Source organism: Moraxella sp. E33BD (genome assembly GCF_041807865.1).
Taxonomy (GTDB): domain Bacteria; phylum Pseudomonadota; class Gammaproteobacteria; order Pseudomonadales; family Moraxellaceae; genus Moraxella; species Moraxella haemolytica.
In genome coordinates this window covers 1-115,343 of sequence record NZ_JBGTZD010000003.1, presented here as the reverse complement: position 1 = coordinate 115,343, position 115,343 = coordinate 1, and the positions used below count along the sequence as shown (strand labels likewise).

At 42.8% G+C, this 115,343-nt stretch carries 107 protein-coding genes and 3 tRNA genes (1 of these 110 running past the window's edge); 66 read left to right on the top strand and 44 right to left on the bottom strand.

The genetic code is table 11. The features are described from left to right. The 8 genes from ACERC6_RS02650 to ACERC6_RS02615 form a co-directional block, all read left to right on the top strand. Nucleotides 1–575, top strand: partial view of a ComF family protein gene (locus ACERC6_RS02650; RefSeq protein ID WP_373627674.1) — the 3' portion only. 187 nt of this gene lie to the left of the window's left edge; only the last 575 of its 762 coding nucleotides appear in the window; its start codon lies off the left edge, out of view; it ends in the stop codon at nucleotides 573–575. Then, on the top strand, nucleotides 547–1,155 hold the full coding sequence (locus ACERC6_RS02645) for a prepilin-type N-terminal cleavage/methylation domain-containing protein (RefSeq protein WP_284673209.1): 609 nt from the start codon (nucleotides 547–549) through the stop codon (nucleotides 1,153–1,155). The genes ACERC6_RS02650 and ACERC6_RS02645 overlap by 29 nt, the downstream gene beginning before the upstream one ends. Further along, nucleotides 1,131–2,234, top strand: a complete 1,104-nt coding sequence (locus tag ACERC6_RS02640) for a PilW family protein (RefSeq protein ID WP_373627676.1) — start codon at nucleotides 1,131–1,133, stop codon at nucleotides 2,232–2,234. Before ACERC6_RS02645 ends, ACERC6_RS02640 begins: the two co-directional genes overlap by 25 nt. Next, nucleotides 2,231–3,040, top strand: coding sequence for a hypothetical protein (locus ACERC6_RS02635; RefSeq protein ID WP_373627678.1), 810 nt, complete (start codon nucleotides 2,231–2,233; stop codon nucleotides 3,038–3,040). Before ACERC6_RS02640 ends, ACERC6_RS02635 begins: the two co-directional genes overlap by 4 nt. Nucleotides 3,041–3,371: 331 nt before the next feature. After that, complete coding sequence (locus tag ACERC6_RS02630; RefSeq protein WP_373627680.1) at nucleotides 3,372–4,106, top strand: hypothetical protein; 735 nt, start codon at nucleotides 3,372–3,374, stop codon at nucleotides 4,104–4,106. A 267-nt stretch (nucleotides 4,107–4,373) separates the two neighbouring features. Next, entirely contained in the window at nucleotides 4,374–6,944 is a 2,571-nt protein-coding gene (pepN, locus tag ACERC6_RS02625) for an aminopeptidase N (protein ID WP_373627681.1), read from the top strand. A gap of 114 nt (nucleotides 6,945–7,058) precedes the next feature. After that, nucleotides 7,059–8,435 carry a 3-deoxy-D-manno-octulosonic acid transferase gene (locus tag ACERC6_RS02620; protein ID WP_373627682.1) on the top strand — a complete coding sequence of 459 codons (1,377 nt, stop codon included), beginning with the start codon at nucleotides 7,059–7,061 and terminating at the stop codon, nucleotides 8,433–8,435. A gap of 9 nt (nucleotides 8,436–8,444) precedes the next feature. After that, entirely contained in the window at nucleotides 8,445–9,164 is a 720-nt protein-coding gene (locus ACERC6_RS02615; protein WP_373627683.1) for a 16S rRNA (uracil(1498)-N(3))-methyltransferase, read from the top strand. 14 nt (nucleotides 9,165–9,178) lie between these two features. On the opposite strand, the gene ACERC6_RS02610 is transcribed toward ACERC6_RS02615, so the two are convergent. Further along, complete coding sequence (locus ACERC6_RS02610; protein WP_373627684.1) at nucleotides 9,179–9,985, bottom strand: methyltransferase domain-containing protein; 807 nt, start codon at nucleotides 9,983–9,985, stop codon at nucleotides 9,179–9,181. 226 nt (nucleotides 9,986–10,211) lie between these two features. On the opposite strand from ACERC6_RS02610, the gene ACERC6_RS02605 reads away from it, so the two are divergent. The 6 genes from ACERC6_RS02605 to ACERC6_RS02580 all read left to right on the top strand — a co-directional run bounded on the left by ACERC6_RS02605 (nucleotide 10,212) and on the right by ACERC6_RS02580 (nucleotide 15,867). After that, nucleotides 10,212–11,069, top strand: a complete 858-nt coding sequence (locus ACERC6_RS02605) for a hypothetical protein (protein WP_373627686.1) — start codon at nucleotides 10,212–10,214, stop codon at nucleotides 11,067–11,069. 293 nt (nucleotides 11,070–11,362) lie between these two features. Continuing rightward, nucleotides 11,363–12,394, top strand: coding sequence for an ABC transporter substrate-binding protein (locus ACERC6_RS02600; RefSeq protein WP_373627687.1), 1,032 nt, complete (start codon nucleotides 11,363–11,365; stop codon nucleotides 12,392–12,394). 333 nt (nucleotides 12,395–12,727) lie between these two features. Then, nucleotides 12,728–13,738 carry an ABC transporter substrate-binding protein gene (locus ACERC6_RS02595; protein ID WP_373627689.1) on the top strand — a complete coding sequence of 337 codons (1,011 nt, stop codon included), beginning with the start codon at nucleotides 12,728–12,730 and terminating at the stop codon, nucleotides 13,736–13,738. 118 nt (nucleotides 13,739–13,856) lie between these two features. Then, entirely contained in the window at nucleotides 13,857–14,768 is a 912-nt protein-coding gene (locus tag ACERC6_RS02590) for an ABC transporter permease (protein WP_373627690.1), read from the top strand. A 15-nt stretch (nucleotides 14,769–14,783) separates the two neighbouring features. After that, nucleotides 14,784–15,578 (top strand): ABC transporter ATP-binding protein, encoded by a 795-nt coding sequence (locus tag ACERC6_RS02585; RefSeq protein ID WP_373627691.1) that lies wholly within the window; start codon nucleotides 14,784–14,786, stop codon nucleotides 15,576–15,578. A gap of 10 nt (nucleotides 15,579–15,588) precedes the next feature. Then, nucleotides 15,589–15,867, top strand: coding sequence for a hypothetical protein (locus tag ACERC6_RS02580; protein WP_284673196.1), 279 nt, complete (start codon nucleotides 15,589–15,591; stop codon nucleotides 15,865–15,867). A 179-nt stretch (nucleotides 15,868–16,046) separates the two neighbouring features. On the opposite strand, the gene ACERC6_RS02575 is transcribed toward ACERC6_RS02580, so the two are convergent. Next, nucleotides 16,047–16,601: a carboxymuconolactone decarboxylase family protein gene (locus ACERC6_RS02575; protein ID WP_284673195.1), complete on the bottom strand. Its 555-nt coding sequence runs from the start codon at nucleotides 16,599–16,601 to the stop codon at nucleotides 16,047–16,049. A 224-nt stretch (nucleotides 16,602–16,825) separates the two neighbouring features. Here ACERC6_RS02575 and clpB point away from each other — a divergent pair, with 224 nt between their 5' ends. Beyond that, on the top strand, nucleotides 16,826–19,399 hold the full coding sequence (gene clpB, locus ACERC6_RS02570; protein ID WP_373627693.1) for an ATP-dependent chaperone ClpB: 2,574 nt from the start codon (nucleotides 16,826–16,828) through the stop codon (nucleotides 19,397–19,399). A gap of 46 nt (nucleotides 19,400–19,445) precedes the next feature. Here clpB and ACERC6_RS02565 read toward each other — a convergent pair whose 3' ends face one another. The 6 genes from ACERC6_RS02565 to ACERC6_RS02540 form a co-directional block, all read right to left on the bottom strand. Further along, nucleotides 19,446–20,225: a glutaminyl-peptide cyclotransferase gene (locus ACERC6_RS02565; protein ID WP_373627694.1), complete on the bottom strand. Its 780-nt coding sequence runs from the start codon at nucleotides 20,223–20,225 to the stop codon at nucleotides 19,446–19,448. 251 nt (nucleotides 20,226–20,476) lie between these two features. Then, entirely contained in the window at nucleotides 20,477–22,444 is a 1,968-nt protein-coding gene (locus ACERC6_RS02560) for a TRAP transporter permease (protein ID WP_373627696.1), read from the bottom strand. Between the two features lie 131 nt (nucleotides 22,445–22,575). After that, a complete protein-coding gene (locus ACERC6_RS02555; RefSeq protein WP_373627697.1) occupies nucleotides 22,576–23,064 on the bottom strand; it encodes a DUF1850 domain-containing protein in 489 nt (162 codons plus the stop codon). A 32-nt stretch (nucleotides 23,065–23,096) separates the two neighbouring features. After that, entirely contained in the window at nucleotides 23,097–24,104 is a 1,008-nt protein-coding gene (locus ACERC6_RS02550) for a TAXI family TRAP transporter solute-binding subunit (protein ID WP_373627698.1), read from the bottom strand. Nucleotides 24,105–24,227: 123 nt separating this feature from the next. Further along, nucleotides 24,228–24,578, bottom strand: coding sequence for a cell division protein ZapA (locus ACERC6_RS02545; RefSeq protein ID WP_284673190.1), 351 nt, complete (start codon nucleotides 24,576–24,578; stop codon nucleotides 24,228–24,230). A gap of 39 nt (nucleotides 24,579–24,617) precedes the next feature. After that, complete coding sequence (locus ACERC6_RS02540; RefSeq protein WP_284673189.1) at nucleotides 24,618–24,971, bottom strand: hypothetical protein; 354 nt, start codon at nucleotides 24,969–24,971, stop codon at nucleotides 24,618–24,620. A 222-nt stretch (nucleotides 24,972–25,193) separates the two neighbouring features. Between ACERC6_RS02540 and ACERC6_RS02535 the strand changes: the two genes are divergently transcribed. Both ACERC6_RS02535 and ribF read left to right on the top strand, forming a co-directional pair. Further along, nucleotides 25,194–25,838: a UPF0149 family protein gene (locus tag ACERC6_RS02535; protein ID WP_373627699.1), complete on the top strand. Its 645-nt coding sequence runs from the start codon at nucleotides 25,194–25,196 to the stop codon at nucleotides 25,836–25,838. 170 nt (nucleotides 25,839–26,008) lie between these two features. Continuing rightward, nucleotides 26,009–26,983, top strand: coding sequence for a riboflavin biosynthesis protein RibF (ribF, locus tag ACERC6_RS02530; RefSeq protein ID WP_373627700.1), 975 nt, complete (start codon nucleotides 26,009–26,011; stop codon nucleotides 26,981–26,983). Between the two features lie 101 nt (nucleotides 26,984–27,084). On the opposite strand, the gene ACERC6_RS02525 is transcribed toward ribF, so the two are convergent. Together ACERC6_RS02525 and miaB are read right to left on the bottom strand one after the other, a co-directional pair. Beyond that, a complete protein-coding gene (locus ACERC6_RS02525) occupies nucleotides 27,085–27,333 on the bottom strand; it encodes a DUF2789 domain-containing protein (RefSeq protein WP_284673186.1) in 249 nt (82 codons plus the stop codon). Between the two features lie 183 nt (nucleotides 27,334–27,516). Then, complete coding sequence (gene miaB, locus ACERC6_RS02520; protein WP_284673185.1) at nucleotides 27,517–28,965, bottom strand: tRNA (N6-isopentenyl adenosine(37)-C2)-methylthiotransferase MiaB; 1,449 nt, start codon at nucleotides 28,963–28,965, stop codon at nucleotides 27,517–27,519. Between the two features lie 378 nt (nucleotides 28,966–29,343). Between miaB and ACERC6_RS02515 the strand changes: the two genes are divergently transcribed. Continuing rightward, entirely contained in the window at nucleotides 29,344–31,362 is a 2,019-nt protein-coding gene (locus ACERC6_RS02515) for a lytic transglycosylase domain-containing protein (protein ID WP_373627702.1), read from the top strand. A gap of 188 nt (nucleotides 31,363–31,550) precedes the next feature. Continuing rightward, a complete protein-coding gene (locus tag ACERC6_RS02510; RefSeq protein WP_373627704.1) occupies nucleotides 31,551–32,540 on the top strand; it encodes a malate dehydrogenase in 990 nt (329 codons plus the stop codon). Nucleotides 32,541–32,706: 166 nt separating this feature from the next. Here the strand turns inward: ACERC6_RS02510 and ACERC6_RS02505 are convergent, their stop codons facing one another. The 3 genes from ACERC6_RS02505 to ACERC6_RS02495 all read right to left on the bottom strand — a co-directional run bounded on the left by ACERC6_RS02505 (nucleotide 32,707) and on the right by ACERC6_RS02495 (nucleotide 36,855). Continuing rightward, the gene (locus ACERC6_RS02505; RefSeq protein ID WP_284673182.1) at nucleotides 32,707–33,462 is read right to left on the bottom strand and encodes an SDR family NAD(P)-dependent oxidoreductase; all 756 of its coding nucleotides are present in this window, start codon (nucleotides 33,460–33,462) and stop codon (nucleotides 32,707–32,709) included. Nucleotides 33,463–33,549: 87 nt separating this feature from the next. After that, entirely contained in the window at nucleotides 33,550–34,893 is a 1,344-nt protein-coding gene (locus ACERC6_RS02500) for a serine hydrolase domain-containing protein (protein ID WP_373627706.1), read from the bottom strand. Between the two features lie 303 nt (nucleotides 34,894–35,196). Next, a complete protein-coding gene (locus ACERC6_RS02495) occupies nucleotides 35,197–36,855 on the bottom strand; it encodes an NAD+ synthase (protein ID WP_373627792.1) in 1,659 nt (552 codons plus the stop codon). Nucleotides 36,856–37,153: 298 nt separating this feature from the next. Between ACERC6_RS02495 and ACERC6_RS02490 the strand changes: the two genes are divergently transcribed. From ACERC6_RS02490 to gloA, 12 genes are all read left to right on the top strand, one after another. Then, nucleotides 37,154–37,429, top strand: a complete 276-nt coding sequence (locus tag ACERC6_RS02490; protein WP_284673180.1) for a hypothetical protein — start codon at nucleotides 37,154–37,156, stop codon at nucleotides 37,427–37,429. A 62-nt stretch (nucleotides 37,430–37,491) separates the two neighbouring features. Continuing rightward, a complete protein-coding gene (pilM, locus tag ACERC6_RS02485; protein WP_373627708.1) occupies nucleotides 37,492–38,784 on the top strand; it encodes a type IV pilus biogenesis protein PilM in 1,293 nt (430 codons plus the stop codon). Next, nucleotides 38,784–39,395, top strand: a complete 612-nt coding sequence (locus tag ACERC6_RS02480; protein ID WP_373627710.1) for a PilN domain-containing protein — start codon at nucleotides 38,784–38,786, stop codon at nucleotides 39,393–39,395. Before pilM ends, ACERC6_RS02480 begins: the two co-directional genes overlap by 1 nt. Beyond that, nucleotides 39,392–40,030, top strand: coding sequence for a type 4a pilus biogenesis protein PilO (locus ACERC6_RS02475; RefSeq protein ID WP_373627712.1), 639 nt, complete (start codon nucleotides 39,392–39,394; stop codon nucleotides 40,028–40,030). Before ACERC6_RS02480 ends, ACERC6_RS02475 begins: the two co-directional genes overlap by 4 nt. Beyond that, nucleotides 40,020–40,715: a pilus assembly protein PilP gene (locus tag ACERC6_RS02470; RefSeq protein WP_373627714.1), complete on the top strand. Its 696-nt coding sequence runs from the start codon at nucleotides 40,020–40,022 to the stop codon at nucleotides 40,713–40,715. Before ACERC6_RS02475 ends, ACERC6_RS02470 begins: the two co-directional genes overlap by 11 nt. Before the next feature lie 49 nt (nucleotides 40,716–40,764). Next, complete coding sequence (locus tag ACERC6_RS02465; protein WP_373627716.1) at nucleotides 40,765–41,463, top strand: secretin N-terminal domain-containing protein; 699 nt, start codon at nucleotides 40,765–40,767, stop codon at nucleotides 41,461–41,463. Between the two features lie 57 nt (nucleotides 41,464–41,520). Then, nucleotides 41,521–42,069 (top strand): hypothetical protein, encoded by a 549-nt coding sequence (locus tag ACERC6_RS02460; RefSeq protein ID WP_373627718.1) that lies wholly within the window; start codon nucleotides 41,521–41,523, stop codon nucleotides 42,067–42,069. Between the two features lie 223 nt (nucleotides 42,070–42,292). Continuing rightward, nucleotides 42,293–42,823, top strand: a complete 531-nt coding sequence (locus ACERC6_RS02455) for a shikimate kinase (RefSeq protein WP_373627793.1) — start codon at nucleotides 42,293–42,295, stop codon at nucleotides 42,821–42,823. A 142-nt stretch (nucleotides 42,824–42,965) separates the two neighbouring features. Next, on the top strand, nucleotides 42,966–44,087 hold the full coding sequence (gene aroB / locus ACERC6_RS02450) for a 3-dehydroquinate synthase (RefSeq protein ID WP_373627794.1): 1,122 nt from the start codon (nucleotides 42,966–42,968) through the stop codon (nucleotides 44,085–44,087). 43 nt (nucleotides 44,088–44,130) lie between these two features. Further along, nucleotides 44,131–45,069, top strand: a complete 939-nt coding sequence (locus ACERC6_RS02445; RefSeq protein ID WP_373627719.1) for a hypothetical protein — start codon at nucleotides 44,131–44,133, stop codon at nucleotides 45,067–45,069. 27 nt (nucleotides 45,070–45,096) lie between these two features. Next, on the top strand, nucleotides 45,097–45,720 hold the full coding sequence (locus ACERC6_RS02440) for a carbonic anhydrase (protein WP_373627720.1): 624 nt from the start codon (nucleotides 45,097–45,099) through the stop codon (nucleotides 45,718–45,720). A 68-nt stretch (nucleotides 45,721–45,788) separates the two neighbouring features. Next, nucleotides 45,789–46,319 carry a lactoylglutathione lyase gene (gloA, locus tag ACERC6_RS02435; protein ID WP_373627721.1) on the top strand — a complete coding sequence of 177 codons (531 nt, stop codon included), beginning with the start codon at nucleotides 45,789–45,791 and terminating at the stop codon, nucleotides 46,317–46,319. 187 nt (nucleotides 46,320–46,506) lie between these two features. Here the strand turns inward: gloA and ACERC6_RS02430 are convergent, their stop codons facing one another. Further along, nucleotides 46,507–46,977, bottom strand: a complete 471-nt coding sequence (locus ACERC6_RS02430) for a Dps family protein (protein WP_284673171.1) — start codon at nucleotides 46,975–46,977, stop codon at nucleotides 46,507–46,509. A gap of 264 nt (nucleotides 46,978–47,241) precedes the next feature. Next, entirely contained in the window at nucleotides 47,242–47,895 is a 654-nt protein-coding gene (locus ACERC6_RS02425; RefSeq protein WP_284673170.1) for a YcxB family protein, read from the bottom strand. Nucleotides 47,896–48,164: 269 nt separating this feature from the next. On the opposite strand from ACERC6_RS02425, the gene serS reads away from it, so the two are divergent. From serS to ACERC6_RS02405, 4 genes are all read left to right on the top strand, one after another. Further along, complete coding sequence (gene serS, locus ACERC6_RS02420) at nucleotides 48,165–49,424, top strand: serine--tRNA ligase (protein WP_373627722.1); 1,260 nt, start codon at nucleotides 48,165–48,167, stop codon at nucleotides 49,422–49,424. Nucleotides 49,425–49,545: 121 nt separating this feature from the next. Continuing rightward, a complete protein-coding gene (gene tkt, locus ACERC6_RS02415; protein ID WP_373627724.1) occupies nucleotides 49,546–51,546 on the top strand; it encodes a transketolase in 2,001 nt (666 codons plus the stop codon). A gap of 231 nt (nucleotides 51,547–51,777) precedes the next feature. Beyond that, on the top strand, nucleotides 51,778–53,637 hold the full coding sequence (locus ACERC6_RS02410) for an AAA family ATPase (RefSeq protein ID WP_373627725.1): 1,860 nt from the start codon (nucleotides 51,778–51,780) through the stop codon (nucleotides 53,635–53,637). After that, nucleotides 53,630–54,709: a type I glyceraldehyde-3-phosphate dehydrogenase gene (locus ACERC6_RS02405; RefSeq protein ID WP_373627727.1), complete on the top strand. Its 1,080-nt coding sequence runs from the start codon at nucleotides 53,630–53,632 to the stop codon at nucleotides 54,707–54,709. Before ACERC6_RS02410 ends, ACERC6_RS02405 begins: the two co-directional genes overlap by 8 nt. Before the next feature lie 104 nt (nucleotides 54,710–54,813). Here the strand turns inward: ACERC6_RS02405 and ACERC6_RS02400 are convergent, their stop codons facing one another. Next, entirely contained in the window at nucleotides 54,814–56,541 is a 1,728-nt protein-coding gene (locus ACERC6_RS02400; RefSeq protein ID WP_373627729.1) for a proline--tRNA ligase, read from the bottom strand. 174 nt (nucleotides 56,542–56,715) lie between these two features. Between ACERC6_RS02400 and ACERC6_RS02395 the strand changes: the two genes are divergently transcribed. Genes ACERC6_RS02395 through ACERC6_RS02385 form a run of 3 tightly spaced genes read left to right on the top strand, consistent with a single transcriptional unit; the run spans nucleotide 56,716 to nucleotide 58,069 of the window. Beyond that, nucleotides 56,716–56,922: a hypothetical protein gene (locus tag ACERC6_RS02395; RefSeq protein WP_373627731.1), complete on the top strand. Its 207-nt coding sequence runs from the start codon at nucleotides 56,716–56,718 to the stop codon at nucleotides 56,920–56,922. Next, a complete protein-coding gene (locus ACERC6_RS02390) occupies nucleotides 56,894–57,358 on the top strand; it encodes a DUF4230 domain-containing protein (protein WP_373627733.1) in 465 nt (154 codons plus the stop codon). Before ACERC6_RS02395 ends, ACERC6_RS02390 begins: the two co-directional genes overlap by 29 nt. 54 nt (nucleotides 57,359–57,412) lie before the next feature. After that, a complete protein-coding gene (locus ACERC6_RS02385) occupies nucleotides 57,413–58,069 on the top strand; it encodes an N-(5'-phosphoribosyl)anthranilate isomerase (protein WP_373627735.1) in 657 nt (218 codons plus the stop codon). A 434-nt stretch (nucleotides 58,070–58,503) separates the two neighbouring features. Here ACERC6_RS02385 and ACERC6_RS02380 read toward each other — a convergent pair whose 3' ends face one another. Then, entirely contained in the window at nucleotides 58,504–58,683 is a 180-nt protein-coding gene (locus ACERC6_RS02380) for a hypothetical protein (protein WP_373627736.1), read from the bottom strand. Between the two features lie 174 nt (nucleotides 58,684–58,857). Between ACERC6_RS02380 and ACERC6_RS02375 the strand changes: the two genes are divergently transcribed. The 3 genes from ACERC6_RS02375 to trpA all read left to right on the top strand — a co-directional run bounded on the left by ACERC6_RS02375 (nucleotide 58,858) and on the right by trpA (nucleotide 61,985). Next, the gene (locus tag ACERC6_RS02375; RefSeq protein WP_373627737.1) at nucleotides 58,858–59,610 is read left to right on the top strand and encodes an SDR family NAD(P)-dependent oxidoreductase; all 753 of its coding nucleotides are present in this window, start codon (nucleotides 58,858–58,860) and stop codon (nucleotides 59,608–59,610) included. A 190-nt stretch (nucleotides 59,611–59,800) separates the two neighbouring features. Then, nucleotides 59,801–61,000, top strand: a complete 1,200-nt coding sequence (gene trpB / locus ACERC6_RS02370; RefSeq protein ID WP_373627739.1) for a tryptophan synthase subunit beta — start codon at nucleotides 59,801–59,803, stop codon at nucleotides 60,998–61,000. 169 nt (nucleotides 61,001–61,169) lie between these two features. Then, nucleotides 61,170–61,985, top strand: coding sequence for a tryptophan synthase subunit alpha (gene trpA / locus ACERC6_RS02365; protein WP_284673159.1), 816 nt, complete (start codon nucleotides 61,170–61,172; stop codon nucleotides 61,983–61,985). 100 nt (nucleotides 61,986–62,085) lie between these two features. Here trpA and ACERC6_RS02360 read toward each other — a convergent pair whose 3' ends face one another. The 5 genes from ACERC6_RS02360 to ACERC6_RS02340 all read right to left on the bottom strand — a co-directional run bounded on the left by ACERC6_RS02360 (nucleotide 62,086) and on the right by ACERC6_RS02340 (nucleotide 63,747). After that, nucleotides 62,086–62,361 carry a hypothetical protein gene (locus ACERC6_RS02360; protein ID WP_373627740.1) on the bottom strand — a complete coding sequence of 92 codons (276 nt, stop codon included), beginning with the start codon at nucleotides 62,359–62,361 and terminating at the stop codon, nucleotides 62,086–62,088. A 201-nt stretch (nucleotides 62,362–62,562) separates the two neighbouring features. Next, on the bottom strand, nucleotides 62,563–62,868 hold the full coding sequence (locus tag ACERC6_RS02355; protein WP_373627741.1) for a hypothetical protein: 306 nt from the start codon (nucleotides 62,866–62,868) through the stop codon (nucleotides 62,563–62,565). A gap of 3 nt (nucleotides 62,869–62,871) precedes the next feature. After that, the gene (locus ACERC6_RS02350; RefSeq protein WP_373627742.1) at nucleotides 62,872–63,288 is read right to left on the bottom strand and encodes a hypothetical protein; all 417 of its coding nucleotides are present in this window, start codon (nucleotides 63,286–63,288) and stop codon (nucleotides 62,872–62,874) included. Then, complete coding sequence (locus tag ACERC6_RS02345) at nucleotides 63,198–63,557, bottom strand: hypothetical protein (RefSeq protein WP_284673156.1); 360 nt, start codon at nucleotides 63,555–63,557, stop codon at nucleotides 63,198–63,200. Before ACERC6_RS02345 ends, ACERC6_RS02350 begins: the two co-directional genes overlap by 91 nt. 73 nt (nucleotides 63,558–63,630) lie before the next feature. Continuing rightward, a complete protein-coding gene (locus tag ACERC6_RS02340; RefSeq protein WP_284673155.1) occupies nucleotides 63,631–63,747 on the bottom strand; it encodes a 3-hydroxyacyl-CoA dehydrogenase NAD-binding domain-containing protein in 117 nt (38 codons plus the stop codon). Between the two features lie 332 nt (nucleotides 63,748–64,079). On the opposite strand from ACERC6_RS02340, the gene accD reads away from it, so the two are divergent. The 4 genes from accD (at nucleotide 64,080) to ACERC6_RS02320 (ending at nucleotide 68,615) form a co-directional block, all read left to right on the top strand. Then, nucleotides 64,080–64,985: an acetyl-CoA carboxylase, carboxyltransferase subunit beta gene (accD, locus tag ACERC6_RS02335; RefSeq protein ID WP_284673154.1), complete on the top strand. Its 906-nt coding sequence runs from the start codon at nucleotides 64,080–64,082 to the stop codon at nucleotides 64,983–64,985. A gap of 505 nt (nucleotides 64,986–65,490) precedes the next feature. After that, nucleotides 65,491–66,840 (top strand): bifunctional tetrahydrofolate synthase/dihydrofolate synthase, encoded by a 1,350-nt coding sequence (folC, locus tag ACERC6_RS02330; RefSeq protein ID WP_284673153.1) that lies wholly within the window; start codon nucleotides 65,491–65,493, stop codon nucleotides 66,838–66,840. A 168-nt stretch (nucleotides 66,841–67,008) separates the two neighbouring features. Beyond that, nucleotides 67,009–67,950 (top strand): SPOR domain-containing protein, encoded by a 942-nt coding sequence (locus tag ACERC6_RS02325; RefSeq protein ID WP_373627744.1) that lies wholly within the window; start codon nucleotides 67,009–67,011, stop codon nucleotides 67,948–67,950. Between the two features lie 155 nt (nucleotides 67,951–68,105). Further along, nucleotides 68,106–68,615 carry a DUF2726 domain-containing protein gene (locus ACERC6_RS02320; RefSeq protein ID WP_284673151.1) on the top strand — a complete coding sequence of 170 codons (510 nt, stop codon included), beginning with the start codon at nucleotides 68,106–68,108 and terminating at the stop codon, nucleotides 68,613–68,615. A gap of 86 nt (nucleotides 68,616–68,701) precedes the next feature. Here ACERC6_RS02320 and ACERC6_RS02315 read toward each other — a convergent pair whose 3' ends face one another. From ACERC6_RS02315 to ribA, 3 genes are all read right to left on the bottom strand, one after another. Next, nucleotides 68,702–69,148 carry a cytochrome c gene (locus tag ACERC6_RS02315; protein WP_373627746.1) on the bottom strand — a complete coding sequence of 149 codons (447 nt, stop codon included), beginning with the start codon at nucleotides 69,146–69,148 and terminating at the stop codon, nucleotides 68,702–68,704. Nucleotides 69,149–69,372: 224 nt separating this feature from the next. Further along, entirely contained in the window at nucleotides 69,373–70,359 is a 987-nt protein-coding gene (hemF, locus tag ACERC6_RS02310; protein WP_373627747.1) for an oxygen-dependent coproporphyrinogen oxidase, read from the bottom strand. A 71-nt stretch (nucleotides 70,360–70,430) separates the two neighbouring features. Further along, the gene (gene ribA, locus ACERC6_RS02305) at nucleotides 70,431–71,030 is read right to left on the bottom strand and encodes a GTP cyclohydrolase II (protein WP_284673148.1); all 600 of its coding nucleotides are present in this window, start codon (nucleotides 71,028–71,030) and stop codon (nucleotides 70,431–70,433) included. 303 nt (nucleotides 71,031–71,333) lie between these two features. Here ribA and ACERC6_RS02300 point away from each other — a divergent pair, with 303 nt between their 5' ends. Together ACERC6_RS02300 and ACERC6_RS02295 are read left to right on the top strand one after the other, a co-directional pair. Beyond that, a complete protein-coding gene (locus tag ACERC6_RS02300) occupies nucleotides 71,334–73,427 on the top strand; it encodes a 1-deoxy-D-xylulose-5-phosphate synthase (protein ID WP_373627748.1) in 2,094 nt (697 codons plus the stop codon). Nucleotides 73,428–73,631: 204 nt separating this feature from the next. Next, nucleotides 73,632–74,465 (top strand): inositol monophosphatase family protein, encoded by an 834-nt coding sequence (locus tag ACERC6_RS02295; RefSeq protein WP_284673146.1) that lies wholly within the window; start codon nucleotides 73,632–73,634, stop codon nucleotides 74,463–74,465. 206 nt (nucleotides 74,466–74,671) lie between these two features. Here the strand turns inward: ACERC6_RS02295 and ACERC6_RS02290 are convergent, their stop codons facing one another. From ACERC6_RS02290 to ACERC6_RS02265, 6 genes are all read right to left on the bottom strand, one after another. Next, a complete protein-coding gene (locus ACERC6_RS02290; RefSeq protein ID WP_284673145.1) occupies nucleotides 74,672–76,018 on the bottom strand; it encodes a wax ester/triacylglycerol synthase family O-acyltransferase in 1,347 nt (448 codons plus the stop codon). 103 nt (nucleotides 76,019–76,121) lie between these two features. Continuing rightward, complete coding sequence (locus ACERC6_RS02285) at nucleotides 76,122–76,931, bottom strand: thiazole synthase (protein WP_373627749.1); 810 nt, start codon at nucleotides 76,929–76,931, stop codon at nucleotides 76,122–76,124. 222 nt (nucleotides 76,932–77,153) lie between these two features. Next, nucleotides 77,154–77,229 (bottom strand) — tRNA-His (locus tag ACERC6_RS02280). Between the two features lie 27 nt (nucleotides 77,230–77,256). Then, nucleotides 77,257–77,333, bottom strand: a tRNA-Arg gene (locus tag ACERC6_RS02275). Nucleotides 77,334–77,403: 70 nt separating this feature from the next. Next, nucleotides 77,404–77,480, bottom strand: a tRNA-Pro gene (locus ACERC6_RS02270). A 158-nt stretch (nucleotides 77,481–77,638) separates the two neighbouring features. Next, nucleotides 77,639–77,953 carry a rhodanese-like domain-containing protein gene (locus ACERC6_RS02265; RefSeq protein WP_373627750.1) on the bottom strand — a complete coding sequence of 105 codons (315 nt, stop codon included), beginning with the start codon at nucleotides 77,951–77,953 and terminating at the stop codon, nucleotides 77,639–77,641. Between the two features lie 184 nt (nucleotides 77,954–78,137). On the opposite strand from ACERC6_RS02265, the gene ACERC6_RS02260 reads away from it, so the two are divergent. From ACERC6_RS02260 to sppA, 9 genes are all read left to right on the top strand, one after another. Continuing rightward, nucleotides 78,138–78,707, top strand: a complete 570-nt coding sequence (locus ACERC6_RS02260) for a DNA-3-methyladenine glycosylase I (protein WP_373627752.1) — start codon at nucleotides 78,138–78,140, stop codon at nucleotides 78,705–78,707. Between the two features lie 154 nt (nucleotides 78,708–78,861). Continuing rightward, entirely contained in the window at nucleotides 78,862–80,490 is a 1,629-nt protein-coding gene (locus tag ACERC6_RS02255) for a CTP synthase (protein ID WP_284673140.1), read from the top strand. 129 nt (nucleotides 80,491–80,619) lie between these two features. Further along, nucleotides 80,620–81,483, top strand: coding sequence for a 3-deoxy-8-phosphooctulonate synthase (gene kdsA / locus ACERC6_RS02250; RefSeq protein ID WP_284673139.1), 864 nt, complete (start codon nucleotides 80,620–80,622; stop codon nucleotides 81,481–81,483). Between the two features lie 102 nt (nucleotides 81,484–81,585). Beyond that, on the top strand, nucleotides 81,586–82,902 hold the full coding sequence (eno, locus tag ACERC6_RS02245; protein WP_373627754.1) for a phosphopyruvate hydratase: 1,317 nt from the start codon (nucleotides 81,586–81,588) through the stop codon (nucleotides 82,900–82,902). 36 nt (nucleotides 82,903–82,938) lie between these two features. Further along, a complete protein-coding gene (locus ACERC6_RS02240) occupies nucleotides 82,939–83,340 on the top strand; it encodes a septum formation initiator family protein (RefSeq protein WP_373627755.1) in 402 nt (133 codons plus the stop codon). 1 nt (nucleotide 83,341) lies between these two features. Further along, nucleotides 83,342–83,467 (top strand): hypothetical protein, encoded by a 126-nt coding sequence (locus tag ACERC6_RS02235; RefSeq protein WP_373627757.1) that lies wholly within the window; start codon nucleotides 83,342–83,344, stop codon nucleotides 83,465–83,467. Between the two features lie 15 nt (nucleotides 83,468–83,482). After that, nucleotides 83,483–84,217 carry a 2-C-methyl-D-erythritol 4-phosphate cytidylyltransferase gene (gene ispD, locus ACERC6_RS02230; protein WP_284673136.1) on the top strand — a complete coding sequence of 245 codons (735 nt, stop codon included), beginning with the start codon at nucleotides 83,483–83,485 and terminating at the stop codon, nucleotides 84,215–84,217. Between the two features lie 28 nt (nucleotides 84,218–84,245). After that, nucleotides 84,246–86,660 carry a ComEC/Rec2 family competence protein gene (locus tag ACERC6_RS02225; RefSeq protein WP_373630497.1) on the top strand — a complete coding sequence of 805 codons (2,415 nt, stop codon included), beginning with the start codon at nucleotides 84,246–84,248 and terminating at the stop codon, nucleotides 86,658–86,660. A 162-nt stretch (nucleotides 86,661–86,822) separates the two neighbouring features. Beyond that, nucleotides 86,823–87,848 (top strand): signal peptide peptidase SppA, encoded by a 1,026-nt coding sequence (gene sppA, locus ACERC6_RS02220; protein WP_373627760.1) that lies wholly within the window; start codon nucleotides 86,823–86,825, stop codon nucleotides 87,846–87,848. A gap of 60 nt (nucleotides 87,849–87,908) precedes the next feature. On the opposite strand, the gene ACERC6_RS02215 is transcribed toward sppA, so the two are convergent. The 5 genes from ACERC6_RS02215 to mrcB all read right to left on the bottom strand — a co-directional run bounded on the left by ACERC6_RS02215 (nucleotide 87,909) and on the right by mrcB (nucleotide 95,366). After that, entirely contained in the window at nucleotides 87,909–88,223 is a 315-nt protein-coding gene (locus ACERC6_RS02215) for a CopG family transcriptional regulator (RefSeq protein ID WP_284673133.1), read from the bottom strand. Between the two features lie 253 nt (nucleotides 88,224–88,476). Beyond that, on the bottom strand, nucleotides 88,477–90,075 hold the full coding sequence (gene purH / locus ACERC6_RS02210; RefSeq protein WP_373627762.1) for a bifunctional phosphoribosylaminoimidazolecarboxamide formyltransferase/IMP cyclohydrolase: 1,599 nt from the start codon (nucleotides 90,073–90,075) through the stop codon (nucleotides 88,477–88,479). Nucleotides 90,076–90,341: 266 nt separating this feature from the next. After that, nucleotides 90,342–91,649, bottom strand: coding sequence for an NCS2 family permease (locus ACERC6_RS02205; RefSeq protein WP_373627763.1), 1,308 nt, complete (start codon nucleotides 91,647–91,649; stop codon nucleotides 90,342–90,344). A gap of 193 nt (nucleotides 91,650–91,842) precedes the next feature. Beyond that, complete coding sequence (gene prmA / locus ACERC6_RS02200; RefSeq protein WP_373627765.1) at nucleotides 91,843–92,799, bottom strand: 50S ribosomal protein L11 methyltransferase; 957 nt, start codon at nucleotides 92,797–92,799, stop codon at nucleotides 91,843–91,845. A gap of 158 nt (nucleotides 92,800–92,957) precedes the next feature. Further along, complete coding sequence (gene mrcB / locus ACERC6_RS02195) at nucleotides 92,958–95,366, bottom strand: penicillin-binding protein 1B (RefSeq protein ID WP_373627766.1); 2,409 nt, start codon at nucleotides 95,364–95,366, stop codon at nucleotides 92,958–92,960. A 295-nt stretch (nucleotides 95,367–95,661) separates the two neighbouring features. On the opposite strand from mrcB, the gene ACERC6_RS02190 reads away from it, so the two are divergent. Further along, entirely contained in the window at nucleotides 95,662–98,241 is a 2,580-nt protein-coding gene (locus ACERC6_RS02190) for a heavy metal translocating P-type ATPase (RefSeq protein ID WP_373627767.1), read from the top strand. A gap of 83 nt (nucleotides 98,242–98,324) precedes the next feature. Here ACERC6_RS02190 and ACERC6_RS02185 read toward each other — a convergent pair whose 3' ends face one another. Beyond that, nucleotides 98,325–99,047, bottom strand: coding sequence for a Bax inhibitor-1/YccA family protein (locus ACERC6_RS02185; protein ID WP_373627771.1), 723 nt, complete (start codon nucleotides 99,045–99,047; stop codon nucleotides 98,325–98,327). A gap of 173 nt (nucleotides 99,048–99,220) precedes the next feature. On the opposite strand from ACERC6_RS02185, the gene ACERC6_RS02180 reads away from it, so the two are divergent. Together ACERC6_RS02180 and ACERC6_RS02175 are read left to right on the top strand one after the other, a co-directional pair. Then, nucleotides 99,221–100,195 (top strand): NAD(+) kinase, encoded by a 975-nt coding sequence (locus tag ACERC6_RS02180; protein ID WP_373627773.1) that lies wholly within the window; start codon nucleotides 99,221–99,223, stop codon nucleotides 100,193–100,195. 14 nt (nucleotides 100,196–100,209) lie between these two features. Continuing rightward, nucleotides 100,210–100,500, top strand: coding sequence for a YeaC family protein (locus ACERC6_RS02175; protein WP_284673125.1), 291 nt, complete (start codon nucleotides 100,210–100,212; stop codon nucleotides 100,498–100,500). Between the two features lie 103 nt (nucleotides 100,501–100,603). On the opposite strand, the gene ACERC6_RS02170 is transcribed toward ACERC6_RS02175, so the two are convergent. From ACERC6_RS02170 to ACERC6_RS02155, 4 genes are all read right to left on the bottom strand, one after another. Next, nucleotides 100,604–102,235: an ABC1 kinase family protein gene (locus ACERC6_RS02170; RefSeq protein ID WP_373627795.1), complete on the bottom strand. Its 1,632-nt coding sequence runs from the start codon at nucleotides 102,233–102,235 to the stop codon at nucleotides 100,604–100,606. Between the two features lie 4 nt (nucleotides 102,236–102,239). After that, the gene (locus ACERC6_RS02165; protein ID WP_373627774.1) at nucleotides 102,240–102,866 is read right to left on the bottom strand and encodes a hypothetical protein; all 627 of its coding nucleotides are present in this window, start codon (nucleotides 102,864–102,866) and stop codon (nucleotides 102,240–102,242) included. Between the two features lie 9 nt (nucleotides 102,867–102,875). Continuing rightward, nucleotides 102,876–103,742, bottom strand: coding sequence for a bifunctional demethylmenaquinone methyltransferase/2-methoxy-6-polyprenyl-1,4-benzoquinol methylase UbiE (gene ubiE / locus ACERC6_RS02160; protein ID WP_284673123.1), 867 nt, complete (start codon nucleotides 103,740–103,742; stop codon nucleotides 102,876–102,878). A gap of 129 nt (nucleotides 103,743–103,871) precedes the next feature. Then, nucleotides 103,872–104,600, bottom strand: a complete 729-nt coding sequence (locus ACERC6_RS02155; protein WP_373627776.1) for a hypothetical protein — start codon at nucleotides 104,598–104,600, stop codon at nucleotides 103,872–103,874. Nucleotides 104,601–104,981: 381 nt separating this feature from the next. Between ACERC6_RS02155 and ACERC6_RS02150 the strand changes: the two genes are divergently transcribed. The 5 genes from ACERC6_RS02150 to ACERC6_RS02130 all read left to right on the top strand — a co-directional run bounded on the left by ACERC6_RS02150 (nucleotide 104,982) and on the right by ACERC6_RS02130 (nucleotide 109,428). Beyond that, nucleotides 104,982–106,571, top strand: a complete 1,590-nt coding sequence (locus ACERC6_RS02150; RefSeq protein WP_373627777.1) for an inorganic phosphate transporter — start codon at nucleotides 104,982–104,984, stop codon at nucleotides 106,569–106,571. 221 nt (nucleotides 106,572–106,792) lie between these two features. Next, nucleotides 106,793–107,062, top strand: a complete 270-nt coding sequence (locus tag ACERC6_RS02145; protein ID WP_284673120.1) for a succinate dehydrogenase assembly factor 2 — start codon at nucleotides 106,793–106,795, stop codon at nucleotides 107,060–107,062. After that, nucleotides 107,049–107,537, top strand: a complete 489-nt coding sequence (locus ACERC6_RS02140) for a hypothetical protein (protein WP_373627779.1) — start codon at nucleotides 107,049–107,051, stop codon at nucleotides 107,535–107,537. The genes ACERC6_RS02145 and ACERC6_RS02140 overlap by 14 nt, the downstream gene beginning before the upstream one ends. Before the next feature lie 302 nt (nucleotides 107,538–107,839). Beyond that, nucleotides 107,840–108,559, top strand: a complete 720-nt coding sequence (locus ACERC6_RS02135) for a YidB family protein (protein ID WP_373627781.1) — start codon at nucleotides 107,840–107,842, stop codon at nucleotides 108,557–108,559. Between the two features lie 194 nt (nucleotides 108,560–108,753). Then, nucleotides 108,754–109,428, top strand: a complete 675-nt coding sequence (locus ACERC6_RS02130; protein ID WP_373627782.1) for an HAD family hydrolase — start codon at nucleotides 108,754–108,756, stop codon at nucleotides 109,426–109,428. A gap of 14 nt (nucleotides 109,429–109,442) precedes the next feature. On the opposite strand, the gene dinB is transcribed toward ACERC6_RS02130, so the two are convergent. The 3 genes from dinB to ahcY all read right to left on the bottom strand — a co-directional run bounded on the left by dinB (nucleotide 109,443) and on the right by ahcY (nucleotide 113,257). Beyond that, nucleotides 109,443–110,684, bottom strand: a complete 1,242-nt coding sequence (gene dinB / locus ACERC6_RS02125; protein ID WP_373627784.1) for a DNA polymerase IV — start codon at nucleotides 110,682–110,684, stop codon at nucleotides 109,443–109,445. Then, a complete protein-coding gene (locus ACERC6_RS02120) occupies nucleotides 110,594–111,310 on the bottom strand; it encodes a 16S rRNA (uracil(1498)-N(3))-methyltransferase (protein ID WP_373627785.1) in 717 nt (238 codons plus the stop codon). Before ACERC6_RS02120 ends, dinB begins: the two co-directional genes overlap by 91 nt. 582 nt (nucleotides 111,311–111,892) lie before the next feature. Continuing rightward, on the bottom strand, nucleotides 111,893–113,257 hold the full coding sequence (ahcY, locus tag ACERC6_RS02115; RefSeq protein ID WP_373627786.1) for an adenosylhomocysteinase: 1,365 nt from the start codon (nucleotides 113,255–113,257) through the stop codon (nucleotides 111,893–111,895). A gap of 299 nt (nucleotides 113,258–113,556) precedes the next feature. Between ahcY and ACERC6_RS02110 the strand changes: the two genes are divergently transcribed. Together ACERC6_RS02110 and ACERC6_RS02105 are read left to right on the top strand one after the other, a co-directional pair. Next, on the top strand, nucleotides 113,557–113,922 hold the full coding sequence (locus ACERC6_RS02110; protein WP_284673114.1) for an MliC family protein: 366 nt from the start codon (nucleotides 113,557–113,559) through the stop codon (nucleotides 113,920–113,922). A gap of 248 nt (nucleotides 113,923–114,170) precedes the next feature. Next, nucleotides 114,171–114,947, top strand: coding sequence for a TatD family hydrolase (locus ACERC6_RS02105; RefSeq protein ID WP_373627787.1), 777 nt, complete (start codon nucleotides 114,171–114,173; stop codon nucleotides 114,945–114,947). Nucleotides 114,948–115,343: the final 396 nt, after the last annotated feature.

Below are 115,343 nucleotides of genomic sequence, written 5' to 3'. Positions count from 1 at the left end.
CCATACTCCTGCAGGCTGACTTGCCTGCACCAATGGCGGGTGGTCATCGCCAGATTCAGCCATCATTTTATTTATATTGTGCCACTTTTTATCAATACCCCATCAATTACGCCATCAATCGGTTTAAAGACCATGAAAGTCTGCCTTCTTTTATGGTGTTGCTTCATGCCATTCATCAGTTACCAAAGCCCATTGGTTGTCATCAGCATAATACAGTGATTGTGCCGATTCCTACCACCAATAAGCGTCTGGTTCGGCGTGGCTTTGACCCTGTAACGATGCTTACTAAAGCCTTGTCGCATCATTGGGGTCTGCCGATCTGGCAAGGGCTTTGCCGAGTGGATGATAAGATACATCAGCGAGGGCTAGATAGACAGTCAAGATTGAGCAATATCCAAGATGCCTTTGCCATGACCGATACACCGCCTGTATCACAAATCATTTTGTTTGATGATGTGGTAACCACAGGGGCGACACTTAAGGCGGCCGCCACGACAATTTGGGCGTGTTCTTTAGATATTAAAGTGTTGGCGGTGTGCATAGCACATGGCAGTGCTCAGTTTTCGCACATTTAAGTTTTATGACCATCTAAGTCAGTATGGATTGAGTATGGGGCTTGAGAGAATGCAAAAAGAATCTGGTTTTGGACTCATTGAGGTGATGGTGGCATTGTTGTTGGTGTCAATGGTGTTTTTTGGGTTTTTGTCGGTGCAGATGCGAGCATATCATACCAGCCAAGATGCCGCCATACGCACACACGCCGTATCATTGCTTGGCAACCAAGCTCAAATACTACAAGGACATGATGAATCGGTTGGGCGGGCTTATGAGGCTTTGTTTGCTCAGCTCAATAGGAATTTGGGTGATGTCAGTGGACAGATGATGAGTAATTATCGCCAAGCTCTAGACACCTTAAACACCCATTGCCATCAAAGAGTCTGCACGCCAGAAGAGTCAGTTAAGTATCAGGCAGTACAGTCGGCTAAGGTTGCTGCCACTCATGGCGTTCGTATGAATGTTTTGCCTTGCCCAGACGGACGCTGTCTGGTGGCTGTATGGGGCGAAACCAAGGCAATAAAGGGCGAGCAAGGCTGCATGAATAAAGCAGGTGGTATCAATGCAGGAGCAAAGTGTGTGATGATGGTGGTGCATTGATGGTGGGGTTTGCCACAGCAAAGACAAGATTAAGAGTTGGGCGAAGATTAAGCAATTCTTGTGGATTGAGCCTGCTTGAGATGATGATTGCTCTGTTGATTGCTTCAATGGTGGTATTGATGGTTGCTCAAGCCTATGTCATGAGTTTAAATGGCATTGTTGCTCAGGAGAATTTGACTTATCGGTTGCAACATCAGATTTTTGGGGTGCAGGGGTTGACCGAGAGTCTAAGACTGGCAGGGCTTGGTATTGATGATAAGGTATTATCACAGCCCAATCCGCAGGGTGTTCTTGTGCATATTGATCAGTTATCCCATCAAAGCCACAGCGTGTCTAATCTTGCACGATATTTGAGCAGGGCTGATGTTCAGCCAAAGAATAACCGCACAACCATGCCCACTCATCAGCTTACCATCATCTACCGTGCACCACAAGACATGTGGGACTGCGAGGGCGAGATGGCATTAGGGCCACGAAATGCTCGCTTAAAGGGTGGCAAGATGAGACATATTGAGGGGCAAGTGGTCATTGAAAGATATTTTGTCCAAAATAACGATGGTGTGATGAACCTTCGGTGTGATGCCGCACGCTTTGTTCCAGAAAGTATCACACGAGATGGCACGCGGGATAGACGACTAGGTCGTGGGTCGTCTGCATACATTAAAGCCATCATTGATACAGAGTCATCAAGTAAAGCTGCCAATACCATCATTGGTGTGGGTAGTCAAGGTGATGTGATTGCCAGTCATGTTGAGGGTCTTTGGGTGGAGGTTGGTGTGGCAAGTCAAGACGGTATTAGATTTATGCCAATTACTGAGTATGCCAATCACGCCAATCAAGATGAGCCTATTGTGATGATGAATGTGGCATTTTTAGGTTATTCACCCACGCCGTCAGCTCGTGATGATGCACCAAGAGATTTTGAAATTTTTGGCAAAAAGGTGGTGCTACAGCAGGATTCGCCCAGTCATGACAGATGGCTATACCATTTTTCTGTACGACTCAGAAATGTGATGGGTAATGTGGTGAATGGTGGTGCGATTGATAGGGTTGTTCTTAATCAAAAGGTGTTGCCGTGAATGCTCAAAAAGGCTATGTGCTGATATTGGTTTTGGTGGCGGTGCTATTGATTTCGGGTCTATCTGCTTTGGCGATACGCCAGAGTATGACGGATGTCCGTTATGCTTTTGCTAAAACTTCAGTTGAAGAATTATTTGTAATGGCAGATACGCCATTAATGCTACTTCGCCAACCATCAATAAAAGAGCGTCTGATGAGTGATGGCGGTATTATTGACACTTTGGTGGCACACCATCTTAATAAGGGTGATTTTAATCAACAAACATCAGCTCAGCTGTGTTATGAGCCTAAGCGTGGTGTGGATAACTTTGCTTCATCTGGCTTGATGATGACAGGTCAGATAAGCTGTACTGATGGACAAGTATGGCTGTGGCTTTCTGTGCAATCAATGGACGATGAGACGGTATCAAAAGACGAAAGGCAGGTTGCCAATTCTAAAAAAATAGTCAGCAATAATGAGCAAGGTTTTGTAAAAGTACCGCCAGATGCGTATAGATTTACCATTTATTCACTCGCCACAAAGCAGGCGACAAGCTGTTTGGGTGTATATGAAACGGTTAAGGCGTGCTTAAATAAACAAGGGGTTGCTCATCAGGTGTTGGTGCAAGAATTTATCTATCGCAGGGCGAAAAATCCCATGCAGGATAATGACAATCTAGCATATCTGGCAGTTGATGCACCATCAACCGCTATGAACAATATCAACCAAGACACGCCAATTAGCCATCAATCACCGTCAACACAAACACTGACATTTATTAAATGGTATGATGTTAGGAGTATTGGTCAAAGTGGTGATGAATGAGGTTTGCCAAAAAAAGATTGTAATTGGCGAGTGTGTGATAATGATAAAAGAAGTGGCGTGTTGATACTGTCATATGCCCATTCTTCATATGCAATCCATCAGGTTGAGTCATTTTGATGGACTTGGTTTTGTACATTTTGTGTGAACCATCAATCTTTTTGTTGCAAATATGATAAGAGCTGTGGTGTATCTCTACAAACTGATACAAAAATAGTAAAATCGTAGGTAGACAAAGCGACAAAAATCGTTTTTAATACGCTCACCAATAACAACACAAGCGTCATTGAGGCGATTTTAGCCCAATGAATTTTTATTTTTAGGAGACAAACTCATGAAAACCATGAAATTATCACTAATTGGTGCTGCAGTTCTACTATCTACCAGTGCAATGGCTAATGTCGTTACTGATGCTGGTACAGTAGTTGTTACCGGTGCAAAAAAGACAACAGTAGCTGTTATTGATGGCACAAAAACTTTATTAAAAACCGCAACCAAACCAGCGGCAGTGAGCGTTGAAGCGGGATCGTTAGGTTATGGTGCGAATGTCGCTTGGTCGGTCAATGACCGTGTTGAGTTGCAAGCTGGCTGGACTGGTGGCGATGTTGCAAAATTCACCAAAGATAATATTTCAGTTGATGGCACTAAATATGATGTAGAAACTGATTTTTCCAACCCATATTTGGGCGTACAACTTCGCCCAGCAGCGAACTGGTTTACTGTAGGTGCTGGCGTTATCGTTCCTGATAACCACATTAAAGTAAAAACCAATAACGCTACTAGCAAGCAAACCGTTAACGGAACTGAATATGATGTAACGGGCACTGTTGAAGGTACTATTGAGCATCGTAATAAATTAGCCCCTTACCTAACAGTTGGTTTCCGTCCTAACCTTGGCAACAACTGGGGTGTGTTTGGTGAAGTGGGTGCAACTTACTTAGGTAAGTCTGATGTTCACATCAAATCAGCCAATGCTGATTTTAACAAAGCAGCTGCTCAAGCCATCGAAGGCAAAGAGTATTCAAACTGGTACCCAATCGCAAAAGTGGGCGTGGCTTACCGCTTCTAATCTGATTTTGATTAACAACAATAACCCTAACTGTGTTTAGGGTTATTTTTTTTGTGGATAAAATTTTTAACAAATATTGTGTTTGATTGAGCAGGCACTTGATGGCGACTATGCTCACAGCTTTTATGATGATTGGATTGTCTTGGGTTAAAGTCTAGACTGGTTATGTGGCAAATGATTGGTTGTCATGAAAATTACGGCAAATTGGACTTTTTTTCTGCTAAGAATTTTGGTACTATGGCGTGTTTATTAAAAAAAGGAGTAAGTATGACCAATCAAGCCCCAACAAAAGTTTATTTAAAAGATTATACGCCACCTACCTACAAAGTCAGCCAGATTCATTTAGATATTGGGTTGTTTGATGAGTATGCCCAAGTTGAGGCGACCTTGACAGTGCATCGTCAGCATGAAGGCAAGTTTGTGCTGTTTGGGCGTGAGTTACAGCTACAATCCATTTTTGTGAATGATGTGGCATTATCTGCAGATGCCTACACGCTAGATGATGAAACGCTAGTCATTGATGCCATGCCAGATGAAGCCGTGGTGCGTACTTGCGTCAAAATTTATCCGCAAACCAATACAGCTTTAGAAGGATTATATCAGGCCGGCACAGGCGATGATGCCATGTTTGTTACACAGTGTGAGCCTGAAGGGTTTAGAAAAATTACCTTTTATCCTGACCATCCTGATGTGTTGGCTGAATTTACCACTCGTATTGAAGCGGATAAAAAATACAAAACCCTACTGGGTAATGGCAACCTGATAGAATCAGGTGATTTAGGCGAGCGTCATTTTGCCGTATGGCACGACCCTACCTTAAAGCCAAGCTATCTGTTTGCTTGTGTGATTGCCAATCTTGATGTCATGCAAGACAATTTTACCACCAGTGAAGGGCGAGAGGTGTTGCTTGAAATCTATGCTACGAAGCAGGATTTGGATAAATGCCATGTCGCCATGCAAGCCCTAAAAGATGCCATGAAATGGGACGAGGATAACTATGGTTGTGCTTATGACCTAGACCGCTACATGATTGTGGCGACAGGGCATTTTAATATGGGGGCGATGGAAAATAAGGGTTTAAATATCTTTAATACTTCATGTGTGCTAGCAAGTCCACAAACCACTACCGATGAAAGCAGTTTTCGTGTTAAATCAGTTGTTGCCCATGAGTATTTTCATAACTGGACGGGCAACCGTATTACTTGCCGAGACTGGTTTCAGTTAAGCCTAAAAGAGGGTCTGACTGTTTTTAGAGACCAAAGCTTTTCTGGGGACTTTCGCTCAAAAGCGGTACAGCGTATCGAAGATGTGGCGTTCTTGCGAGCACATCAGTTTGTTGAGGACGCAGGTCCTTTGGCACACTGTGTACGCCCTGAGAGTTTTGTGGAAATTAACAATTTCTACACCATGACCATCTATGAAAAGGGGGCGGAGATTGTTCGCATGATTGCCAATTTCCTTGGCAAAGATAAATATAGACAAGGTACAGATGAGTATTTTCGCCGTTATGATGGACAAGCGGTTACCATCGAGGACTTCTTGTCTGCCATGTCGGTCGGCGATGAGAGGGTGATGGACTTTTTAAAATGGTATGGTCAGCCAGGCACGCCAGAGCTATCAGGTGATTTTGAATTTAAGGACGGTCAAGTTGTTGTCAATCTATCACAAAAGACCCGTCATGTAGCAGGTTTTGATGCTCCGATTGCCCTGCCAATTCCTGTGGATACTGCTATTTTTGATAGCCACACAGGTGAGCTTTTGGCACAAAAAATGCTGTTTTTGACCAAAGAGGCGGACAGTTTTGTTTTTGATGGTATCGGTCTGTCTGATGGGGCAAAGCCGATTGTTTCAGTGTTACGCAACTTCTCTGCTCCTGTAAAACTCAACTTTGAATACAGCGATGAGGATTTGATGAAGCTTGTTGCTTTTGAAAGCGAAGGCTTTAACCGCTGGCAGGCAATCCAGACTTTGGTTAATCGCTTGCTATTGGGTAAATCTGACCAAGTGAGTCTGCTGACTGATGCTTTACGCACTGTCGTTGCTAAGCTGATAACAACAGACCCTATGTTGACTGCTAGACTCTTTGACATACCAAGCGAGGCGGAGCTTGCGATGTCTTATGATAAAGATTATAACCCTAAAGCAGTCAAGGCAGTGCGTGATGCCCTACAGCAACAAATCGCACACGCCCTAAAAGATGAGGCGATGAACTGGTATCGCTCGTTGCCGATAGAGACTTATGAAGATACGCCTGATGCACGAGGACGCCGTTTGCTACGAAATGTGCTGTTAGAACTATTACTGTTGGCGAAGGTGCCAGAGACAGAGGCGTGGGCTAAAGAGCAGTATGAACAAGCGAACTGTATGAGCGAGCGACAAGGGGCATTGTCGGCGATGATAGCTTTTGATTTGCCTTATGCTGATGAGTTTGTTGCTGACTTTTATGAGCGATTTAAGGATGAGGAGTTGGTGATTGATGACTGGTTCTTGATTCAAGCAAGATCAAGTAGTCGTGATGTGGCATTCGTTGAGTCTCTTATGAGTCGCAAGGATTATGATTGGGCAGTGCCTAATCGTGTGCGTACGACGCTAGGCGGCTTGTCTGCCAAACCTGTACAGCTGTGGAGTGAAGAAGGGCTAAATCTATATTTAGATGCCATCACCAAGTTGGATGACATCAACCCTGCGGTAGCATCACGCATGTTGGCTCGATTGGATCGTTGGTATACACTTCAAGACGACAGCAGGGCGTATGCTAAGAGCAAGCTGATTGAATTGCAAAAAACAGCCAAATCAAAAAATGTCCTTGAGTTTATTAATAGTATGCTTAGTGTCTAATTTGTTGATGTGATGTTTTTTTGATCATACGGCAGGCGATGGCTTGCCGTATTTTTTTGATTCTTTTACAATATGATATCGCTGAATAAGTTTAATATCTTAGATGATGCCGTCATGAAACCACCCATTTATTACCCCATTGCCATTCGCCTTGCCATGCCGATATATCGCTACATGGTGCATAAAAAATCACAGCACCTACCCACCTATATGCGAGAGGTTAAAGAACGGTTTGGGCAAACCTATTTACCTGCACCCACTGCTGTGCATATCCCTGTGGATAACCTTGAAAAAAAAGTAAATAAGAGTGGTTGTCATGGCAGGGTTATTTGGTGTCATGCGGTAAGCTTGGGCGAGCTAAATACTGCTTATCCCATGTTAAAAATTCTTTTAAATCAAGGATTTAATCTATGGATCACCAGTACCACACAGACAGGATTTAACCGTGCTTCTGTGCTTTTTGAACCGCTATTGGGAACGAAAGTTAATCACAGCTTTGTCCCTGTGGATAACTTAAAAACTATACAGGTATTCATTGAGCATATTCAACCTGTTATGGCACTGTTTATTGAGACAGAATTATGGGCAAATACACTATATGAGCTACGCCAGAGGCAGATTCCTGCGGTGATGGTGAATGCTCGCTTAACTGAAAAATCCTATCAATCTTATGCTAAATTTCCCAAACTAAGTACTAGCATGATGCAAAACTTGACCGCCATCATTGCTCAAGACGAAGCATCGGCAGATCGATTTGTCAGGCTTGGTGCGGATAAGGTCAAGGTGTCAGTGATGGATTCACTAAAGTGGTCAAGCGTTCATCAGTTAAGTGCGGACAATCAAAGACTGATACAGCAAGTACAGATATGGCAAGGTGTTAGTCATCGACCTATTTGGTTGGTCGGCAGTACACATGATGCAGAGGAGCTGCTTGCGATACAAGCTCACAAAAAACTGATAGAACACGACCCAGCCACCTTGCTGATTTTGGTGCCACGCCATCCTGAACGGTTTGATGAGGTAGCTTCCTTGTGCCAATCATCAACATTCATCACGCATAGACGCTCAAAAGGAGAACGAATTGATCCAGATACCCAAGTTTATCTGGCAGATAGCATGGGAGAGTTGTTGGCGTGGTATGCGGTGTGTGATGTGGCGGTGGTTGGTGGTTCGTTTGTTGATGTCGGTGGGCATAATCCGATTGAGCCTGCGGCACTTGCCAAACCTGTCGTAATGGGCAAATTCATCAAAAACTGTGAAGAGCTTGTTGATGGTTTATCAAAAGTGTCAGCCCTGACCATAACAGATAGTGCGTCTCAGTGTTTGGCTGATGCGGTGGCATCGTGGCTATTTGATGAAGATGCAGCTCATCAGGCAGGCATGGCAGGTAGGCAGTTAGTAGTTGCCAAAGAAAACGCTGCTACCAAACAGGCCGAACAGCTCTTGATACATCTATCAATCACAGACAGCACAACCAATCAAAGCGATTAATCAAAACTTATGAATATCATTTTATTAAAACAGCATAATATTGATGTATCAGGACGACTTGTCATCAATGAGACAAGGCAGGTCAATCACATCAAATCTGTACTCAAAGCAGAGATAGGGGATTGTTTAAGGCTTGGTGTGCTAGGTGGTCGGCTTGGGGTGGGTCGCATTGTGCTGATAGATGACAATCAAGTATTGCTAGATGAAGTGGTGCTGAATAAAACGCCACCTAAGAAGCTACCTGTTACCGTCATGCTTGCTTTGCCACGACCAAAGGTATTACGCCGTTTAGTGATGGATATGACGGCAATCGGTGTGCCACACTTTATTTTAATTAATAGCTATCGTACAGATAAAAGCTACTGGGGTTCGCCAATGCTTGCACGCATCGATGATTTTATCGTAGATGGATTGGAGCAGGGCGTTGATACCGTGCCACCTAAAATTACTTTTGCCAAACGCTTTAAACCCTTTGTGCAAGATGAATTGCCATCTTTGATGGATGAAGGGCGGGCGGTGGTATTCCACCCTTATGATTCAGAAGGGTTTGGTGAGTTCTGTGCGAATCAGGGTATGCCGACGCTGATAACGATTGGGGCGGAGGGTGGTTTTATTCCTTATGAGATTGACCTGTTGCGTTCTGTTGGGGTATCGGCGGTGGGACTAGGCGATCGAATCTTGCGTACCGAGAGTGCGGTTAATGCGGTGCTTGGTCGCTATCTTTTATGATTGCCACTGAAAACCTATGTTCTGCTTGCTAAGATGTGCAAATACCGACCCATCAAGCGAAATGGCAGCTCTCTAGAATACCGTATCTCCATCGCAATGACATCATCGGGGTTGGTCAGACCGCCACGCTTAAGCGGTGCATAATCAGAAAAAACCCGAATTCCTGAGCGAATCAGTACTTGATAATGGCGAGATGATAACCAGTATTCTACCTTGTCATTGCCAACAGGACTGTTTGGGGTTAGGCTTTTGTTATCGGCAGGTTTTGGCTTATCAAGCTGATAAAAATTACCCATTACCAAATTACGATAAACCAAGCTAGCAGGGTTATAAAAGCATAATGAAAGCAGACCGCCTGTTGCCAAAAATTCATCAAAAAAATCCATGATAAGTTGTGGTTCTGCTAGCCACTCAAGCACCGCATGGCACAAGATTAAATCAAATTTTTCGCCTTTGATATGCTCGCCAAGCTCTTGATAAGGACAAACCAAAAACCGTATATTGTCTAGGCTTTCTTGGTGTGCGACTTCCTTGGCTTTATTAATCATATTACCAGAGATGTCGCTGATGGTGCAGTGATGCTGTTTGGCAAGCATAAGACTAATCTGTGCTATCCCTGCACCTACATCAAGCACCTTTAAAGGTCGTCCCAGTTTTGTGGTGAGTATTTGGGTAGCTTCGGTAATATCTTGCTTTAAAACAGCCAAGCGAATGGCACCTTTTAGACTGCCATAGACTTTTTTGGCAAAGTGGTCGGCGATGGGGTCAAAGTTGCGGTCGCTTATGATGGGTGTGTTTGACGATGTGGCGTGCCAAGTCATGTTATGTGGTATTTTGTAAAAAAGAATAGGGAAGCTTGTCTTTTGTTGACCAACTTTCGTGATTTTGTTTATTTAAAAAGTTAAATAAGCTGTGATATAATGAATAAAATATCTTATATTAAAAATTTATCCATCAGATTTCACAGCTGGTCTTTGCGTATTTTATCATAAAACCATTGCCAATTCGCCTGTGGTTATTTTTATTATAAAAAATTGGGTACTAAAGATGACAAAAAACAATGCATTTAAGTTGGCAGCGACTGTTGCGATGGGCGTATCAATCGTAGCATTAAGTGCTTGCGATAAAAAGCAAGAACAGCCTATAGAAGCTGAGATTGAAGTGGTTGAGCCTGTCGTTCAAGAGATTGAAGCGGTTTGTGATGAGCCAAGTTTGCGTAATCGTTTGGTGGATGCAATCCAAATGGGGCTTTTAGATAGTGCGATGCTATCAATCCAAAACTACAACAATGCAACTCGCTTAGGACTTGAACAGCAAGTACGCCAAAAACTAAGTGAGATTGACATTGACCTAAAAAATGTTGCTGCTTCTGGAGCAATGTGTCATGCTGATGTGCATTTTACCTTATCAGCACAAGACATTGCTTATGCCAACAAGACCTTTAGATTAACCAATCAATTCAGCTTTGATGAACAGGCTGTCGAAGTGGGGGCGATGCTTGTGGGTGATAATCGTGTGGTGGTTAAGAGATTTGCTTATACCATTGACAACAACAAAGCAATCATCGGTACAGATAATGCCATCATCAATTTACTGGCAGATACGCTGACCGCTTCAGCATACAGCATGGCAGGCGAATCACGCACCAATGCTCAAAACGCCCCAACAGTACGCTTAGAGCCAGTACAACCAATCGCTACGCCACGCATTAATCAATCTTATGATGAAGAAGTGCCACAGGTACAAATTCGCCAAGAGACTGCCGAAGCAAAAGCAGGGCAATCAAAAGCTCAATCACCTAAACCAAAAACACAGCCACAACCTGCCGAAAATGCTCCTACGCCTAAACCTGTTGTAGATGAGAATGTAGAGTTAACCATCGTTGAGAGTGATGATACTTACTGATGACTGGTGGTTATCTTGGCGTCTGCACCAAAAATCCCAAATTATGATTTGGGATTTTTTTTTGGGTGGGTGAGAGAGCGATTAAGCAAAAGAGCAAAAAAGACTTGGGCAAATTTAATCAGATGAGCTGAAAGTGAGAGAAGTTGCCTAAGTCCTAAGTTACAAAACGCAGTCAATGTGATACAATGGTGTATCATCTAAATAATCAATATTGGTTAATTCAGTAATGTTGGCACAACGAACCAAACATTGTGCCAAACCCATCTTGTGATGAATTTCTTTTGGAGAAAAAGATGCAATCTATTCATGTCTTAAAATTATCCGCTGTGACATTGACGGCGGCCGCCTTGGTTGCCTGCAATCAAGCTAAAGTTCAGGAGTCAAAAGCGACAGAGTCGGCAGAGACTGCAACCAAAGCACCCAAAACCATTGCCATCAGTGCCATTGTTGAGCATCCATCACTAGATGATATTCGTCATGGTGTCATTGCAGGGCTTGGGGATTTGGGCTACAAAGATGGTCAAAATTTAACGGTTAATTTCCAGTCAGCACAAGGAAACATGGCGACTGCAGGGCAAATCGCCAAGCAGTTTGTTGCAGATGGTCCTGATGCGATTGTTGCTATCTCAACCCCAACCGCCCAAAGTCTAGCTGCTGCCACACAGGCGATTCCGCTGATCTACACAGCGGTGTCTGACCCTGTCGCCGCCAAACTCATTGACCATAACAACATTGCCATACAAGCAAACATTACAGGTCTATCAAGCCAACTGCCACTTGAGCCACAGATTGAACTGTTTACCAAAGTCAAACCAGATGCTAAGCGTATCGGCTTTGTGTATAGTCCAGGTGAAGCCAATTCGGTATCGCTAAAAGAACGCCTACAGGCAATTTTGCCAAAATATGGCATGACTCTGGTGGATATTCCGGCCAATCGTTCAGCAGATGTGGCAAGTGCGACCCGTGCTCTAGATGGCCGTGCAGATTTGATCTACACTTCATTGGATAATAATGTTGCCGCTGCGATGGAAGCGATGGTGAATGTAGCCAATGAGCTTGATTTGCCCATCATTGCATCAGATGAATTTTCGGTGCGTCGTGGTGCAACTGCTGCTTTAGGGGTGAATGATTTTGATTTTGGTGTGGTAACAGCACAGATGGTTGCTCAAGTACTAGACGGTAAACAGCCTAGTGAAATCAAACCACAGGTCATGAATGCACTGACCTTGTATATTAGCCCAAAACACGCTAATGAGCAGGGTGTGGCTTTAAGTGATGAAGTTAAAAAAGGTGCTATTGATGTTGATGTCACACCGAAACAATAAAGCCTAATTGGTATCATCAATAAACACAACCCTAATCATTACTATGATTGGGGGGTGTGGGTTTTGGGTTGGTATCAAGCGTATTTTCTTAATCTTAATTTGGTGGTGATAAGCTGGTAAGTTAATTGCAAAGATACACTTGAGATGCAAGGTGGTATAACAACTTTTGGTTAATGTAGTCTAAAATTAAAAGTGATGATTACTCATGGGTGATGGTTTTTTTATGATGTTTTTGTTATCAATGATTGAAATCTGATGACAATTTGTTTATGATGAATTATTTTTTATTGATAATCTCCCCTAATGTATGGGATGACAACTTTGGAGATGAGTATGTTACATTCAAATCGCATCAATGGACTTGCTAAATTGATGGGCGTTACGCTGCTAGGAGCAACATTGTTTGGCTGCGGTGGTAATCAGACAGAAGTGTCCGCTGACACCCAGACAAGCACAAAAACCGTTGCCATTACTGCCATTGTGGAGCATCCGGCACTTGATGAAGTGCGTCAAGGTGCAATCGAGGAGCTTGGCAATGCAGGCTATAAAGAGGGCGAGAATTTAACGGTAAACTTCCAATCTGCACAAGGCAGTACTGCTACTGCAGGACAAATTGCTAAGCAGTTCGCTGCGGATAATCCTGATGCCATCATCGCCATCGCCACCCCATCAGCTCAGCCTATCGTCGCTACAACCAATACCATTCCTGTGGTATTTTCAGCGGTTACTGACCCTGTTGAGGCAAAACTGGTGGGTACTCTTGAGGGTTCTGGTACGAATGTAACAGGTGCATCTGATGTGTTGCCACTTGAGCCACAGCTTAAGTTGATTAAAGAGATTGTGCCAAATGCCAAGAATATTGGATTTGTATATAGCCCAGGTGAGGTAAATTCTGCTGTTACGCTAAAAAAACTCAAAGAGATTACCATGCCTATGGGTCTAAATATCATTGAAGCACCTGCCCAAAAAGCAAGCGATATTGCCATGGCTGCCCAAAGCCTAGTCGGTCGTGTGGAGGTTATTTATACCCCGACAGATAACAATGTATTAAGCTCTTATGAAGCACTTGCTAAAGTTGCTAAAGAGGCTAAGTTGCCATTGATTGGTTCAAATACTGATACAGTAGCACGAGGTGCAATCGCAGCACTTGGCGTGAACTATCATGAACTAGGTATCCAAACAGGCAAAATCACAGCACGCATTCTAAAAGGTGAGAAAGCGGGCGAGATAGCCATCTATCGTGCTAGCGAGCTTGATTTGCATGTTAGTCCAAAGCACGCAGTAGAGCAGGGTGTAACATTGCCACAGAGTATCTTAGATAAAGCCAAAAAGATTATTGAGTAGCAGTACTTAGCATCGCCTTCGCTGTTGGGCTAAGAGATACTTTGTGTTGGGTTGTTGTATGTGCTAGCCCATAAAAGCCGTGAGCTAGCACCAATTTAAATAAACAAGAGCAAAAATTATGTCGTTACTTGCCTTTTTTGGGGCGTTAGAACATGGGTTTATCTATGCGTTGATGGCACTGGGTGTGCTGATTTCTTTTCGCATTTTGGATTTTCCAGATTTGACGGCAGATGGTAGTTTTCCGCTCGGTGGGGCGGTTGCAGCGGTTGCCATTCTTGCAGGTTTTAATCCTTGGGTAGCTTGTATTTTTGGTATGTTTGCCGGCATGGTAGCAGGCGTGGTTACGGCATTTTTAAATGTTCGTTTGGGCATTTTACACCTACTGGCAGGCATCTTGGTTATGACTGCTTTGTGGTCAATCAATCTGCGTATCATGGGTGCGTCTAACTTAGCGATATTGGGGGAGACGACTGTATTTAGTGCTGTTAGCAGTGGAGAAAATAGCCCTTGGATGCGAGTGCTTGTTGCTTTGGCTGTGGTGGTGGTTGCTAAGTTATTTTTGGATTGGTTTTTTGGTACCCAAACAGGGCTTGCCATGCGTGCCACAGGTTCAAACTTAAAAATGGCACAGGCACAGGGCATCAACACCTCACTGATGATTGTGCTTGGCATGGCAATCAGCAATGGCTTGATTGCTTTGTCAGGGGCTTTATTTATCCAGACACAAGGTGCGGCGGATATCTCTATTGGCATTGGCACAATCATTATTGGTTTGGCCGCGGTGATTATTGGCGAGACGGTACTGACAGCCAAAAAAATGTTTTGGATTACGCTGTCGGTGGTGATTGGTGCGGTGTTCTATAAGCTATTCATTCAAATCGCCTTATCAAACCAAACCTTGCGTAGCATTGGCTTTGGTGCTCAAGATTTAAACTTGGTAACGGCACTATTGGTGGTGTCTGTGCTTATGTTGCCAAAATTTCGCAGTAAATTGATGGCAAAATTGAATAAAAAATCAGTGAATGGCTAACGGAGTGATGGGCTTATGATGATTGCAAAAGACCTGCGTTTGACATTCAACAAAGGTACACCGATTGAAAATCCTGCCTTACAAGGCGTCAGCCTGCATATTACAGCCGGTGAGTTTGTTACCGTAATTGGTACTAATGGTGCAGGTAAATCTACTTTTTTAAATACCATCAGTGGGGCGTTACAGCCTGACTCTGGTTCGGTGGTGATTCATGATAAAGATGTTACTAGATTGCCTACGCACAAACGCAGTCATTTAGTGGCACGAGTATTTCAAGATCCGATGGCGGGTACTTGTGAAGCCTTGACCATTGAAGAGAATATGGCATTGGCATTTAAGCGTGGTGGTATTAGGAGTTTGGCATCGGCATTAAACAACAAAAATCGTGAGATTTTCCGTGAAAAACTTTCTATCTTAAAACTTGGACTGGAGAACCGCTTGACCGACCGCATGGGGCTGTTATCAGGCGGTCAGCGTCAGGCAGTAAGCCTGCTTATGGCAAGCCTGCAACCATCTAAAATTCTCTTGCTTGATGAGCATACGGCTGCATTAGATCCCAAAACGGCTGCTTTTGTGCTTGAACTGACGGATAAAATTGTCCAAGAAAATGGTTTGACCACCATGATGGTAACGCACTCAATGCAGCAGGCACTCACTCACGGAACACGCACAGTGATGCTACACCAAGGTCGTGTGGTGCTTGATGTGTCAGGCGATGAACGGCACGGCATGACGGTACAGGATTTATTGAATATGTTTGAGCGTACTCGTGGTGAAAAGGTTGCTGATGATGCGTTGCTATTAGGCTAAGGAGATGGTCATGAACAAAAGATTGGCGAATATATTATCCTTATCCTTATTCTTTGTGGGTGTGATGGCGGTGGCGATTAGCATTACACAAAACAATGGCTATGCCTATCACGCATTTGCTCTGTGTGCGGTGCTTTCGGTGCTTGCGGATTTTATCAGTATCAAAACTGGCAATAAGATGGCAACCGCCACAAGGGGGCAAAAACGCTTTGTGTTGATTTTTCAGGCAGTGGTATGGGTGATTGGTTTGATACTGGTTTATTCTTTTAAATTATTTCACCCAAGCTAAATATCTAAAAAGTTAAGCATGGTCTGTTTAGGGATGATTGTGTTGGCATTTGATGAATGAAATGATATTTCAAGGTTGGTGTTGCTTGAAGGATTGCGATTTTAATTTGATATGCTTTGCCATGGTAAACAAAATAACCTATTGTTTTAACAGGTTATTTTGTTTTAAAACTGATATGATTAACGATTTGGTGCAAAAGCGGATAATTCTGGGTTGGTGTCGGTTTTGGCAACGGTGTTTGCATAATTGCATAGTGTAGCCAGTGCCACACCCATGATGACATCTAGGACATTTTGGTCGTTATAACCTGCTGATTTAAAAGTCTTTAGTTCTTCATCAGACACTTGACCACGCTTGTCAATAAGTTGCATGGTGAATTGGGCTAAGGCTTGATATTTTGCATTTTCATCAATACTGGTGCGAGTACGCAGTGCTGTTACGACTGCAGGTGACATTTTTAGGCGTGCTTCGGCGATTTTTGTGTGTCCTGCTACGCAAAAGTCGCAGTTATTATGCACAGCGGCGGTAATCTGCACTACCTCAATTTCCTCTGGTGTGAGCGAGTTTTTGCTATTCATCTTGCTCACTTCTTGATACATTTCCAGTGCTTGTGGTGAATTGGCAAGCACGCCGATAAGATTTGGAATAAAGCCATTGGTTTTTTGTACAGCTTCCATGCGTTCTTTAGCATTTTCTGGGGCGGTGTCTAGGGTGTGTAGAGTGAGACGAGTCATGTTTATTTTCCAATATAAAAAAGACAGACTTTCTTTATATATGGGAATGACCCAAAAAATTACAAGGGGTGTTAAAAAATTTATAAATTATATTAAAAATCAATTAGTTATAAAATTATTTATTCATTATCAGTCATTGTTTATTGAAAAAATCAAAATGCCTAGCATATATTTGACAACAAAGCAAGTCAATTTGACTGCACATCAAACCATTAGGAAACTCAATGAACTTTGATAAATATACCCATAAACTTAAACAGACCCTGCAATCCGCTCAGTCGCTTGCGGTGAGTCGCAGTCATACTGCCATCTTTGCCGTGCATGCTTTATCAGTGCTGACCCAAGATGATGCTTATCGTGCCATGCTGACTCAGGCAGGGGCGAATTTGACAGTATTACAAAGCGAGCTTGATAACAAGATTGATGCTTTAGCAACACTATCAAATCCTACAGGTCAGGCAAGCATCGCCCCTGACTTGGCACAGGTTTTGAATTTGACCGAAAAGTTTGCCAATGAGGCAGGCGATGAATTTGTGCCATGTGAGTGGCTGTTGTTTGCTCTTGCTCAAACTGCTGATACCAAGACCATCTTGGATAGGTCAGGTCTCAACACCCAAAAATTACAAACCATCATCAATCACATCAGAGGGGGAGATGCCGTGAAGACTGCCAATGCTGAAGAAACTAGAAACGCCCTAGAAAAATACACCATCAATCTAACCGAAAGAGCAAAAGAGGGCAAGCTTGACCCTGTCATCGGACGAGATGATGAGATTCGCCGTACGGTGCAAGTCTTATCCAGACGCACCAAGAATAACCCTGTGTTGATAGGTGAGGCTGGGGTGGGTAAAACTGCGATTGTTGAGGGACTTGCTCAGCGTATCATCAATGGCGAGGTGCCAGAGAGTCTAAAAAACAAAGAGGTGTTATCGCTTGACATGGGGTCGCTCATTGCTGGGGCGAAATATCATGGCGAGTTTGAGGAGCGTCTCAAGGCGGTATTAAACGAGCTTGCCAAACAAGATGGCAATATCATCTTGTTTATTGATGAGCTACATACCATGGTTGGGGCAGGTAAAACCAGCGGAGCGATGGACGCTGGCAATATGCTAAAGCCTGCCTTAGCTCGTGGCGAGCTTCGCTGTGTGGGAGCGACCACTCTTGATGAATATCGCCAATATATCGAAAAAGATCCAGCACTTGAGCGTCGTTTTCAAAAGGTGTTGGTTGATGAGCCAAGTGTGGAGGATACGGTTGCTATTTTGCGTGGTTTAAAAGAGCGTTATGAGCTACATCATGGGGTTAAAATCCTAGACAGTGCCATCATCGCCGCCGCTAAGATGTCGCACCGCTACATCACCGATCGTCAATTGCCCGACAAGGCGATTGATTTGATTGATGAGGCGGCTTCTCGTATCAAAATGGAGCTTGATAGTAAGCCTGAAAGTTTGGACAAACTTGATAGACGCATCATTCAGCTAAAAATGCAGTTGGAAACTGTCAAAAAAGAAGATGATGCAAGCAGTCAAGCACAGGTGAAGCAATTACAAGCCCAAATTGATGAACTAAGTAAAGAATATAACGACTTAGAAGAGATTTGGCAAGCAGAAAAAGCCCTAGTGGAAGGCACAAAACACGCTCAAATTGAGCTTGATAAAGCACGCATCGCCTTAGAAAAAGCTCAGCGAGAAGGCGATTTTGCTGAAGCAGGTCGCCTACAGTATGGCGTGATTCCAGAGCTACAAAAACGCCTGACTGATGAACAGCATGATGAAGCAGATGCACCCAAACTGCTTAGAAATAAGGTTACGGATAATGAAATCGCCGAAGTGGTCTCGTCAGCCACAGGAATTCCTGTTGCCAAGATGATGCAGGGCGAGCGTGAGAAGCTTTTATCCATGGAGATGGCACTTCATGAGCGGGTGATTGGTCAGGATGAAGCGGTCAAATCGGTCGCCAATGCTGTACGCCGTAGCCGTGCAGGGCTATCCGACCCCAATCGCCCAAGCGGTTCATTCTTATTTTTAGGACCGACAGGCGTGGGCAAAACTGAGCTGACTAAATCATTGGCTAATTTTTTGTTTGATGATGAAACTGCCATGGTGCGTATTGACATGAGCGAGTTTATGGAGAAGCACAGCGTCAGCCGTTTGGTGGGTGCTCCCCCAGGCTATGTTGGCTATGAAGAAGGTGGGGTACTGACTGAAGCTGTTCGCCGTAAGCCTTATAGTGTGGTGCTTTTTGATGAAGTAGAAAAAGCTCACCCAGATGTGTTTAATATCTTATTGCAGATCTTAGATGATGGGCGTTTGACCGACTCTCAAGGGCGTGTGGTGGACTTTAAAAACACTGTAATTATCATGACATCAAACCTTGGTAGCCAAAAAATCTTTGATATGGCAGGCGATGAATACGAAGCAATCAAATCTGCGGTCATGGATTCGGTGAATGCTCATTTCCGCCCTGAGTTTATCAATCGCATTGATGAGATTGTGGTCTTTCATCCACTGGGTCAATCGCACATGGCAGGTATTGCCACTATTCAGCTTGACCGCCTAAGAGCCAGACTCAAAGAGCGTGAGCTAGGACTTATGATCTCAGAAGAAGCGATGAATGAGCTGGTGTCGGTGGGCTATGACCCTGTGTTTGGGGCAAGACCGTTAAAAAGAGCTATTTTGCAAGAAATTGAGAATCCTCTTGCTCAAAAACTGCTAGGAGGAGAGTTTGTTTCTGGCGATACCATTGTAGTAGGCGTGAATAACAAACAGCTTGTTTTTGAAAAATTACGCCTTAACTGATGTTACCTTAAAAAACAGACCGCTTTTGGTCTGTTTTTTATCATGACTAAGGTAACTCTACCTCAAAGATTAAAGGGTAAAACTTACCTGTAACATAAAAACGATTGCCGTTGATATGGGCAATACCATTGAGAACATCTATTTTTTGGCGTTGTTCTTGGGTGAAATTGGCATTTTGTAATATGTCGGTCAAATCATAAAATTGGACGACATTTCCGTTTTTTGGGTTGATTTTTATGATGAGGTTGGTCTGCCAGATATTGGCGTAAATAAAGCCATTGGCAAATTCTAACTCATTGATAAACTTTAGGCTTCGCCCTTGATACCGTACAGGCAAGGTGCTGATAAGCTCAAAAGTTTTGGCGTGGCGAATTTGTAGGCTGTCTGTACCATCTGACATATAAAGACGATCGGTTATATCATCATAAGCTAGGCCCCAACCTTCGCCTGCATAGTGTGCATTACGCACAATCTTAAAGGTCTGTAAATTGCGTAAAAAGGCAACATTTTCTCGCCATGTTAATTGCCAAATCCCATAAGGCGTGATGGTTGCCCCTTCACCAAAAAATTCATGCCGTAGGGTGTCTTTTATTGTGTGATGCTGTGTATCTAGGTCAAAGATACCAATGGTTGATTTGCCATATAGACCTGTTGCCATGAGTAATTTTTTGCCATCTAGAACTTCAAGACCTTGCACAAAAGCCTTGTCATCACTTGGATGGGTGGCGATGAGTGTGGCGGTGTTTGCACTTGCGTTTTGATGAAGTGGTGCGAGTAAAGCAATCAGGGCGATTTTATAAAATATTGCAAAAAATCGGTGTGTCATAAAAGTTAAATGATAAAACAATATATTTACCCAAAATACCCTATAATCAGCCTAGCGTCAAGAGATTTTGGCACAAGAGACATGAAGTCTGTGTTAGGGCGTACCAGTTTAAGCGTTAATCTAAAAACATCGTTGTGATATCGTCGTCTCTTGTACGCATCTTATCAAGTACGCTTATCAAAAGAGCATAAAATAGCCAAGTTAGACAACTTGGCTATTTTGTTAGATGAAATAACTGCTTGTTGAGAGTCTTATTTGGCGGATTTTATGTTTAGCACAATCATACTTGCCACAATAGCAATGCCGATAATGTCTGTGATTGTTTCAGGAATAATCAAACAAAACGCACCTACCGCCAAGATGATGCGTTGCCAAATTGGCATGGGGGCCTTGAAATAGCCTTCAACTGCCGATGACAAAGCAAGTACGCCAATGATAGAAGTGATGGCAACACTGATGATGACATGCCAAGCAGGCATGGCGAACTCTTTGGCGGTAACAGCGATATCGGTGGTGTCTATCATCATCATGTTCGGATTGTACACAAACATGAATGGCACGATAAAGCCTGCTAATGCCAGTTTTAAAGACTGCCAGCCTGTTTTCATGGGGTCGCCACCAGAGATACCTGCACCAGCAAAGGCGGCCAGTGCGACAGGTGGCGTGATATTGGCAAAGATCCCAAAATAAAAAACAAACATATGTGCCACCAGTACAGGAACATCAAAGTTAGCAAGAGCAGGTGCTGCCATTGTGGCGGTGATGATATAGGCAGGAATTGAGGGTAGTCCCATGCCAAGCACCATAGAGGCAATCATGGTGAGCAATAAAGTCAAAAATAATGACCCTGCACCTAAGGTAACGATTGATGAAGTCATTACCGTGCCAAAACTGGTTAAATTTACCACACCGATGACGATGCCTACGACCACGCACGCTGCCATGACAGACAGTGATTGTTTGGCACCATCTATCAATGCCGCAACGATGTCTGATAGCCCCATGCGAGTTTCAGGACGCAGCCAGCTTACGATGACCGTAACACCAATTGTGTAGGCCGCTGCATAGCCAACAGGCATATTTTTTGCTAATAAATAAACCAAAAAAACAATGGGAAGTAGCATATGACCACGAGCTTTTAGCACGGCTTTGACTTGTGGCAGATTGTCTTTAGAGATGCCAGTTAGGTTGTTTTTACCGGCACGAAAATGCACCTGTGCAATCACGCCCAAATAGTATAGCAAGGCTGGCAGTGTGGCAGCCAAGGCAATCGTACTGTACTTCACCCCTGTGGTTTCTGCCATGATAAAGGCGGCTGCTCCCATGATGGGCGGTAAAATTTGTCCGCCAACTGAAGCACTGGCTTCAACTGCACCTGCAAAGTTTTTATCATAGCCAACTTTTTTCATAAGGGGGATGGTGAACGCACCTGTGCCGACAACATTTGCTACCGCAGCACCATTAATCGAGCCCATAAAACCACTTGAGATGACGGCAACTTTTGCAGGACCACCTTGTTTATGACCTGCTAATGCAAGTGCCAAGTCATTAAATAACTGACCCATGCCAGAGCGAGCCAAAAACGCACCGAATAAAATGAACAGAAAAATAAAGGTTACTGAAGCACCGATGGCAGTTGAATACAGACCTTCGGTTTTTAGGTATAACTGCCCAAAAATATCTCCCATATCATATGCTCGGGTCAGCAGGCGGTCAGGCATAAAATCTATATGACTGATGAATGGGTATGCTAAAAATATCAGTGCAAAAATTGGTAATATCCAACCTGTAATACGCCTTGCACCCTCTAGCACCACCAATACAGCAATGATTGAGAACATGACATCAAGCTGATTGGGTATGCCGCCACGCACACTGACAATGTCTTGGTATTGCCAAATCAAATAGCCTGCGGTTGACAAGGAAGCGATGAGCCAAATCCAGTCAAACGGAGCAACTTTATTGCGTGCAGATTTTTTGGTGGCAGGATAAATCAAAAAAATCAAGCCAATCCCAACTGCCACATGAACTGAGCGTTGTATCAGCTCAGGCAAAGGATTGAATGTGATATATAGATGGAAAATAGAATAAGCAATGGCAAGGGCGGCGATGATATAGCTGGTCGCCTTTCCCATGTTATTTCTGGTAACAGATTCACGGTCGTACTTTTCTAAAATCTCTTGTGCATCTGATGGGGGTGTGGATGAGTGTGAGTTCATGACAATGTCCAACAAAGATTAAAACATACAATTTAGGGCATCTACAATAGAGCGTATCATCAACTGAGCTGATGACGATTGGGTTGGTAATTGGTCTTGTGTAACAATGAATTTAGCTTGATGAAACTGTTTTAAGGACTGGTAATTAGCGATTGGCATGTTGGTATGGATTGATTTTGCCAAAAGGTTAATTTTTGTGGCAAAATCCGCACTTCGCTTGGCTGTTCAATCAGCTGATACACCGCCCAAGTTTGTGCGTCATCAATGCCATCACCCAAGATAATCTCGCCTTGCATATTGGCTGAGACTAGCCAGTTGAGTTCTTTTAAGGTTAGATGAACAGCTTGACCAACATAGCCATCTGGGGCATCAACAGTACTTCCTAGACTGGGTGTGCCTGCCCCAAAGGTCTGTAGGTAGGTCTTGTTTAGGGCGATGTTTGGATAATGCAGTTGATACACTTCCTGCCAGTACTGCCTTTCAACAGAATGTCGCCATTTTAGACTAAAAACATTGGGTAACCGACAAGAGATGTCTTTAACATGTAGCATGGCGACTGTGTTGATTGGCACGGTTGTCATCAATACAAACAGAACAACCATCACAACCATCATAATCATTATGACGGTTGTTTTGTTGGTGTGATTGAGCATTATTTTTTGTCAGCCTGCTCATCATAGTAGCGTTTTGCACCTGGGTGTAGTGGTGCAACTAAGCCTTTTTGAGCGTTTTCTACGCTGATGTCATTGGCGGCTTGGTGAGCGCTTTTTAGCGTTTCAATGTTATCAAACAGTGCTTTTGTCAGCTTATAAACATCATCATCACTCATGTCTGAACGAACCACTAAAGCATTTAAGATGGCAGCAGTTGGTATGGCAGTCTCGTTGCCATAGGTGTTAGCAGGGATATCCATTGGGATAAAGAAGGTTTTATCTTTGGCGATCTCTTGAAGTTTGTCAGCAGGTACACCGACAATTTGTAGATCAAAACCTTGCTGTAGTTCCATCAGTGATGAGTTTGGTAGACCGCTGGTTAGGAATGCTGCGTCTAGTTTGCCAGATTTTAGGCCATCGGCAGCTTCTGCATAGCCTAAATAGTCAACTTCGATGTCATCATAAGTGATGCCAAATCCTTTAAGTAGGGCACGAGTAGCTACTTCAACACCAGATCCTTGAGCACCAACGGCGATTCGCTTGCCTTTTAAATCCTCAATAGACTTAATGCCAGAAGCACCAGAAGCGACAATTTGTACATAATTTGGGTATAGGCTTGCGATTTGAGAAATGCCTTCAACATTGGTAACAAATTTGTTTTGACCATTGACTGCATCGCTTAAAGCATCACTCATGACGAATGCCATCTCAAGTTTCTTTTGAGACAACAGATTGATGTTCTCAACCGATGCTCCTGTGGTTTGAGTTTTGGCATTGACACCAAAAGTCTTGGCATAATACTCGGTCAATGCTGTACCAATGATGTTATAAGGACCTGATGCACCGCCTGTACCTACAGTTACAAATTTAGTTTCCAATTTATCGCTTTGTACAGCTGCTGTTTGGTCTGCTTGTGGTTCGGCTTTGTCATTACTGCAACCACCAATTAGCATGGCAGATAGTCCTAAAGAGACCGCTAGCGTTAAAGATTTGAGAGTTACTTTCATGTGCTTTCCTTGAGTTTTGGTTGTGATTGGTGGCACGCTTTGCCACCAAGATTTGTTGGATATAACCAACCGAAAGTATAACTAATTGATAAAATCTTTTCAATGGATTGAGAGAGTAATCCATCATCTAAGTATGGAGTAAGCTTCTTTGTTGATTTTGTTAATCAAAGAGATGGCTTGGTTTTCTTGCTCTTTGTAGGCAGCGACTTCATCGGTTAGGGCTTGGATTTGGTCGTACAATTCTAGGCAGGCAAGTACCAAAAGTTCTTCGTTATTTGGGTTTTTTCCTGTGATTTCTCGGCGAATGTTACGGATTTTTTCGTTGAGTTGTTCGGCGTTTTTTTCTAGAGATTTGATGGCATCAGTTGGGCAGATGATGCGATGCGGTGTACCTGCAATACTGATATGCACAGGCTTGTACTGGGTCGGTTCTTTTATGATAAGCTCAGCGTGATTTGGAGTGGTGGTTGTCATTATTGTTCCTTTATAAAATCTAAAATTGACAAAATGGGACTAGCTGTCGATTTTGGTTAGCCATTCTTGAATGATTTCGGCACGAGAGATGGCAAGGGCATTTTTGTCTTTTAATTCTTGATTATAGGCATTTAAAGATTGGTTTTGTTCAATCAGTATCTCAATCTGTGCTTGCAGAGCATTGCGAGATTGTTCTAGGGTATTAGCACGATCGATTTGTTGTTCAAGTTCTTGGTTGGTTTTATCTAAGCGTAATTGTAAATCGCTGATGAGAGCAGGTTTGGTGTCATTGGCAATTTTATGCTTTAGGTTGGCAAGTTCGGTGGCAGTAACCGTGTGTTGCTTTTTCATCTCTACGATGGTTTGCTCAAGGGCTTGTAATTGGGCTAGCATAAATTTTCCTTATGGTGAGAGTATGGCAAGCGCGATGTCTTGCTTGTTTATAAACTATATTATCGCCATCAGTTTGGGTGCTGTCAAACTATTTTGTATGAAAAAATGTTATAATGGCAACTTTAACCAATATCGCCCAACAATATCGCATGGACGATAAAGTGGGCGGTGTATTATTGGACGAATTTTTGTCAATAAACCACAATAAATAGCGAGTAACAGATGAGTGATTTTTTATCAGGTTTTGATGATTGGATGGAAGCGTTTGCCGATTGGACAGATGTCTCTATTAGTGAGTTGCATGGGATTATGACAGGTGTGATGACCGTGTGTCATGCTACCGATGAAGAAGGTTGGGCAAGATTGCTTGAAGAGCTAAGTTTTGCTCCGCCTAACGAAAAAGCACTGGCACTACTAACTGAGTATGCTGAAGATGTCAGCTTTGCCCTAAAAGATAAAGACGATGCTTATGGCTACGAACCGCTCGTGCCTGATGATGAGCATGATTTGGCCAAAAGAGTGTTAGCACTTAAAGACTGGGCAGGTGGTTATATCACAGGTATTGGTGTGGCGGGAGTGAGTCTATCGGCAGAAGAAAGAGAGATTATCAAAGATTTATCTCAAATCGCCGCTATCCGCTTAGATGATGAAGAGAGCTTTGAGGGTGGTGAGGAGATGTGGCTACATTTATTTGAGTTTGCTCGTATGGTGCCTGTCAGTCTTGCAGTAAGAAAGCGTGTTGATGTGATGAGTCTGCCTATCATTAAAGGGTTGGATATTTACGCTAAAACTGCCAAAGAGATTGCTGCTGATAAAGCAGATAAAAAAGAGCTACTCTTTGTTGACGCCATGTCGCAAAAACAATAGGGCGATTTAGACAGTCATAAGCCGACCAGATATAGCCAGATGGTTATCATAAGTTATGTTGAACAAATTATGCTAAAATAGCCAGTTTGCCGACAATATTACCATTTGCTTTCGCTATTTTTTGGCCGCTGCTTGGCTGATATCAATAATAAAATTTTACCCAAATCATCATGCAAATCATCTCATTAGACTTATCTTCTCCTGCTGTACTACCACCCATCGCCTTAACGATTGGTAATTATGATGGCGTGCATCTTGGGCATCGGTCTATGATAAGGCTTTTGTTACAGACGGCTCGCCAAAATAATCTGGCATCGGCCATCATGGTTTTTGAGCCACAACCAAGAGAGTTTTTTTGTGCCGATAATCCGCCGCCACGCTTATCAAGTTTGGCAGAAAAAGCACTGATGATGTCGCAACTTGGTGTTGATTATTTAATCGTGGCAAGATTTGATGACAAGTTTCGCTCGCTATCTGCTAGGTGTTTTGCCAATCTTTTGACAGCATTAAATGCACAGTGTTTGGTGCTTGGCGATGATTTTCGTTTTGGGCATGATAGAGCGGGTGATGCAGATTTTTTAAGGGGTTTGGGATTTGGTGTGAATAGCCTACCTACTGTGATGACAGGTGATAAGCGTATCAGTTCTACGGCAGTACGAATGGCACTTGCCAAGCAAGACTTGCCTTTTGCTAAAGAGCTACTTGGGCGAGATTATGCCATTACAGGGCGGGTTGTACATGGCGATAAAATAGGACGCACGCTAAATTTTGCGACCGCCAATATTGCCCTAAATCGTCCTAAGCCTGCATTGCTGGGTGTCTATGGGGCGGATGTATTTGTCATGAAAGGTGGCAAGAAGGCAGATTGGGGTGAGTTTGGTTTATCAGGTGGTGTGGCAGGCGTGCATGAGGGTAGCTTATTTGGTGCGGTGAATGTTGGTATGCGACCAACCATCAATGGCAAAGAATACCGTCTTGAGGTGCATTTGCCCAAGTTTGCTGGGGATTTGTATGGTCTGACCTTGCAAGTGGTCTTTTTGACTTATCTACATGGCGAAAAAAAATACGGCAGTCTAGAGCTATTAAAAGCGGGCATTGCTGATGATGTATCAGCACTTTTGGCGTGGCGTGATGCGGTGGCTTGAGGTTTTTTAATTGCTATTTTAGATGTCTTCATCAAAAATAAAAAACGCCTAATTATTAGATAATCAGGCGTTTTTTAAGATGATGTATGTAAGATAAAACCTTACTTTGACATGGCATCTTGATGTAGGCGAGTGTTTAACTCATCGATGGTCAGCGACCAGACAGCATCTAGCTTGTATTCTTCTTTTAAAAAATTGCGTTGGCGTTCGGTCCAAAAAGGTGCTTCAATTAACTGCACTTCTTGGGGTAGTTGATTGGTGCAGACAAATGCTTCAATGGCTTCATCTGAGCTATCAAGACCTAACTGCTTAAACAGTTCGTTGATGGTATAGTCAATATCACCTAGCATGACTTTCTCCTTAATCTGAGGTTATTTGGTTGTCCATTTAGCCTTAAATGGGTTAGCTAGACATAAGCACGACTTCGCCTATACTGATTGTTTGATTATAGCACGATTGTTTGATTGCATTGCATATAAATATTGCTTAAGTGTAGGCATTTCATTGCGGTTTGTTCGGTATCAATGCGTTAATTAGCCTAAAACTTCTACCAAATCGCCCTCAACCAAGTGCATACTGATGGCGTGCGTGATGTGAATATTGACAAATTTGCCGAGCAGTTCATCACCGGCTTTAAAGATGACTGAGCGAGTATTATCTGCTGTGCCATGCAAGTAGCCATCACGGCGGTTAGCACGCTCTTCGACCAGTACACGCACCGTCTTCCCAACCATTGCTGCCGTCTTGGCAAAAGTAGAATGTTTAATGACTTCTTGAAATTCAGCCAAGCGTGCTTTTTTGGTGTCAAGGCTGACATCATCAGGCAAATCCGATGCAGGTGTACCTGGACGCTTTGAATAAATAAAACTATAAGAATGGTCAAAATCTAGCTCTTTGGCAAGCTGCAAGGTGTCATTAAAATCCTCATCTGTCTCACCTGGAAAACCGATGATAAAATCGCTAGACAGATGCAAATCAGAGCGAATCTGTCTTAGTTTTGCGATTTGATTGACATAAACATCGATGGTGTGATTGCGTTTCATTGCTTTTAAGATATTATTTGAACCGCTTTGCACAGGCAAGTGCAGATGAGAGACTAGCTTTGGCAGTACTTTGTAAGCATCGATGATGTCATCGGTAAATTCAAGTGGGTGGCTTGTGGTGTAGCGAATGCGTTCGATACCGTCAATGTGCGACACATAGTGAAGTAGCTCGCTAAAACGGCAAATCGTGCCATCGTCCTTTTCGCCACGGTAGCCATTGACATTTTGTCCAAGCAGATTGATTTCACGCACACCTTGCTCGGCAAGGCTATCAATTTCGGCTAAGACATCGTCAAGCGGACGAGACAGCTCTTCGCCACGAGTATAAGGCACAACGCAAAATGAGCAGTATTTTGAACAGCCTTCCATGATGGAGACGAATGCCTTATAGCCATCAACTTTTGGCTCGGGCAAAAAGTCAAATTTTTCAATGCTTGGGAATGATACATCAACCACGCCAATGCGGTTTTTTGGGGTTTCTATGGACTGCTTGGTGGATTGTTCGTATAATTCTGGCAGGCGATGCAAGGTCTGCGGTCCAAAGACCATGTCCACATATGGGGCGCGTTTTTGGATATTATCGCCTTCTTGGCTTGCTACACAGCCACCCACGCCGATGACAAGATTGGGATTTTTTTCTTTTAATTTACGCCATCTGCCCAGCTCGGAGAATACTTTTTCTTGTGCCTTTTCACGAATTGAGCAGGTATTCATGATTAGCACATCGGCTTCGTTGATGTCTTTTGTGATTATCATGCCGTGTGATTGCCCTAACACATCGCCCATCTTCTCGGAGTCGTATTCATTCATCTGACAGCCTTGGGTTGCGATGAACACTTTTTTGGCGGTGCTTGGGGGGTGTGCGGTACTCATTGCCACAGGTGTGGTTTTTTGGGTGGTTGAGTGTGATGCTTTTGGATTGAAGGTAGCAACGGTCATGGTTTTCTCCAAGGGTTTGCTGGCAATGCGTCAGTGTTAAATTCATTATTATATCATGCTTTGGGTGGTGGTAGGGATTTTTTGTGAATGATGGTGCTAAATTGTGGCGATTTGATGCTTTGGTTGGTAAAATGGTCAAGTTGTCAAAGTGATGGCTAAAATTGGTCAAGATTTCATCATATTTTGGTTAAACTGAGTGAATTTTACAACTTTTATACATGGTTGTTAGGTGAGTTTGTTAGGCTATGCCAATTGCATCTGCTTGGATTTTTATTCATTGGGTTGCTGGATTTGGGTAGAATTAATGCCCAGTTTCTAAGATGTGTTTAATATTTAAAATTGTAATTTTTAAGGTCTTTAATAAAAAGGGTGCTTGCAATGACATTAACAAAAAAACATGAATCAATCGCCTTTATATCCGTGCTTTGCGGTCTGATGATGCAGGTGGCGTGTGCCCAAGATGATGTCAACGATGGCAGTATTTATCAGTTCATTGAGGCTGAACGCCAAAAATCAAACCCTGCCGCCTTATATCAATATGAGCAGAGTATGCAAGGTACGCTGTTTGCCGCTTATCCTGAATATTGGCGTTTGAATTACAATCTATCATCACAAGAACCGCAGACGGTGAATAACTTTGCCAATAAGTATCAAGGTCATGTCATGGCGGAAAAATTGGCAGCTGACTACGCTGAGACGAAAGCTCGTAAAGGCGATTATTCGGCTGTGCGTGAGGTGGCAGGATCTATTGAAAACGCTGATGCTTCTGAGGCGTGTGCGATTGCACTTGGTCATAATCAAGGCAGTGAGTCATATCGGGCGTTGGAGCAAAAACCCAATATCTGGCTCAATACTTATAACACCAGACATTCTTTGTGTGAAAAATTAGCCAATGAAATGGCACAAAACTCTCGTATCAATCGCACCGACCACCATGAGCGACTCATTCGCATGATGCGTATTGACCGCCGTCAGTTATCTAGTCGTCAAGCACCGCTAGATAAAGCCAGTGAGATTTTAAGCCTGTCTTTTCGTTTGGGATTGCCCATCTCTTTTGAGATTTTGCGAGGCATTGCTGATAACCCAAATGGCTTTTTTGGGCAATTTAGCACGCAAGAATACAGCGAGGTGAACCAGTATCTTTATGTTTATGCCATCAGTCAGCTTGCCCATCGTTCGTATAATGAAGCCATCTTGCAGTTAAATTATGACATCAGCCAAGATAATGCCAGAGCCAATAAACTGCTTTCTGACATGGCAAGGCGTTATGCTTATCGTAGCATTGCGGTCAAACGCATGAACATGAATACTGATGATGGCTTTAGTGTGGATGCGGTACATTGGTTTAGAGCCAGTATGGGAGAGCCTTTTAATCTAGAAGAAGCAGAAGACTATGCACAAGCGGCGATTTATTTTGGTCAGTGGCAAGATGTTATTTTGGCGATTGGTCAGATGAATGCTGTGCATCAGGGCGAACGAGTATGGCAATACTGGTTGGCTCGTGGATACGAACAAACAGGTAAGCAAGCAGAAGCACAACGCATCTATCAATCCTTATCTACAGGTGTTGATTATTATGGATTGCTTGCTAAAGACAGGCTTGGGCAAAGACTAAGTTTATCGGAGATAGGTGGCAATACTTTGCCGAACATCAGTCGCCAAGATGCTTGGCGTGTGATGAATAATCCGCATTTTGCTCGTGCCTTTATCATGATGGATAATAATGTCAATCCAGAACACATTGGTCGTGAGTGGAATTGGGCGGTCAAAAAAGCCAGAGATGCCAATGACAATACGCTAACCCTTGCTGCTGCTAAGCGTGCACACGATATGGGAGAGTATCACCGCAGTATTTATGCCATTGACAATATGCCAAACCTAAGAGCTGCAGCACTATCACACCCTGTGCCTTACCAAAATAGTGTGATGGCATATAGTCGTAATGTTGGTATTTTTCCTGAGTGGGCGTATGGCATCATGCGTCAAGAGAGTCGTTTTCAGCCAAGTGCACGCTCAGGCGTGGGGGCAGGGGGATTGATGCAAATCATGCCAGATACCGCCAAGATGATTGCTCGTAAGATTGGTGCTAGTGGTGATGCCAAAGACCCAGATACCAATATTCGTTACGGTACTTGGTATCTGTCGGATAAGATGCGCGATTTTAATGGGCAAATCGCCCCTGCTACCGCCGCCTATAATGCAGGCACAACACCTGCCAGAAAGTGGCTACCGGCACATGGTGCGATCGCTGCTGACCAATATGTTGAAGCAATTCCATACGCTGAGACTCGTGATTATGTCAAGCATGTGATGGAGAACGCCACGATTTATGGAGTGTTATTGGGTAATAATATGCCCATCTCTGAACGCATGGGGGTGGTGTCGCCACGCTATTGATATCGGTAGTTGATGACGGCATACTAATTTTGATAAAAATAGCCAAAATTTATTTAAAAAATAAAGCGGTTTTGGCTTTGCGATTTGCCATCAAAAGTGCTACACTAAGACAATTTTGTGATTTTTGAAATGGTTTTGAAGTTACAAAATTACCCAAAATTCACTTTTTCTATAAAAAGGATAATGTCATGAGCAAACAACCTGTCCGTGTTGCGGTAACTGGTGCCGCAGGTCAAATTGGTTACAGCCTACTATTTCGTATCGCATCAGGTGAGATGCTTGGTAAAGACCAGCCTGTGATTTTACAACTTCTAGAAATTCCTAATGAAAAAGCTCAGCAAGCCCTACAGGGCGTCATTATGGAGCTTGATGACTGTGCATTCCCACTACTGGCTGATGTGATTGGTACAGATGACCCAAATGTGGCGTTCAAAGATGCTGATTATGCACTATTGGTTGGTGCAAGACCCCGTGGTCCAGGCATGGAGCGTGCTGACCTACTTCAAGAAAACGCTAAGATTTTTACTGTACAAGGTAAAGCTCTAAATGATGTGGCTAGCCGTGATGTGAAAGTATTGGTTGTGGGTAACCCTGCTAACACCAATGCTTATATCGCCATGAAGTCAGCACCAGATCTACCTGCTAAGAACTTCACTGCCATGCTACGCTTAGATCACAACCGTGCTTTAACTCAAGTAGCGAAGAAGGTTGGCAAACAAGTCAAAGACATTAAAAAACTTACCGTTTGGGGTAACCACAGCCCAACCATGTATGCTGACTACCGCTATGCAACCATTGACGGTGAATCTGTAAAAGACATGATTAACGATCAAGAATGGAATGCTAATACTTTCTTGCCTACTGTTGGTAAGCGTGGTGCAGCAATTATTGAAGCTCGTGGTCTGTCATCAGCCGCTTCTGCTGCTAATGCTGCCATTGACCATATGCGTGATTGGGCACTTGGCACAAATGGTGAGTGGGTAACAATGGGTATCCCATCTGATGGTTCTTATGGTATCCCAGAAGTTGTCATGTTCGGTTTCCCTGTAACTACCGAGAATGGCGAATACACCATCGTTCAAGGTTTGGAAATTGATGAATTTAGCCAAGAGCGTATCAACATCACGCTAAATGAGCTAGAAGAAGAGCGTGCAGCCATTGATCATCTATTCGGTTAATTTTGCTCTGCAAACAAAAAACGCCCCTATAAATGGGGTGTTTTTTTGTATTATTAAATGCGACTTTTCATACAATTTTTACAGAGTATGCTGATTTTATAAAAACTTGGCACTTGCTGTATTGGACATAAAAAACCGCCCAAGGATTTTTTGGGCGGTTTTGGGGTTAGTTACCGGCGGTAAAACCACCATCAAGATTTAAATCAAAACCAGTAACAAAGGACGACTCGTCAGAAGCAAGATAAATGATTGCGTTGGCGACATCATCCAAGCTACCCAAACGCCCTAAAGGTACAAAACTCTCAAGCGATTTGATTTGCTCATCGCTATATACTGATTCTAGCATGGGTGTGCGAACATAAGAAGGGTTGACGATGTTTACACGGATATTATCCCCTTTTTTGGCAAAATCCATCGCTGCTGATTTACACAGCAGTCGTACAGCTCCTTTGGAGGTGCTATAAGGTGCAGCGCGGCTTAGTCCCAAAATACCTGACATAGAGGCGATGGTAACAATAGAGCCACCGCCATTTTGACGCATGGCAGGAGCAACTGCTTTGATGCCTAAAAATGGACCTTCGACATTTAAGGCGAAAGATTTTTTTAAATCTTCTAAACTACTGTCTTCAATTGGCTTAGAGATGACAATACCGGCACTATTGACCAGTACATCGAGCTTGCCAAAAGTGGTAATGGTCTGTTCCACCAGTGATGCCCATGAAGTTTCACTGGTTACATCAAGTGGTATGAACACTGCCTTACCATCATTTGCAAGAATCTCTTGTTCGGTTTGAAGTCCTGCCTCTTTGTTAATATCAGCGATGACGACAGATGCTCCTTGTTCGGCAAAAGCTTTGGCGGTATAAGCACCCAAGCCTGAGCCTGCACCTGTGATGATGGCAATTTTGTCTTGTAAACGCATGACTATCTCCTTGATTTTATGAAAAGGTGGTAAGATTGCCACCTTGGTATGATGCCGACTATTTTGGCGTTGCTTTTGGTTTGGTTATTAAGATTTTTTCATCAAATAATCAGCAATCGCTTGATAAGCAGGTAGCGACCAAGGGTCGTTATGAGCATTGCTTGCCACAGGGTTGGATGAAAAACGAACAATGACCATTTCGGCTTTTGGGTCAATGTAGATGGCTTGACCATGAATACCACGAGCCATATACGCACCATTGTCATTGTGTGTTACCCACCACATATTACGATAGCTCCAGCCTTTTAGGTTGGGGTAGCCACCTGTGGCAAATTTGGCACGATCGCCACCACGCATGGTGTCAGCCACAACTTCTTTTGCAATGATTTGTTTGCCGTTAAATTGTCCGCCATTTCGCATCATTTCGCCAAACTTTGCCATATCACGCAGATTCATACTCATGCCACCGCCTGCAAAAGGAATGCCAGCACCGTCAATCTGCATATAGCCATCGACATTCGCCCCCATTGGCTTAAAGAATCGTTCCGAGAATAGCACATCCACACTCTTGCCTGTGGCACGAGCGATGATCCAAGCCATGACATCAGTATTTACGGTTTTGTATTCAAATCCTGTGTCGTGTGGGCGTGTCTCTTTTTCCACTGTTGTTAAGAATTCATAGGTATTTTTTGGACCATCATAGTCTTTTTCTTGCAGACCAGGTGTGGTTGCTTTACCAAAAGCGACAATCTCTGCATCAGGGTCGGCATAGTCTTCACTATAATCTAGTGATGCGGTCATATCAAGCACTTGACGCACGGTAGCATCTCCCCATGCTGAGCTTGCAAGTTCTGGCACATAGTGGGTGACAGGCTTGGTGTCATCAATCACGCCTTCATGAATCAGCTGAGCGGCAAGCGTGCCTGTAAAACTTTTGGTAACTGACATGAGCAGGTGTGTGCCATCAATGGGGTCGTAGGCATTGTTAAAGGTCTTGTCATAGACGATACGACCTTTGTGTAATACTATCATTGAATCGCCATAGACTTTGCGAGCAAAAGCATCTTCTACGGTCAAAGGCTGGCGTTGGTCTTTGGGTAAAAACTGTGGGGTGAACATGATTTTGCCAATGTTGTCATCAATCGCAGTCGGAAATTGATATTGCCCTTCACGAGCAGCAGAGACAACCTTAGTGGGGGTGATACTGCGAACATTGCTAAATGCCCAACGGATTTGAGGAAATTGTTGTGCATTGGCAAGATTAACGGTTTTATCGGCAGGTGGTGGAAACCCTTGCATGATGCCAAGTGTGATGGGGTCAGATTGTGTGCCGTCTAATTGGGCTGATGTGTTTGAATTGGCCATAACTGAAGTCGCTGAAAATAAGATTGCGGTTACAATGGAAATTTTGGTTAATTTAAAGTGCTTCATGAATTTTATCCTAATTATTACGATGTGTATTTAAACTTAATCAATGTATTGACTACGAAGATTTAGTTGCATCAATAATGAAATTGTCAACATAGAATGTTTTTCATCTTTTAATAATATAGAATAAATATTGATGGATTACAAATATGAACCGTAGATTTTTGTTGGGAGTGAGTGAAAGGACTAACAGACTTGTTGCGCCCATTGCAACAATCATTCTGATGATTTGGTTTATGCTGTTTGATGGCGTGATAATAAAAAGCACCGAATATCTCGATGCTTTTTATTGTATTGATAAGGAGATTAAAATTCCCCAGTGATTGACCAGCCGTTGACCAATGGGTAGCGACGCTCTCGACCGAATGATTTTTGACTGATTTTGGTGCCGATTGCCCCTTGACGGCGTTTGTGTTCGGCATTATCCACCATGTGTAGCACTCTTTCTACTAAATTGGGTTCAAAGCCTGTCGCACAGATTGCCTTATAACCCAAATCTTCATCGATATACATACGCAAAATGGCGTCCAGAACTTCATAATCAGGCAGGCTATCTTGGTCGGTCTGACCTGGGCGTAACTCGGCAGATGGGGCACGAGTGATGACACGCTCAGGAATGACAGGATTGTCTTCTAGGCGGTTGCGGTAGTTGGCTAGACGGTATACATCGGTCTTATAGACATCTTTTAGCATATCAAAACCACCAACCATATCGCCATATAGCGTTGAATACCCAACAGCATTTTCAGATTTGTTACCAGTACTGATGACCATATGCCCAAATTTATTGGATAATGCCATCAAAATAGTACCACGAGCACGAGCCTGCAGATTCTCTTCAGTGCTATCAGGAGCACTGTTGGCAAGCAGTGGTGCAAGTGTGGCTCTAAGCCCTTCTACTGCATCATGAATTGGGCAAACGGTGTACGAAACATTTAAGCGAGCAGCTTGGGTAGCAGCATCTTCAAGGCTCATATTGGAGGTAAATTCATAAGGCATCATCACGGCATAGACTTTATCCGCACCCAAAGCATCAACCGCCATACACAAGGTTAATGCACTGTCAATACCGCCTGATAAACCGACAATCACGCCTTTAAAACCAGAGCGATTGACATAATCACGCAGACCAACAACCAAAGCCTGATACATTTCAGATTCTTCGGATAAAACAAGCGGAGCTTTTAATTGTTCATCAAAACGCTTGGTTTTTGGGTCAAACTGTGCCATGATGAGCTGATTTAAAAATCTTGAGCCTTCGTGAGCAACACTACCATCTGCCTGAACCAATAGCGAACCGCCATCAAAGACGATGTCGTCTTGAGCACCGACAGTGTTGGCATAGATGATGGGTAGTTCGTGCGTTTTGGCGTGGCATGCCAAAAGCTCTTTGCGTTTTTCTTGTTTGCCTACTTCAAAAGGTGAAGCGTTAATAACCACGACCAAAGCCGCCCCTTCTTCTTTCAAGGTGGCGATGGGTTTGTCGTGCCAAATATCTTCGCAAATCAACAGTCCAATGGTCGCTCCTTTATAATCAAACAAGACCTGATTATAGCCTTTATTAAAGTAGCGATGCTCATCAAAAATGCCGTAATTGGGCAGGCATTGCTTATGATAAAAGCCTTTTTGGCTACCACCTTGCAAAATCGCCGCTGAGTTAAAAGTACCGTGATGGTCGATGTGTGGATATCCTAAGATGATGACAATGCCGTCAATTTTGGCCAGTTCGTTCATGGCGAATTTAACTCGTTCAGACAGCGTGGGACGCAGTAGCAAATCTTCTGGCGGATAGCCAATCAAAGACAGCTCAGGAAAGATGACGATATCTGCCCCTTTGCTTTTAGCATCAAGGGCTAAAGCACTCATCTTTTTGACATTACCGGCAATATCACCTACCCAAAAGTTGGTTTGCATGATGGCAAAGGTAATATTGCCTAGCGGTGTGCCGGCACTTTGGATAGACATTTCGTGGTCTAAGGTTTTTGTTTTTGACATTGTTATAATCCTAATTTAACAAATTTTCAGTCCAATACGCCATGGCGTAATTTGAGTATGAATTGCAATCAGATGATATGGGTAAATGACACTCGCTGTGTCTGTCGCTACTAAAAAGTTTGACAGTGCCGACGCATCAGCCAAATATGATGCTAGATTCCTTGGCACACCTTAGTATAGCACAATAATTACGCTTTTGGCGTTTTTGGTCGGGTTTTATGGTATAGTAATATTTATTTAAAAATTTTAATCATTATTGGGACAGTGTATGTTTGCGTTTATTGTCAATGTCATCATTATTTTGATTGTGATGAAGATTTTTTTTAAGTTCATGTATCCTAAGCCACCTAAAGAGTTTTTTGCCAAAAAAGGTGATGATATTAGTATGCGTATCTGCAACCACTGCGGTCATTCGCTTGCGACCTATCGAGGTATCTTGGAGCAAAATGGTGGTCAAGATGATGGCGAGCGGTTCTTTTGTAATGATGAGCATCGAGAGGCATATCTAGAGCAATTAAGACGCCTGCCAAATCAGAATGGCTAGGATAAAGAGAATGCTTTATCTAAATCAGTATAGTCTTGATTATTGTGGGTAAGGGATTGACCATGTTTAGTGCATTTCGTCATGCTTTGACATCCATCAATATCTATCGCACCAGCAAACCTTTGATTGGCATAGAGATTGGTGCATCCACGGTGCGATTAGTGGTTCTGGAGCGACATCACAAAGGATTTCTTGTTAAAGCCTTTGGGGTGGAGTCTTTCATCAGAGATGGTGATGAGATGAATGTGGTGGCGGTTGGTTCGGCACTGTCTCGATTGTTGATGCGGTGTGGTGTGTCATCAGGACAGGTAGCGGTGGTGTCGCCTGCACCCATCATGACTCGCCTGCTTGTTTTGCCCATAGGATTAAGCGATGATGACATAGATTTGTATATTCGCCTAGAAGCTCGCCAGTATATTTCTCATCCACTTAATGAGGTTGGTTTTGACTTTTGGGTGGTGGGTGCTGACGAGACCGGATTGCATGTGCTATTGGTGGTTATGCGTGAGCAGATGATTGATGAATGTGTAGAAATTGCTCTTGGCTGTGGACTTGAATTAAATGTGCTTGATGTACAAGAGTACGCTTTGGCAAGAGGTCTTAGTCATACGGTACAGACCTTGATGGGTCATGTTTGTGTACTGCACATTGATGATGTTAAGACGCATTTGTATGCAGTGCAGATTGAGCCAGATGGTGTATTTGTAGGATTTAATCATCACAAAGAACACCTAAATGCCACCAATACGCTTGATGACATATATGGCAACAAAGATAAAACCAAGCTGAGTGCTAAGCCGAGCAAGGTAATAGGTCAAGAGAACGGCGATGATGAGAATGGTGATGTGGGCATGGATTTTGATACTTTTTTGCAGTTGCACCGCAAAGATTCGTTCATTCAAGATGATGTGAAGTTGCACCAGTTGCCATCTGATGACCATGCCAAGCAGATGGTAACTCAAACTTACGAAATTCGTTTTGATGGGGGTAGGGTGTCTGATCAAGCAGGGTGTCATGATGGACAGACGCCAGTTTGTGATTTGACAGATTGGACAACACAAATAGATACTCCGGCAAATCCATTATGCCAAGATAAAGCACAAAAGCTATTAAAGATACTCACCGCCCATGAGTCAAGTGTGCAAATGAATACAGATATGGTGATATTATCTGGACTGGCTGATGAGTCGTTGGTGCAAGAATTTGCTCGTATTAGCCATAAGTCTGTACAGCTTGCCAACCCATTTGTTCATATGGATGTTGCTTACCCTTTGGGTGATGACAGCTTATCGCTGTTGCCGTCCTTGGTGGTGGCGTGTGGTGTAGCGATGCGAGCAGATGAAGGAGTGGTGTGATGAATACCATACCAAAAATAAATCTGTTGCCATGGCGACAGCTACGCCAATTAAAACAAAACGAGCAATTTCGGCGATGGTTGCTTGCAGTATTGGCATTGTCATTGTTTGCTGTGTTTGGCACTTATGTTTATCATAAACAAAATTTGAACCATCAGCAGGCAATCAATGATGATATTTTGGCTCGCATGGGCATGCTTGATGCACAAATTGCCAGTATTGCAACCCTTGAAAGCGAGCAAGAGGCACTACTACAACAAGCAAAACTGGTGTATGATTTGGGTAAAAATCGTGTGGCGATGGTGAGATTATTTGAGCATTTATCGCTAAGTAGTCATGGATTGGTTTATTTTGATGGGGTAAGTCATGCAGGTGGCGTGCTTACCATCACAGGACACGCTAAAGATGCAGCAATGGTCAGTCAATTTACCCAAAGATTTCAGCAAACAGATAACCCTGTCATTAGTGATGTCTTGGTAACCAGTCTTTCTAAGCAATCGGATGGCTGGGTGGGATTTGTATTATCAGCAAAACTTGATTTGGCAGGGGCGTCATCAGAAGAATCGCTGGGGCAGATGGCATCAAGTGAGCTGATGGAGAGCTTACCATGAGTACGCATGACAACATAAAAGATAAGTTCACCCAGACTTGGCAACAACTTGGCGAACTTAACTGGGAGAATTTTGGTACAGCACCTAGATGGCTGCGACTACTTGTCTTGGTAATATTAGCAGTATTTGTGCTTGGATTTGGTTGGTTGCTACTGATTAAGCCCATCACACTAGAGTATCAGGCATTGATGATGGCAGAACAAACATTGGTTAATCAGTATGCTCAAAAATATGCCAAAGCTCAGCAACTAACCGTCATTCAAAGCCAGACGCACGCCATGAATGGTGAGCTATCGGTGCTGCTTGAGCAGATGCCTAGCCATTTTAATATGTCGGTTTTGACCGAACAACTACACACCATCGCCACACGAACCGGTGTGCAGATGAATGACATCAGGATACAAAGAGAAGATCCACAAGATCTGTTCGTAGAGCGTGGTTTTGTGATGGTGATGGTGGGGGATTATCATCAATTGGCAAAGATGTTTAGTGAATTGACCGCACTGCCCATCATCATTACAATACATGATTTTGACATGGGTAAAAGCGAGCAGGCAAAACCGACTAAGTTACAAATGACCGTCCACGCCAAGACTTATCGCACCAAAGATAACAATAAAAAAGATGTCCAATAATTCAATCATAGTACGCTTATCATACCCGCTATTCATCAGACATGCTTGCCTGTTGGTGTTGTCCGCCTTGGCGGTCAATGTGTTAGGTTGTCAAAAACCGACCGTTGATGAGGTTGATGTTAGGCTAGCAGATATTCATGCAACCACCACGCCCATTCCCATGCCCAAGCAAATCAATGGGGTGCGACAGTTGGCGTATTATGAAGCTAAGAGTAATCCTTTTGCCACCCCAAGAGCGGTGGTATTTTCCAAACAAGACTTAGGGCAGGGAAAATCAGATGGTATGCAGTCTCAAAATGGGCTAAATACATCAGCTGATGCTGATGCTAAAAAAGTCTCTGCCATGAATCAGACTGCTCATCTGATGACACCTAACGGACTCAGTCAATCGCCTACTGTTGGTAGGCAAGTTCACATCCAGACAAATAGAATACGCCAAGAGCTAGAGCGGTATCCAATGAGTACACTTCGCTATCAAGGTTTTATTGAACAAAACGGACAAAGAATAGCACTCATCACCAGTGCTGATGGATTGGTACACCGAGTACAGGTGGGGCAGTATGTGGGGCAAAATCATGGGCAGGTTCGTCAAGTTGGTAGGGATTTTGTTGTGATTGCCGAAGCGATGATGCAAGCAGATGGACGGTATTATGAGCAGACGCATCAGCTGCCTTTAACACATTAGACATCTTAAGATGGCAAAAGACAATAAGAAGTAAAGGATAACAAATCAAATGAAAAAGCTGTGGTTGCTATGTGTGCTGATGTTATGTGGTGAATCGCTTGCTAATACATCACAAGGCAGTGATAGGATTTCGGTGGCATTTCAGGATATGCCTGTGCGTGCAGTGCTTGATGTATTGGCACACGCAGGCGGGGCGAATATTGTCGCCAGTGATGGGGTGATCGGCAATATGACACTGCGTCTTAATAATGTGCCATGGACGCAAGCACTTGACATTGTTGTTGAGACCAAGCATCTCATCAAACAGGAAAAAGATGGTGTCATCATCATATCATCGCCCACCGAACTTGCTCAAGTTACCCAAAAAAATACCCTAGCCAAGCGACAAGCAGAGCAATATCTTCCTTTGGATACTCAGTACATTCGTGTCAATTATGCCGATGCCAAAAATTTGTTAGCACTAATCACCTACAAAAGCGATGGTGAGAATAAAGAGGGTATGTTGTCTGCCAGAGGTGTGGCAAATGTTGATACTCGCACCAACACGCTTGTCATCAAGGATATTAAGGATAATATTGAGCAAATCCAAGCTCTTGTTGAAAGGCTTGATGTGCCTGTCAAGCAGGTAATGATTGAGGCAAGAATTGTCAGTGCTAATGATGGATTTAGCCGAGAGCTTGGTGTGAATTTTGGGGTCTTGTCGCATGGTAATCATCTACAAATCGGCAGCTCTTACAATACTTTATAGGATTTAAGACGCACCGGTGGCAGTACCGCTATCCGACCTGATAACTTATCGGTCAATTTGGGTGCACCCAATCCTGTAGGGCGAATTGCTTTTGGATTGGTCAATCTACCTGATGCTTTGCTTGATTTAGAGCTGTCCGCCATGCAGGCAGATCAGCGAGGTGAGGTCATCTCCACACCAAAGGTTCTTACCGCAGATAAGCAGACAGCTCGTATCTCATCGGGCACGCAGATTGCCTATGAAGAAGAGACTTCAAGTGGTGCAACCAATGTGGTCTTTAAAGAAGCGGCTTTGGTCTTAGAGGCGACACCAACTATCACTCCAGATGGTAAAATTACGCTCAAATTGAATGTAAAAAATGGCACGCCTGTTAGCAATCTGGGGGCAATCGCCATTCAAGAAGATTCGCTTGAGACCAATGTCATCGTTGATGATGGGCAAACGGTGGTGCTAGGCGGTATTTATCGGCAAAATAATCAACATGGCGTAACCAAAGTACCATTTTTTGGCGACCTACCGATTGTGGGTAGGCTATTTCGCCAAGATAATCGCCGTGATAATAAAGAAGAATTGCTTATTTTTGTTACACCCAGACTCATACCATGATGATTGTGTGCAAGCAATGAGAACTTAACCAACTGGTCTAAGAGTCAATGTTATACAGTAGCACAACCACGAAAAAAGCACATAAAATACTAGCAAGATTTTACCAAAGGTTGTATGATAGGGCATTTTGATATCATTAATACAAGAGCTGTGAATGTTTGAAGGTGATAACGCCATCATTGAAGATGTCGTGGTTGAAAAGACGAGTGAAGGGCTTGCTAAGATGCTACCACCTATTTTTTTGGTCGGTCCGATGGGTGCAGGCAAAACCACCATTGGTAAGCTACTGGCAAAGCATTTGGGGCGTGATTTTGTAGATTGCGACCATTATATCGTGGCACAGACAGGAGCGGATATTCCGTGGATTTTCGCCAAAGAAGGCGAAGAGGGTTTTCGAGATAGAGAAACTCGTGCCTTGATGGAGCTGACTGACCTGCCAAATATTGTCATGGCGACAGGCGGTGGTGCAGTTGGTCGTGCCAAGAACCGAGAGCTACTAAAAACAGGTTTGGTGATTTATTTAGATGCCAATGTTGATACGCAACTGTTTCGCACCAAAAAAGACAAAAACCGCCCATTACTACAAACAGAAAATCCACGAGCGGTCTTAGATAAGCTCTATGAAAAACGCCATCCGCTCTATCAGGAGGTTGCTACCATCATCGTACCAACAGGGCGTGCTTATCCAAAGCAGATGGTGTCTGATATTTTAGATAGATTGGCAGACTATGCCAATGAGCAGCAAGATGGATAAATATTAAAATGACTATGCCGTTATGGCATATCATTAATATGGTCTAATACAATACAATTTTGGTGCAATGATGGCGGCAGGCAATCACCAAAATCCCAATCAGCAACAAACCCATAACCCAAACCAATCACGCAGGTTTATGATGACAAATCATGATTTAATTGTACATACACAAAGCCACGATTACCCCATCTTTATTACCGCAAGCCAAAAAGATACCAATGGCGATTTGGATTTGGCAACACCCATCATGCCATTTATTAAATCCAAGCAGGTGCTTGTTGTTACCAACGATGTGGTTGCACCGTTTTATTTGGATAAATTGGTAGAAATATTGAGTACAGCAAGTTATAAGGTGGCGACTTGCGTACTGCCAGATGGCGAACACCACAAAAACCAAGACAGCATTAATCATATCTACGATGTGTTGCTTGAGCATCACTTTGCTCGTGATTGTACGCTCATCGCATTGGGTGGTGGAGTGATTGGCGATATGGTTGGTTTTGCAGCGGCAAGTTTCATGCGTGGTGTGAATTTTATTCAAGTGCCAACCACGCTACTTGCTCAAGTTGATTCGTCAGTGGGTGGTAAGACAGGCATCAACCATGCTCGTGGTAAGAACATGATTGGGGCGTTTTGGCAGCCTGTGGCGGTGCTTGCAGACATGACTACTTTTGATACTTTGCCACCTAGAGAGTTTGCTGCAGGACTTGCTGAGGTGGTGAAATATGCTTTGATTTTAGATGCAGAGTTTTTGACTTGGCTTGAGACTCACAGTGATGCCATCAATGCTCGTGATGGAAATATACTCATGCAGATGGTGCATCGCTGTTGTCAGTTTAAGGCAGATGTTGTCGCTGCTGATGAAAGAGAATCAGGACTTCGTGCGTTGCTAAACTTTGGGCATACTTTTGGGCATGTGATAGAGACGCATCAAGGCTATGGTGTTTGGTTGCATGGTGAGGCGGTGTCGGCAGGCATGATGCAAGCACTTGCCATGTCGTGTGAAATGGGGCTTGTTGATCATGCGTCTATTAGCCGAGTAGCAAGATTGCTACATAAATTTCATCTGCCCATTAAGCCACCTGCGATAGAAGTAGCGACAGCTCTTGACTTGATGGGGCATGATAAAAAAGTGCAGGCGGGCAAAATGCGTTTGGTGTTGCTTGATGGCATAGGCAAGGGGTTTGTAACGGCGGATTTTAATGTGCAAAAATTGACCAAAGTTCTGACATCTATTGATGATTATTTATCAATCGGTTGAAATTTGCTACAATAATCAAAAAGCAATTTAAAAAGGTATGACTATGGCGACAACCGCCGCAATGAAAGAGAAGTATTTTCGTCGCCAAGCCTTATATTGGTTGGTTTTGGCAGGGACGATGTCGCTTGCTTGGTTCATCTTGTGGATTGCTAGCAGTGCACCGACTACCACCAGTACTGATGGTGGTGAGCAAGACAAGAGCCAAGCGGTAGAGATGCCTGCACATATTGAGACTTTGGGGGAATTAAACAAAGAAGTGCCACCCATTGACTTTTCAATTTTGGTGCGAGATTTGAGTGCTTATCCGACCGAATTTAAGGATAAGCATTATTTTAAAGGCAAAAAATACACCGTTCAGCTCATGGATGTCAGCCAAAATGAAATCATCACCAACTACCTAGACTTACGCCCAACTGATCGCAACCAGTTTGCTTATTTTCGCTATCTTGATGACAATCAAAATCCCAGATATATTCTAACTTATGGCAATTTTAATAGCGTTGAGCTTGCTAATGCCGCTGCTAAAACGGTAGATTTTGGACTGACAGGCAGTATCGCTTTGAGTGTTGTGCCAATGGCAGACTACCTAAAAATCATTGATGACTATGAGCGTGGCGAGACGGTGCGAGATTTATCCATCCGCCAAGTTAGACAGGTGAGATTGCAAGTAACTCGCAATGAAATTCCTGTGCAGGACACCACCAGCACCGATGAGGAGCTTAACGAGGGTGATGAGCAATCACAAGAACAGACCATGCAGATTCAGCAGGCAGGTCAAGACGCCCAAACTGTCTTTGGTGTGCTACAGCTTGATGGCAAAGTCTCTAAATCAAAGACAGATGAATTAAAAGAGGGCAGGGCGTCTAAAAATGAGCCAAAGGTAGAAGAGTCGGCTTTAGAATCTAAAAGTGAGCAAAAAAATGAACCTAAGTCTGTACCAACACCCAATGTTAATACATCGCAAGTGCCTGGTAGTGAGTAATTTTGAATAAGAATTACAAGGAAAATCATGAAAAATAGAGACGCCCAAACCGTCCTTGAGATGCTAAAAGCGGGCAATGAACGCTATGTGGCGAATCTTACCAGCACTGAGTTCTTACGCATTCCACCGCCTGAGCTTATTAAAGAACAGTGCCCAAATGCCATCATCTTGGGCTGTTCGGATGCTCGTGTGCCTGTGGAAATTATCTTTGATCAAGGGCTTGGCGACTTATTTGTGATTCGTGTGGCAGGTAATGTGGTTGCCCCAAGTCAGATTGGCTCGATTGAGTTTGCTGCCGATAAATTTGGCACAGAGCTTGTGGTAGTGCTTGGTCATAGCCACTGTGGTGCGGTAACCGCTTGTGTGGAGGCATTGACCAATCCAGAGAAGTTTTATTCGCCTAACTTACAGTCCATTGTAGATAGAATTCGCCCCAGTGTGTATAACTTGCACGAGATAGCCACAGCAGGCGATGGCGAGATTGATATAGATGAGTTTATTGACCGTGCCGTGCGTGCCAATGTGCGTATGTCGGTAAGTCAGCTCAAACACGGCTCTCGTATTTTAGAGGATATGGTAAATGCAGGTCGATTGACCATCATTGGTGCAGAGTATGATGTTGCCACAGGCCGTGTTAATTTTTTTAGTTAAATGGTAAAACTTTAATTGATTGTTAAATAAATTGATTGTTAAATGAAAAGTGAATGCAAGGAGATATGATGACAATTTCACAACCGACCCAATCTTTGAGTGCTACGGGTGTTAAAGATATTCCAGTGCAGTCTGAGGGTTTTGTTTATAACCACACCATGCTTCGCATTAAAGACCCTGTAAAATCACTGGAGTTTTATACAGGTGTGCTTGGCATGACGCTACTTCGCCATAGCCAGTTTCCTGATGCAAAGTTTGATTTGTATTTTTTGGCGAAATTAACCGAAGAAGAACGCAACAACCTGCCAAATGCAGAAAACCTAACCGCTTATGTTTCACGCCAACGCAGTATCTTGGAATTGACCCATAATTATGGCACAGAAGATGATGCCGAATTTAGCTATCATGATGGCAACAGCGACCCCCGTGGATTTGGACATATTTGTTTTAGTGTGCCAGATTTGACAGAAGCGGTAAAATGGTTTGATGACAATGAAGTGGTGTTTCAAAAACGCCCTGAAGATGGCAGCATGAAGGATATTGCATTCATTAAAGACCCTGATGGCTATTGGATTGAGATTATTGAGCTAAAGTACTAATAAAACGAATGCTTGTATTAAGCTAGCAAAGCCAAAATTAGGCTCTTAAATCTAAGATTAGGTTTTAAACTCTTTGGTTTGATTGCCTAACATACCAAAAAATATCCCCAATTGCGGGGATATTTTTTATTGAAATATTAGGTGGTTTTACCCAATTGACTTAATCAATCGTTGGTTTAAGAAAGCATTAACCTAAGAAAGCATTATACATCCAAACCATCTTTTCTTGTTCTTGGATGTAGCCAGATACCAAATCCACAGAACCTTGATCGTTGGCTTCTTCAGCTATGGCAGCAACCTTGCGTTGTTCTTCAATTAGGGCTTGCAAGCCTTTGACCACGCCCTCTACGCAACCACGACCATTAAAGACGCTCTTATCTTCTTGGATAGATGATAATTGAGTAAAATCGCTATAAGCGTGCAAAGGGGTGCCACTTAGCGTTAGGATACGCTCAGCAATCTCGTCAATTTGTAGTTGTAGCTCAGTATATAGCTCTTCAAATTTTGGATGCAAGGTAAAAAAGTGCTCGCCTTTGACATTCCAGTGATAACCACGCACATTGATATAAAATACATGATAGCTAGACAATAGGTTGTTCAATGCCTTGATGACAGGAGTTAGTTCTGCTTTTTCAAGACCAATTTGAGTGGTGCTCATGATTTTCCTCACTTTGCTAAAGAATTTGAATAAAATACCTGCTGTTTATAGATATATCCTAACAAAATAATCAGATAAAGGCAATTGAATTATCACAACGCAATATTTTATTTTATCAATTTGTCTGGCGAGAATGATTTATTTTTTTAAATAAAAGATGGTAATTAAAGATAATAAAAGTCAATAAAAAACACCAGAGATATCCAGTGTTTTTTATGAAGTTTAAAACTGTAAATTTAAAACCTATTAAGTACACAATGCCGGTTACAGCGGTTGGGTTAGTGATTCTAGCCCTTTTGGTTTGGTGTCGCTTAGGTGTTTGATGATGGTTTTGATGGGCAGACCTTGGGTTTCTAGGCGTTTTGGAATGATTTGACTGCCCTTTTGACCTTTCATTTCAAACATCATAAACACATAATCATCAGTCTCATCCCAACTACTAACTGCACTCCAAGGAATGACTGCTGATTGCATGGGGGCTGAACGCATCTGCATGCCACGCATTTGTGGGCTATTTATGACATCGCTGGGGGTAGGAATGCTCATGATTAAGCCGTGCGACTGCACGCCAAGCTGTACCATTTCCATCTCTTTGGGCATCTGTGTGGTACTGACTTGTTTGTCGTATTCTCTTTTCATGTACCATTTTAGTCCAGCCGTGCGAGCCACCAAATACAATGCAACAAGTACCAACATCAGCCAAAAAATAATGGTTGAATAACCACTGACAAAAACAAGTCCAGCAATCGCTGCCACCAACACAATCGCCATGACAATCCATTCTTTGGTGCGGACGGATTTTAGGGTGAAATTGCTTGCACCTTTTTCAAATAGGGCAAGCTGAGCACCACGAAATTCGGCATCAGTCATGTTAAGGGTGATGGGTTTTAGGGTGTAAGGATAAAGAGCCTTGCTCATGATGTATTCCTAGTGCAAAATAATAGATAAAAATATTTGCTTATATTACCGATTTTATCTCAAAAAATAAACCACAAAACCAAAAAAACATCAAGTTGATGGATTTTTTATAAAAAATAGTCAAAATGCTGTAAATTTGCTGAAATGTGTCGGCTTTTTTGATATGATAAAGAAGTTTTTACTTTAAATGTATTGGTTGAATAACTTTACCGAATTGCTCGTTGGGCAATTTTGAGAATTTTTTTAAGATTTTTAAGATAAGGCAATCTATGTTAGACCCAAAATTACTTCGTGGCGATTTAATCGTTTTAAAACAAAAGCTTGCAACTCGTGGTTATGATTTGGACATTGATTTTTGGACAGATGTAGAAATCAAGCGTAAAGAGCTACAAGTTCGTACCGAAGAGCTACAGGCTCAAAAGAACGCAGGGGCAAAAAAGATTGGCGAATTAAAACGCAGTGGTGAAAATACTGACGAACTGCTTGCTCAAATGGAGAAAGTCAGTGATGAGATGAAAACTGCCGAAAATCAGCTAAAAGAATTGCAGGCGACCATCACCAACGCAAGCCTTGCCATTCCTAACTTACCTGATGACAGCGTGCCTGTTGGGGTTGATGAAGCAGACAATGTAGAGACTCGCAGATGGGGTACACCTCGTGTGTTTGATTTTGATATCAAAGACCATACCGATATTGGTGAGAGTTTAGGACAGCTTGATTTTGCATTGGCAAGCAAGCTTACAGGAGCAAGGTTTAGCACGCTAAAAGGTGGGCTAGCAAGACTGAATCGTGCCTTGATACAGTTTATGTTAGATACTCACATTGCCAAAGGCTATACTGAAATGTATGTGCCTTATATGGTAAATGCCGAGAGTCTCAAAGGGACAGGACAGTTGCCTAAATTTGAAGAAGATTTATTCAAAGTCTCTGACAGCTACTATATGATACCCACCAGTGAAGTGCCACTTACCAACACCGTGCGAGATGTCATACTTGCTCCAACTGATTTGCCAATGAAACTCACCGCTCACACACCATGCTTTCGTAGTGAAGCAGGGTCGGCAGGGCGTGATACTCGTGGGCTAATCCGTCAGCACCAATTTGAAAAAGTGGAGATGGTGCAGATTGTGCGTGCCAATACTTCCATGCAGGCTTTAGAAGAAATGACGGCACAAGCTGAGAGTATCTTGCAAGCATTGGAGCTACCGTATCGTGTGATGACACTGTGCACAGGTGATATGAGTTTTGGGGCAATTAAGACTTATGATATTGAAGTCTGGTTGCCGTCTCAGGATACTTATCGTGAAATTAGTAGCTGTTCTAACTGTGGTGACTTTCAAGCTCGCCGTATGGGTGCAAGAATCAAAGATGGTAAGCAAACTGAGCTTGTACATACCCTAAACGGTTCAGGGCTTGCGGTGGGCAGAACCTTGCTTGCCATTTTAGAAAACCACCAAAACGCAGATGGCACAGTCAATATCCCCAAAGTGCTACAACCTTACATGGGTGGACTGCAAGTGCTTAAATAATGTTTTTAAAAAGCCGTTTAATCTTAGGATTGGGCGGTTTTTTTCATTGGTAAGTTTCGCTCAATGGGGTGGAATGTGATATAATAATTCAAATTTTACTTGTAAAACTTGGAAAAACGATATGCCAACCCCTTTAAACCAACGCCACAATGCCAACGCCATTCGTATTCTTGCTATGGACGCTGTCCAAAAAGCCAACTCAGGACACCCTGGTGCACCTATGGGCATGGCGGATATCGCTGATGTGGTATGGCGTGAATTCTTAAATCACAATCCTAAAAATGCCAAATGGCCAAACCGAGACCGTTTTGTTTTGTCAAATGGGCATGGCTCTATGTTGCTGTATGCTTTGTTGCATCTGACCGGCTATGATTTGACGATTGATGACATCAAAAATTTTCGCCAATTACACGCCAAAACTGCAGGGCATCCAGAGCATGGCTATGCTGATGGCATTGAGACAACCACAGGTCCTTTGGGGCAGGGCATTGCTAATGCAGTAGGTTTTGCGTTGGCAGAAAAAACTTTGGCAGGGCAGTTTAATAAGCCTGATAATGCCATCATTAACCACTACACCTATTGTTTTTTGGGAGATGGTTGCCTGATGGAAGGTGTGTCGCATGAAGCCTGTTCGCTTGCTGGCACACTAGGGCTTGGCAAGTTGATCGCCTATTATGACGATAACGGCATTTCTATTGATGGTGAAGTGGGAGGCTGGTTTTCAGACGATACTGCCAAACGATTTGAGAGCTATAATTGGCAGGTTCTGCGTGTAGATGGTCATGATTCAGATGCCATTCGTGAAGCGACCATTCAAGCCAAAGCCGAAACCAATAAGCCTACCTTAATTATTTGTAAAACCGTCATCGGTCTAGGCAGTCCGAATAAGCAAGGCAAAGAAGACAGTCATGGAGCACCGCTTGGGGTTGATGAGATTGTACTGACTCGAGCAGAGTTGGGTTGGGGTAATGCCAATGCTTTTGAGATTCCTAATGAGATTTATGAAGCGTGGAATGCCTGCGATAAAGGCGAGCGTTTGGAGAGTGATTGGAATGCTCAATTTGCTGATTATCAAGCCAAATATCCTACTCAAGCAAGCGAGTTGATGCGTAGATTATCAGGTGAGTTACCAAGCGACTTTGCTATCAAAGCTGATGAATTTATCAAAGCATGCCAAGCCAAAGGTGAGACAATCGCCACTCGTAAGGCAAGCCAAAATGCCATCGGTGCATTTGCTCCATTACTACCAGAAGTTTTGGGTGGTTCGGCTGACTTGACGGGGTCTAACTTGACCTTGTGGAGCGGTGCTAAAGGTGTGCAAGAGCATATAGACGGTAACTATGTACATTATGGCGTGCGTGAATTTGGCATGACGGCTATTGCCAATGGCGTGGCTTTGCATGGCGGTTTTATTCCTTATACCGCCACATTCCTTATGTTCATGGAATATGCTCGTAATGCGGTGCGTATGTCAGCACTGATGAAACAGCGTGTTATCAATGTCTATACCCACGACAGTATTGGTCTTGGCGAAGATGGTCCAACCCATCAGCCTGTGGAGCAGATTGCAAGTTTGCGTCAGACACCAAATCATTTTACTTGGAGACCTTGTGATGCGGTAGAAACTGCTGTGGCATGGAAAATTTCCCTGCAAACTGCCAATGCACCAACATCGCTCATCTTATCTCGTCAAAATCTAGCACACCAAGCTCGTACAGACGAACAACTCACCTTGATTGAAAAAGGAGCTTATGTACTAGTTAAAGAGAAGGGCGACCTACAAGCCATTATCATTGCCGCAGGCTCTGAGGTGGATTTAGCAGTGCAAGCTCATCAGATTCTTGGTGAAAAAGGCATCGGCGTGCGTGTGGTGTCCATGCCATGTGCTGAGATTTTTGTTAAACAAGATAAAGACTATATTGAAAGCGTACTACCATCAGCAGTCCGTAGCCGTGTGGCGGTGGAGGCAGGCATTACTGATTATTGGTATAAATTTGTTGGGCTTGATGGCAAGGTCATCGGCATGACAACCTTTGGTGAATCTGCTCCTGCCAAAGATCTATTTGAGTACTTTGGTATCACCACCGATAAATTAGTGGCGGCGGTAGAGAGTCTGATTTAATTGAGTGTTTGACTTAAATTGCACCAAATACGATGACATACTGTGAATGCAGTATGTCATTTTTAGTGTGACTAAATAAAACATGAAGATTGCTGTCAATTTGAATAAAAATTTTGCTAAAAATAGGTGCAAAACCATCCGTACCATCAAAAACTATGCTATGCTAGGGTGTTTGATTTTTTGTATTTCCAAATTATCGCACTTTTTATTTTTTTATCATTGCAAAACCACATGAAACAATCAACCGCATTAACAATCTTAAAAACAGGAAAAAATGTCTTTTTGACAGGGCAGGCAGGGGCTGGCAAGACCTATTTGCTTAATGAATATATCCGCTATTTGCGTGCACGCAACATTGAAGTGGCGGTAACAGCAAGCACAGGCATTGCCGCTACGCACATGAACGGCATGACCATACATTCGTGGTCGGGCATGGGCATTAAAGATAGCTTTGATGCGACTGACTTTACTCGCTTAAAGTCTCGCCAATCGGTTTGTGAGCGTATTGTGTCATCAAAGGTGCTGATTGTTGATGAAATTTCCATGCTTCATGCCAATCAGGTGGATTTGCTCAATGAGATTTTAAAAGTCATTCGTAAGAATGATTTGCCCTTTGGGGGAATGCAAGTGATTTTTTCGGGAGATTTTTTTCAGCTTCCCCCTGTTGGCAAAAAAGGCGAAAGTAATAAAGAAAAATTTGCTTTTATGGCCAAATCATGGGTGGCAGCAGAGCTTTTGGTGTGCTATCTAACCGAGCAACATCGTCAAGACGCCCAAGATGAATCAGCAAGATTTGGTATGTCACTGAACGACATTCTCAATCAGATTCGAGCTCAACAAGTCAGCAGTGATGCTATTAATATTTTGAAATCAGCACAGCATCACAGCATAGACATCAACCGCATTCGTCTATACACACACAACATCAATGTGGATCACATCAATGAAACCGAGCTTGCCAAACTAGATGGCAAATCCCATTGGTATGAAGGGAATACTTTTGGCGATAAAATACTGGTGGATAATCTAAAGCGAAGTGTAAGAGTCTCTGAAAACCTGCATCTAAAAATCGGTGCTAAGGTAATGTTTGTCAAAAACAACCCAAATAATGCCGTATTTAACGGCACAATGGGTGAGATTATGGATTTTGTATCGCCGAATGACTCGGTGTCTTTATCAAATGCTCAGCAGTTATATCCGCTAGTGCGTCTTAACAGTGGCAGAGAGGTGTTGGCTGAGCCTGAAGAATGGATAGTTGAGGATAAAGATGGGTTGGTCATCGCAAGCTACACCCAGATACCATTATGCCTTGCTTGGGCGATTACGATACATAAGTCGCAAGGCATGACTTTAGAGGCGGCGGAGATTGATTTATCTCGCACCTTTGAAGCAGGTCAAGGTTATGTGGCCTTGTCTCGACTGCGTTCTTTAGATGGGCTAAAACTGCTAGGCTTTAATCAAAAAAGCCTGCTGTTGGACGAATGGGTATTTCGAGTAGATAAGCGTTTTTGGGAAATTGCTGCCGAGCAAGAGGCGGAATTTTTGATGTTGGATAACAACACACTGGATAAACTGCACCTTGATTTTGTCATTGCTTGTCAAGGCATCACTTCAAAAGAGACGGTTTATCAGAATGAAATGCGTCTGCTTGAACAAAAAAAACAAGATGAAGGAAGAGAATATAGACGAGATAATGACCCTGCGTTTATAAAGATTGATGATAAAAATCTGGTACGAAAATCACAATTAAGTCAAACCTTGCAAGAGACTAAAGCACTGCTGGATAAGGGTCTTGGTATTGATGAAATTGCTCACAAAAGAAGTCTTGCCATCTCAACCATCATCAGGCATATTGACGAGCTGTATCGAAAAAATAGTGAGTTTGATTATGCCCACATTCGCCCAAGCAATCAAATCATCGCTGATGTACAAGTCGCTTATGATGCGATTGAATCTCAAGGTGGCTTTGATGAGGGGGTTTTGTTAAGCCCTATTGTGGAAGAATGTGGTGGTCGCTATGGTTATAATGAAGTGCGACTTGCTTTGATTTTTATTGATAAATCTGGTACTAAGGAGCTTGGCGATGCCTGAATCTGTGATAAAGTCGCCAAAACTTCGCTTGGCGATTAACGGCTTTGGTCGGATTGGTAGAAATGTCTTGCGAGCTTTTTTAAGACAAAGCGAGCGGTTTTCTCAGATTGAAATCGTGGCGATCAATGATATTGCTGATGGTGAGACGCTACTACATCTACTAAAGTTTGATTCGACACATGGTAGACTCTTGGCAATGGGTGTACAGGCGGACTTGACCGAGCAAGGTGGGCAATCCTTTTTTGGACTGCGTCATCAGGATAAGCATTGGCAAATTTTATTATTAAATGAAAGTAATCCCAACCATCTGCCGTGGGGCAGTCTAGGGGTTGATGTGGTGCTTGAATGTACAGGCTGTTTTCGTTCTTATGATGAAGCCAGTAGGCATCGTAAGGCAGGTGCTCATCAAGTCATCGTTGGGGCCGCACCCTTTGATAGGGTGGATGCTAGCATTGTGATGGGCGTGAATGAATCACTGCTTGGTCGTCATCTGCCCATCATCTCTGGTGTATCTTGTACCACACAGGCACTTGTACCGCTATTGTCAGTATTTGATGAGCAATTTGGTATTGATGCGGTGATGATGACCGAGATTCATGCAGTCACCGCCGACCAAAATGTGCTTGACCAAGCCCATAGGGATCTTAGGCGAGCACGCACCGCCAGTAACAATATCATTCCAACCACTTCAAGTAGTATCAATGCCACCGAACGAGTGTTGCCATTTTTAAAGGGGCGGATTAACGGACATTCCATCCGAGTACCAACCATCAATGTGGCTGCCATTGATGTGAATATCACTGTTGGGCAGGCTGTCAATGTGGAAACGGTGGCGGAGTTTTTAAGGCAGACCAGTCAAGACAGGCTTTTGGGTATCATGGGCTATACTGACGAGCCGTTGGTATCAAGTGATTTTATTGGCGATAATCATTCACTGGTCATTGATGGCGGTCAGCTCATGCAGGCAGGTAGGCAAATCAAGATTTTTGCATGGTATGATAATGAATGGGGCTATGCCAATAGATTGCTTGAGATATGTGCGATATTGGCAAAACACGAATGCTTAGATTGACAAGTTGGGCAGTTTGATACTGATTGTGCTAGATTAAAATATAAAAAACAGACCGTTTAAGGTCTGTTTTTTATTGGGTTGATGACAACTTATCAATCAGTCTGTCAAAATTTCATTAAAATTTCATCAAGGCTTAGCATGATTTTTTCGCCATCGGTGCGTTTGACATACTCGTACTTACCTTCTGCCAAATTACGCTCAGAGACAACAATGCGATGTGGCACGCCAATAAGCTCTAAATCGGCAAACTTCACACCAGGGCGTTCATTACGGTCATCAAGCAGTACATTAACCCCTTTTTCTTTGAGTGTTTGATATAGTTCATCTGCTTTGGCTTCTGCTAAGCCATCTTTTGAACGCATTGGCACGATAGCAACACTAAACGGTGCGATGCTATCGGCTGGGTCAGGGGTGTCTGCCCAAATAATGCCATTGTCATCGTGATTTTGTTCAATGGCAGCAGCGATGATGCGACTAACACCAATACCATAGCACCCCATCATCAGAGTTACAGGCTTACCTTCTTTGCCCAACACCTTGCAACCTAGTGCATCAGAGTACTTATCGCCTAGCTGAAAAATATGACCCACTTCAATACCACGCTTGATTGAGATGACGCCTTTGCCATCTGGGCTGATATCGCCATTAACGACATTGCGAATATCCACAACTTCAGTGATGGTGGCATCACGCTCCCAGTTCATGCCTGCGGTATGCTTATGTTCAATATTTGCACCACAAACAAAGTCAGATAATGCAGCAGCACTTCTGTCAACGAATACAGGAATATCAAATTCTGCCAAATCAGCACTGATATAACCTTTAATCAGACCTGCTTCTTTAATCTCTTCTTCGGTTGCCATGGCGAACGGAGTGGCGACTTGGGATATTTTTTCGGCTTTGATTTCATTTAGGGTGTGGTCGCCTCGCAAGATGAGAGCAACCAGCTTTGGCATATCAGGTTTATCTTCTGAATATGAGCCTTTTACGATGAGTGTCTTCACCGTGCGATCTAAAGCGATACCAAGATGCTCGGCGACCTCTTCGCAAGTTGGTATATTTGGTGTATCAACATCACGGCGTTCTTCGCTTGGGGTAGCTCGCTCGTTGGTGCAAATTGCTTCGGCAAGCTCAATATTAGCTGCAAAATCTGACTCGCTAGAAAAAGCGATGTCATCTTCTCCGCTTTCAGCCAAAACATGAAATTCATGACTGGCAAAACCACCAATAGAGCCAGTATCAGCCTGTACTGCACGAAAGTCTAGCCCTAGACGAGTAAAGATACGACCATAAGCCTCGTACATGTCTTGATAGGTCTGTGCTAAGCTGTCTTTGTCAATATGGAAAGAATAAGCATCCTTCATGGTAAATTCACGAGCACGCATCACACCAAAGCGTGGGCGAATCTCATCTCGGAATTTGGTTTGGATTTGGTAGTAGCTAACGGGCAGTTGTTTGTAGCTTTTTAGTTCATTTCTGGCGATGTCGGTGATGACCTCTTCGTGGGTCGGGCCTAATACAAAATCACGACCATGACGGTCTTTAAAGCGAAGCAGTTCTGCCCCATAATCTTCCCAGCGACCAGACTCTTGCCACAGTTCGGCAGGTTGGGTAACTGGCATGAGCAATTCTTGGGCGTTGATGCGTTCCATTTCTTCACGGACGATTTTTTCGACACGCTTTAACACTCTTAGTCCTGTAGGCATCCAAACATACAGACCTGAGGCAAGTTTGCGAATCAGCCCTGCTCTTAGCATAAGCTGGCTTGAGATGATGTCAGCATCGCTTGGCGTTTCTTTTAAAGTGGCGAAAGTAAATTGACTGGCTTTCATGGCTACCCTTAACAAAATGGCAAAATATGAATGATATTTTTATCTTAAAATGTGCTATCTTAAGGCAATCTTAGCCTTTTATGCAACTTAATTTTTAAAAAATTTTTAAAAAAATGGCTGTTTGTCTGATTTTATGATAAATTTTCTATGATTGATGTAACAAAGAGAAAAACGATGAAAAAAACCAAACTGCCTTTATTTTATTGGGTGCTTTTGTTGGTGATTGGTGTTGTGGTTGGGTTATTTGCCAAAATGTATGATGAGTCTGCCAGTCAGGTGAACACCATCAGTAGAGATGGTATCATTACCGACATTCAAAAGCTGTCTCGATTGCAGTCGGTGGCATTTAGTATTGATACGGACGGTCATTACGGCAAATAAGGCAGGGACTTGGCAACGACTGTGGCAAGATGAGCAAAAAGGGCTATTTGTAGCACGAGGTAGGGTGTTATCTGGTGTGGACTTATCCAATATTACCCCTGAGATGGTGCAGGTGAGTGAGCGTGATGGGGCTGATGGCAAACAGATGCACATTATGATTAGTGTACCACCTTCTGAAATTTTTGCGGTGTATTTGGATGATTTGGAGGTGTATGACTGGCAAACAGGGCTGTTTGGTGCGGTGAGTAATGACTCACAAGTCCTAGCCCAAGCGTGGATATCTGCCAAAAATGAAGTGTTAAACAAGGCTTGTCAAGGTGATGTCTTGACATTGGCAGTAACGAACGCTGCCGAGCAAATCAAAGGCTTGTTTATGATGACAGGGGCGAGTGTTGAGGTTGTCAGCCAAGGCACGGGTGCTTGCCAAATGCCCTAGTAAAACAAGTATAATTTAAGCAACAATTAAAATAACAACACGGAAAAACAAGCCATGCAAATAAAATTCTGCGGACTTACCCAATCTTGTAGCCTAAAAACTGCCGTATCACTTGATGTCAATGCGATTGGACTGGTGTTTTATCCACCCAGTCCTCGCTATGTGGACATTGCCACTGCCCAAGTTTTAGCCCAAGTCGTACCGGCCTTCACCACTCTTGTTGCTTTGGTGGTGAATATGGGGGAGAGTGAACTTGTCAATCTGGCAAAATCTGTGCCATTTGATATTGTGCAATTTCATGGTGATGAAACTGCTAGTGAATGCCAACAACTTGCTAGTCTAATCAATAAACGCTGGATAAAAGCCATTCGTGTGGGTAGTCATGACACCCAAGATGCCATTTTGGGTCAAATTCAGGAGCTGACACAATGTGGGGCGAGCGGTGTGATTTTGGATACATTTAGCCAATCGGCATTTGGTGGAACAGGTCAAGCATTTGATTGGCAAAAAATCCCAGACGACTCACCCTTACCCATTTATTTGGCAGGGGGATTGACCCCTGATAACATTGGCGATGTCATCAATAATAAATCTTTGATGGCAAAAATTGCAGGCGTGGATGTCAGCGGGGGTATTGAAAAAGAAAAAGGAGTGAAGTGTGGAGAGAAAATGACAGCATTTATGAAGGGCGTCAAGAGTGGTTATAAATAAGTAAGAATGTTGTAAGATTTATCTTGACACATAACTTATAATTACATATTATCTAATTTTTCCGTTTTTAATAAAAAATTTATGGGTTTGTAAAAAAATACATAATGGTAAGATATTGGCTGTGTATTTGATGGCTAAAGATGGATAAATCTCGCTTTTGATGATGGAGAATTTAAAAAATCAGTCTCAACCAGTCAAAATGGACTCAATTGTATCTTAAGCCAAAGCAAATCATAACATTTGACAACCAAAGAGTACTACATACCAAAAATGGATTTACTCCTAAATTTATAATGGTCTTGACAGATGGCTCATAAGAGTATTCGGACTATATCATAAGCCGGATCGCTGTTATCTTTTCTCATAAGACTGTCATCATCAATTGTCCGCACCATTATTTGTATAAGGAATTATTATGTTTGTAGATGGTAGTATTATTGCACAATATTTTTATACTGGCTTGGGTTTGTTGGTCGTTGCCTCTTTTGTGGCAGGCTATATTGAACTGTCGCATCCATTAAAAATTTTATTAAGGCAAAATCTATTATTTGGAAGATTGTGCCAATCGGTATTGTGTCAGCATTGATAGGGGCATTCATAGGTGCAAAAGCCATATTGATGTTTCCAAGCCATATCATTGAGTACATTATTTTTGCCTTTTTACCAATTGGATTGTTATCGACTGTATTTAAAGGTAAGATTGTCAAAATGTCATAAGGCTGGCATTTTAGATATCAAGCCTGTCAGTTTCAAAAAGTAAATCAATATTTAAACCATTAGGAAAAGTCATGAATATTTTAATTACAGGCGTAACATCAGGTTTTGGTTTGGCGATTGCCAAGCGTTTAATCAGTGAAAACCATACTGTGATTGGGACAGGCAGACGAGCTGATAAATTGGGCAATATCAAGGCAAAGCTTGGCGATAACTTTATGCCTTTATGTTTTGATGTTAGTAATTTAGATGACACTAAGTCTGCTTTGGATAGTCTAGATAAAGCGATTTTAGCCAATATTGATGTATTGATCAATAATGCAGGTTTGGCACTGGGATTGGAGACGGCAGATAAAGCCAGTATTACGGACTGGCAGACGATGATTGATACCAATATTTTAGGGCTTGTGAATATGACTAATAGCATTTTGCCTTATATGGTCGCCAAAAATAGCGGACTGGTTATCAATATTGGTTCAACCGCTGGTACTTATCCGTATCTTGGGGCGAATGTCTATGGGGCAAGCAAGGCATTTGTGAAGCAGTTTAGTTTAAACTTGCGAGCAGATTTGATTGGCAAAAACATCCGTGTTACCAACATAGAGCCAGGTCTTTGTGGCGATACAGAATTTAGCAATGTGCGATTTAAAGGCGATGATGAAAAAGTCAAAAAAACTTATGAAAAAGTGGATTATATCCGCCCTGATGACATCGCCGATATGGTAAACTATGTCATCAATCTACCGTCTCATATCAATATCAATCGCCTTGAGGTCATGCCTGTGGCACAGACTTTTGCAGGTCTTACGGTGATGAAAGATTTATAGAGCATAAAAAGGTAAAAAGATATCCATCTGTCAGTTGGTAATGCACCAAAAAGTTTGGTAGGCTTAGGCCATACTGGGTGTCTCATCACATTCAACATCTGGTATGATAAATATGACAAAAATTAGTTGCGACAGCGAAATCATGGCATTTTTGATTGATGCCATTTGGTAAAAAATAAAGGAAAACTACATGGTAGACTATACTCAATATCCTAATTCATCAGGTCATTTTGACATTTATGGTGGTCGTTTTGTTTCTGAAACTTTGATGACGGCTTTAGAAGAATTAGAACGCATTTATTTAAGCGTTAAAAACAACCCAGAGTTTTGGGCAGAGTTTCATGATGATTTGGTGAATTATGTTGGCAGACCGACGCCTTTATATTTTGCCAAACGCTTAACTGATGAAACAGGTGGGGCAAAAATTTATCTAAAACGAGAAGATTTGAACCATACAGGAGCACATAAGGTCAACAACACCATTGGGCAGGCACTACTTGCCAAACTGGTCGGTAAAAAACGCATCATTGCAGAAACCGGAGCAGGTCAGCATGGCGTAGCAACAGCCACGATAGCGGCACGGCTAGGTCTTGAGTGTGTGGTCTATATGGGGGCGGATGATGTAGAACGCCAAAAAATGAATGTATATAGAATGCGTCTTTTGGGGGCAACAGTCGTGCCTGTAACCTCTGGCTCTCGCACACTAAAAGATGCCATGAATGAAGCAATGCGAGATTGGGTAACCAATGTGGATAGTACTTACTATGTGATTGGTACAGTAGCAGGTCCTCACCCTTATCCTATGTTGGTGCGAGATTTTCATGCAATCATTGGGCGTGAAGCCAAAATGCAACATCTTGAAAAAGAGGGTAAAAATCCCGATGCGTTAGTTGCTTGTGTGGGCGGTGGCTCTAATGCAATGGGATTGTTTTATGAATTCTTGAACGATGATGTGGCGATTTATGGTGTAGAAGCAGGCGGACACGGCGTAGATACAGGTAAGCATTCAGCTCCACTAAATGCAGGTCGTATCGGTGTTCTGCATGGCAATCGCACTTATTTGATGGCGGACGATGAGGGGCAAATCATAGAAACGCACAGCATATCAGCAGGTCTTGATTATCCAGGAGTGGGTCCTGAGCATAGCTTTTTAAAGGATAAAGGGCGTGTTGATTATGCAGTGATTGATGATGATGAAGCTTTAGAGGCTTTTAGGATTTTGACAAAAACCGAAGGTATCATCCCTGCCTTAGAAAGTTCGCACGCTGTCGCCTATGGATTAAAACTTGCCAAAACGATGAGAACAGATCAGTCTATTATCATTAATTTATCAGGGCGTGGCGATAAAGATTTGCATACGGTGATGAAAGTTGAGGGGATTGAGCTTTAGGTATACATGAATCCAGACCTATGGTTGCTAAGAGCCATCAGATTGGCAAATCAAATGCTGTGATGGACAGTTGTTATGTCATTCATGGCGATGACAAAAACCAATTGGTAGTACCTTTATCAAAAAAATCATCGACTTGTTGCTATGTCAGCTATAAAGAGAATTTAAAATGACCCGAATTACCCAAACTTTCAATACCCTAAAATCCCAAAACAAAAAAGCCCTGATTCCCTATATCATGGCAGGCGACCCCAATCCTACTGTTACCGTGGATTTGATGCACAAGCTTGTTGCTCACGGAGCTGATATTATTGAGATTGGCTTGCCGTTTTCTGACCCCATGGCGGACGGTTCTGTCATTAGCTTGGCAGGCGAGCGAGCATTGGCAAATGGCACGAGTACTCGCCAAGCAGTACAGATGGTGGGTGAATTTCGCAAAACCAACACAACCACGCCTGTACTACTGATGGGTTACCTAAATCCTGTAGAAATTATTGGTTATGACGACTTTTTGGGATTATGCGAACAAAACGGTGTGGATGGGTTGCTTTTGGTGGATTTACCACCCAACGAAACCGATGAGACTTTGTCGCAAAAATTGATGAACAAAGCGATAAATCAAATATTTTTGCTTGCCCCCACCACCCAAAGCGACAGACGAAAGGCGGTGTTAAAGCGTGGCACTGGCTTTATTTATTATGTATCAGTCAAGGGCGTAACAGGCTCAAAAGCCTTGGATACAAGCGATGTAGCAAGCCAAGTGCAAGCGATTAAAGCTGATACCGACTTGCCTGTTTGTGTGGGCTTTGGTATTCGTGATGGCGAGAGTGCCAAAGCGGTTGCTCAGTTTGCTGATGGCGTGATTGTGGGTAGTGAATTGGTCAAAAACTTTGCTGATGTAGGACAAGATGCCACCAAAATCAAGCAGGCGACTCAGACCATTTTGGCAAAAATGGATGAATTAAGGCAAGCAATTGACCAATGATTCTTGATTGGCGGTCATATCTGTTGATGATGGATTGGCATGAAAGGGTAGGTATGGCGTTGGTGTAATGTACACATTATAATGATTTAATGTTTTGCGATTAAAAAAACACAAAACAATTATTATCTTCCACCTTTTCACCCAAAATTAAATCCTCATCGCCATTGACCGCCAAAATATAGTAAGGCTTGTTGTCAACCTTAATCATATCATAACCAAAGAAGAATGCTGAGCGTAAATAACCTACGGCAAATGCCAAACGAATCAGATAAAGAAAAATAAATCCCATGAATAGCTGATAATATTGCTCATTACTGGTGAGATGTTTGATACTGATGGAAAGCCGAACGGACTGACCTGCTTGACTAAAAACCAAATTGATATCAAAATTATGTGGGATTTTTATGCGTTTTGATGTATTTTCGTTAGTAAATATTGCTATATCATGTCTAAAATAGCATTTAAAAATACAAATTTAAGTGGTGGCGTAAAAGTAGGCTGATTGAAATGTTAATCTTTAAAATCATCTAGTTGCTATGACTGCCTAGATGATTTTTATTATTGGTTTCTGTTATTATTAGCTTCTGCCTGTGGTGAGTTTTTGTTTACCTTCTCCCTTTAGGCTTTGCACGATTAGCATTGGATCAAGGTTGGGGCCAGGTTCTTTTCCTGCTACTATTCGACCAAGTTGTGCCATGTACCATGACAGCTCTAGTACTGAGCCGACATTTTTATCAATCTCTTTAATACCTGTACGCACAGGGTTAATGTTGATGGTTTGATAAGTTCCTGCTTGCATTTGTTTTGGCATATCAGGCATCATGATTAAGGGGCGTCCAATACCCACCAAATCAAGCTCACCGCTTGCTAGTGCCTCATCCATTGCCTACTGACTTCTAAATCCACCTGTGATGATGAGCGGTACTAGGCTTATCTCTCTGACTTTTTGGGCATAATCCATAAAAAATGCCTCTCGTTTTTTGTTGCTGTCTTTAGCACCCATCATGGCAGGGCTTTCATAATTACCACCTGAAATCTCAATAAAATCAATCTCAAGTTCGCTTAGGTGTTTAACGACAGCGATGCTGTCATTTTCATCAAATCCACCCTTTTGAAAATCCGCTGAATTTAATTTCACACCTACCAAAAAATCAGCCCCTACTGCTTGACGAATGGCGGTATAAATCTTAATCAGTAGTCGCATACGATTTTCTAAGCTACCGCCATACTCATCCTCTCGTCTGTTATGATGTGGAGATAAAAACTGGCTGATAAGATAGCCGTGAGCGGCATGAATTTGCACCCCTTTAAAACCTGCTTTTTTGGCAATTTTGGCGGTGGTGGCAAACTGATTAAGATTGTTTCAATCTCATCAAGCGTTAAGGCTCTAGGAGAATTCATCCTGTCTGCCATGCCTTCTAAGGCAACAGCACTTGGGGCGACAGGTTTTGGATTGACATCTTTAGAGACTTGCTTGCCCGCGTGATTAATCTGCATCAGACATAAGGTATTATCAGCATTACCTGCGTCCGCCCATTGCTGTAGTAGAGCTAAATCAGACTCATCAGACACCACCACATCGCCTGCCGACCCTTTGCCTTGATATAGTTATCCGCCAAAGTCTCAAAGCGTTTTTTGGCGTTATTTAACGCTTCGTCATTAATGTCATAGCTGACACTTGAACGCCGTGATAAGCAGCTTGAAAGGCGATTTGAGAGCCCAATACGCCGGCACCGATAACGCTTAGATGTTGAATGGTCATGATTTTACTCCTAGTAATTGATAAAATTGTCTAACCAAAACTATTTAACTAAAATTGCCTAACTAAATCAAAAAAATTGCTGTATCGCCATTTTGAGTTTAGTGTTCGCTTATTGGTCTTTATCTTATGATATAATGATTGCACCTGTCATGGGTTTTTTGCGTTGTTTGTATCACAGATGTGTTTCAACAGTAATTGGTGATTAACATAACCAAGCACTTGTCCGCCATGTATCAAATTTCACCAATATTATTACAAAAAATATCAAAATAGCGATACAAATTGGTATTCTTATGCTATGATACAACAGTTCACTCAAATTAGGAGTTTTAATGAGTCAGACTGCATCAAATACTCAAACAGACGCTCCAGCAACTTTCAAAAGCTGGTTGGATCGACCTGTGCCATCTATTAAGCAAGACCGCATCGTCCAACTGTCTGCAGTGGATACTGAACCATCTACCGAATGCCCTAGTTGCCATACACTAACGACCAACACCTCGTTGATTTTTAATCAATATGTCTGTCCTGATTGCGACCATCATTTAACGATGTCTGCTCGCCAGCGTTTAAACTGGTTTTTTGAAGTGGTTGAGGGTGAGCTTGGACAGGAATTTCAAGCAGGCAACCCCTTGCATTTTGTGGATTCTAAGCCTTATCCGAAGCGTATGACAGAAGCCCAAGCAGCTACTGGCGAATCTGAAGCACTTGTTGTTATGCAGGGAAAAATTAAGAATCTTGAGTTGATTGCTTGTGCTTTTGATTTTAAATTCATGGGCGGTTCAATGGGTTCTGTGGTGGGTGATCGCTTTGTCCAAGCTGCCGAAAAAGCCCTTGTTGAGAGTAAACCTTTGGTCTGTTTTGCAGCCTCCGGCGGAGCAAGAATGCAAGAGGGCTTGTTATCGCTTATGCAAATGGCCAGAACCTCTGCTGCCATCGAGCGTCTGCGTTTGGCAGGCGTGCCGTATATTGTGGTGTTAACCAACCCCGTCTATGGCGGTGTTACTGCAAGCCTTGCCATGCTTGGCGATGTGCATATCGCCGAACCAAAAGCGATGATTGGCTTTGCAGGCAAGCGAGTCATTGAGCAGACTGTGCGTGAGGTGCTTGATGAGCCATTTCAGCGTGCAGAATTTTTACTTGAAAAAGGCACGGTGGATATGGTGGTTCATCGTCATCAGCTTGTTGAGACGGTGCATCGCCTGCTAACCAAGCTGTGCAAATTGCCAAATGCCTGATACTTTAAAAACCAAATTAAGTATATTGATTTGGTTTTTAAAGTTTTGTCAAACCGTTTTTGTAAAACTATTTTGATGGAACTCTTTGCGATAGGTTTGTTGATTTATTTGTTATGATGATGGGTAAATCTCATCGCTAAATCATCAGAGAATAACGCCTGATTGAGAATGGCATAAAGATTGCATGGCGGTCAATAATACACAAAATTGCCAAAATAGCATCATTTTAATGAATAAGCCGTTGATGGGTATAGTAAGTTGTCTTATGATACTAGCTTAGCTTATGTTGGCTCTTTTATGAAAAGTGGTAAAAGCGGTAAAGAAAGGATTGTTTGCCACCACTGGCAAAGATGTGGGTAAGTAATTGCCAATACTTTGGTCTTGCCCAAGCTATTTTTTGCTGTGCTTTATTTGCTGTTGTGGTATAATAATCCAATCAAAAACGCTTGCAATGCAGGCGTTTTCTTTATGAATAACTCAAAATGACAAACCATCAAAACACAAGATGAACACAAGCAACCAAAACTCACCAAAACTCACCGAACAAGACAGTCTGTCTGCATGGCTTGACTACATTGCAGGCATTCATATTTCTGCTATTGACATGGGACTTGAGCGGGTATTGCCTGTTGCCAAGCGATTGGGTATATTCAAAGATGATTCACCCCATCGCCCCCATGTCTTTACTGTGGCAGGGACGAATGGCAAAGGATCAACCACAGCAACCATTGCACAGATTTGCCAAAGTGCAGGTTATAAGACGGCGTTGTATCAGTCGCCACATTTGGTGAGCTTCACTGAGCGTATCAAGGTAGATGGTGTGGATATTGATGAGCCATCGCTTGTGCGTGCTTTGGCAAATGTTGAGCGAGTGCGTCTAGAGTGTGGTTTATCACTGTCCTTTTTTGAGATGACGACTTTAGCGGCATTTTTAATCTTTAAAGAAAAAAAAGCAGATGTGTGGGTGCTTGAAATTGGCTTGGGTGGCAGGCTTGATGTGGTGAATATTATTGACCCAGATGTGGCGGTAATCACTAACATTGACATTGATCATGTAGATTGGTTAGGTCATGATATTGACCAGATTGGCTTTGAAAAGGCGGGCATCATTCGTCCTAATATCCCTGTGATTTTGGGGGCAAAAAAGTTGCCATCAAGCGTACTTAAAGTCGCTAAAGACAATGAAGCAAAAGTCTATCAGCTGGGCGTTGATTATGATTTTTCTGAACAAGATGAGAGCTGGCAGTATTCATCAAGTGGTATTACGCTTGATTTACCCAAACCAAACTTGTCTTTATTAAATGCGGTGAATGCTGTGAGTGCGGTACTGGCATCATCACTTGATATCCACCCCAAGATGATTGCAAAGGCATTGAGTAAGGCAAGTTTGGCAGGGCGGTTTGATGTCAGACAACTAAATGCCAGACGATGGCTGTTTGATGTGGCTCATAATGCACACGGCATGGCTTTTTTTCTAGAGCAATTTGTACCGTATTGGCAAAACCATATTTGCTCGCACCCTAATGCTAAATTGCACTTTGTTTTTTCTATGCTTGGGGATAAGGATACAGGGGCGGTGCTTGATTTGGTGCAAAAGCGTTTGGATGATGGAGATTTTACTGTTGCGACATGGCAGGTGGCTGCCATCAATCATATTCGTGCCATGCCTTTAGTGGACATTGTCAAGCTGATGCAGCATCATCTAAAATCTGCACAGATTATTACGCATAACCATCTAGAAACGGCGACTCAGACGGCGATACAGGCGAGTGATGAATCGGATTTGTTGGTGGTGTTTGGTTCGTTTTATACGGTGAGCGAGGTGCTAATGGCGATATTGGGTAAATCTTATTGAGAAGATGAGTGGCTTTTATGATGTATTAAAATCACGAAAAAAACACTGGTTTTGATGCACATTGATTGACAATACGAAATAAACATTGTATTTTTATGCGTTAATTTAACAAGTTGTGAGATAATTTGATTAAGCTGGCTTAATATCATCATGGCAAATAGGTGGTTTATGATTTCAAAACAAATTCTTTTAGGTTTGGTGTTATTGGTGGGTGGTGCGGTTGCTATGTTTGCAGTGATGCAAAATGAAGAGGCGAACCACACCATTTCTCAAAACACCACCGACATCAGACAAGAGAGCGTGGCAGGATCTACGGTGGCACCTTTGACCGCTGATCTGGCAACCGAAGAAAAATTACTCGCTCAAAAACAAAAAGAGCGAGAGATGCGTAATCAGCAGATGGCAAAAGAGGCTGATGAACTTCTTAGTGAGCAAGAGCAGGCTCGCATATTGGCACTAGAAAAGGCAAAGCAGGAGTTCGCCCCAGTTAGTGCGGACAAACCAATCAGTGTTGATAAGGCATCGCAAAGTGAGCTTATCGCTGTGCCTGCACGAACACAACCTGAGACGCTGAACAAGACCGTAAATGCTAAGCTTGAGTCAACCCAAAACTCCCAAACCATCAACAACAAAACAAGTCAGCACAAGGTGATGGTGGGCGATAACCTAACGCTTTTATCTCGTCAATATGGTGTGCCGGTAGCAACCATCGCAGCGGCGAATAATATGGCTCCAGGAGATGCTTTGGTTTTGGGTCGTATCATCAAGATACCGGCTGCCACGCTAGGTGCTACCGGTCAAGCCCAGCAAGCAGAGACTGCCAAGTCTGCCAAAGCAGATAATAAAGATCCGGCGAGTGACAAAAACTCAACAGGAGCAACTTATAGCGTGCAAGTTTCTATCTCTCCAAACAAGGCTAAAATTGATGAGATTGTTACAAAGTACCGTAACGCAGGCTATCAGGTCAGCACTAGCCAAACCAATCGTGGCATTCGTGTGTTGGTCGGCTCAGCAAATTCCTATGATGAGGCAAACGCTCTAAAACAAAAAATATCTCAGGATTCCCGAGTAGATTCAAACGGTGCTTGGGTTAAAAAAATGGAAAGATAATATTGGTCATGCTGTTTTGGATGTATCAATCATCTAAAGAGATGTTTGCTTGACTTGAAAAAATGACAAAAGCACGGTACAATCCATGCTTTTCGTTTTTCTGTCAAATAAGTATTTGATTATATTAAATTTTATGAATTTATGTTGGTGTTTTGATGAGTGAGTTTTGGTTGGTTGGTGCTGTGGCGGTATTTGTTTTTATTATTTTTTGGTTTAAAAGACCCAAAAAAGAAAAAGCGATTAAGGGTGATGAACTTGCCATTTGGCCGTTTGAACCGATGCTTATCATGACAGATAGCGAAGTTCAGTTTTTTAAAAAGTTGCAACTTGCTTTGCCTGAATATTTGATTTTTAGTCAAGTGCAGTTGTCTCGTATCATTGAGCCTAGTGAAGAAGCAGGGAGCGACCGTCAATTTTGGTTTAATAGAGTGTGTCGTCAGAGTGTGGATTTTGTTTTAATAGATAAAGACATGCAGACTGTGTTGGCAGCGATTGAGCTTGATGACTGGACGCATGAGAGTCAAGCACGCCAAAAACAAGACGCCAAAAAAGACAAGGCTCTGTCCAGTGCAGGCATTCCTGTTATTCGTTTTCATGCTGAAAAAATGCCGAGTATTGAGATGGTTCGTGCTGATGTGATGGAGGTCTTGCGACTGTTTGGTTGATCTATACCGTTGCTTGAACAACAGCCCTAAATACACATTGGATTTAGGGCTGTTGTTTTGGATGATGGTGGGTTATTTGGTCTTAATTATTTTTGTTTGTAGGTCTTATGGCACGAGCCACAGCTTTCTAAAACTTTACCAAGAGCGGGTTCAACATCAATGATTGATTGGGCATTTTGGGCGATATTGACTAATTCATCAGCAGCGGCGTTAAACTCATCGGCTTTTTCTTTAAAACCTTGAGCATCTGACCATACGGTGTTTTGTGAGCTACCTTTATTTTCTGGATTAGCAAAGTGCGTCCATACTTCTTTGGAGCTGGCGCTGATGAGATCAGCTTGTTCTTTAAAGGTTTTGGCATCAAAGATATCTGGTTTGTCCATCATGCCTTTCATGATATCGCTTGAGATACGCCAATCTTGCATGATGTCTTGACGAGCTTGCACATCGGTAGGGGTTGTGGTTGAGCTACAGGCACTAAGGGCAACTGTGGCAGCTGCGATGATGGTGGCTGTCTTGATAAGTGTTTTCATAATCTGACTTCCCTAGTAATAAAGTGGGTGGCTAGACAGCATGAGTAGCTGTCAGATGATTGCAAGAAATATAACACATAAACCACCAATACTCAATGCTTGGCTATGTTCAATATATCATCTAGATTGCTTGCAATTTGATTGTTAAATCACCAATCCGATGAGACTTATTAAGAGTATGAGTGAGTCATCAGAAGTTTGGGCTGGTACTCATTGGGTTTGGTTTATTGAGAAGATAGATTTAGCCAGTCTTTGGGTTTTAGATAAAAATCGGTGAGTTCAAATTCTTTTGTGCCCGCCTTAGGTTCATAACGATACGACCAACTTGCCAAAGGTGGCATACTCACCAAGATGGATTCGGTGCGACCGTTGGACTGCAAGCCAAAAATCGTGCCACGATCATAGACTAGATTGTATTCAACATAGCGACCACGACGGTATAGCTGAAAATCTCGCTCGTTTCGGGTGTAAGGCTTGTGCTTATTGTTATCAAAAATGGGTAAAATGCCATCTAAATAACCTTGACCAACTGCCTGCATAAAAGCAAAGCAGGTATCAAAGTCCCAACCTGTGGTTGTGGTATTGACATCATCATAAAACAGACCTCCCACGCCACGGCACTCTCCACGGTGCTTTAGATAAAAATACTCATCGCACCATGCTTTGTATTTGGTGTAGATATCCTTACCAAAGGGCTGACATAAATGATGAGCGACCCTATGCCAATGCACCACATCATCAATATTCGGATAAAAAGGCGTTAAGTCAAAACCACCACCAAACCACCAAATTGGTTCGCTGCCATCTGTGGGTTGTGCCACAAATAGGCGGACATTGGCGTGACTGGTGGGAATGTGTGGATTTTTTGGGTGAATGACGAGCGATACCCCCATCGCTTGTGCCTTTGCCCCCGCTAGAGCCGGGTAACGCTGTGATGCTGATGGCGGTAAGTGATTGATGTGAATATGGCTAAACATCACGCCGCCTTTTTCTATCACCTGACCATCAGACAGTACGCAAGAGCGACCACCGCCACCTTCAGGACGCTCCCAATCATCAATAATAAATTTAGCTGTACTACCACCATCAATGCCACCTGATTGCTCTTGAGCTTCTAGAGCTTGACAGATGCGAGCTTGTAGGTTGGTCAAAAATTGACAAACTTGATTAAGTTTGGTCTCAAAATCAATGGTGGTGCTAAGTTGTGTCATAAATTGGCCTATGAATTTAAAGATGGCTATGTTGTAATAAGTGCTAAAACAGTTGGGCTAACTACCAGTTGTCATGGCTGTTCATGATGAATCAGGTGTCCCATCTTAGTATCTTTGACATTAAGATAATCTTGATTGTGCGGATTAACGCCGACAATGAGTGGAATGCGTGCTACAACCTCAATACCTAATTGTTTTAATTCTTTGATTTTATTGGGGTTATTGGTCATCAAGGTTATTTTAGTTGCACCGACATGCTCCAACATATCTTTGCACATCTCATAGCTACGAGCATCTGCTGGCAATCCTAAAAGCAGATTGGCCTCTAGGGTGTCATGCCCTTGGTCTTGTAGGGCGTATGCACGGATTTTATTGGTCAGACCAATTCCTCGTCCTTCTTGACGCAGGTATAAAATTGCACCGCAGCCATGTGCTTGCACCGCTTGCATGGCAGCGTTTAGCTGTGGACCACAGTCGCATTTTAGTGAGCTAAAAGCATCACCTGTTAGGCATTCAGAATGAATACGCACCACAGGAATGGTGGCAGGATTATTGCAGGGTAAACCATAGCTTAACAAGATGTGTTCTTGCCCAAGTTCATTTTCAAAAACATGAATATCAAACTCTCCATGGGTGGTAGGCAGTTTGGCTTTGGTGATGAATTGATACAAAATAAACCCCAAAAATGGCAATATGCCAATAATGATTTTATGTGGCGTAATTATGTGAAAATCTGATGAAAAACAGCCCATCTATCTAAAAATAATGGTATTTTTCTAGCAAAAATAAAGCCCATCTTGTAAAATAGTCGCAAGATGTTGCCAAAAATGCTATTATGCCATACTCTTTTAACGATTGAAAAGATAATTACAGCAGTTCTGCTAAATTATGATTAAAACAACCTAAATAATAGAAATTTATTCACTTGACAAATTGGAATGTAGCCAATCATGCCAAAACCAATGGATAGCCAGATGTTTAACCCAAAAGTATTTAATGCAATTCCAACCACTCGCCCAACCACGCCTTTGTTGGATCAGGTTGAATCGCCTGCGGATTTAAAGGCGTTTGGCATTGATGAACTGTGTGTATTATCCGATGAACTTCGTGAGTATATTTTATACTCGGTGGGGGTGTCAGGAGGGCATTTTGGGGCAAATTTAGGCGTGGTGGAGCTAACGGTTGCTTTGCATGCAATCTATGATACCCCTTATGATAAACTGGTTTGGGATGTAGGTCATCAGGCATATGCCCACAAGGTGCTGACAGGCAGGCGAGATGGGCTGACCTCCATTCGCAGTCGTGGTGGATTGACAGCTTTTCCTGAACGCACAGAGAGTGAATACGATACCTTTGGTGTAGGGCATAGCTCTACCTCTATCTCGGCAGGGCTTGGCATGAGTCTTGCCAGTCGCATATTGGGTGAAAACCGAAAAGTAGTAGCGGTCATCGGAGATGGGGCGATGACAGGGGGTATGGCATTTGAGGCGATGAATGATGCGGTGCAACAAAATGCTGACTTGACTGTGGTACTCAATGATAACGATATGTCTATCTCGCAGGCGATTGGGGGATTTAGTCGTCATTTGGCACGCCTTTGGCAAAGAGGGCTTGCCTTTGATATTGATAAGCATGGCAATATTTTGATGACTAAGCGTGAAATCAGTGCTGACGATCGCCGTGTTCGTCATTATCTACACATGGCAACAGATGCCAAAGAAACACTTGAGAAAATCCCTGCTAAATTAGGTGGTAGTATTGGCAAGAGCATTGGGAATCTTTTGGGTAAAAATGCTCCGCCCATGCCTTTATCAGATAAAATTGCCGAAAAAGTCAACGACCACCTATTTCCTGATAATCTGTTTAAGGCGATTGGATTTACTTATCTTGGACCTTTTGATGGGCATGATTTACCAAAGCTTTTGCAAGTTTTTGAGCGTGCCAAGAAATTGGGCGGTGCGGTACTGATTCATGTGCATACCGTCAAAGGCAAGGGTTTTTTGCCAGCTGAAAACGATCCTGTTACTTATCATGCCATTAGTAAACTACCAAAAACCGACCAAAAATCAGAGCAGACAACTGCCAAACCTATTGCTAAAAAATATTCCGATGTTTTTGGTGAATGGCTCATGGATACCGCCTGCGATGACAAGATGGTTGCCATCACGCCTGCAATGTGTGAAGGCTCTGGCATGGTGGCGTTTGCTCATGCCCATCCTGCTAAGTTCTTTGATGTGGCAATCGCCGAGCAACACGCCGTAACTTTAGCTGGCGGTATGGCAACAAGTGGATTAAAACCTGTGGTGGCGATTTATTCTACTTTTTTACAGCGTGGCTATGACCAATTTATCCATGATGTTGCCTTGCAAGACTTAGATGTAACCTTTGCCATAGACCGAGCAGGGCTGGTGGGCGAGGATGGTGCCACGCACGCAGGCGTGTTTGATTTGGCATACCTTAGATGTGTGCCGAATGTTGTTATTGCCACTCCTAGTGATGAGCATGAGTGCTATCATTTACTCAACGCTTGCTATCAGCATGGCGGAACGGCTGCTATTCGTTATCCACGAGGGGTGGGAGTGGGGCGTGAAATTGATAAGCAAAGCAATGAACAGTTTGCCATTGGTAAGGCTAAAATCGCTTGGCAATCGGATAATTTTAATAATAAAGCGGATAAAAGATTTGCTGTACTGGTCTTTGGCACTCGTTTATATGATGCACTGTCAGCCAGTCAAAATTTCCATCACGGCACAGTAGCCCCCATCACGGTGGTGGATATGCGGTGGGTCAAACCACTAGATACGAAGCTGATTGGTGAGCTGATAGAGCAGGGCGTAACTCATATCATCACAGCAGAAGAGCATCAAATCATGGGTGGGGCAGGCTCAGCGGTGGGCGAGTACCTAGCAAGCATTGGATTTGTGGGTAAGCTTACCCAAATTGGCATTGATGATAGATTTGTCGCACATGGTTCGCACGGTGAGCAACTTGCCGAATGTGGACTTGATAAACAAGGGATTTTGGCACACTTAACCGCACTAAATGACTGTGACAAAATAGAGCAATAAAAATCTTACGGCATGGCGAATAATTAGTTCTGATTGTCATATGTTGCATGTGCATTTATTTAAACTTAAGCCATCTAAAAACCATCAAAAATTATGGTAATTTAAACTTAATTTTTGTATAATGGCAGATTATTTTTGTATGATGAATACAAAAGCATTCTTTAACTTATTCAATAAAACTCATCAAAATTTACAAGGTGTATTATGGAACCTATGGTGGTGATTGCCTCCCAAGTGGCAAAAAAAGTCGGTCATGAGATTTTGCGTGCACATGAAAATCGCCATCGTATCGATTTGGCGGTAGAATCTAAGGGCTTGGACGGATTGGTAACAAAAATTGACCGTTATGCCGAAGAGTTAACCATCTCTTTATTAAAAGAAAGTTATCCAAATCATTCGTTTTTGGGTGAAGAATTTGGTCTACAAGAAGGTAAGGGTAATGATGCTGATTGGTGTTGGATTATTGACCCACTAGACGGTACGCACAATTTTGTGCATGGCTTGCCGCATTTTTGTGTATCCATTGCTGTCCAAAAAAACGGCATCACTGAGCATGGTATTGTTTATGACCCTGTGCGTGATGAATTATTCACCGCCTCTCGTGGTCGTGGGGCACGCCTAAACCAACGCCGAATTATGGTTTCAGACAGAAAGACGATTGCAGGCGGGTTGTTTACCACAGGGCACCCTTATGAGCGTATGGTTGGCGAGAGACGAACCAGCTTCGCTCGTCAGCATTTTGCTAGTCTGCAGGCTGTGTGTGAAAACGGCGGTCAGGTTCGCCGTTTGGGTTCGGCAGCACTGGATTTGTGCTATGTGGCAGCAGGTCGTTTTGATGGTTATTTTGAAATGTCATTAAAACCTTGGGATGTTGCAGCAGGTGAATTGATTGTAACAGAAGCTCGTGGCGTGGTGGTGGATCATCACGGAGCAAGTCAATCAATGAAGACAGGTTCGGTATTTGCGTGTAATGTTAAGCTATTAAAACCGCTGATGCAACTTGTCATCCCAACTTGGGAAAATGCCTTGATTCACTGATAACTTATGAGACAAAAAGCCGTCCTTTGGGACGGCTTTTTTATTTATGCTAAGATGACAGCTTTTAAGGTGGTCAATACAAAATGCCCATTTGCCTTTAAAAAGTATCAATTTTTATGTATTAAAAAACTGTTGGTATTGCTAATCAAGAATCAATATGCTTGGTTTTTGATTTGTGTGGTGTGTATGGCGTTGATACTGCTTGCTTACTTGATGTGCTGTTCATATATTGACAGATGTGATTCTATCAAGTGGGGTAGCTGTTCAATATCGGGCAAGGCGGTGCGACAAGCGGTAATGCCAAAATCTAGTGTATCTTGATGATTGGTTAGCGTAATGTTTAGTGCTTGTCCATCAAAAAGTACTGAAGCAGGAAAAATACTTGTCAGGCGTGCCCCATGAAGATATAGTGGCTGGGTGTCGCTTGGTACATTGGAGATGATTAGATTAAATGCTTGTTTGGTAGGGTGAAATCTGGTGGCAAGGTTGATGCCTGCCCAGCCATAAGTCAGAGCACTGTAATTGATGATTTGTGCTGGATTCATGCGAAGAAAGCGTTTTTTGCTTTGATTGATGCTTTGACTGATGGTGTGTAAGCGAATAATGGGGTCTGGCTCATGGGTGGCAAGATTGGTCAATAAAAATGACAACTGATTGCCCAAACTGCTGTCATCTTGACGCAAACCAATGGGCACAAATGCAAGCAAAGGCTTGTTCGGTAGGGCGTTTTTTTGATTTAGATAATCTCTTAATGCTCCAGCACACACTGCCAAAATAACATCGTTGGTCGTTACCGAATGGTGCTGAGCCACTGCCAAGAATCGATGTTTGTTCAGTGAATGAATGATTAGGGTGCGTTCGTTACTGATGCGTTGGTTGAGCATTGAGGGCGGTGCATCAAAAGTGCTGATGGTATGTGAGCAATGACGATGTTTAAAGTTGCGTACGATCTCACGCATAACAGGTTTGATGGTGCCAATCTGCTCTTTGATGATGGATGTGATGGACTTGCGGATGGGAAGTGCGGTGCGATATTTGGTGGTTGATGACCAAAATGGCTGTTGAAATGGTTCATCTGGCGAGCTACTAAAAGAGCGTTCTAGTAGTCGCATGGCAGCAACACCATCTGCCATGGCGTGGTGAGCCTTAAGATAGATGGCAAAACGCTTAGGGCTGTTAGCAGACTTTGCTGACAACCCTTCAATAAAATGCAGCTGCCATAGTGGGCGGTTGCGGTCTAAGATGATGCTGTGCTGATGTGAAATGTAGGTCATTAGCTCATCATCGCTTCCTGTGTCAAGCCTGATGTGTCTAAAATGATGGCTGATATCAAATGTTTTAACGGTATTCCAAAAAAGATAGTTTTTTAGGACTTGGTTAAATGGGAAGCTGGGTGCGGATTGATTATTTTTGATTTTTGTGATCAAATCATTAATGAAGTTATCATCAGCAGATTGTGGTATGTCAAATAAGCACAACCCTGAAACATGCATAGGCTGTTTTGCTGATTCTAACAACAAAAATAATAAATCAATAAGGGATAAAGGACGCACGCAGATTTCCTAGTTGACGCAGTCTAATATAACGGTAAAGGTAAGTTACCAATCAAGTTTGAATCTTGATTGGCGGTTGGTTGCAAAATGGCTAAAACTTTCATCATTGAAAGAAGTAGCCTGTCTGAGGCGAACTGGCGACAGCCATTTTGCGAGTAGGCATACGACCTGCCAAGAAAGCCTGACGACCTGCATGAATGGCATTTTTCATGGCGTGTGCCATCATCACAGGGTTTTGGGCGTGTGCGATGGCTGAGTTCATCAGCACACCATCGCAGCCAAGTTCCATGGCGATGGCGGCATCAGATGCTGTGCCTACGCCTGCATCGACCAAAATAGGCACATTGGCATTTTCAATGATGAGGCTTAGCGTGTGGCGATTAAGCAGTCCTAGCCCTGAACCAATTAAGCTACCAAGTGGCATCACTGCAACACAGCCTATGTTTTCAAGTTCTTTGGCGATGATGGGGTCGTCTGAAGTATAGACCATGACATCAAAACCATCATCAATCAGCACACGAGCCGCCTTTAAAGTTTCGGTAACATTGGGGTATAAGGTTTTTTCATCGCCTAGAACTTCAAGTTTGACCAGATTATGCCCATCAAGCAACTCACGAGCAAGTTGGCAGGTGCGAATGGCACTATCAGCCTCAAAACAGCCTGCAGTATTTGGCAAAATGGTGTAGTCTTTTGGCGAGATGACATCTAGTAGGTTTGGCTCTCCTTTATTTTGACCAATATTGGTGCGACGAATGGCAACTGTAACAATCTGACTGCCACTGGCTTTGATGGCGTTGCTTGTCTCGGTCAAATCTTTGTATTTGCCCGTGCCAACAAGTAGGCGTGATGAAAAAGTGCGAGAACCAATATGGAAGGTGTCATTAGCCAAGGGGTTTTGGGTTATTTCGCTCATAAAAAACTCTAAGTGATTCTAAAAATTTGCATTAGTATAGCAAATTTCTTGATGATTTTTTTGTAAAAATGCTAAATTTTATGGCTGTTTTTACCAAGAAATCCGAATCACTCAAACAGGTTGGATGTGTGTGGTGGTAGATGCAATGTGTGTTTAAGGTGTTGTGGTGAGTATAAAAATATAAAAAACCTGCCGACTATATAGTGGGCAGGTTTTAAGATATGGGGTGAATGATGGGACTTGAACCCACGACAACCGGAATCACAATCCGGGGCTCTACCAACTGAGCTACATCCACCATATTAACTGACTGGCAGCAGGCAAATGGCGCGCCTAGCAGGATTCGAACCTGCGACCACCTGCTTAGAAGGCAGATGCTCTATCCAACTGAGCTACAGGCGCTCTAGTGGCTTAATGTTAGTTATGATAAATCGACATTTACTAACAAAAAAAGCCGTTAAGGCTTTAAATATGGTCGGAGTGGAGGGATTCGAACCCCCGACCCTCTGGTCCCAAACCAGATGCGCTACCAAGCTGCGCTACACTCCGTTTTTAACTTAGCAGATTATCTTTCGATGTCTGCCGTCGTTGTGGTGCGTATGATACAGCTAAGTGCCATAGGTGTCAATTAAAATTTTAAAAAAAGTGATAAAAAATTTATAACATTATGATTTATAACAACTTTTTTATGGATAAAAATTCATTGATTATTCACTGGTCTCGGTGATGATGGTCATGCCGTGTGCGATTGCACCACGAGTACCGCCAATAAGGTGAATGATGTTGCGTGTTGGGTAAAGTTCATTGAGATATGCACAAGCACGAGCTGCTTTTGTGCCACCGCCACATAGCACATAAATATCTGCCGTCGTGTCAGTTGGCAGGTATTCTGTCAATGCGTCTATCGGTGCGTTTTTGGCGTGCTCGATATGACCAAGATGATAGCTTTGGGCGTCTCGGACATCTAAGATGATTTTATCTACGCTGGGGTTAAATTGCTCAATGGGTAGTTCTTTGATCATGATTTTCTCCGATTTTAGTGGTTTAAGTGATTAAAAATATTAAAATTTTAGATGCCAACAATCAATAAACTTGCCAAACATTCTGATAAGATGCACAATATATCAAATAGATGGGTGTGCAATGCTCACCAAGTTGCTTACTCTACCATAACCATAAAGCTACGACAAGATAACCAGAATGAATATGACAACAACAAAAATACGCTGTAACTGGTGTGGACAAGACTCTCTATATCAAGCCTATCATGATAACGAATGGGGTGTGGTGTGTCATGATGATGAGCGACTTTTTGCCATGTTGTGCTTGGAGGGTATGCAAGCGGGGCTTAGTTGGATTACGATCCTAAAGAAGCGGGAGAATTATTATCAGGCTTTTGATGGTTTTGATGCGTCTAAGATTGCTCAATATGATGATGAAAAAATCAATGAGTTGATGAGTAATGCAGGCATTATTCGCCATCGTCTAAAAATAAAAGCCATCATTGCCAATGCCAAAGCCTACTTAAAAATCAAAGAGAATCAGTCATTTAATGATTATGTGTGGGGTATCGTGGTATGCCATCAAGATAGAACACCTTTGATTAATCATCCAAAAACAGCAGAAGAGATTCCTACAAAGACGGCCGCCAGTATCGCCTTATCAAAACAGCTCAAAAAAGATGGTTTTAAGTTTGTTGGTCCTACTATTTGTTATGCCTATATGCAGGCGTGTGGTATGGTCAATGACCATGTGGCTGATTGTGATTTTAAATGATTGAGTTGGTCATCATAATGTACAAAGTTGCAAGTCTAAAAATGGATTTTAATCAAGGGTGTGATTATAATAAGGAGAAAAAATTTTATTCGCCCCTATATTTTTTTGGCAAATTTTAGTAAAATTCGGTTTTACCAGTAAGTGATGAATTCTTATGACTAAATTTATTTTTGTAACAGGCGGTGTGGTTTCATCTTTGGGTAAGGGCATTGCGGCTGCATCATTGGCATCTGTGCTTGAGGCTCGTGGTCTTAAAGTTACCATGACAAAGATGGATCCTTATATTAATGTTGACCCTGGAACGATGAGTCCATTTGAACATGGTGAGGTATTCGTTACCGAAGATGGGGCGGAGACCGACCTTGATTTGGGTTATTATGAGCGTTTTTTGAGACGCTCAAAGATGAGTAAGGCGAATAATTTTACCTCTGGTCGCATTTATCAGACTGTGCTTGCCAAAGAACGCCGTGGCGATTATTTAGGTAAGACCGTACAGGTTGTACCACATATCACCGATGAGATCCAAAGTCGCATTTTGGCATCTGGGGAAGGTTATGATGTGGCGATGATTGAGATTGGCGGTACAGTAGGCGATATTGAAAGCCTACCTTTTATGGAGGCGGTGCGTCAGCTTATGGTGAAACTTGGGCGTGAAAATACCATGCTCATGCACCTAACCTTACTCCCTTATATCTCATCAGCCAGTGAATTAAAAACTAAGCCAACTCAGCACTCAGTTAAAGAGTTGCTATCCATTGGCATTCAGCCTGATATCTTGGTGTGTCGCACAGAACACGATGTGGATGCAGATACTCGTCGTAAGATAGCAATGTTTACCAATGTGTCAGAGCGTGCCGTTGCTGTATGTAAAGATGCTCGTAGCATCTATGAGATTCCACGCACTTTTTATGAGCAAGATTTGGATGATTTGGTATGTGAGCGATTTGGCTTTGAGTTACCAGAGGCGGACTTGTCTGATTGGGATAAAGTGATTGATGGTCTGTTTGATGCCGATGGCGAGATTGTCGTGGCGATGGTGGGTAAATATGTTGAGCTACCTGATGCTTATAAGTCGGTCAATGAGGCTTTATTGCACGCAGGTATTCACAATAAAACCAAAGTGAAAATTCACTACATTGATGCCGAAAAACTAGAGACCGAAGCCAATCTAATGGGTGAGCTAAAAGCGTGCGATGCTGTGCTTGTGCCTGGTGGTTTTGGTGAGCGTGGCACTAAGGGTAAGATGATGGCGATTCAATATGCTCGTGAGAACAACAAGCCTTATTTGGGCATTTGCTTGGGTATGCAGCTTGCGGTTATTGAGTTTGCTCGTAATGTTTTGGGCTTGCAGGCGAACTCTACTGAGTTTGACCGTAAGGCTACAGACCCCATCATTGGCTTGATTACCGAGTGGCTTGATGAAAAAGGCGAATTGCAAATCCGTTCTGATGATAGTGATTTGGGTGGTACCATGCGTCTAGGTGCTCAAGAAGCACAGTTGGTATCAGAATCAAAACTTGCCAAGATTTATGGTGCCGTGAACATTACTGAGCGTCATCGCCATCGCTATGAAATGAATAACCGCTACATTGAGCCATTAGAGCAAGCGGGAATGAAAATTTCAGGTTATTCTGCCAAACAGCACTTGGTTGAAGCGGTTGAGATTGACAATCATCCTTGGTTTGTGGCGGTGCAATATCACCCAGAGTTCACAAGTTCGCCTCGTGGCGGTCATCCGTTATTTAATGGCTTTATTAAAGCAGCCATGGATGTCAAGGGCTAATCAAATCAAGCATGTCAATGAATGATTGGTATGCTTTTTAATCAGTGATTAACTAGCTTTAATGAGTTAATTAGGGTGGCTTAATAACAAGCCGGTCATTAAAATTAAGCAAGAAAAGGATAAATAGTCATGACACAGTCATTATCCACACCGCAATCACACATCAATGTTGCAGGCATCGAGATTGGCAACGATAAGCCTTTTGTACTATTTGGTGGCATGAATGTGCTAGAAAGTCGAGAGCTTGCCTTTGAGATTGCAGAGACTTATATTGATATTTGTCATCGTTTGGGTATTGGCTATGTATTCAAGGCAAGCTTTGATAAGGCGAACCGCTCGAGCCTGTATTCATTTCGTGGTCCTAGCCTTGAGACAGGTTTAACTTGGCTTAATGACATTAAAGAAAAATATGGCGTTCCCATCATCACTGATGTACACGAGCCTTATCAAGCTGCCCCTGTAGCGAAAGTGGCAGACATTATTCAGTTGCCTGCATTTTTGAGTCGTCAGACTGATTTGGTGAGTGCAATGGCAAAGACAGGGGCGGTCATTAACATTAAAAAAGCCCAATTTTTAGCACCACATGAAATGTCTCATATTATCAATAAATGCCTAGAGGCGGGCAATGATAAGATTATTTTATGCGAGCGTGGCACTTCATTTGGTTATAACAACTTGGTTGTTGATATGCTTGGCTTTGATATCATGAAGGGTATGAATGTGCCGGTATTTTTTGATGTTACTCATTCCCTACAAGAGCCTGGCAAGCGAGCTGATAGTGCAGGCGGTAGACGCCATCAAATCACAACGCTGGCTCGTGCGGGCATGGCGACAGGACTGGCAGGACTATTTTTGGAAGCACACCCAGACCCTGATAATGCCAAATGCGATGGCCCTTGTGCTTTGCATCTAAATCAGCTGGAGTCTTTTTTGTCTCAGATTAAGCAGTTGGATGAGTTGGTTAAAGGCTTTGAGGCGTTAAATACATATTAACCATGGTTGGCATAGGTAACATGGGTGAATATTTATGTTATACTATGACTTATTTTGTTTGACCTATCATTAAATTTTCCTAACCAAACTAAGGAACATATCATGTACGCTGAGAACTATGACAATCAGTTAGAAATTAAAGACATTGTTGCTCGTGAAATTTTGGATTCTCGAGGCAATCCTACCATCGAAGCTGATGTGGTATTAGCAAATGGTGTGGTAGGTCGTGCATCTGCCCCAAGCGGTGCATCAACAGGCTCAAGAGAAGCACTAGAGTTAAGAGATGGTGATAAAGCTCGCTATCTAGGCAAGGGTGTTAAAAAGGCCATCACCAATGTCAATAGTCAGATCAGAAGTTCACTGCTAGATAAGCTAATCACCAATCAAGCAGAGATTGATAAGATTCTCATCGAGCTTGATGGTACAGAAAATAAAGGTAATCTTGGTGCGAACGCAACTTTAGCCGTGTCTTTGGCAGCAGCTCGTGCAGCAGCAACTGCTCAAAACCTGCCTTTATTTCAATATATCGCCAACCTGCGTGGACAGACTGCACTAACAATGCCTGTGCCGATGATGAATATCCTAAATGGTGGTGCTCATGCGGATAATACTGTTGATATTCAAGAGTTTATGATTGAGCCTGTGAATTTTACCAGCTTCTCTGAAGGCTTGCGTGCAGGAGCAGAGATTTTTCATGCCTTAAAATCAGTCTTAAAATCTCAAGGTTTGAACACGGCAGTAGGTGATGAGGGTGGTTTTGCACCAAACTTGCGTTCAAATGAAGAAGCCATCACCGTTATTCTAAAAGCAATTGAACAAGCAGGCTACACCGCAGGCAAAGATATTTATCTTGCATTAGACTGTGCATCAAGTGAATTTTACAAAAACGGTCAGTATGTGCTAGAGGGTGAGGGTAATAAAGCATTTACTAGCAATCAGTTTGCTGATTATTTGGCGGGCTTGGTGCGTCAATATCCGATCATCTCTATTGAAGATGGCTTGGATGAATCCGATTGGGAAGGTTGGGCATATCTGACCAGTATTTTGGGCGATAAGATTCAGTTGGTTGGTGATGACTTGTTTGTAACCAATCCAAAAATTCTAAAAGAGGGTATTGATAAGAATATCGCTAATGCCATTTTGATTAAGTATAACCAAATCGGAACGCTGTCTGAGACGCTAGATGCCATTTATCTTGCCAAAGAACATGGTTATGCCGCTGTCATTAGCCACCGTTCTGGTGAGACTGAAGACGCTACCATTGCTGATTTGGCTGTTGGTACGGCAGCAGGTCAAATCAAGACAGGTTCGCTATGCCGTTCTGACCGTGTGGCTAAGTACAACCAACTGCTTCGCATTGAGCAGATGGTAACGGCAAGCTATCGTGGTCGTGAAGAATTCATCGGACTTCGTGGTTAATTGAGTACTGTTGTGGGAAGTACGACAAAAAGACCTATGCTCACCGTAACAACCAAGCGACTTGGCACGGTGGGCTATTTATGCCTGATTGTCTTTGCTGTGGTTGTACTGGTTCTCTTGCAGTATCAGTATTGGCATGGCGAGAGTGGTCATGCTAACTTAAATCTACTCAATGAACAAATCGCCAAACAGCTAAGTATTAACAGCGAGCAAGCCCAAAAGAACAGCCTACTGCGTGCTGATGTGCGTGATTTAAAAACTCAAACATCCGCCATAGAAGAGCATGCAAGAATTGATTTGGGGCTAATTAAGTCTGGCGAGACTTTTTTTCAGCTGTCTAATTCACCCATTACTTATAGTCGGCAGATGATTACAAGTGATGAAGTGGATGCGGTTGAGCCTGTAGATGGCTTGGTAGAAATGGATTTGGATCATTAGCATGGATAATATAAGATTGGCAAGTTGCCAGTCTTATTTTTTTTCGCTGTTGTTTTTTTGTATTCTAGAAGATGTATGGGTGGCGGTGTGTGGTATGTTCTTATCAATGATGAACCATGTGATTTAAGGTTGGTGGTTTTATATGCTGGATGATTTAAAAAATACCAATAACAGCACTGACGCAGTTCATGCTTTAATGGTGGCGGCAGGTAGGGGTTCTAGGTTTGGTTCAGATTTGCCCAAGCAATACCTTTTATTAACAGATAAGACAGTGCTTGAAGAGAGCTTGGCTTGCCTAGATGGTGATGGCATTGATGATTTGACTTTGGTCATTGCTAAAGATGATACATATTTTGATAAGCTGAATCTGACTCGTCAGCGACCGCTATTTGTTGGTTTTGGTGGTCTTGAGCGCTGGCAGTCGGTGCACTCAGGCGTATCGTTGATCCGTGCTCGTGATGGGCGTGATGATGACTGGGTGGTGATTCATGATGCAGCACGCCCTTGTTTACCAAAGGCGGATTTAACAGCGTTACTGACCGCCTTAGAAGTGTGCAATGCGGATGCGGCAATACTGGCGACACCTGTGGTAGATACGCTAAAGCAAGTATCTTGTGAAGGTTTGATTGAAAAAACAGTGGATAGAAGCACGCTTTGGCAGGCACAAACTCCGCAGGCGTTTCGCCTAAAAACACTCGAGATGGTGCTAGATAAAGTAGCGGAGTTGGGGCTTGATATCACTGATGAAGCCAGTGCCTTTGAAATGCTAGGGTATAGGGTGCAAATAGTGCAGGGTTCAAGGCTTAATATGAAGCTTACTTATCCTGATGATTTGCCATTACTGCGGTTGATACACAAACAATTAACCGATGAATAGATGAGTTGTCCTAAGTTGCAAGGTATATATGCCAAGTTTTTTAAGTGCGTTGATAATTGCCATCATGCTTGGGGTACTTGCTGTCATGCCAACTGTGGCGGTTGGCGATGATTTATCAACATGGCTACTATCTCCTTATGCTAATGGCATACTGTCGGCACTGCTGATGTGTACGGTGATTGGTTTTGGTTGGTTGCTAAGACACGCTCAATCAATGAAGGGTGTGTTATTTGCATTGTTGTTTGTTGTGTTGACAAGTTTGTTTGTTTTTCGTGCGATGATGGCACACCATGAATTTGAGCAATCAACCATATCACATAATCACACCGTTACTGCTACGGTGCATATAGATGACATCAGTGATACTGTATATGATGATTTAATGGGTGGTAACTATCGCCAAAAGGCGGTCATCACTGATATCAAACCTGTTTTTCAACTCAATCGCCATGCAGATGATGCACTGATGGCAACCAACCCTTTTCATGTGCAAGCTGATGACCAACTGTATGCTACGCCAAACAGCATATCGCCAGATGATTTTGGCTTGCCTGCTCAGATGACGGTGCTTTTGACGGCAAGGGTAAATCCTTCTGGGCATTTAATAAATCTTAATCAATTAGCACCGAATATAAAAGCACGCATGACGCTTGTGCTAGAACCCATTGCCACTCAAAAAAATGCTAGCGGTTTTGATGGCAATATCTGGCTACGCACCAGACATATTCATGCGATGGCACAAGTTATCGCCATTGACGGGGTGGAAGTCATACAACCAAACTCACTAATGAGCCATCTTGAATCACTACGCCAACAGCTACGAGTGCATTTTTATCAAGATTGGCAGTCTTTAAGTTTGGCTAAGCAACAAGCAAAAGCTGTGACATTAAGCCTATTAACAGGCGATAGAGCACTCATTAGCACACAGACAAAATCTTTATATCAACTGGCCGGCATTTCACATTTGCTAGCAATTTCTGGTACGCATGTGGTATTTTTGGCATTGATACTGGCGTCATTGGTAACATGGTTGGTGGATAAGATTGCCCCTAGTATTTATATGCGTACGCCAAGATGGCAGATTCGGCTGACTGTTATGTTGATTGCTAGCATGGGTTATGCCTTGTTCACGGGATTTGATGTGCCTGCCATGCGTACGGTGTATATGCTAGCGGCATTAGCATTAACTCGCTATTTTGTGCTACCGTTGTCGGATTTGAGCTTGCTTTGTATTGTGGGGCTAATCATGGCATGGCTTGATCCTTATGTTTTATGGCAGGCGGGATTTTGGTTGTCATTTGTGGCGGTCTTGTTGCTCATGCGTTATGAGAATGTCTGGAGTGATGGCACGGTGCAGGGTTGTGGTTATTTTGCCAAAATTCGTGCTATTTTGTTGTTACAATGCTGGCTATTTGTGGCGATGCTACCATTGTCAATTTTATTTTTTGGCAAAGTATCTCTTTGGAGTGTGCCAGTTAATTTGGTCGTGGTTGGGCTTTTTGGTGTTGTTATCGTTCCGATTAATTTGGTTGCAGGGGCAATATTTACATTTTCATCAAGCATTGCTGATGTACTATGGAGACTGTCTTCTACAATTTTGTTGTGGCTACATGAGGCGTTAGAACTCTTGCTCGTGGGTGATTCTTGGCTGTATGCACCATTTGGGGCGGCGGGGTTTGTATTATGTGTGCTTGTATTTATTCCACTGATGACAAGAGTGCTACCAAGATCATTATTATTACTACCTGCATCGGCACTATGTTTTATGGTCATCAATCATGTGCTGGGCGTACCATTGAATAAAGATGGTCGTGCCGCGGCAATCTTGGTGAATGCAGGGCATGATTATTTGGGAGCGGTGCTGATTAAGCATGAATCTGGGGCATGGCTATTGCTATCGGACTATGGGGTAAAATCACTTGGAGAGAGACAGGCAGATGTTTTAATTGGCGAGCTTCGGCGGAACAGCATCAATATGCTAACAGGTGTCATCACTCAGACTCCAAGTACAAAGTTGCCATTATTAGTCGCACGACTACAACAGAGCATTCCGATTGGACAATATTGGCAGGCAGGGCGTTCTAATGAGACGCTCAGTCAGCTGACTGCTATGCCTTGTCAAGTAGGGCAAGCCTATCAATCTCAGGCGTTATCTGTGCGTGCCATCACAGGCTGGCAGTATATCAATGATGAGTCGGTGTGGGGCTGTACCATTGAGATGGTATCAGATGTACCCATTTCACTGCCAAATAATGAGCAAGACGAGTCAACTCATGTCTCTCGGCTTGTCATCAATGGCTCTACGCACAAAAATACTTGGGTGCTGTGGCGTGGGCTTTGTGAAAATGATGCAACACTTGCTTCGCCTAAAGCTGGGGCGTGGCTGTCTCATCCAATGGCGGTAGCGGACATACAGGCCATTGATATGCTATTTGATGATTAGGTGGGTATGTAGAATGAACGAATGTTGCTTGTTTAAAATCTACTAGATACTAGGATATTTAAGGCTTTTGAGTTACAATGGGTGTTTTATTATCACAACATTTATATCACAAAACAATGGCGGTTATCGCCTATCAATATATATTTATAGGAAAAAAACATCATGGTTTGGCCACCTAATCCTCATCAGTCGCCCTCATCTTCAGCAAATACCCCTAAGTCATCGCCCACATCACCTGAATGGCAACTCATCGAAAAAACCATGATGGCGGGCATTGAAGAGCAAAAGAGAGCTCGTCGTTGGAGCATATTTTTTAAATTATTAACTTTTGCTTATGTGGTGTTTTTTGTGTTATTTTTGGGTAGGGGCTGTACAACAACTAACACTAAAGCAGGTGTGCCAATGGGTATTGGTGAGCCACATTTAGCGGTGGTTGATGTACAAGGGGCGATCATGCCAAATAGTGAAACCAGTGCACATCATATCAATGCTGCCTTGCAAGAAGCATTTGAGAATACCAATGCCAAAGCGGTGGCACTGGCTATTAATTCGCCTGGTGGTTCGCCTGTGCAGTCTGATGAAGTATGGCAGATGGCAATGGAGCTAAAAGCAGAGTATCCTGATAAAAAACTTTACGCCATCATTGGTGATACAGGTGCATCAGGAGCGTATTATATCGCATCGGCGGCCGATGAGATTTGGGTAAATCCATCTAGTTTGGTTGGCTCTATCGGTGTGATCATGTCTGGGTATAATATCGAGCGACTGTTGGATAAGGCGGGCATTGCTGATCGTACTTTAACCGCAGGCGAATACAAGGATATCTTATCCATGTCAAGACCGATGAATGAGATTGAGCGTACCCATGTGCAGAGTCTGCTAAATGATACGCATCAAAATTTCATTGAAGCGGTTAAAAAGGGTCGTGGAGATCGCCTAAAAAACCCTGAGCAAAATCAGATATTTACAGGGCTATTTTGGACGGGTAAGCAGTCTGTTGAGCTGGGTTTGGCAGATAAGATTGGTGGTATGTCGCAACTAGAAAAACAGCTAAAACTGGAATCGGTGAATTATAGCTATATTGACCCTGTTAAGCAGTTTTTTGACCGTTTTGGGGTGCAGATGGGTAAAGGTCTGGGGCAGGGAATTAAGATTGGTATTTTGGGACAAGATACACAGTTGCAATAACAAGCACCGCCATCAATAAAAAACGCACTTATTAAAGTGCGTTTTTTATTGATTTATGGCCTAAGTGATGGATTGGTCTAAGTCGCAGTTTTTATTGACATCAGCCAGTGCTTCATCGATGATTTTTTGGCTGACGCCTTTTTTGCGTAACTTTTCAATAAATAGCACATCATCCGCTAAGTTGTAATTACAGTTATCACGGTCTAGCCCTTGACGAATGTATAGACGAATTAAGCCTTGAATGCGATTAAAACCATGTGTACCAGCCGTCTCTTCTAGATGACTGATGATTTCTTCAGACAGTCGCAAATGCACGGGACGCATGACGACTTCTGGGTGATTGGAAAATTTGTTTTTAATCTTTGGGGAAATCATAGGGTCTTCTTGATTTTGTTTTGATGGAATAAATTGCTACATTCTATCATAAAATGATGACAAAAACACCTTAATTTTCCTTATACAAGAAAACTTGTGCCAATATTTTAAACTAACTTTATAATGCGTATACAGATGATTTTATGAGTTGGATTGTTATTTTAGGTGCTTGACTATTACTGTTATACAAAATAAAAATCCCGCCAGTATGACGGAACTTTTATTTTGTTATTGATTGATGATAAATAATCAATCAGTGGCGGAAATGACGCATGCCAGTAAATACCATGGCGATGCCGTGTTCGTTAGCGGCGGCGATGGTTTCATCATCACGCATTGAGCCACCTGGCTGAATGATGCACTTGATGCCAGCAGCAGTGGCATTATCAATGCCATCTCGGAAGGGGAAGAAAGCATCTGATGCCATGACCGCACCTTCAACAGCAAGCCCTGCGTGTTCAGCCTTGATGGCAGCGATGCGAGCAGAATTGACACGACTCATTTGACCTGCACCAATACCGACAGTTTGACGGTTCTTGGCATAAACGATGGCGTTGGATTTAACATATTTTGCCACTTTCCAAGCAAAGATAAGGTCGTCAAGCTCGGCTTCTGTTGGTGCTCGCTCGGTAACAACACGCAAATCATTCTTAGTAATCATGCCCAAATCTTGGTCTTGAATCAACAGACCGCCATTGACACGCTTGTAGTCAAGCTGTGCAGTACGCTCAGTAGGTTCTGGCAATTCACCACAAACCAACACACGCACATTTTTCTTGGTGCCTGTGATGTCAAGTACGCCATCAGCGATGGCAGGGGCAATAATAACCTCAACAAATTGACGCTCAACAATGGTGCGAGCGGTATCAACATCTAGTTCACGGTTAAAGGCGATGATACCACCAAAGGCAGATTCTGGATCGGTCTCATAGGCAAGGTTGTATGCTGTTAAGATGCCATCGGTTGATACTGCTACGCCACAAGGATTGGCGTGCTTAACAATGACGCAAGCAGGCTTGACGAATGATTTGACGCATTCAAGAGCTGCATCGGTATCAGCGATGTTGTTATAAGATAGCTCTTTGCCTTGTAGTTGTTTGGCGGTAGCGACCGATGCTTCTTTGGCGTTTGCTTCAACATAGAAGGCGGCTTTTTGATGTGGATTTTCGCCATAGCGTAGATCTTGGGCTTTGTTTAATTGCGTGTTAAAGGTGCGAGCAAAATCAGCCGTTGGTGTGGCGTCCTCACTTGGGTGGGTGGCGGTGCTGTTTAATCTTGCCCCAAAAAATGAAGCAATCATGCCATCATAATTTGCGGTATGTTCAAAGGCTTTTACCGCCAAATCAAAACGAGTGGCGTAGCTGATATTGCCCGTGTTGTTAATTTCATTTAAGATGCGAGCATAGTCGGCAGGATTGGTGATGATGCCGACATGAGCGTGGTTTTTGGCAGCAGAACGCACCATTGCAGGGCCGCCGATATCAATGTTTTCAATGGCGTCAGACATTTTGACATCAGGCTTGGCAACCGTAGCGGCAAATGGGTAGAGATTGACAGCGACAATATCTATGCGGTCAATGCCATGAGCGGTCATGACTTCATCATCAATACCACGACGACCCAATATCCCCCCATGAATCTTTGGGTGTAAGGTTTTGACACGACCATCCATCATCTCACTAAATCCTGTGTGCGATGAGACTTCAATGGCATTGATGCCTGATTCGGTTAATAGTTTAAATGTACCCCCAGTAGACAAAATGCCAAAGCCTGCATCAATCAGTCCTTTGGCAAAGTCGATAATTCCTGATTTATCTGACACTGACAGCAGTGCAAAACGTTTAAAACTCATAACTCACCTTATAAAAATGGTTGAACATCCAGTTAAACACCCAGTTGAATATCTGGCTTAATATGCCAATTACTGCTTAAGCATATACGAGATTTAATAATAGCATTTTGACGGGGTTTTATAAAGGGGTGATGAGTGCTTATATGCAATTTTCTGTGTTTTATGCCATGTTTTTATTGTGTGCTAGTTGGGCTTGTTTGTCTGTTAATAAAAAAAGTCCAGTCAATGATGGCTGGACTTTTTGCTTGCGACTGTTCTTGGCTAACTTAGCCTACCCAGATAAATTTGATGATAAATAGCAAGGAAACCACAGCAACAGGTGCATTGATTTCTTTATAACGATTTGTGGCGATTTTCATGACACAGTAGCTAATAAATCCAAAAGCAATCCCTTCGGTGATGGAGTAGGTAAATGGCATCATCGCTGCCGTAATAAAGGCAGGCGTGGCTTCGGTCAAGTCTTCCCAACGCACTTTAATAAGACTGCTTGCCATTAAGATGCCAACGAAGACCAGTGAGCCTGCGGTGGCATAGGCAGGAACGATGCTTGCCAAAGGCGAGAAGAAAATGGTGAGTAAAAACAAAACACCTACCACGACAGCTGTCAGCCCTGTACGACCACCCACTGATACACCAGCACCACTTTCAATATAAGTACTGATGGCAGATGTACCCATATATGAACCAACTACGGCACTGGTGCTGTCCACCAATAAAGCCTGTTTCATTTTGGGGAATTTGCCGTCCTTATCGGCAAAACCCGCCTTGTCAGTAACAGCAATCAGCGTACCTGATGAATCAAATAAGTTGACGAGCATAAACGAGAAGATAATCCCGAGTAATGCCACATCTAACGCCCCTACGATATCCACTTGTCCGACCACAGGGGTTAGGGCAGGTGGTAGGGATAGAATCTGCCCTGTAAACTGAACATGATCATCAAAGATGAGTGCAAGGGCGGTAACAATCACAATGGAGACAAGTACGCCAGAATGACGACCTTTGGCAGCCATTGCCACGATGATAAAAAAGCCAAGTACGCCCATTAGGAGTGTTGGTGAATGTAGATTACCCACAGTAACAAGTGTTGCTTCATTTGGTACGACCAACCCCATGTTTTTAAAGCCGATGAGTGCAATGAATAGCCCGATGCCTGCACTGATACCAACACGCAGACCCAAAGGAATGCTTGCCATCAGCCAATAACGCACCCCAAAAATGGTGAGTAAGAATAATCCTACCGACCCCCAAAAGATTGCTCCCATGCCTGTTTGCCATGAGTAGCCAAGTTTTGAGACGACAACAAAAGCAAAAAAGGCATTTAACCCCATAGCAGGGGCAAGAGCAATGGGTAGGTTGCTAAATAGACCGATACCAATCGTACCAAAGGCAGCGATTAAGCAGGTGGTAACAAAGACGACCTGTGTATCCATGCCTGTCACGCCCAAGATGGACGGATTGACAAAGACAATGTACACCATGGTAAAAAATGTAGTGATGCCTGCGATGAGCTCGGTCTTGGCGGTGGTGTTTTTTTCGGTAAGATGAAAGAAGTTATCTAAAAAAGTTTTCATTGGTAGTCCAGCAGATAAGACGAATTAAAAGAACCAATGAAAAACAAAATGTTTTGTTTTTCTGATGAATTGTAACAGATTGGCAAGATAAAGACAAATTAAAAATACAATAAGTTGAGCAGGTGGTCATTAGGTGTACTTTTGCTTATCTTAAGCCTGTATTAGAGAAAAAAATTGGCTTTCAATGCCCAGATTAAAAGCCAATATGATGATGCGTAAGGTGGTGTTGTTTTTTAATGCCAGATAATCGGTGCCAATGATGATCGTCTGCATGTTTATAATTAAAGGCATCATCAAGCGTAAAATATGGTGTATAAGCATCAATGACTGATTGGGTCTGATTGGAGATTAGACCTGCCAACACAATGCTACCGCCATTTTTTAGGAGTGAGTTAAAATATGGTGCAAACTCAATGAGGGGCTTGGCTAGGATATTGGCAGTAATGGTATCTGCTTGTAGCTGATGGCTTTTTTGATAGTCGCTAAATTCGGTTGGCAAAAAGACGGTGAGTCTATCAGCCACGCCATTTAGTTTAGCGTTTTGAGTGGTGGCTAAGATTGCTTGTGGGTCAATGTCCACCGCAAATACTGCTTTTGCCCCAAGCAGTAGTGCCGCTACACCTAGCACACCTGAGCCACAACCGTAGTCAATGACGATTTTGTCGGTTAAATCCTGTGCTGACAACCAATCTAAGCATAGGCGAGTGGTGGCATGATAACCTGTCCCAAAGGCAAGACCAGGGTCTAAGATGAGATTGATGGCGGTTGGGTCAGGAGCGTCTAGCCATTCAGGAACAATCCATAGGTTGCCTGCACATTTAACAGGTTGATAATGAACCATCCATTCACGAGACCAATCTTTATCATCAAGACGAGTTGTCCAAAAACGAGTTGCACCTACTTCGGCAGCGATGCGACTTGCCATGCCTTCAAAGTCTGTGCCAGCAAAACGGTCGTCAGAGTTGGTGTCAAAAATCGCCGTCATGACCACATCTCCCCATAATGGCTCTTCACCAGGTAATGGTTCAAATAAAGGCTCATCTCCTGCATCTTCTAGGATGATAGAAACCGCCCCTTCTTCATAAAATAAAGCTTCGGCAAGCTCAACTTTATCTTGTGAACATTGTAGGTGTAGTTGTTGCCATGACATAATTTTCGCCTTAAATTGATGAGTGAGAGCTAAGTTTGTGATAGATTTTGGTTATTATAGCAGATATGGCAGGCTTTGTCGCTTGCGGTATTGCCATTTGTATCACGATGTTGTTTGGCATTGAGTCATCATGATGGATATATCACAAGGTGGTTGGCTTAGTATGCCATACTCTCGTTCTCTATTAAGTCTATTTGTTCATTTGGTGCGTGCCGATGTTCTTGGGGTGCGACACTCTCTTCGCCATAGCCATCGTGATACTCTTGATGAATCATGTCTGTATCTATCCAGCCATTTTCAACATATGCCACATCATTACCAAATCCATCAATGACGCAATTGGCGTATTGAGCAGGTGCGTACTGGCGGATGATGGGTAGTCGTACGGCGTGCTGACAGTATTCTTGGGACAAAAGACCTGTGCCATTATCCAACCATTGCCATTCGATACCGCTAGGCTGGTCAAGTTGGACGGGTGTATGGTTGAGCGACTGCATGAAGCGTCGCCAAATGGGTAGGGCGTGAGAGCTACCTGTCAATCCCAAGGGTTTGTTGTTATCAAGTCCAACCCAGACTACCGAGACATAATTACCACTATATCCTGCAAACCACGCATCACGACCGTCATTGGTTGTTCCTGTTTTGCCTGCCAGATTTAAAGAGCTGTTAAAATTACCCGCCTTTGCCGTGCCTTGAGTGAATACCTGTTGCATGGCATAGTTGGTTAGATAAGTGGCTTCAGGCGATAGGCGAATTTGGGTGCGTTGATCGCTGTTTTGGAGTATGACGCCTTTATCATCAATGACTTTATTGATGGTGTGTAATGGTGTACTAACACCACCTGTAGCGAAAATCTGATACACACCCAGTATGTCCATGGCGGTCAAATCTACCGCTCCAAGTAGTATTGATGGGTAGGGTGGTAAACTTTGGTTGATGCCTAGTGCTTGTAATTGTTTTTGAAAATTATGCAATCCAAATTCCATGCCAAGATTGACCGCTGCTTGATTGTACGAGTGGGCAAGGGCTTTGGTTAGTGGCGTTGCTCCGTGTGAGACGCCGCCATAGTTTCTTGGTGTCCAAGACTGCCCATCAATGTTGTAGTTAGTAGGGCTATCATCGACACTGCTGGCTAAGTTGTAGCGTCCCGATTGCAGAGCGGTTAGGTAGATGACAGGTTTTAATAATGAGCCGACTTGTCGCTTAGCGTCAATGGCACGGTTAAAACCTGTAAAATCACCACGCCCACCTACCAGCGCAACCACCTCACCTGTGTTAGGATTGGCACTGACCAAGGCGGCTTGTAAGGGGTTTTTTGTGCCATTGATGACGGCGTTATTGGCATGATTTTGGGCGATGGGGTCAAGCGTTGAGATGATGCGAAGCCCTCTGTTTTGTAGGTCCTCTTCTTTATAATATGCTTTTAACTCTCGAGAAATGGCATCAAAAAAATCAGGAAAACGACTTTTGGCGATAATCGGAGTTTTTACCACATCTAAGGGTTTTTGGATGGCATTATCATACTCACTTTGGCTGATTTTTCCTATGGTGAGCATATTATGCAAGACGGTGTTTCGTCTGTCGGTGGCACGCTTTGGGTGTTTTTTTGGGTTGTAATAACTAGAGCCTTTGGCAATGCCAACCAATAAAGCGTATTGGTCTAAACGCAACTCAGAAAGAGGCTTGTTAAAATAAAACTGTGAGGCAATCCCAAAACCGTTTACTGAGCGATTGCCATTTTGTCCTAAGTTAATCTCATTAAGATAGGCAAGTAAAATCTCATTTTTGTCATAATGCAGTTCAAGCAATAGTGCCATAATGGCTTCATTGGCTTTTCGCTTTAAACTGCGTTCTGAATTTAGATAAAAATTCTTGACAAGTTGCTGTGTGATGGTTGAGCCACCTTGTCTTTGACCACCTGTCAGATTGGATAAAATTGCACGAGCTGTACCACGCAAGGATATCCCATGATGCTCATAAAAGTTACGATCTTCGGTAGCGATGAGTGCATCAATTAAGTGCTTGGGCAAGCTGTCTTTATCAAGTAAGATACGGTCTTCATTGTTTTGGGGGTAAATACCGCCCACATTGACAGGCTCTAGGCGTAGCATGCCTTTGGTGGTGGGGTGACTGGTCTGAAGACTGGTAATTTTCCCATTAGAAAAGCTGATTTTGATGGTCTGCTTAGGTTCTATATCGCCATCGCCATAATCAAAACCACGAGTGTAAATCGTGTAGGTTGCCCCTTGCTGTTGATAACCACCTTGTTTGGTGCTGTTTTTGGTATAGTTGAGTAGTTTTAACCAGCTGTCAAGGTCGGTCTGACTAAGTGGTGCATTGGGTGAGAGTTCAAGTGGGCGAGAATAAACCGTTGCAGGAATATCCCAGCGACGATTTTCAAATTTATTGATGATGACACTGTTTAAATAAAATACATAAAGCCCAAGTAAAATCATGGCGGCGAGTACGACCACTAGCACGATAAAGCCTAAAACCGAGCCTTGCTGTTGTTTTGGAGTGTGGTTGTCCAAATGGCTGTGTGGAAGATGGGGGGGCTTAGTGAGCATAAACAGACCTTTATAATCAATGAGATAAACATACTAGCGATTTGTTGATATTTTATCAAGTACTAATTGATTGTTGATTAAAATGATTGATGGCGTGCATGATGGTTTTTGCCTAACTCTTCTAAACATCGCACCGGTGTATGTACAAAATTCACCAGCTTTGTCTCATCAAGAATGTGCAATAACTGTGTTATAATGATACAAGGCTTTAAATAGATTTTGTTTGCCTTAAGGGTGATTTTTATTGCTCTTGAATGTCTTTTAGGCTGATTTTTCAGATTGTTTTGGAGTGATTATGACCATCGATAATAAGATTGATGATGAAATTTCTCAGTCTTTACTCCTGCCTCCTACAGATGCGTGCTTTCATTGTGGTGAAGTGTTACCAAAAGAGCCTTTTTATACCACGATTTTCAATAAAGCTCGTCCGATGTGTTGTTTGGGCTGTCAGCTTGCCTCGCAAAGCATTGTGGATTTACAGCTTGATCAGTACTATCTAGACCGCCGTGAGATTAGCCCAACTGCTAGCCTGCCTGATGTGATGAATTTTGATGCGTATAATCATGATGATATTAAGGCACAATTTGTCTATCAAGAAGATGGTGGTAATACCGCAGAATTATCGGTGGCGAACTTACGCTGTTCGGCGTGCACTTGGCTTATCGAGACTCGTTTAAGAGCGATAGATGGCGTGCGAATGTGTCAGGTCAATCTGACTCAGCAGCGTATGCGAGTCAGTTGGGACGAGCATCGGTGTAGTATTGGTGAGATATTAAGGGCGGTACACTCGGTAGGCTATGATGCTAAGCCGTATCGACAAGATACGCATGAAGCCATGTTAAAACGCCAAAACAAGCAAATGCTGATTCGTCTGGCAATCTCGGCACTTGGGGCAATGCAGGCAATGATGTTTTCCATTGGCATGTATTTTGGGGCATATACAGGCATCTTGTTGGAGCATCGAGATTTCCTGCGGTATGTGGCGTTATTTGTTACCATACCTGTGTTATTCTATTCAGGCGTGCCGTTTTTTGCATCGGCATATAATGCCATCAAGGCTCGCCAAGTAAACATGGATGTGCCTGTTTGTATTGCACTCATCACCACTTTTGCTGCCAGTGTCTATGCAACCTTAACAGGAACAGGCGAAGCATATTTTGACTCGGTATCGATGTTTATTTTCTTTTTGTTGGCTGGTCGTTATATTGAACATAACGCTCGCCTAAAAGCATCAAACATGGCATCTGATTTGGTGGTAATCAATCCCATTTTGGTGCAAAAAATTACTAATGACAACGATCTTGTCGCTAAGTTAACTAAAGATGACACGCTAAGCCGAGATGATAAAAAATCCATCATTGATACATGGTGGCGACAACATCAGGCAAATCAAGAGCTAGTGATAAGCGAAGTCCAAGATAGACTGCTTGCTCAGTCGGTGGAGATTGGCGATGTCATCTGTATTGATGCAGGGTCGCAGATTGTTACCGATGGTATTTTGTTGTCAGAGACGGCGACGGTATCACAGAGTTTGCTAACAGGTGAGAGTGATTTGATTGTCAAGGAGCGTGGCGATGTGGTTGTGGGGGGTGCTCAAAATGATAGTCAGCCTTTTATCATGCTTGTTACGGCTAAGGTTGATGACAGCCAAATCTCTTTGATTGACAGACTGATGAATCGAGCCATGAGCGAAAAACCAAAAATCGCTCAAGATGCGGATAAGATGGCAAGATGGTTTGTGGCACGAGTGTTGGTGTTGTCATGTCTTGTGTTTGCGGTGTGGTGGTTTATTGATAAGCATGAGGCGTTATGGGCGACAGTGGCGGTGTTGGTGGCAACCTGCCCCTGTGCCTTAAGTCTTGCCACACCGATAGCCTTGACGGTATCAACCAATCGTTTGGCATCGCTTGGTTTTTTGGCGACTCGTGGGCATACCATTCAGACCTTATCGGAAGTAAGCCATGCTTGTTTTGATAAGACAGGCACGCTAACGCTTGGGCAGGCGAACCTTTTGGAGACGGTTAGCGTCATTGATAAGACGGACGCTCTAAAAATCGCCGCCGCTCTTGAGATTGGCTCAAAACACCCTGTGGCGTGGGCTATACTAACAGCAGCTCACGGACTGCATTTGCCAAGTGTCAAAGATGGCATCCACCACACGGCAGGTGGTGTGGAGGGGTGGATTGATGGTGTGTGTTACCGCATTGGTCATCAACAGTTTGTGCAACCACAAGGCACACTGCCTACCATGTTGATAGAAAATCTTGGAAAATATCAGGCGAATATGTCGGTGTTGTTATCCTGTATGATTCAGGGTGAGTGGCAAACGGTGGCAAGATTTTATTTTAATGACACCATCAGACAAGATGCTCATGCAATGATTGATGAGCTAAAACGCCAAAATATCACACCCATCATGCTCACAGGCGACCCCAATCCAAGTGCTGTGGAGGTGGCAAAATCGTTGGGAATTGAGCAGGCGTATTTTGGATTGACACCGCAAGATAAAGTCAGTCACATCAAGCAGTTGCAAGCGTCAGGATATACGGTACTCATGGTGGGTGATGGCATTAATGATGCACCCGTTCTGGCGGCAGCAAATGTCTCAACGGCGATGGCAGGTGCGACGGATTTGGCACAGGTGTCATCAGACAGTGTGCTAATGGGTGGCAAAATGATGGCGATTACTCAGGCACTTAGTCTTTCTGCAAAGACACAAAAGATTATCCGCCAAAATTTGCGTTGGGCATTGGCTTATAACGCCATTGTACTGATTCCTGCGGCATTGGGCTATATACCGCCTTGGCTAGCGGCGATTGGTATGTCGATATCTAGTTTGTTTGTGGTGGCAAATGCCATGCGATTAAAGCGATAAATGGCACAATAAAAATCGCACTCTTGGGGTGCGATTTTTATTGCTTTGTGCTAGGCATCTAGCTTATCTGATGAGCTAAGCGATTAGTCGTCTTGTAGGTAGCCAATCAAACGCAAAAACTCAATGTACATCCAAACCAGCGTTGATAAAATGCCAATGCTATACACCCACTCAAATTCACGAGATACGCCATGTTGTACGCCTTGTTCAATATTATCAAAATCTAGCAGTAGGCTAAATGATGCAATCAAAGTAACAAAAACGCTAAAACCGATTGCCACCAAACCACCATCAAATAGGAGTGGCAGGCTTGAACCAAATAATTTAAAACCAAGTTGTACCAGATATAAAATACCGATGGCGATGATGGCTGATGTCAAAATTGAGCGAAATTTTTCAGTAACTTTTACGATGCCTGTGGTGTATAAGGTTAGCATGACAGCGGCGGTAATAAATGTTGCTGATAGGGCTGATAGTGGCACGCTTGGATATCTTGTGTACATGATGGTGCTAAATGCACCAAGTAGCACGCCTTCACACAAGGCATACGGTACAGCCAGACTTTTGGCAAGATGTGGCTTAAAAGCACTAACCAATCCCAATCCCATGCCGGCGAATAGACCGACCAGTGCCAATGGGTATAGCATATTCATGGAAATACCACCCATTAAGGCATAAAAGAACACAGAAAAACCTGCTACAGCCGCCAATGCTAGCAAAAACGCACTTTTTTTGACCACACCGCCAATTGTCATGGCGACACCGCCAACAGCAAGCTCGGTGCGACTTACGATAGGATTTGCCATATTTTTTCCTTAAAATACAAAAATATAGATAAAAAGAATGTCTTGTGATTATAAAGCAGATTTTATAAAAATCAAGAGATTATCTGTGGTGTTTTATACGATTTGTCTGAAACTTTGATTGTACTACTTCTAGCTTTTTTGGTATCATATGCTTTATTTAACCTTAGAATTGTATGTCCAATTTTGCCAACAATCACCCAAAGCGTCCGCCATTTCGCCACATTGCCCTATTGGGTCGTGCTGGCAAAAGCAGTGTGGTTGAAACCTTAAATGAACTCATCAATTTGCTTGATGAGCGTGATTTATCAATTGTGATTGACACAGAAACTGCTGCCATTGAAGGCTTACAGATAGATTTTGATAAAGTGGATGGTCATCAGTTAAAGATTGTGCCTCGTCAGAAGATTGGCGAGCATTGCGATTTTGCCATCGTAGTGGGTGGTGATGGTTCAATGCTTCAAGTAGCAAGCGTGATGGCAGGGACCGATGTTCCTGTGCTTGGCATCAATCGTGGTCGGTTGGGTTTTTTGGCGGATGTGAATCCTGATGAGCTGACCGAGCGAGTAACACAGGTTTTAGATGGGGAGTACTGGTTGGTTGAGCGGTTTTTATTGACCTTTAAAATCGTTCAAAATGACGAACATGGCAAGCCAACCGATGTTGTTATTCATGAAGATGTGGCGTTGAATGATGTGGTGCTACACGCAGGCAAATCAGTGCATACCATTGATTTTCAACTAAAAATTAACGACTATAATGTCTATCGCCAGCACGCAGATGGGCTGATTGTATCCACTCCTACAGGCTCGACAGCCTATTCGCTTTCGGCAGGTGGACCCATTATTCATCCGACCATTGATGCGATTTGTCTTGTTCCTATGCATCCGCACACACTATCAAGCAGACCGCTTGTGGTGGCAGGTAGCAGTCAGATTGCCATTAATATCCATAAGGATAATCGCACACAACCGATGGTTGGAGCAGATGGCAAGGCATCAGCACCACTTGATAATGATCAAACACTACTCATTACCAAGCATGATAAGACATTGTTGTTGCTACATCCACCAAGCTACAACTTTTATGAAGCGTGTCGCACCAAGCTTAATTGGAATCTATATAGCGAAGAATTTTCACTAAAAACTTAAATCGTAGGACCATCATGAATAAACAAGATATCTTAAATAGCCTAAACCCTGAGATTGTCGCTAAATTTCGCACTGCCATTGAGATTGGCAAATGGGAAAATGGCGTGCGATTAACCGATGAACAGCGACAGACTTGTATGCAGGCGGTCATGGTTTGGGAGCATGAATATCTACCAACCGAAGAACGCACAGGTTATATTGAAAAACCAAAGGACGATAAAGGCAATACCATCGGCGAAGAATGCGATGTTGAGCATGAGCATCATTATCCTAATGCCGAACGACCTGTTGTGTTTAAGAATTAAAGATGGCAAAAGGCATCAAAAAGGGCGATATTCTCGCCCTTTAGCTTTGTTATTGGATACTTGTGATTATTAACCAACCTATTTATTGTTTGCGATATGTCTGTTATACCAACACCCGCCAAATCACAAAAATAATCGCCAGTAGATGAAATAGAATACCCACCCACCAAATTGGCACGGTCAGCCCAATGGCAATTAAGCCAAAAAATCCACCGAGGGCAATCCAATCATAGCGTTTTTGATTAAGAAAATCTGCTCTTAGGGCTTGAATTTCTCTAAGCTCTTTATCCTGCCTTGCTCCTAATGTTGCCAGAGATTGAATGCCTTGACCAAGTAGCTTGGGTAGCTCGGTGGTGGATAGTAGTAGTTCTGGTGCTTTAGCTTTTAGTTCGTTGAGATTTTTGACGGGGTCAAGCTGATCTTTGACCCATGCGGTAAGTATCGGCTTGGCGAGCGACCAAATATCAAGCTCTGGATACAACTCACGCCCCAATCCTTCAACATGAACAAGAGTCTTGAGCAGTAGCATTAGCTGTGGTGGTATGCTCATCTGATGACGGCGAGCAATATTTAAAATCTCAAATAAAATGCCTGCAAAGTCAAGTTCGCTCATTGGTTTGGAGACCATGGGGCTGACTGTGCGTGCCATGTCTTTAATTAAAGCGTGTTTATCAGCAGACGGCGGTATCCATCCTGCTTGTGCGATGATGTCCACAAGTATGGTGTAGTTGCCATTCATGACTGACAGCAGGAGGCGTGCCACAACCAGCTGGTCATCAGGGGCAAGCTGTCCCATGATGGCACAGTCTAGTCCCAAATAGCGAGGGTGGGCGACTGCACCGCCATCAGGCAATGTCTCTACAAAGATATTGCCAGGGTGCATATCAGCATGAAAGAAATTATCACGAAATACTTGAGTAAAAAATATCGTCAGACCATTTTTGGCAAGCTCGGCTCTGTCATAGTCCAAAGAATCAAAGGTTTGGGTTTGTGAAATGGGTACGCCAAAGATACGCTCACAGACCATGACTGATTTATTGGCGGTATATACTTCTGGCACATAGATAAGTTTTGACCCCAAAAAATTATCACGCATCTTAGTGGCGTTGGTAGCTTCTAGGGTTAGGTCTAATTCATTGAGCATGATTTGCCGATAATCCTCGACAATACTAACGATATGGACAGCTCGAGCTGACTCTAATCGAGCGGATAGCCAAGCAGCAAGCTCTCTTAAAAGCTCAAAGTCTTTGATGATGACCGCCTTGATATTAGGTCGTACGACTTTGACAACCACCTCACGACCATCCGGCAGGGCAGCGGTGTGTACTTGAGCGATACTGGCAGCAGCTAATGGCTTATCATCAAAGCGAGCAAATAGCTCATGGATGGGTTTGCCCAAGCCGACTTTGGGGTCTTCAATGCTGTCTTTTAAGGTGCTGATGTCAAAAGGGGTAACTTTGTCTTGTAATAAAGACAGTTGGGAGATGATGTTTGGTGGCAGTAGGTCTGAGCGAGTGGATAAAAGCTGACCTAGCTTTAAAAATAGGGTCCCCATTTCTTCAAGAGCCAGCTTTACCCCTAGGGGGTTGTGCGATTTACCGATACTGGCTGGATGTATCCGAATGAGTCGTGCAAGCGGAGCAAGTTCTGGCACTTCGTCAAAGTGTGTGTCTAGGCGGTATTTGGCAGCGATTCGGTATAGGGCTAACAGGCGATTCTTATGGGGAATGAGCATGGCTTTAGTTTGATGGTTGGTTTTGTAGGTCATTTAAGCGTGCTTGTTCACGCTCGATGTCGCTTTGTAGGCGAAGCAATTCTTGCTTTTTTTGATGGATAAGTGCATCAAGGTTGTCTGTATTTGCTTTATTGGGGGTTAGTCCATCGATTATTAAAGATTTGATGGATGATAAAATGGGCATAACAATCGGCGAGCATTCTTGGATAGCTAGGTGAGCGTAGCTGGTGGCGTTTTTACCAATGAGATGCTCAAGCTTATCTAGCACATCAGGACTAAAAGATGATATCAGCTCTTTGATTTGCAGTAGTACCTGATGGTCGCCCTTAATGGGTAAATTACCTGATGGGTTTTGCATTAGGGTTGGTAGCTCACCCACATCAGTTACTCGCAAGGTGCAATCAGGGTGGATAATAATGCCTTGTGGCTCAAAGATACTTTGACTAACAGGTTCAAAACGCAAATGATCATCACAAAACAACACATCAACGCTAAGCTCTGGCTTGTCTATGACAATACGCAGAGTCTTGCCTGATAGCATTTGTAGATGCTTGATGGCAAGGGGGTCGGTGTGAATTGCTGTATTGATGAGTTTTTCTGCCAATCCTAATGCAAGCGTTGCAATCATCATCAAGACGCCTTATCTAGCCTTAAAGCCACGATGCACCGCCACGATACCACCTGTGAGATTGTGATAATCACAATTTACAAAGCCTGCTTGTTCCATCATTGCTTTTAGCGTATTTTGGTCTGGGTGCATACGAATTGACTCTGCCAAATATTGATAACTGTCGCTATCACCTGCAACAATCTTTCCCATGAGGGGCAGGGCGGTAAAAGAGTATAAATCATAAGCTTTTGATAAAGGCTCAAAGACAGGCTTACTAAATTCAAGCACCAGTAGCCGTCCGCCTGGTTTTAGGACACGATACATGGCTTCTAAGGCTTTTTGTTTGTCGGTAACATTACGCAAACCAAAACTGATGGTAACCAAATCAAAAGAATTATCTTCAAATGGCTCAAGCGTCTCGGCATTAGCCAACACAAAATCAACATTATTACAGCCGGCGTTAATTAGGCGAGTGCGACCCACTTCAAGCATCGCTTCGTTGATGTCAGAGAGTACCACACGACCCGAGCGACCCACTTCACGACTAAATACCTTTGCCAAATCTCCTGTACCACCTGCGATATCTAGCACGCTTTGACCTGAACGCACGCCTGTTAGGCTGATGGCATAGCGTTTCCATAGACGATGAATACCAAAACTCATCAGGTCATTCATGATGTCGTATTTACTGGCAACAGAAGTAAAAACTTCGGCAACCTTGCGTTGTTTGTCTTTGGCGTTAACTGTCTGATAACCAAAATGTGTCGTCTCACCGATGTGTTCTGAATAGGTGGCAGAAGATTGGTCTGTATTGGCAGTCTGCATGGCAGATTGACCTTGCGGTGTGCCTGTGGGGAGAATGTTTGGGTTGGTAAAGGTGTTATTGTCTTGGCTCATGACTTTTATCCAAATGTTGATTTTTGTGTGTGATTGAATATCTGTGATGCTAAATTTACATTTTTAATCATGCTTAATGATACTATAATTCTGTTTATTTTGATACAAAAATCCGTATATTACTCATAATCATTCATAAACACGCCCTTGATGATAAATGCGTTCAATGGTGGCAAGCTCAGTATGTTCAAATGGTTTGGTAAAATCTTCAATCTTGTTAATGGTGTTGATGGCGTGCAATCCATCATGAATAAAGTCGTACAAAGGCTGATAGCCATGATGATAAGCGGTGGATTTGGCAAGAGTAAAAGCCTTTTTAAGTAAAAAGGAATTAAATTGTAAATAAGATTGTTCGCACACTTCTTTGATGTTTTTGATTTGAATGATTCGCTCTTGTTGATTATCAACACCGTGATAGGCTTTTACCATCAACTCATTGTGTACGCCTTGGGTCAAAAAAGAGTGGTAAAGTGCGTCATTTTGGTGGATAAACTGGGCAATTTTTAGGTCAAGTTGTATGGCAAGTACGGCAGCCTTGACACCCAAGATACCTGTAGCAAGTGTCTTTTGGGGGATGAGTTTTTCTAGGCGACCTGAGCCATTTAAGGCGTTGTTTCCTGCGGTGAGTAGCTGTTTGGCAATCGCATCAAACTCTTTATTGCCGTAGATTTGACCGATTAGATAATGTGCAAGCGGTGCGGTTTTTGGGTTGTTAAATAGGCTTTGGCTGGTGTTGTGGATACGCTGTTTTTGCCACTGCTGTACCCCAAAAAATACTTTATTAAGTTCGCTGTTGCTATGGTGGGGTAGGGTTTGGTAGTGAGTTAGAGTATCAACCAATAATTGAATCTGCGACATAAACAAATCTCTGTGCAAGTGGTGCAAAGGTAAAAAGTGGATATGATGATGGATTATGTGGCGATTGTGATTAAAAATTTCAATCTTACTGGGTAATTCATGTCATCATTTTCATTGGTTCTATCTTTTAGGTTGCCTGCTTGGTATATCGGCATCAAAATTTAAGCGTGTTGTATTGAAATGTCTGTGAGTGATAAATTTAGTGATAAAATACTGCCAATATGTTAAAATTATCATAAAGCTGTCATAAAACAACTATACTTGTCAAGTTGTCATCATGATGGTTATTTTTTAGGTTTATTTATCTTACTTGGTTGATGGGTCTTTTTTGGAGTGTGTCGCCGAATAGGCATATAAAAAGATCAGTATTTTGGGGGATTTATGGTTAATTCAGCAAAACAAACTACACCGATGGCAGCGAACATCTTTTTTGCGTTGTTGCTTGTGGGCATGTGTATCTATTTTACCATGTGGGGGCTGTCTTATACGGCTCATCAGCAGGTATTGCTATTCATGCTTGCCAGTTTCTTTGGCATATTTATGGCATTTAACATTGGCGGTAATGATGTTGCCAACTCATTTGGCACTTCTGTGGGGGCGGGTACACTATCTGTTTCTCAGGCACTTGCGGTGGCGGCGATTTTTGAGGTATCAGGTGCGGTTTTGGCAGGTGCAGCGGTTACCGACACCATTCGTAGTGGCATTGTTGATATTGCCCAACTAGGTGTTTCGCCCAACCAGTTTATCTATTTGATGTTATCAGCGTTGGCAGCAGCAGCGTTTTGGCTGTTGTTTGCGACCAAAAAAGGCCTGCCGGTATCTACCACACACGCCATCATTGGCGGTATTATTGGTTCATCCATCGTGCTTGGCATCAGTGTTGGCGGTAGTGAGCTTGCATTTTCTACTGTAAAATGGTCAAAAATCAGCGAAATCGCTGTTTCTTGGGTAATCTCTCCCTTGCTTGGCGGTCTATTGTCTTATATTTTGTACAGTCTGATTAAGCGTAATATCTTGGCTTATAATGATAAAGTGGAAATCCATGTCAAGACGCTAAAGACTAAAAAAAAGATCATCAAGCGTGAACAAAAAGAATATTTTGAAAGACTTGGTGAGAGTGAAAAGCTACCTTACACCACAGCACTACTTCGTGATCAAGAGACTTTTAATGGGGGTGATTGTGTCCGTGAAGAGATAGAAACTGAATATTACCGTTCATTGTATGACATTGAGAATGAGCGTGGCAATCTAGACACCCTAAAAGCTCTAAAAACATGGGTGCCACTTATTGCAGCCTTAGGTGCAATCATTATGACTGCGATGGTTGTTTTTAAAGGTCTAAAGAACACTGGTCTTAGTTTAACAACACTACACGCAAGCCTAGTGATGGGCATGATTGGTGCTATGGCTTGGCTGACAGCGTTCATCTATACCAAAACAATCCGTGGTAAGCACAAAGAAGACTTGGGTAAGGCGACTTTTATCATGTTTAGCTGGATGCAGGTATTTACAGCGTGTGCTTTTGCATTCTCGCATGGCTCAAATGATATTGCCAATGCGGTCGGTCCTTTTGTGGCGATTTTAGATGTGATTAAAGAAAACGCCATTGCTGCTAAGGCTACTGTGCCTGCACCTGTGATGTTAACTTTTGGTGTGTCTTTGGTGGTGGGTTTGTGGTTCATCGGTAAGGAGGTTATCCAGACCGTTGGCACAAATCTTACAGAAATGCACCCAGCATCAGGTTTTGTTGCTGAGCTTGCTGCTGCAGCAGTTGTGATGGGTGCATCTAGCTTGGGCATTCCTGTTTCTAGTACTCATATTTTGGTTGGTGCGGTTTTGGGTATTGGTATTGTCAATAAAAACACCAACTGGAAGCTGATGAGACCTATTGGTTTGGCGTGGGTGATTACCTTGCCAGCTGCCGCTGCCATGAGTGCAATTATATTTGTGATATTAAGTAATGCACTATGAGCTAGTAAACAAATGATGTCAATAAAAATAGCCCCAATGGGGCTATTTTTATTGCTTGTTGAATGGCTTGTGTTACGCACCACTTGCCTAATCTAGAAAATTTTCCTAAAGAAAATGCAAGTACTACTCTCAAGTTGTGATAAATTTGTTATACTTAGCCCATAAAAATCCATTGATTAGATGGCGTTTGGTCATCAGATATCATTCACTAGGAGTATGAAATGACTACCCATATTGAACCAACATTAGAACAAAGACGAGTGATCTATCAGGCACGGCGTGGATTAAAAGAGCTTGATTATTATATTGACCCTTATGTTAAACTACACTATTTATCCGCCCCCGATGATGAGCAGACTGCTTTTACTCGTCTGCTTGAGTATGAAGACCCTGATTTATTATTGTTCTTTTTGGGGCAAGAGCGTCCTAATGATGAGAGTGTGGCACGGCTGATTGATCGAATAAAGCAATTAAAATATGCCGATGAATAAATCTGCTAACCTTAAGCCTAAAATTTCCAAAAATCCTTTACCAGTCAGTTTGACGCTTGGCAGGCGTGTATTTAGCATGGCAGAGAGCGTATTTGTGTTGGTGGTGCTTGGGCTGTCATGGCACCATCTATTATGGTGGCAGTATGCGATATTATTCATCATGTCTTTGTTAGTGATTGCTAGGCGATTGTTGGGTTATCGGGTGTTATCCTTAGATTGCACTTATATTGATGAGCTTTGGGATATCGGTGTAAAAAACAATGGTCAGATGACCATCTGGCATGGCTATCTGTCAGAGATTAAAGAGGTATTTGGCGGTCAAAAGGGTGTATTTTTGCGTTTTTATGTCATTATGCCGAATAAACGATTCATCAATGTTGTCATTTATGAAAAAGACATTGATGAGACGAACTTTCGTCGGCTACTTGGTCTGTGTCATGGCATCGGTAAGATCTCTCAAGGTTTTTATGGCTAAGGTAAACTTGGGTGGCTGAAACCTTATATTTTGTTATTTGATTTCACCGATGATTTTATTGATTGAGCATTAAATACTTATTGACTGTATCCATGATTAACAAAACTTTGCCGTAATACCGCCAGTATCACCAAAACAACCACCGAAATTTACATAATGCACACATTTTATTATATGGATTTTGATAAGATGGTGGTAATTTGAGTTTGTAATGAGATTGTCTGGCACCAGTCTTGTGATTGGCTAAAGCTTATCAATAATTGACAATCAAGTTTTATGATGTGCTTATTAAGGATTTTATCATGAGTTTATTGCAGTCTATCGTAACCCAAGTTGTGCAAAATGCCCTAAATGACAATAACAACACCCAAGGTAATACCCAACACACACAGCAACAAGGTGGTTTGGGTGGTATGCTTGGTAGCCTAGTGGGTCAGCAGAATAATAATACAGGGCTTGGCGGTATATTAGGTCAGGTGCTTGGTAGTCAGATGGGTGCGAATGCCAATCAAGATGGTTTGGGCGGTTTGTTAGGCGGTCTACTGGGCGGGCAAACCCAAAATCGTCAAGCAAGCCCAACTGACTTAGGCGGCATTCTTGGGAGTCTGTTAGGTGGTCAAACACAAGCTCAAGGTCGCCAAAGTGTTGGCTTTAATAAATCCACATTGCTTCTTGCTTTATTGCCTATCGTGCTAAATTATATTCAAAAAAATGGCGGTCTGTCAGGTGTTCTGGCGAAATTTCAAGGGGGTGGACTGGGTAATCATGCTCAATCTTGGGTCAGTATTGATAGGGATAATGATGGCATTGATGCTGGCGACATAGCAAGATTGTTTGATAGCCAAGACATTAAAAAGGTCTGCTCTCAGACAGGAGCAAGTGAACAGGAGGTCTGTCAAGGTATCGCTGAGTTGCTACCACAAGTGGTTAATGACTTAACACCGCAGGGCGGTCTGAATAACGAAAAAGAAGCAAATGATGAAATCGATCAAATTTTAGCCCAGTTAAAAGGCAGATTTTGATCGGCTGAGTATTTATTAAATAAAACCATCAGTTCTCTGGTGGTTTTATTTTTTGATTTTGATGGTGTGATGTTGCTTTTGGCAGGTGGTTTTGTAGCGGTGTGTTTTGATGTAAGATGGTTGTTTAAGAAAGAAACTATTTAGCTTTGTCGGTTTTTTTGTTATGATGATATTTTTTGATGATGGGGATGAAAATGGCAAATTTAGCGTTGTTTGACTTGGATATGACCATGCTGAATGTGGATAGCGACCACAGTTGGGGGCAGTTTATTGTCAATAAAGGTCTGGTAGATAAGGCGGTTTATAAAGATGCCAATGATAAATTCTACCAAGATTATATCAATGGCACGCTTGATGCGGTGGAGTATAATGAATTTGTGGCGGCATTTTTGACCACCAAGAGTATGGTAGAGCTATATGCTTACCGCAAAGAGTATCTAGATACTTGGATTGTGCCAAACATGCGACCAAAGGCGATTGCTCAGATTCAGGCTCATAAAGAAGCGGGCGATTTGGTGGTGGTTATCAGTGCAACCAATGATTTTGTGGTCAAGCCCATCGCTAATTTGTTCGGTGTTGATGATGCACACACACTGGCAACCGTGCTTGAAATTTGTGATGATAAATACACAGGGCGAGTGGGTGGACGACCAAACTTCAAAGAGGGTAAGCTGTACCATCTTAATGAGTTGATCAGCTCGTATAAGAATAAAGGTGTTATTTTTGACAAATTGATTGCATATTCGGATTCTAAGAATGATTTGCCATTACTGAGTTTTGCTGATGAGGCAATATGTATCAATCCTGATGAGATTTTAACAGCTGAAGCAAAGGCTAGGGGCTGGCGAATTGAGGATTGGTCCTTATAAAGATTTACTAAGCATCATAAAAAATACCGAGTATGGCGACTTAAATGTCGCCATTGTTGATTCATGTAACTAATCAAATAAATCCAACTGCTCGGTGCTGTCATCAATGCTTTCAAGAGTTGAAAAGGTAACGCCCACCAGACCACGGGCAGGTGCTTTGGGCTGGCGTGATACAGCTTGATTAGCCATGGCATTACATGATTTGCATCTTTAAAAGGCGATTTGACAGAATGGCTACGAGTAATCTGGCTAAAATCGCTGTATTTTAATTTTAGTGTTACGGTATAGGCACGCATTTTTCGCTGTACCAAATCTTGCCATGCTTCTAGATTTTGTTCGTTGATTTTTTGGAGAATGAGTTGATCATCGGTGGTATTTTCACTAAAGGTAATCTCGGTGCCGATGGATTTTCGCACACGCACCGCCTTGACTTCTCTATCGTCTATTGCATGGGCAATGTTGTGATAAAACTGCCCACGCTTATTGCCAAACATTTCTACTAACTGTATCAATGGTAGGTTGCTTAAATCTTGCCCTGTAAAGACGCCTATTTCGTGTAGGCGTTTGGTACTTGCCTTGCCAATGCCATAAAATCGTTCAATGCTAAGTGTGCTAATGAAAGCGTCTGCCATATCAGGGGTGATGACAGCGATGCCGTTGGGTTTGTTGATATCGGAGGCGATTTTGGCAAGCATTTTATTAAAAGACACGCCTGCTGATGAAGTCAGTCCAGTTTGTCGATAAATCTCGCCACGAAGCCAGTTCGCCATGAGTGTGGCTGAGCCATTGCAGTAGTGCTTGCCAGTAACATCTAGATAGGCTTCGTCCAACGATAATGGCTCAACTAGACTGGTGAGCTTTAGCATGATGGACTTGATTTGGTTGCTGATACTACGATATACATCAAAGCGAGGGCGGACAAAGATGGCTTGAGGGCAGCGTCTCTTGGCTTCATAACAGCTCATCGCCGAATGCACGCCAAATTGACGCACTTCATAACTGGCAGCAGCAACCACGCCACGCCCATTGGGGTCGCCACCAACGATGAGTGGCTTGCCCTGATAGCTTGGATTGTCTCTTTGCTCCACGCTGGCAAAAAAAGCGTCCATGTCCAAATGAATGATTTTTCGCATGCGATGAACTGTCTCTTGATTGTCTTTTGTGACTATTGAGTGATGTCGTGCAATGTCTGTAAGGCAGATAATGCCACCACGGGGGCGGTCTCGGTGCGTAGTACTCGCTCGCCTATCGTCCATGCGTGAAAGCCATGAAAGATGGCAAGCTCAATCTCTTTAGAAGACAATCCCCCTTCAGGACCGACCAACAAAGTAATGTCGTCAGGCAACCGTGGGGTGAATTTGCCATCGCTGACAGCCATCATCAGTTTTAGTGCAGACTGATGGATGCTAAGCCATGATGCTAGGTCAATCGGTGGTAGTATGCTAGGAACAATGTTTAGTCCGCATTGCTCACAGGCAGCGATGGCGATATTTTGCCAGTGTATGAGTTTCTTTTTGTCTCTTTCGTATTTTAGGTGTTCTTGGCAGTAATCGCTGGTGAGTAGCTGAATGTGTCTGACACCCATTTCGGTTGCCTTTTGAATAGCGTAATCCATGCGTTCGCCACGACTCATCACTTGACCTAGTGTTACGGCATAAGGCGGTGTGCGGTTGGTTGGGTTGTGTGTGTCTAGGCGGACAGTTGCTGATTTTTGATTCATGTCAATGAGTGTGGCGGTATATTCGCCACCTTGTCCATTAAATAAAATGGCGGTATCTCCAACTTTTGCACGCAGTACCTTACACCAGTGATGATGTACTTGATTGGGTAGGATAAGGTGCTGATTTATATTTAGGGGCTCTGCTACAAAAAAACGATTCATGAGTGATCCAATAATAAAGTGATGATAATCAAAACAAAAAATCAAATAACAATCACAAGATACAGGTCTTTTGGTTGGATTGACTAGAAAATGAGTGCCAAACCAATACCTTGTTATATTTGATGGTGCCTATGCCACCAAAATGCAAACCCAATACTCTTTCGTTAATGGTAACAACACCCTTTGTTGTTTCCCTTTGGGCTTTAAGGTGGGTTTATTGAACTTGTGTGCCATTGCCTAATAATACATCAATATGGCCGAAATGATTTATTTGGTTTTGGGTGTTTGTTTTGGTTTTGTGGTGAAATGGCTTTAAAAAGGGGTGGGTATTTTTTGATTGTTGTTTAGCATGGCTGTTTTTGAGTGTGATTGATATTGTTTTAAGGATTTAATAAAACCTTTGGGTTGTTTAAATCATTCATAAGTGTTGGGTTATATTAGAAACTCTTCATAAGAATATTGAATGTCAAATCAATAAGGGCAATGCTGAGTATTTAATGGTGTATAAAATTGGCATAAGATACACGCAATCAATGGATTGACCCATGTCAACCCATTGATGTGGCTATCTATTTTGGTGGGTTAGTATTTATACTCGTTAGATTTAAATGGACCTTCAACGCTTACGCCCAAATAATCTGCCTGCTCTTGGGTCAGCTTGGTAATGACACCATTAAAGCCAGCAACCATAGCAGCAGCGACTTCTTCATCTAATTTTTTGGGCAGAACCTTGACATAGACTTTGCTGGATTTTTCTTCAGTGGGTAGATTGGCAAATTTTTCTTTGTATAGATGAATTTGAGCCAGTACCTGATTGGCAAATGAGCCGTCCATAATGCGTGAGGGGTGCCCTGTGGCATTGCCTAGATTGACAAGACGCCCTTCGCTTAGCAAGATTAAATAATCGCTGTCATCATCTGAGCGATAGACTTGATGAACTTGAGGCTTAATCTCTTCCCAACGCCAGTTTTTACGCATAAAGTCGGTATCAATCTCTGTGTCAAAATGCCCAATATTGCATACCACTGCAGTGGATTTTAATGCCTTTAACATTTCACTGTTGCAGACATTGTAGTTACCTGTGGTGGTAACAACAAGGTCGGTATCTGACAACAGGGCGGTGTTGACACCACAAGATTGGTCGCCATTGATGAAAGGCGATACCACTTCATAGCCGTCCATACATGCTTGCATCGCACAAATTGGGTCAACTTCAGAGATACGCACAATCATGCCTTCTTGACGCAAAGACTGAGCAGAGCCTTTGCCTACATCGCCATAGCCAACAACCAAAGCACGGCGACCTGATAGTAGCATATCGGTGGCACGCTTGATGGCGTCATTGAGTGAATGACGGCAGCCGTATTTATTGTCGTTCTTGGATTTGGTGATGGCATCATTGACATTGATGGCAGGGACTTTTAGCTTGCCATTACCTAGCATCTCAATTAAGCGGTGTACGCCCGTTGTGGTTTCTTCGCTGATGCCATGAATATGCTCTAGCATTTGTGGATATTTTTCGTGAATGAGTGCGGTCAAATCGCCACCATCATCTAAGATAAGATTGGCATTCCAAAGTTTGCCATCCTTGTGAATCTGTTGTTCCAAGCACCATAGGTATTCTTCTTCGGTTTCGCCTTTCCATGCAAAAACAGGAATACCAGCTGCAGCAATGGCAGCGGCGGCATGATCTTGGGTGCTAAAAATATTACATGAAGTCCAGCGAACTTCTGCTCCAAGTGCCACCAAAGTCTCAATCAAAACAGCTGTTTGAATGGTCATGTGGATACATCCGACGATTTTTGCACCTTGTAGCGGTTTTTCGTCAGCGTAGCGTTTGCGAATGCCCATTAGGGCAGGCATTTCGGTCTCAGCAAGGCGGATTTCTTTGCGACCAAACTCAGCTAAAGTAATATCAGCAACTTTGTAGTCAGTAAATGCAGACATCTGTCCACTCCTTAAATAAATGGTTAAAGAAATGTGCAGATGTCGTTGTTTTTTAATTATTAACAAAATAATTAAACCAAGCCTGACCTTAGTGCGATTAAGATTAAGGGTGCAACATCTCTTGGTGTTGCATATTTTACTAAAATCGTCAGGATTTGACAATAAAGTCGTTTTGATTTATAGTGTGGATAAGAATATAGATGATGTATTTCTTGTTTGAAGGTGTGTTTTGATGATGATTCATCGTTTAGATGCCTTTAACACTTAAACATCTTTAATCTCAAATGGGAGTTTAACATATGAAAAAAATCGCTTCTTTAGTTGCTGCAAGTGCTGTAATCTTAGTAGGTTGTGCAACCAACTCTAACACCGCAAGCAATAATATGACCGCTAAGGCACAACCAGCCATTCAGCATTTTAGCTGTGAAAACGGTTTGAGCGTTGCAGTAAAGCACTTGGGTAATGATCAAATCGAGCTTACTACTAACGACAATAAAAAAGCCATCTTAAGCCAAGCAAGATCGGCATCTGGTGAGCTATATACTGCTCATACAGGTCTATGGGGCTATGGTGGTCAATGGCATCAAAAAGGTAGCCAAGCTTACTTTGAGTATGTAGGTGTGCATGGTGGTGCTGCCAAGAACACCAGCTGTACTACTCGTTAATCATCATCAGATAAGCCAAAAAATAAAGCCACTTAATTATAGTGGTTTTATTTTTTGTTTTTTGGTTATTTAAAACTGAAGTATTTATCCTTGTGTATTTGTGTTTTAATGGAGGAGTTAATATCTAAGCCATGCTGATAAAAGCAAGAGATAATATTGGTTTTTGAATACCGCTTAAGAGATGGCGGATTTGCCAAAAAGGGATAAAAATGCGTTATAATGACTGTTTTTACTTGATTTGAGTAGCTATGTATACTGACAGCCACGCCCATTTGACTTATTTAGAACCTTATCAACACAACCCATCTGCTTTACTAGATAATCTAAAAGCCATGCAAGTCAGCCGTGTTATGGCGATTTGTTGCAATTTTGATGAAATACACGACATTGAACGCTGGGTGGGATTGTCTGATGAAAAAATTGATATTGGCATGAGTATTGGTGTTCACCCTTGCCAAGATAAAGAGATGCTAAGGTCGGTTTGGATTGATGATTTTATCAGCTTGAATCATGATAAGGTTTGGGCGTTTGGTGAAACAGGGCTTGATTATCATTGGGATAGCGATAAAAAAGTGGAGCAAAAGCACAGCTTTGCTACGCACATTCATGCCAGTCAATCTCTCAAAAAACCCATCATTGTCCATACTCGAGCCGCCTATCACGATACCTTAGATGTATTAAAGGCGGAGAAGTGCGAGCATGGTATTATTCATTGTTTTACTGAAGATTATCATTTTGCTAAAACCGTCCTTGATTTAGGCATGTATATTTCCTTTTCTGGTATTGTGAGTTTTAATAAATCCCAAGACTTAAGAGAAGTGGCAGCCAAATTACCACTTGATCGTATTTTGATAGAGACAGACAGCCCCTATCTTGCCCCCACACCCAAGCGTGGACGAGACAATGAGCCAAGCTATGTGCCTTATGTAGCACAAGCATTGGCAAAAGTTTATGGCAAAAGTAGCGAAGAGATAGGTCTGATTACCAGTGCTAATTTTGACAATTTGCTCAATCAATATCAATAAATCATGTAAAGTATTCATTAGCGACCACAAAAAACCCTTAAACTATTTACCATATCAGCAAAGAACTCATTAATGACCAATTTTATCAATATGAATAAAAGAATATCTGTTGCCCCGATGATTGATATTTCCACTATTTAATATAAGTTATTGAAATTAAATATTTTTTGATAAAATAAATATCAAATGGTGTAAATTTGGTGTTAAATTATACAATAAAACCCAAGTTTTGACTTGGGTTTTTGGTTTATTCTTCGTTGCCAGACACCTTATAACCCCTAAACCTCACAATCTCATTCCCAGCCCATTCATTGATGATTTCCAGCCGAGCTTGTAGTGGCATGATTTCATTTCGCCAAAACATTTCAGATGCATCACGAATTGAGCCAAAACCGC

Excerpts from the sequence above, each read along its gene's own strand:
- ACERC6_RS02155 (WP_373627776.1), bottom strand. The coding sequence starts at position 104,600 with ATGTCGCAGATTCAATTATTGGTTGATACTCTAACTCACTACCAAACC.
- trpB (WP_373627739.1), top strand. The coding sequence starts at position 59,801 with ATGGTAGACTATACTCAATATCCTAATTCATCAGGTCATTTTGACATT.
- ACERC6_RS02300 (WP_373627748.1), top strand. The coding sequence starts at position 71,334 with ATGTTTAACCCAAAAGTATTTAATGCAATTCCAACCACTCGCCCAACC.
- ACERC6_RS02630 (WP_373627680.1), top strand. The coding sequence starts at position 3,372 with ATGAAAACCATGAAATTATCACTAATTGGTGCTGCAGTTCTACTATCT.
- ACERC6_RS02610 (WP_373627684.1), bottom strand. The coding sequence starts at position 9,985 with ATGACTTGGCACGCCACATCGTCAAACACACCCATCATAAGCGACCGC.
- ACERC6_RS02165 (WP_373627774.1), bottom strand. The coding sequence starts at position 102,866 with ATGATGATTGCAACGCTTGCATTAGGATTGGCAGAAAAACTCATCAAT.
- folC (WP_284673153.1), top strand. The coding sequence starts at position 65,491 with ATGAACACAAGCAACCAAAACTCACCAAAACTCACCGAACAAGACAGT.
- eno (WP_373627754.1), top strand. The coding sequence starts at position 81,586 with ATGTACGCTGAGAACTATGACAATCAGTTAGAAATTAAAGACATTGTT.
- pepN (WP_373627681.1), top strand. The coding sequence starts at position 4,374 with ATGACCAATCAAGCCCCAACAAAAGTTTATTTAAAAGATTATACGCCA.
- ACERC6_RS02325 (WP_373627744.1), top strand. The coding sequence starts at position 67,009 with ATGATTTCAAAACAAATTCTTTTAGGTTTGGTGTTATTGGTGGGTGGT.
- ACERC6_RS02595 (WP_373627689.1), top strand. The coding sequence starts at position 12,728 with ATGTTACATTCAAATCGCATCAATGGACTTGCTAAATTGATGGGCGTT.
- ACERC6_RS02385 (WP_373627735.1), top strand. The coding sequence starts at position 57,413 with ATGCAAATAAAATTCTGCGGACTTACCCAATCTTGTAGCCTAAAAACT.
- mrcB (WP_373627766.1), bottom strand. The coding sequence starts at position 95,366 with ATGCTCACTAAGCCCCCCCATCTTCCACACAGCCATTTGGACAACCAC.
- dinB (WP_373627784.1), bottom strand. The coding sequence starts at position 110,684 with ATGGACGATAGGCGAGCGAGTACTACGCACCGAGACCGCCCCCGTGGT.
- ACERC6_RS02205 (WP_373627763.1), bottom strand. The coding sequence starts at position 91,649 with ATGAAAACTTTTTTAGATAACTTCTTTCATCTTACCGAAAAAAACACC.
- pilM (WP_373627708.1), top strand. The coding sequence starts at position 37,492 with ATGTTTAGTGCATTTCGTCATGCTTTGACATCCATCAATATCTATCGC.
- ACERC6_RS02645 (WP_284673209.1), top strand. The coding sequence starts at position 547 with ATGGCAGTGCTCAGTTTTCGCACATTTAAGTTTTATGACCATCTAAGT.
- ACERC6_RS02545 (WP_284673190.1), bottom strand. The coding sequence starts at position 24,578 with ATGACAACCACCACTCCAAATCACGCTGAGCTTATCATAAAAGAACCG.
- ACERC6_RS02515 (WP_373627702.1), top strand. The coding sequence starts at position 29,344 with ATGACATTAACAAAAAAACATGAATCAATCGCCTTTATATCCGTGCTT.
- ribF (WP_373627700.1), top strand. The coding sequence starts at position 26,009 with ATGCAAATCATCTCATTAGACTTATCTTCTCCTGCTGTACTACCACCC.
- ACERC6_RS02540 (WP_284673189.1), bottom strand. The coding sequence starts at position 24,971 with ATGCTAGCCCAATTACAAGCCCTTGAGCAAACCATCGTAGAGATGAAA.
- ACERC6_RS02255 (WP_284673140.1), top strand. The coding sequence starts at position 78,862 with ATGACTAAATTTATTTTTGTAACAGGCGGTGTGGTTTCATCTTTGGGT.
- ACERC6_RS02170 (WP_373627795.1), bottom strand. The coding sequence starts at position 102,235 with ATGCTCATTCCCCATAAGAATCGCCTGTTAGCCCTATACCGAATCGCT.
- ACERC6_RS02260 (WP_373627752.1), top strand. The coding sequence starts at position 78,138 with ATGACAACAACAAAAATACGCTGTAACTGGTGTGGACAAGACTCTCTA.
- tkt (WP_373627724.1), top strand. The coding sequence starts at position 49,546 with ATGCCAACCCCTTTAAACCAACGCCACAATGCCAACGCCATTCGTATT.
- aroB (WP_373627794.1), top strand. The coding sequence starts at position 42,966 with ATGACAAATCATGATTTAATTGTACATACACAAAGCCACGATTACCCC.
- ACERC6_RS02295 (WP_284673146.1), top strand. The coding sequence starts at position 73,632 with ATGGAACCTATGGTGGTGATTGCCTCCCAAGTGGCAAAAAAAGTCGGT.
- ACERC6_RS02440 (WP_373627720.1), top strand. The coding sequence starts at position 45,097 with ATGAAAAATAGAGACGCCCAAACCGTCCTTGAGATGCTAAAAGCGGGC.
- ACERC6_RS02560 (WP_373627696.1), bottom strand. The coding sequence starts at position 22,444 with ATGAACTCACACTCATCCACACCCCCATCAGATGCACAAGAGATTTTA.
- ACERC6_RS02475 (WP_373627712.1), top strand. The coding sequence starts at position 39,392 with ATGAGTACGCATGACAACATAAAAGATAAGTTCACCCAGACTTGGCAA.
- ACERC6_RS02215 (WP_284673133.1), bottom strand. The coding sequence starts at position 88,223 with ATGATTTCCCCAAAGATTAAAAACAAATTTTCCAATCACCCAGAAGTC.
- ACERC6_RS02620 (WP_373627682.1), top strand. The coding sequence starts at position 7,059 with ATGAAACCACCCATTTATTACCCCATTGCCATTCGCCTTGCCATGCCG.
- ACERC6_RS02490 (WP_284673180.1), top strand. The coding sequence starts at position 37,154 with ATGTTTGCGTTTATTGTCAATGTCATCATTATTTTGATTGTGATGAAG.
- ACERC6_RS02145 (WP_284673120.1), top strand. The coding sequence starts at position 106,793 with ATGACTACCCATATTGAACCAACATTAGAACAAAGACGAGTGATCTAT.
- ACERC6_RS02555 (WP_373627697.1), bottom strand. The coding sequence starts at position 23,064 with ATGATTATGATGGTTGTGATGGTTGTTCTGTTTGTATTGATGACAACC.
- accD (WP_284673154.1), top strand. The coding sequence starts at position 64,080 with ATGAGTCAGACTGCATCAAATACTCAAACAGACGCTCCAGCAACTTTC.
- ACERC6_RS02380 (WP_373627736.1), bottom strand. The coding sequence starts at position 58,683 with ATGGCTTTTGCACCTATGAATGCCCCTATCAATGCTGACACAATACCG.
- ACERC6_RS02265 (WP_373627750.1), bottom strand. The coding sequence starts at position 77,953 with ATGATCAAAGAACTACCCATTGAGCAATTTAACCCCAGCGTAGATAAA.
- ACERC6_RS02470 (WP_373627714.1), top strand. The coding sequence starts at position 40,020 with ATGTCCAATAATTCAATCATAGTACGCTTATCATACCCGCTATTCATC.
- kdsA (WP_284673139.1), top strand. The coding sequence starts at position 80,620 with ATGACACAGTCATTATCCACACCGCAATCACACATCAATGTTGCAGGC.
- ACERC6_RS02185 (WP_373627771.1), bottom strand. The coding sequence starts at position 99,047 with ATGGCAAATCCTATCGTAAGTCGCACCGAGCTTGCTGTTGGCGGTGTC.
- ACERC6_RS02605 (WP_373627686.1), top strand. The coding sequence starts at position 10,212 with ATGACAAAAAACAATGCATTTAAGTTGGCAGCGACTGTTGCGATGGGC.
- ACERC6_RS02590 (WP_373627690.1), top strand. The coding sequence starts at position 13,857 with ATGTCGTTACTTGCCTTTTTTGGGGCGTTAGAACATGGGTTTATCTAT.
- prmA (WP_373627765.1), bottom strand. The coding sequence starts at position 92,799 with ATGTCATGGCAACAACTACACCTACAATGTTCACAAGATAAAGTTGAG.
- clpB (WP_373627693.1), top strand. The coding sequence starts at position 16,826 with ATGAACTTTGATAAATATACCCATAAACTTAAACAGACCCTGCAATCC.
- ACERC6_RS02175 (WP_284673125.1), top strand. The coding sequence starts at position 100,210 with ATGAATAAACAAGATATCTTAAATAGCCTAAACCCTGAGATTGTCGCT.
- ahcY (WP_373627786.1), bottom strand. The coding sequence starts at position 113,257 with ATGTCTGCATTTACTGACTACAAAGTTGCTGATATTACTTTAGCTGAG.
- ACERC6_RS02285 (WP_373627749.1), bottom strand. The coding sequence starts at position 76,931 with ATGAGCGAAATAACCCAAAACCCCTTGGCTAATGACACCTTCCATATT.
- ACERC6_RS02400 (WP_373627729.1), bottom strand. The coding sequence starts at position 56,541 with ATGAAAGCCAGTCAATTTACTTTCGCCACTTTAAAAGAAACGCCAAGC.
- ACERC6_RS02405 (WP_373627727.1), top strand. The coding sequence starts at position 53,630 with ATGCCTGAATCTGTGATAAAGTCGCCAAAACTTCGCTTGGCGATTAAC.
- trpA (WP_284673159.1), top strand. The coding sequence starts at position 61,170 with ATGACCCGAATTACCCAAACTTTCAATACCCTAAAATCCCAAAACAAA.
- sppA (WP_373627760.1), top strand. The coding sequence starts at position 86,823 with ATGGTTTGGCCACCTAATCCTCATCAGTCGCCCTCATCTTCAGCAAAT.
- ubiE (WP_284673123.1), bottom strand. The coding sequence starts at position 103,742 with ATGAGCCAAGACAATAACACCTTTACCAACCCAAACATTCTCCCCACA.
- ACERC6_RS02190 (WP_373627767.1), top strand. The coding sequence starts at position 95,662 with ATGACCATCGATAATAAGATTGATGATGAAATTTCTCAGTCTTTACTC.
- ACERC6_RS02480 (WP_373627710.1), top strand. The coding sequence starts at position 38,784 with ATGAATACCATACCAAAAATAAATCTGTTGCCATGGCGACAGCTACGC.
- ACERC6_RS02585 (WP_373627691.1), top strand. The coding sequence starts at position 14,784 with ATGATGATTGCAAAAGACCTGCGTTTGACATTCAACAAAGGTACACCG.
- ACERC6_RS02575 (WP_284673195.1), bottom strand. The coding sequence starts at position 16,601 with ATGACTCGTCTCACTCTACACACCCTAGACACCGCCCCAGAAAATGCT.
- ACERC6_RS02375 (WP_373627737.1), top strand. The coding sequence starts at position 58,858 with ATGAATATTTTAATTACAGGCGTAACATCAGGTTTTGGTTTGGCGATT.
- ACERC6_RS02315 (WP_373627746.1), bottom strand. The coding sequence starts at position 69,148 with ATGAAAACACTTATCAAGACAGCCACCATCATCGCAGCTGCCACAGTT.
- ACERC6_RS02135 (WP_373627781.1), top strand. The coding sequence starts at position 107,840 with ATGAGTTTATTGCAGTCTATCGTAACCCAAGTTGTGCAAAATGCCCTA.
- ACERC6_RS02510 (WP_373627704.1), top strand. The coding sequence starts at position 31,551 with ATGAGCAAACAACCTGTCCGTGTTGCGGTAACTGGTGCCGCAGGTCAA.
- ACERC6_RS02225 (WP_373630497.1), top strand. The coding sequence starts at position 84,246 with ATGCCAAGTTTTTTAAGTGCGTTGATAATTGCCATCATGCTTGGGGTA.
- serS (WP_373627722.1), top strand. The coding sequence starts at position 48,165 with ATGTTAGACCCAAAATTACTTCGTGGCGATTTAATCGTTTTAAAACAA.
- ACERC6_RS02150 (WP_373627777.1), top strand. The coding sequence starts at position 104,982 with ATGGTTAATTCAGCAAAACAAACTACACCGATGGCAGCGAACATCTTT.
- ACERC6_RS02455 (WP_373627793.1), top strand. The coding sequence starts at position 42,293 with ATGCTACCACCTATTTTTTTGGTCGGTCCGATGGGTGCAGGCAAAACC.
- ACERC6_RS02505 (WP_284673182.1), bottom strand. The coding sequence starts at position 33,462 with ATGCGTTTACAAGACAAAATTGCCATCATCACAGGTGCAGGCTCAGGC.
- ACERC6_RS02535 (WP_373627699.1), top strand. The coding sequence starts at position 25,194 with ATGAGTGATTTTTTATCAGGTTTTGATGATTGGATGGAAGCGTTTGCC.
- ACERC6_RS02565 (WP_373627694.1), bottom strand. The coding sequence starts at position 20,225 with ATGACACACCGATTTTTTGCAATATTTTATAAAATCGCCCTGATTGCT.
- ACERC6_RS02410 (WP_373627725.1), top strand. The coding sequence starts at position 51,778 with ATGAAACAATCAACCGCATTAACAATCTTAAAAACAGGAAAAAATGTC.
- ACERC6_RS02110 (WP_284673114.1), top strand. The coding sequence starts at position 113,557 with ATGAAAAAAATCGCTTCTTTAGTTGCTGCAAGTGCTGTAATCTTAGTA.
- ACERC6_RS02615 (WP_373627683.1), top strand. The coding sequence starts at position 8,445 with ATGAATATCATTTTATTAAAACAGCATAATATTGATGTATCAGGACGA.
- ACERC6_RS02600 (WP_373627687.1), top strand. The coding sequence starts at position 11,363 with ATGCAATCTATTCATGTCTTAAAATTATCCGCTGTGACATTGACGGCG.
- ACERC6_RS02320 (WP_284673151.1), top strand. The coding sequence starts at position 68,106 with ATGAGTGAGTTTTGGTTGGTTGGTGCTGTGGCGGTATTTGTTTTTATT.
- ACERC6_RS02465 (WP_373627716.1), top strand. The coding sequence starts at position 40,765 with ATGAAAAAGCTGTGGTTGCTATGTGTGCTGATGTTATGTGGTGAATCG.
- ACERC6_RS02525 (WP_284673186.1), bottom strand. The coding sequence starts at position 27,333 with ATGCTAGGTGATATTGACTATACCATCAACGAACTGTTTAAGCAGTTA.
- ACERC6_RS02550 (WP_373627698.1), bottom strand. The coding sequence starts at position 24,104 with ATGAAAGTAACTCTCAAATCTTTAACGCTAGCGGTCTCTTTAGGACTA.
- ACERC6_RS02180 (WP_373627773.1), top strand. The coding sequence starts at position 99,221 with ATGTCCAATTTTGCCAACAATCACCCAAAGCGTCCGCCATTTCGCCAC.
- ACERC6_RS02425 (WP_284673170.1), bottom strand. The coding sequence starts at position 47,895 with ATGAGCAAGGCTCTTTATCCTTACACCCTAAAACCCATCACCCTTAAC.
- miaB (WP_284673185.1), bottom strand. The coding sequence starts at position 28,965 with ATGACCGTTGCTACCTTCAATCCAAAAGCATCACACTCAACCACCCAA.
- gloA (WP_373627721.1), top strand. The coding sequence starts at position 45,789 with ATGACAATTTCACAACCGACCCAATCTTTGAGTGCTACGGGTGTTAAA.
- ACERC6_RS02430 (WP_284673171.1), bottom strand. The coding sequence starts at position 46,977 with ATGAGCACCACTCAAATTGGTCTTGAAAAAGCAGAACTAACTCCTGTC.
- ACERC6_RS02580 (WP_284673196.1), top strand. The coding sequence starts at position 15,589 with ATGAACAAAAGATTGGCGAATATATTATCCTTATCCTTATTCTTTGTG.
- ACERC6_RS02240 (WP_373627755.1), top strand. The coding sequence starts at position 82,939 with ATGCTCACCGTAACAACCAAGCGACTTGGCACGGTGGGCTATTTATGC.
- ACERC6_RS02355 (WP_373627741.1), bottom strand. The coding sequence starts at position 62,868 with ATGGATGAGGCACTAGCAAGCGGTGAGCTTGATTTGGTGGGTATTGGA.
- ACERC6_RS02235 (WP_373627757.1), top strand. The coding sequence starts at position 83,342 with ATGGATAATATAAGATTGGCAAGTTGCCAGTCTTATTTTTTTTCGCTG.
- hemF (WP_373627747.1), bottom strand. The coding sequence starts at position 70,359 with ATGACACAACTTAGCACCACCATTGATTTTGAGACCAAACTTAATCAA.
- ACERC6_RS02500 (WP_373627706.1), bottom strand. The coding sequence starts at position 34,893 with ATGAAGCACTTTAAATTAACCAAAATTTCCATTGTAACCGCAATCTTA.
- ispD (WP_284673136.1), top strand. The coding sequence starts at position 83,483 with ATGCTGGATGATTTAAAAAATACCAATAACAGCACTGACGCAGTTCAT.
- ACERC6_RS02105 (WP_373627787.1), top strand. The coding sequence starts at position 114,171 with ATGTATACTGACAGCCACGCCCATTTGACTTATTTAGAACCTTATCAA.
- ACERC6_RS02120 (WP_373627785.1), bottom strand. The coding sequence starts at position 111,310 with ATGAATCGTTTTTTTGTAGCAGAGCCCCTAAATATAAATCAGCACCTT.
- ACERC6_RS02495 (WP_373627792.1), bottom strand. The coding sequence starts at position 36,855 with ATGTCTATCCAAAGTGCCGGCACACCGCTAGGCAATATTACCTTTGCC.
- ACERC6_RS02130 (WP_373627782.1), top strand. The coding sequence starts at position 108,754 with ATGGCAAATTTAGCGTTGTTTGACTTGGATATGACCATGCTGAATGTG.
- purH (WP_373627762.1), bottom strand. The coding sequence starts at position 90,075 with ATGAGTTTTAAACGTTTTGCACTGCTGTCAGTGTCAGATAAATCAGGA.
- ACERC6_RS02445 (WP_373627719.1), top strand. The coding sequence starts at position 44,131 with ATGGCGACAACCGCCGCAATGAAAGAGAAGTATTTTCGTCGCCAAGCC.
- ACERC6_RS02340 (WP_284673155.1), bottom strand. The coding sequence starts at position 63,747 with ATGACCATTCAACATCTAAGCGTTATCGGTGCCGGCGTATTGGGCTCT.
- ACERC6_RS02395 (WP_373627731.1), top strand. The coding sequence starts at position 56,716 with ATGAAAAAAACCAAACTGCCTTTATTTTATTGGGTGCTTTTGTTGGTG.
- ACERC6_RS02140 (WP_373627779.1), top strand. The coding sequence starts at position 107,049 with ATGCCGATGAATAAATCTGCTAACCTTAAGCCTAAAATTTCCAAAAAT.